This window comes from Bradyrhizobium sp. WSM4873 (assembly GCF_055811355.1).
Genome location: NZ_JBVVPS010000007.1, coordinates 150161 through 249342, shown reverse-complemented (window position 1 = coordinate 249342; position 99182 = coordinate 150161). Strand labels below are relative to the sequence as shown.

The window sequence follows — 99182 nt, the reverse complement described above, 5'->3', positions numbered from 1 at the left end:
CAAGTAGCCCGGATGGAGCGAAGCGCAATCCGGGGCAGTCTGTCAGCTCGGATGGATTTCCCGGATTGCGCTGCGCTCCATCCGGGCTACTTGCTTCTTGTGCGCCTCAACCGTTCTTCACACGAAACGTCTCGTGGCAGCCGCCGCATTCCTTGCCGACCGCGGGGAAATTCGCCTTCAGCGAGTCGATATCCTTGATCTTGCCCTTGGCCTCGGCGACGACCTTGGCGAAGCTCGCGACCTTGGCGTCGAAGCCGGCCTTGTCCTCCCAGACCTTCGGCGAGGCGCTGTAGTCGCCCTCGGGCTTCATCCCCTTTGCGCTCGCCGGAAACAGGTTCGGCAGCTTCTTGGCGGTGTCCTCGAACTGCGCCAGCGCGCTGTCCACCGTGGCCTGATCGTAGGGCTTCTCGCCCTTGACGATCGCCGCCACCGCGCCGGCGTTCTTGCCGTTGGCCTTCATCAGCATCTGGACCTCCTTGACGGAGTCCTGCTGCGCCCAAACCGCGCCCATACCGAGCAAAAGCGCGCCCCCAACAACCAACACTCGCTTCATTCGCAAAATCCCTTTCCTTGATGCAGGATCGTGCTGACCCTCAATGGGCCAACCCCGCTCGGCAGATTTCATTCCGTGAAAGGCGCGACGATAAATCGTCGCGCCCTTATTAGTTGCGCATGATCTTGTCGGAAAACCGCTCCACACTTTTCCGGATCATGCGAGATCACAGGCTGTGACGGCGATGGTGCTCGTTGACGGCGATCCACACCCGCTCCGGCGTTGCCGGCATGTCGATGTGGTCGATCTTGTACTCGCGCCAGAGCCCGTCGACGATGGCATTGACGACCGCCGGGCAGGACCCGATCGCGCCCGCCTCGCCCGCCCCCTTCACCCCCAGCGGATTGGTCTTGCAGGGAACGTTGGCCGTCTCGAACACGAAGGCCGGCCCGTCCGCCGCGCGCGGCAGCGCATAGTCCATGAAGGTCGCGGTGACGAGCTGGCCGTCGCCCGCGCCATAGACCGCCTGCTCCATCAACGCCTGCCCGATGCCCTGCATGGCGCCGCCATGGACCTGGCCGGCCAGCAGCAGCGGATTGAGCGTCATGCCGAAATCGTCGACGATCACGTAGTTGACGATTTTGATGATGCCGGTGGCCGGATCGATCTCGACCTCCGCGACATGGGTGCCGTTCGGATAGGTGCCGTCGGCACTGGCGAAGGTCGCGCTCGCATTGAGCTTCGACGGATCGACGCCGGGACGCTTGGCGAGATCGGCGAACGAAATCGAACGGTCGGTGCCGGCGATGCGCACGATGCCATCGGTGATCTCGAGGTCGCCGGCACTGGCTTCCAGCGCCTGCGCGGCGATCTCCTTGAGCCGCGCGCCGAGTTCGCGGGTCGCACGCTCGACGCTGACACCGCCTGACGGGATCGAAGCCGAGCCGCCGGTCCCGAGGCCGGTGGCGATCATGTCGGTGTCGCCCTGGTGGACGTGCACGCGCTCGGGCGCCACGCCGAACTGCTCGGCAACGATCTGCGCATAGGCGGTCTGATGGCCCTGCCCGCTCGACTGGGTGCCGATCAGGACAGTGATATCGCCATTGGGATCCATCCGCACATTGGCGGTCTCCTCGCCCATGGTGCCGCACACCTCGACATAGCTCGCAAGTCCGATGCCGCGGATCAGGCCGTTCTTCTTGGCCGCCTTGGCGCGCTTGCCAAACTCCTTCCACTCGGCGATCTCCATCGCGCGCTTCAGATGCGCGGCGAAGTCGCCGGAATCATAGACCTTGCCGGTCGCGGTCTTGTACGGCAGCGCCTTCGGCTGAATGAAATTCTTGCGGCGGATGGCATCCGGCGTCATGTCGAGTTTTCGCGCGCAGGCGTCCACCAGACGTTCGATGACGTAAGCAGCCTCGGGCCGTCCGGCACCACGATAGGCATCGACCGGCACGCTGTTGGTGAAGATGGTACGCACCCGGCAGTGGAACGCCTGGATGTCGTAGAGGCCCGGCAGCATGCCGGCGCCGCCATGCGGGATATAGGGCCCGAAGGTCGACAGATACGCGCCCATGTCGCCCATCAGGTCGCAATCCATCCCGAGGAACTTGCCGTCCTCGGCCAGCGCCATCTTCGCGGTGGTGACGTTGTCACGGCCCTGCGCGTCGCCCATGAAATGCTCGGTGCGATCGGCCGCCCATTTCACCGCCTTCTTCAGCTTTCGCGCGGCGACTGCCAGGAGGGCGTATTCCCGATAGGGAAACAGCTTCGTGCCGAAGCCGCCGCCGACATCGGGGCAGATCACGCGCATCTTGTCGGTCGGAATGTTGAGCACGTTCTGGCAGAGGATGTCGCGCAGGCGATGGCTGCCCTGGCTGCCGACCGTCAGCGTCAGATGGTCGCGCTTGGCGTCGTATTCGCACACCGCCGCGCGCGTTTCCATGAAGTTCGCGACCACGCGCGGATTGACGATCGAGATCTCGGCCACCGCATGCGCTTTGGCAAACGCCGCTTCGGTCGCTTTCTTGTCACCGATCGAGACATCGAACAGCACGTTGCCGGGCTTGTCCGGCCAGACCTGCGCGGCGCCCTTCTTGACGGCGTTGACGACGCCGGTCACTGCCGGCAGTGGGCTCCATTTGACCTCGATTGCCTCGATCGCGTCACGGGCCTGGTCGATAGTCTCGGCGACGACGAAGGCGATGGAATCGCCGACATGGCGAACCTCGTCCTTGGCGAGGATCGGGTAAGTCGGGCCCTTGAACGGGTCGGTCTCGAGATTGAACAGGCACGGCAGGTCGCCGAGATCGGCGACGTCGGCCGCGGTCAGGATCAGCGCGATGCCGGGAAGGCTGCGGGCGCGGCTCGCATCGATGGTGTATTTGGCATGCGCATGCGGCGAGCGCAGCATCAGGCAGCGCAAAGCGGCCTGCGGCGCATAGTCGTCGGTATAGCGGCCCTTGCCGCGGATGAGCGCGTCATCCTCCTTGCGCAACACGCTTTGGCCGACGCCGAACTTGATAGGGGCTGCCATTTTCTCATCCCGTTTCGCATGGTTGTTTTGCCGGCATATTGCCGTGGAAAAACTGGCAAGGCAAACGGGTTTAGGCGGGCCGCGCCTGTCAAGGCCGATGATTCGAAGCCGCCCTCGGGGCTTCGGGCGACCCGCCCTCAATTGCTGAATTTCCTGACCATGAGGTATTTGTCATACGTCATATGACCTATGCGGACTGCAGCGGGATCCGTGCCGTAGACCTCGAATCCGTTGCGCTTGTAGGTCCTGATTGCAGCGGTTGCTTCGACCAGGACCTCAAGATGTACCTGCTCGACGCGTGCCTCGGCATGGGCAAGAAGCTCCTTGACGAGTCGATCTGCGATTCCTTTACCTCGGCCGTCTTCCCTCACGTAAACCGTGAAGATGTGCCCCCTGTGCTGCGACCAAAGAGCTGGCGACACGTAGAAGCCCGCGACTCCGATCAGATTTCCCCGCCAGAAGGCCCCAAGGATCGCTCCGCTGAGCCAATGCCGATAGGCAGTCAGCATCGCCTCTCCGCCTTCGTCCTCTTCAGCAGAACCAAACGTTTGAGGGTGCGTCCGAAGCGCCTCCGCGCGAATGTCGCGAAAGATCTCCAGGTCGTCGACAGTCAATCGTCGGATGTCCGCGTCCACGTGGGCAGCGGCCGAATGTGGCGTCATGATCGCCGTCCTTCTAGTGCCTCAGCTAGGATTTATCGTCATTTACATCACACCACGGCCCCACGGCTGCGACGCGCGATCTCTCAGCGCATCGATAGCCCGCTCCGGCGTGAAGTAGTCGATCTCGCCGCGCGTTAGGCCGATATCCATCAGCTCCCGGTCACTCAGGTCCCGCAAGGAGATTTGTGGGCCCTGCCGCCAGCGCCAGTCCTGGAGCGCACGCCAGTATCGCGCGAGCAAGCCTAGAATGCTGCGCGTCGATGCAAGTTCGAGGGGGAGCCCCTCGGCCTCGGATGTGATGTTCGTCTGTTGGGGTGGCATCGCATGCTCCTGCTGTTGTGCCGGCAGGGAGCGTGGCCAAACAAAAGGCCCCGTCCGATGCCGGCGGGGCCTGGTGGAAAAGATGTCGTCGTCGAATTCTAGCGCGCGACTCCTTCCACGGCCCAGCCGAAGCGGGTCATGTGAATGCAGTTGAGTTTGCGCACTGATTTGATCATCCGCTGCGATTACCACAGCAATCGCGCAAAATCAAGAGATGTGTGGAGGTTCGCTGCATCCTGGAGGCGAGTCCCCACCTGAGGGTGCCGGGCGCCGAAGCCGACGACGCCCGTCAACGCCCTTCACGACTTCGTCTGCTTCGCTTCCACGTAGCGTGCGAAGTTGTCGAGGATGGCCTGCCAACCGCCTTGCTGCTGCTCGACCGAGTGCGTCGATTCGCCATCGAAGACAACCCGGACCAGAACGCCCTTCGGGCCAGGCACAAACTCGACTTCGGCTTTTCGCTCGCCGAACGCGTATTCGATCCGCTTGTGCTCGATGATTGTCGTGTAGGTACCGGCGAAGTCAAAACCCATGCTGCCGTCCTTGGCCTCCATGCGAGATGAGAAGACACCGCCTTCTCGCAGGTCGACGGTCGCCTTGGTCGTATGCCAGTCGTCGGACGCGGCGTTCCACTTCATGATGTCGGCCGGCGTCGTATAAGCGCGCCAGACCTGATCGATGGGGGCTGCTACGTTGGTTTCGACGGTGATCCTCATAAACAGTGCTCCTGGTTCGATTTTTGCCGGCTCAAGGTGACGGCATCACGTCAATTGTGCGGGGTCCATCCGCCGCACTTCCGAGATGTGTCCATCCAAGGACGATCGAGACTGGCCCATGCCGACAGGGTCGAGCCGTCAATGCGTTGAAAATATGAAAAAGTTAACCCCGCACCAGTGAGACCAGCCAGCGGCGGCCGAACAGCGCGAGGATGGCGAGCGCATAGACGATCGTGCCCCCGACGGCCAGCAGAAGCAGCGTCAATTCGTCCCGGAAGTGCATCGACCCCAACCAAGGACCGCTAAAGCGCGCGATGAGCCAGAAGGCGGCGGCCAGGATGATCCCGGTCAGCAGAAATTTGGCGAGCGACAACAGCCAGGCGCGGTCCAGCACGAGAAAGCCCCGCCGCACCGCGAAGAACAGCACCAGCAGCAGATTGGTCCAGACGCCGACGGCAGTGGCCAGCGCAAGCCCGATCTGGGCAAGCGATCCCATCAAGGCGACCTTGAGGGCGACGTTGACCGCGATGCCGGTCAGCGACGCCCGCACCGGCGTCGCCGTGTCCTTGCGCGCGTAGAAGGTCGCGACCGCGCTGCGGATCAGCACGAAGGGGATCAGACCGATGGCATAGGCCGCGAGCGTGGCGCCGGCAGCGGCGGCATCGGCTTTCGAGAACGCGCCACGGGCGAACAGCGCGCGCATGATCGCATCGGGCACGGTGAGGAAGGCGGCGACAAACGGCACCGAGAACAGCAGCGTGAAATCGAACGCACGGCGCTGCGCCTTCATCGCGCCGTCATGGTCGTTGGCCGTGATCCGCCGCGACATCTCCGGCAGCAGCACCGTGCCGATGGCAATGCCGATCACGCCGATCGGGAGCTGGTTGAGACGGTCGGCATAATAGAGTGCCGACAGAGCGCCCGCCGGCAGGAAAGTCGCGATGATGGTGTCGGCAAACAGCGCGAGCTGCGTGCCCATCGAGCCCAGCGTCGCCGGCCCGAGTGCCCTAAAGAATGCGCGGACGTCTTCGTCGAGCTTGAGCGGCGCAAAGCGCGGCAGACCGCCATGGCGGGCGAGATCGCCGGCGAGCAAGAAATACTGCAAAAAGCCCGAGATCAGGACACCCCAGGCGGCGGCGTGGCCCGCGCTGGGAAACCAGGCGGCGAGCGCCAGCGTCATCATCATCGAGATGTTGAGGAAGATCGAGGCGGCCGCGGCGCTGGCGAAGCGCTGCATCACGTTGAGCATGCCGCCATAGAGCGTCACCAGCGTGATCAGCAGCAGATAGGGAAAGGTGATCCGGGTCAGCTCGATCGCGAGCTTGCGCTGCTCGGCGTCCTCGGAAAAGCCGGGCGCCAAAATGCTCATGGCCTGCGGCATGAACAGCCAGGCGACGATCAAGAGCACCACCTGCGAGGCCAGCAGCAGCGTAAAGATGCGGTCGGCGAACAATCTTGCCGCCCCCTCCCCGCGCTCGCCATGGACGTGCGCATAGGCCGGCACCCAGGCGGCGTTGAAGGCTCCCTCGGCGAAGATCGCGCGGAAATGATTGGGCAGCCGCAGCGCCACGAAGAAGGCGTCGGCCACGGGGCCGGCGCCGAGAATCGCCGCGAGCATGATGTCGCGGGCAAATCCCGTCAGCCGCGAAAGCAGCGTGTAACCACCAACCGTGAAGATACGTCCGAGCATGCGCCTGTTTTAGAGACTTATCGAACAGAGGTCGATTGCATCTTGCGATGCGCATTGCTGTGCCCTCTCCCTTGCGGGAGAGGGCAGCGCCGCGAGTAGATACAAGCTCATTGGGGTGAGGGGTCTCTCTCCCAGCTTTCGATGCGGAGAGAGACCCCTCACCCGTCTCGCGCTATCGCGATAGCCGATGCGATGCATCGGCGTCCTTAAGAACGGCGGCCGAAAGCCGCCTCTGCCACCCTCTCCCGCAAGGGGAGAGGGTAAGCACGGCGAAATCAGGTTGAAAGCGCGCCGCGTACGGCGGCGATGATTCGCTCCTGATCGGCTTCGGTCAGGTAGGCGTGCATCGGCAGGCTGATGACGTCCTGCGACAGGCTCTCGCAGCCCGACAGGCCGCCCTCGGCGACCGGGTACTGCTTGTAGGCCGTCTGCTGATGCATCGACTTGCCGTAGTAGATCGCCGTCGGCACGCCCTGGGCTTTCAGCGCGGCGGCAAAGCCGTCGCGGTCGGTGCCCTCAGGGAGGCGGATCGTGTACTGCGCCCAGACCGACGTATTGCCGGGAGCCACGCGCGGCACGGTGACCACATTGCTGAGACCGCGCGCGTAGCGCTCGGCGACCTTGTTACGGGCGGCGATCTCGTCGTCGAAGATCTTCAGCTTCTCGATCAGGATCGCGGCCTGCATGGTGTCGAGCCGGCCGGTCAGGCCGAGGCGGACGTTGTCGTATTTGTCGACGCCCTGCCCGTGCACGCGGATGCTGCGCAGCGTCGCCGCGAGCTCGTCGTCATCGGTGAAGATCGCGCCGCCGTCACCGAAGCAACCGAGCGGTTTTGCGGGAAAGAAGCTGGTCGCGGTGGCGAGCGCCAGGGTGCCGAGCTTGCGGCCCTTGTAGCTCGCGCCGAAGCCCTGGGCTGCGTCATCGAGCACGAACAGGCCTTCGGCCTTGGCGATTTCGGCGATGACGTCGTGATCGGCCGGCTGGCCGAACAAATCGACGGGAATGATCGCGACCGGCTTGAGGCCGGCCTTGCGGGCGGTCGCGATGCCGCGCTTGAGCGATTCCGGGCTCATGTTGAAGGTGGCTTCGTCGACGTCGACATAAACCGGCGTCGCGCCGGTCCGCGCCACCGGCGAAGCCGTCGCGATGAAGGTGAAGGACGGACACAGCACGGCGTCGCCGGGCCCAACATTCTTCGCCATCATCACCATCAGGATCGCATCGGTGCCGCTGGCGCAGCCGATCACGTGCTTGGCGCCGCAATAGGCCGCAAGCTGCTTCTCGAGCTCGGCGACTTCAGGGCCGTTGACGAACTGACAATGGTCGAGAACGCGCTTCACGGCTGCATCGAGCGAGTCGCCGAGCCGGCGGCGCTGCGAGGCAACGTCGATGAAGGGAATGGGTTCGGAACGCAGATGCTGGTTCATGGAGCCTTCTTGGCTGGTCGACATGGAAGAGTTCAGCCGGCAACGCGGCGCGGACCCTTGCGGGCAGACGACGAGGCCGCCGGCCGCGACGGCGTCTCCAGGCACTGCGTGGCGATCTCGAGGCTGGCGACGCCTTCATCGCCCGTGACCGCCGGCGTCTCGCCGTTGCGCACGGCCTTGAGGAACGCGATCAGCTCGGCGCGGAGCGGCTCGTCATGGCCGACCGGCAGATGCCGCATCGAATAGCTGCCGTCAGGCTTGAAGCCGAAGCATTCGGTGACCTGGCGCGTCAGGAGATCGCCCATCACGTATTTGCCGCGGGTCGCGACCGTGACGCTGCGCGCCTTGAACGGCGTCAGCCAGTTGGTGTTGATGTGCGCGAGCACGCCGCTGGCGGTGCGGAACTGCAAGAGCGCGATGTCCTCGCGTTCGGCGACCGCGCTCGACAATTGCGGCTGCACCTCGACGATGTCGGACTCGGTAAACCAGCGGATCAGATCGATGTCGTGCACGGCGAGATCGATGACGACGCCGACATTGGACATGCGCGGGGGGAACGGGCCGACGCGCGTGATCGCGATCGACAGAATATCCTCGCCCGCGATCGCCTGCTTGACGGCGGCGACCGCCGGATTGAAGCGCTCGACATGGCCGACCATCAGCGTCACGCCGGCTTTTTGCGCAGCCGTGACGATCTCGCGGCCTTCCGCGACCGTGGACGCAATCGGCTTCTCGACCAGCACGTGGATGTTCTTAGCGATGCAGGCGAGTGAGACCTCGTGATGCAGATGGGTCGGCGCCGCGATGGTGACGGCATCGACGCCTTCGGCCAGCAGCTGGTCGAGCGTCTCAAAGCTCGCGCAATTGGCAAGCTCCATCGCCCGAGTGCGATGTGCCGGCGAAGGATCGACGACGCCGACGAGGTTGACGCCGGGAAGACCCGCGAGCACGCGCGCGTGGTTGCTGCCCATCACACCGGCGCCAATGACGCCAACGCGCAAGCCGGCCTTTGCCGGTGCCGATCCTGTGGAACTCATTTGAGCAAACCCCGATTCAACGCAAATTCCCGAGGCGCTTCTAGCACGGCCGCCACATTTGTGGCGAATGCGGAGCTAGCGGTCCGGACACGATTTGATTCAAAAAGTTACACGTTTCCCGGGCCTTAAGCCTCTGAAAGAGACCACTCTTTTGGCCCGGGTCGCATGATTCGGAGTGTGCTGGTTACGACCTTTGGTAGTCGTCTTCAATGCGGATGATGTCGTCTTCCCCGAGATAGCTTCCCGTCTGGACCTCGATCAGCTCCAGCATGATTTTACCGGGGTTCTCCATCCGGTGCACCGCGCCCATCGGGATGTAGATCGACTCGTTCTCGTGCACGCTTTTGACGGTCTCGTTGACGGTGACGCGGGCGGTGCCGCGGACCACGATCCAGTGCTCGGCGCGATGATGGTGCTTCTGCAGCGACAGACGCCCGCCCGGCTTGACCACGATGCGCTTGACCTGGTGGCGCTCGCCATTGTCGACCGACTGGTAGCTGCCCCAGGGCCGATGCACCTTGAGATGTTCCTCGGTGACCTTCGGCGCGACCGTCTTGAGTTTTGTGACCAGCCGCTTGAGCCCGTTGGCATCCTTCTGGCGCGAGACCAGAACCGCATCGGCAGTCGCAACCACGATAAGATCGTCGACGCCTTCGAGTGCGACCAGCGCAGAGTCTGTGGTGACGTTGCAGTTGCGGGAATCCTCGAACACGGCGGTGCCATGCGAAGCATTGCCTTGCGCGTCCTTGTCCGACAATTCCCACACCGCGTGCCAGGAGCCGACGTCGGACCAGCCGCACGACACCGGCACGACAGCGGCGCGCGCGGTCTTCTCCATCACCGCATAGTCGATCGAGATCGCCTTGGCCGCGCCGAACGCCTCGGGCTCCAGCGTCACGAAGCCGAGATCGCGGCCGGCATTGCTCACGGCATTGGAAATCGCCTCCACGCTCGCCGCATCGACCTTGCGGTATTCGTCCAGCAATACACTGGCCGGGAACATGAAGTTGCCGCTGTTCCAGAGATAGCCGGAATTGACGTAGTCGGCGGCCTTCGCCGCATCCGGCTTCTCGACGAAGCGCGCGACCGCGTGCACCTCGCCGGAGATCACCTCGCCCGGGCTGATATAGCCGTATTCGGTCGCCGGCCGCTCCGGCTTGACGCCGAAGGTGACGATGCGCCCGGCACTCGCGGCGGTGAGACCTTCACGACACGCCGCGACGAAGGCGGCATTGTCCTGCACCACGTGGTCGGCGGCGAGCGCGAGCACGATCGCCTCACTCGCGCGGTTCTGCGCGAACACCGCGCCGGCTGCAATCGCAGGGCCGGAATCGCGCCGCATCGGCTCGAGGATCACGTCGGCCTCGATGCCGATCTCGGCGAGCTGCTCCAGCACCATGAAGCGGTAGGACGCATTGGTGATGACGATCGGGCGATCGAACAGCGAGGCCTCCGAGACGCGCAACAGCGTGTCCTGGAAGGTCGAACGGGTGCCGAACAGCGGCAGGAACTGCTTGGGGCGCACCTCGCGCGAAGCCGGCCACAGCCGCGTTCCGGCACCGCCGCACATGATCAGGGGGATAATGCGTTTGTCCATCGTCATCTCAAACCTTGAAGCCGTTCCGATACCAGGTGACAAAATTACGAACTCCGTGCGCGATCGGCGTTGACGGTGCAAAGCCGGTGTCGCGCATCAGATCCTCGACATCCGCGAACGTTTCCAAAAGGTCTCTCGGCAGCAATTCTTTGATCGCCGTCCGACCCCCGCCCCTGCTCCAGAATCCGACGACATGCATCAGCTCTTCCGGATGGTGGTTGCCGACATTGTAGACCTTAGACGGCGCATTTGCGGCAGCCGGGTCATCGGCGGGCATCAAGCCGATGAAATTGGCGGCGCCCGTGACCAAAATCGCCTGATCCCTCATCCTGTTCCCAAGGTCTGCTTCGCCCGATCCGTGCTCGATCTTTCGCCTGCGGCGCCTCTTTAGCCTCCGCATCGACGGGGTCGCAATAGCACCGCTGCCCCCATGAGGGCGCTCGATCACCGCTATTGCAAGATCGACGCCAAAACCATACCAAAGCGGCCGAATTCGGCGCCTCGCGTCGGGTTGCTTCAAAACCCTTGTTCATGCGGGCGAAATGCGCCGAATCCTGCTGTCGACGGCCAAGATCCTGATTTCCGGAGCGCTGCTCTACTTGGCGCTGCGCAAGGTCGATCTGTCCGAACTGTTTTCGCGCTTCACCGTGACCAGCCTGTTCTGGATCGGCTTGGCGATCGCCGTCACGTTCTTGCAAATCTTCGTCGGCGTGTTGCGCTGGCGCGAGGTCAGCGCCGCATGCGGCGCCCCGCTCGAGCTCGGCCGGGCCATGCGCTACAACGTGATCGGATCGTTCTTCAACCAGACCCTGCCCTCGGCGATCGGCGGCGATGCGGTCCGGCTGTGGCTCGTCGCGCGCACCGGCGCCGGCTGGCGCGCTGCGACCTACTCGATCTTCGTCGATCGCGCGATCGGTTTGATCGCGCTCGCGATCATCATCGTCGCGAGCCTGCCCTGGAGCTACAGCCTCATCGCCGATCCACACGGGCGCTCGGCGCTGCTGCTCGTCGACCTCGCGGCGCTCGCGGGTGGTCTCGGCTTCCTGGTCTTCGGCGCGCTGAAATGGCACTGGCTGAGAACCTGGTGGGCCACGCATCACATCCACGCCTGTGCCGTGATCGCCAACCGCGTGATCTTCAGCCGCTCGCGCGGACCGGCCGTCGTGATCCTGTCGCTCGCCGTGCATGTGCTGGCCGTCGTGGTCGCCTGGTGCGTCGTGCAGTCGATCGCGGCGCCGGTCGGCTTCAGCGACGTCTTTATGCTGGTGCCGCCGGTGATGCTGATCACGATGATGCCGATCTCGATCGCCGGTTGGGGCGTGCGTGAAGCGACCATGGGCCTCGCGTTCGGCTTCGCGGGGCTGGCCGCCAACGAGGGGGTCAACGTCTCGCTGCTGTTCGGCGCCGTGTACTTCATCGTCGGCGCGATCGGCGGCCTGGTCTGGATCCTCAGCGCGGAGAAAGCCGCGCAGGGATCGGCGCCGCTCGGGGTGCCGGAGTGAACGGGGCCGTTGACGCGCTCGGCGCCGTACCCTCGCTGCTTGCCGTTGCGATTGCCGCGCTGGTGTCGGGCGTCATCACCTGGACCAGCCGTCCCCTGCTCCAGCGTTACGCATTGGCGCGGCCCAACGCGCGGTCCTCTCATCGCATCCCGATCCCGCAGGGTGCGGGCATCGCCGTGATATCAGCGACGCTGCTGGTCGCATCAGCTTGGGCAGCCTGGGCGAACATCGCGATTCCGCCGGCGCTGATCGCTGCAACGGTCTTGATCGCCGTGGTCGGATTCGCCGACGATATCAAGTCGCTGCCGGTGCTCGTGCGTCTCGTGCTGCAGGCCGCAGCTGTCGGCGCCGTCGTGTTCACCACGCCCGAGAACGCGCGCATCGTGCCGGCGCTGCCGCTCGCGCTGGAGCGCGGACTCATCCTGCTGGCGGGCGTGTGGTTCGTGAACCTCGTCAATTTCATGGACGGGCTCGACCTGATGACGGTGGCGGAAGTGGTGCCCGTCACCGCCGCGCTGCTGCTGCTGGGACTGCTCGGCGATTTGTCGTGGCCGGCCGCGCTGATCGCCGCGGCGCTGTGCGGCGCCATGCTCGGCTTTGCGCCGTTCAACAAGCCGGTCGCAAAAGTCTTCCTGGGCGATGTCGGCAGCCTGCCGATCGGCCTTTTGCTCGGCTGGTGCCTGCTCGAGCTCGCCTGGCGCGGGCAGCCCGCCGCGGCGCTGTTGCTGCCGGCCTATTACCTCGTGGATTCCACCATCACGCTGTTCCGGCGCATCGCAAGGCGCGAGCAATTCTGGTCGGCGCATCGCTCGCATTTCTACCAGCGCGCCACCGACAATGGTTTCACGGTCCCGCGGGTGATTGGCGAGGTCTTCGCTCTCAATCTCGTGCTTGCCCTGCTTGCCGTTGTCACGATTCGTGCTAGTGCGACGGCGATCACGATCGCAGCGGCGTTGGCCGGTGCAATCGCAGTCGGATTCGTGCTGCGACGATTCGCGCGGCCTCAGGCGTCCTGAACCGTCAGTGCGAGGCGCGGGCGTTCGTCGAGCGTAACCTGCGGTAGTGCGAATGCCTTGGCGCTGCGCCACGGAGCAGCGCCAGGGCCGATCACCGAGATCTTCATGTCGCTTTCGTTCGCGGGCTGCGCAATGCGCCCGAACGACCGTCTTCGCGCGCTCATCGTTGCTCCGCCATTTCGGGGTTGCGCAACAATTCCTCGATCAGGGCGGCATAGGCGTTCATCGCTGTGGTCCGATCGAATCTCGCTGCGGCCTTGAGCGCGCGCTCCGCCATGCCACGGTCGCCGGCACTGAAGGCCATACGGATCACTGCGGTCAGGTGGTCGGAACGGCCCGGCGGCACGACCAGCCGAGCCCGCTTTCCACGACAGTCAGCGCGGCCTCCCCCTCGGGTTCGGAGACCAGTACGACGGGACGACCAACCGCCAGCAAATTGTAGAAGCGGCTCGGCACCGACCCCCGGCGACGTCCTTTCGATACGGAATGATCCAGAAGTCGGCGGCCGGCAGAAACGTCTCGAGCTCAACATCCTCGACGCGCGCTACAAAGGAGGCATTGGGCAGGTTCGAGGCCCCCGCAACCGTTTCAAGCGCTCGAAGCCGATGCCCCAGCCGGAGAGCAGGAAGTGAATGTCCGGTACGTCCCTCAGGAAGCGGGCCGCCTCGAACACGATCTCCGGATCGCGCGTGAAGCCGAGATTTCCGGACAGGTCGACGACGAAGCGGGCCACAAGCTTCTTGCGAAATGGATTGTCCTCTGTCGCCGGCCGAAGGGCGGCAACGAGTGTCGCCCAGTTCGGGATGAAACGGATCTTGTTTCGCCTAATGCCGCGATAGCTCTGCAGCGGCCGCTCCGCATCGCGGCCGATGGTGATAACGGCATTGCGCGCGGAACTTCAGGGCGTTGGCAGCGCGCATCGCTCGGGTCACGATCGAACCGAGCTGCAGAATCCCCGCCGTGACGAGCACGTCGGGGAACAGGTCGTGCAGGATCAGCGCCGAGCGCGCGCTTCAGCCTTGTCGCCGCCGCGACCGCGTAGAGCAGCATGAACGGTGCGGTGACGGTAAGCACGACGTCACCGGGCCGCAGCTCGCGCATCAACGCAAAGAAAGATGCGCGTGACGAACAGCAGTTCGGCCGCGCCGCGACGCAGCAGCGCCGCCTTCCGGTCATGCGGTTCTTGATGGCGACGATGCGCGGCTTGCCCGGTCCAGACTGCGAGGACGGCAACACGCCGGGCGAGCCGACAGCACGACGACCTTGTGCTCGCCGGCGAGACGGTAGGCGATCTCGGCCATGATCGCCGCTGTCGTGCTGGGATCCGGTGGATAGTGCTGGCTCGCGACGACGATCTTGCCTTCGGATTGCATGGTCAGGCCGCGGTCGACCCGAATTCCGGAATCGCATCCTTCAGGATGGTCCTGATGGTGGCCCGATCGTCGCGCGCGATCGCCTGCTCCAGCGCCGCAATCCAATTGCGCAGCGTCTGCATCGGCGGCTCGTTCGGCTGCGCGGCCATGATGCCGGCGACGCCGATCTCGCGGGTCGGCTCCTCGGAGGCGAACAGGATTTCGTGCAGGCGTTCGCCGGGCCGCATGCCCGTGAACACGATTTCGATGTCGTAGCCGGGTTGCAGGCCCGAGAGACGGATCATGCGCTCGGCAAGATCGACGATCTTCACCGGCTGGCCCATGTTGAGCACGTAGACCGACACGTCCGAACGCTGCGTTCCGAGCGCATGCGTTGCCGCCGTGATGACGAGATCGCAGGCTTCGCGGATGGTCATGAAGTAGCGGACCATGTCGGGATGCGTGACCGTCACGGGACCGCCGGCATCGATCTGGGCCTTGAACTTCGGCACCACCGAGCCGTTCGACGCCAGCACGTTGCCGAACCGAACCGAGATCAGCCGCATCGACCGCCTGGCGCCGCCGTGACCCGCCGCAAGATCATGGTCGAGCGCCTGGCAATACATCTCGGCGAAGCGCTTGGTCAGGCCGAGCATCGACACCGGCTCGATCGCCTTGTCGGTCGAGATCATCACCATGGCTTCGGCGCCGGCACTGTGCGCGGCGTCGGCAACGTTGATCGAGCCGAAGATGTTGGTCTTGACGCCCTCGCTCCAGTCGCGCTCGAGGATCGGCACATGCTTGAGCGCGGCGGCATGGAACACGATGTCCGGCTTGAACTCGGCCATCAGGCGCATGATGCGCTCACGGTCGCGGATGTCGGCGATCCGCCCTTCGATCGAAGCAGCGGTGCCGAGCGCCGCGAGCGTTTCCGTGATCGCGTAGAGCGCCGGTTCGGAATTTTCCACGATCAAAAGGCGCGCGGCGCCGAACGCAACGACACGCTCGCAGATCTCGGAACCGATCGAGCCGCCCCCGCCGGTGACGATCACCGCCTTGCCCTCGATCAGGGCCTCGAGCCGCGCATAGTCGATCTTTTCGCTCGGCCGCAGCAGCAGGTCCTCGACGGCGACGGCCGTGAGTCGTGGCGTATCGCCACTCTCGAGCGAGGGCATGCGGCTCACGATCACGCCGAGCTTGCGCGCCCGCATCAGGATCGATTCGGGATGGGCCTCCGGCTCGAATGCCGTCGGCGTCATCACGACGCGAGCGATCCCCTTGCCGCGCTTGGTGAAGTCGGCGACGACATCCTCGATGTCGTCGACGCCGCCCAGGACAGGGACGTTGCGGATGGACTGGCCGCGATCGGAACTCGACGGCGAGAGCACACCGACCGGCCAGATGTGCTTGATCGCCCCGCTCTCGATTCCGCGCAACAGCACCTCGGCATCCGCGGCGCGGCCGATCAGCAGCGTCGGCGCGGCATCTCCGGTGCGGGCGTGACGCCGCACCCGCGTATAGCGGAAATAGCGGTACGCCATGCGCAACGCGCTGAGGAAGGTGATCTCGAGGAACCAGTAGAGGACGATGGTCACCTTGCCGAGGAGGAAGGCGCCGCGGACGTTGGGAGCGACGAAGATGTAGTCGAGCACCAGGAGTGCAACCGTGAGCACGGTCGCGACGCGCATGATGTTCAGCGCGTCGGGGAGCGAGATGAAGCGCCATTTCGTCGTGGTCAGGTTGAAGACGAAGAACACGACCACGCTGAAGGCGAGGAAATAGGGTAGGATCTGGATCAGCAGCGGCATGCGATCGAAGAAGCCGTCGCCGCCCTCGAAGCGCACATAAAAGGCGGCAAACAGCGCCGCCGTGGTCGCCAGCAGGTCGTGGAGCGCGATCAGGAGATTGCGCAAAGTAAGATGCGAGAGCCGCCTCACGACCGATGAAAATCCAGTTAGGTTCAACCTGACCGCGCTGATAGCCCATCTCGGCAAGAGTTGCCAGTCAGGCCTTGCCGGCCGCGCGGTGGCTCAGGAACCGTTTTCCCCCACCTTCGCCTCGCCGCGCCGGCCTGGATCACTATGCCGCCGGCAACGCCAACACCGATAACGTACATCCAGCCCTCGTGGAAGTCGAACAGATGGGAGTTGAATAGGGAGGTGAAGACGTTCTGGATCACGACCAGCAGGCCGATCCAGTTGGCAAGGCCATGGCCGCGAAACAACAGCAGGTGCGCGATCCAGATCGTGTAGAGAACCGCGATGCCGATGGCGCCCCATTGCACGGCGGCATGCAGCGTCTGGTTATGCGGATTCGGAAAGACCCTGACCCCCTGGACCCATTTCTCGCCCTTGGAAACGTTCTCGAACAGCTCATAACCGGACCCCGTGCCGTGCCCTGCGACTGGAGCTTGCGCAAAAAAATGAATTGAATTTTGCCAGTACACAAGTCGCTCGCCCATGGAGGTCGGGACCTTCTGCTGTGTGAAAAGCCGATAGTCCCTGGAAAACGTGTCCGCGGTCTTGCGCAATTGCGGCGAGGCCTGCCAGGCGAGTGCGGCACCAGCGAGCAGGACGGCGGAGATGATTGCGATGCTGCGCCGGGTCAGGTGCAGCAACGCGAACACAGCGACCATGATCGGTACGGTGAGGAGCGCGGTACGGGACACCACCACGAAGGCCATATTGACGAAGAAGCTGAGCGCCAGGGCCGTCAACACCCCCGCAAACCAGTAGCGTTTGTCGCGCAGCAGCGTCACGACTGGATAGGCCAGCGCGATCGCGCAGAGGGTAAATTCCTGGCTCTGGTCGATGTAGTTCTTGACGAAGATGCCACGCTCGAGCGGATCACCGGGTTTCAGCGACAGGCCGGGGTAGAAGGCCACCAGCCACGACATCACGGACAGCAACGCACAGGATACCAGGAAGGCGATGAAGACCCAGTTCCCGCGCGCCGAACGCTCGAAATGATACAGCAGGATGGGAATCACGAGCAGCTTGACGGTCGGGCCGACGGCATAGAAGCGCGTGCCCCACGCGACATCCGACCACAGCGTTCCCACCAGCGCGAGCAGGAACAGCGCGATCGGCGCTGCGGAGATCGGGCGCTTCAGCGACTGCAGGAATGCCCTGACATCGAGGAAGGGCACCATGCAGATCAGCATCAGAACATTGAAGATCGCCGCAAGCGACGTCGACCATGGCAGCGAGGCCGCGGTCAGGATCGCGAACAGATCGACCGTCTCAGACCACGCCGCCCGACTGCGCAGACGCCGCCACAGCACCTGGCCGGTCGTCTCCCCGGTGAGCGTCGTCACTTGCCCTCTCCCCGCGCGCGATGAACCAGCGCGGTCGTGCTGAAGCCCTGGAGAATGTCGACCAGCACCACCGTCCCGCCGGCGGCCTCAACGACCTCGTGACCGACCACCTGCTCGCGGGTGTAATCGCCCCCCTTGACCAGCGCGCTCGGCTTGATGCGGGTGATCAGGTCGATCGGCGTATCCTCATCGAAAATAACCACGAGATCGACGGCTTCGAGTGCCGCCAGCACCTCCGCACGCGCTCGCTCGTCCTGAACGGGGCGGTCGGCGCCCTTCAGCCGCCGCACCGAGGCGTCGCTGTTGAGGCCCACGATCAGGCGGTCGCAGGCGGAGCGCGCCGCTGTCAGCACCTTGACGTGGCCGGGATGCAGGATGTCGAAGCAGCCATTGGTGAAGCCGACGCGCTGGCCTTGCTTCTTCCATTCCGCGAGCTGCGCGTCGAGCGCGCCGGGCTCGAGCACGATCTTCTCTTCGGCCGCGAGATAGGCATGCGGCAATATCTTTCGCTTCAGCTCGGCCGCACTCACGCTTGCGGTGCCCTGCTTGCCGACGGCGACGGCGGCCGCGGCACTGGCCATGCGCAGCGCCGTGTCCCAGTCCGCGCCGGTGGCGAGCGACACCGCGAGCGCCGCCGCAACGGTGTCGCCGGCGCCGGAGACGTCGCGCACCTTGACGGGAAACGCCGGGACGTGAACGGCCTCGCCGTTGCGCGGCACGAGCGTCATCCCGTGCTCGCCTTGGGTGACCAGGATCGCCTCGCAATCGGCGAGCCGCATCACGTCCTCGCTGGCATCGACGATGCTCTGCGGCGTGTCGGCGCGGCTTCGGGTCGCTTCCGAAAACTCCTTGCGATTGGGCGTGAGCAGCGTCGCGCCGCGATAGATCGCCCAGTTCAGGCTTTTGGGGTCGACGATCACGGGCTTGCCGAGTTTTCGCGCGGCGTCGATGGTGTGGCGGATGACGCGGGCGGTCAGCACGCCCTTGGCGTAGTCGGACAGCAGCACGATGTCGGCGCGCGCGATCTGCGGCAGGATCGCTTCGATCAGCTTGGTTTCGATCGTATCGGAAGCAGGCTGTGCCTGCTCCCAATCCGCACGCAGCATGTGCGTGGAGAAATGCTCGGAGACGAAACGGACTTTTCGCGTGGTCGGACGCGAGGGATCGCACACCAGCAGGCTTTCGATTGCGCCCTGCTCCGCAAGCGTCGAGGCGAGCTGCTTGCCCGCATCGTCCTCGCCGACGAGGCCGACGAAGATGCAGCGCGCGCCGAGCGCGGCGACGTTGCGCGCGACATTGCCGGCACCGCCGACATGGATCTCGCTGCGCTGTGCCGCGATGACCGGCGCCGGCGCTTCCGGCGATATCCGCGACACCTCGCCATAGACGAACTCGTCCAGCATGATGTCGCCGATGCACAGGACCGTGCGGCCTGAGATGGCTTGCGCGAGGGCATCGAAATCGAGAATGGGCGTCGGCATGGTGATGGGCCTCAGCGGAAGCGGTCGGGCCGGTCGAGATAATCCCCGACATAGGCCTTCACTGCGTCCTCGAGCGTCGTGAAGCCGCCATTATAGCCGGCGCGGTGGAGGCGATCGACCTCGCTCTGGGTGAAGTACTGGTAGCTGCCGCGGATCTGCTCGGGCATGTCGATGTATTCGATGTTGGGCTTGGCGCCGAGCGCGGCATAAGCCGCCAGCATCAGATCCCTGAAGCTGCGCGCCTTGCCGGTGCCGACGTTGAAGATGCCGGACACCGAGGGGGTTGCCAGCAACCACATGATCACGCGCACGACGTCGTCGACATAGATGAAATCGCGGCGCTGGTCGCCGTCCGCGATGCCCTCGCGATGCGACTTGAACAATTGCACGACGCGGCCCGCTTTGACGTCGTCGAAGCGGCGCGCCAGCACGCTCATCATCGAGCCCTTGTGGTATTCGTTGGGGCCGAACACGTTGAAGAATTTCAGCCCGGCCCATTGCGGCGGCAGCTTCTCGCCCTTCGCTGCGCGCTCGGCGACGGCGAGATCGAACAGGTGCTTGCTCCAGCCGTAGAGATTCATCGGCCGCAGTTTCTTCAGCGCGGCGACCGAGGCGTCGTCGTCAAATCCTGCCTCGCCGTCGCCATAGGTCGCCGCCGAGGAGGCGTAGATCAACGGCACCGCATTTGCCGTGCACCAGTCCAGGAGGCGCATCGACAGGCGGAAATTGGTCTCGAACACCAGGTCGCCGTCGGTCGCAGTGGTCGCGGAAATCGCCCCGAGATGGATCACAGCATCGAGCTTGCGATCCTTCAACCAGTCCGGCAGTTCAGCCGGCGGCACGATATCCACAAGCTGCCGCTTGGCGAGGTTGCGCCATTTGCCCTCGGTGCCAAGGAAATCGCAGACGACGACATCGCTGCGGCCGGCCTCGTTCAGCGCGGCGACGACATTCGATCCGATAAAACCGGCCCCGCCGGTCACCAGCAACATTTCACCTAGCCTGCCCGATGTTTTGCGACCCGATCTTGCCCTAGCGCATGATCCTCCAAAGTGTAAGCGGTTTTGGGATAGCCGCTCAGCCGGCTTTACCTGCCGGCCCGGAGCGGCTAACCGAACCGCCACATCAGCGCACCCCGGCTCTATTAACGAATGAACCTAGATTCGCAACTTAGTGGCGAGACAGATCGGGGCGACACGCGGCCGATCCTGATCGTCCCCTACATGTGGATCGGCGATTTCGTCCGGAATCACACCGTCGTCCGGGTCCTCAATGAGCGCTGGCCGAACCGGCCGGTCGATCTGCTCACGACCTCCCTGTGTGCGCCTCTGGTCGACTACATGCCCGGCGTGCGCGATGCGATCGTCTGGGACCTGCCGCGCGGCCGGCTCGCCGTGGGCCGCCAGCTCGGCCTGGCGAAGCTCCTGCGCGAGCGGAACTACGGCACCGCCCTGGTGCTGCCCCGGACCTGGAAGGCCGCCATCGCGCCCGCTTTGGCCGGGATTCCGGAAAGGGTCGGCTTCGTCGGCGAATTCCGGTTCGGCCTGCTCAACCGCTGGCGCTGGGGCGAAAAGAAGCTGCCCCGCTTCATCGACAAGAACGCCGCCCTCGCCCAGCCCGATGGCGCCCCGCTGCCGCCGGAATGGCCGGTGCCGCAATTGCGGGTCCCGGCCGAGGACATCGTCCGCTGGCGGCAGGCCAATGGCCTGAGCACCGGCGCCGCTGTGGCCCTGGCTCCAGGCTCGGTCGGCGCTTCAAAGCGCTGGACCTATTATCCGGAGGCCGCCCGCCTGCTCGCCGAGCGCGGCCTCGAGGTCTGGGTTGTCGGCGGCCCTGGGGAAAAGGGCCTGGCCCAGGAGATCGTCGGGGCCGGCGGCGCCGGGGTCCGGGACCTCACCGGCAACGATCTGCGCAACGGCGTGCTGGCCATGGCTGCGGCCGGCGTTGCGATCTCCAACGATTCCGGCCTGATGCACATCGCAGCCGCCCTGGGCACGCCGACCATGGGCATCTTCGGCCCGACCAGCCCCTATCTCTGGGCCCCCCTCAACGGCCTCGCCGCGACCGTGGTGCAGGACAAAAGCGTGCTGTCCTGCCAGCCCTGCCAGAGCACGATCTGCAAGATGAACGACCACCGCTGCATGCGAGATATCGCGGCGCAAGACGTGGTCGAGATCGCAAGAGACGTGCTGGCGAGGACGCAGGGACTTGGAAATGTCTGACGGCCGCGCGGCGAAGCCCGCCGCATTCCTCGATCGCGACGGCGTCATCAACCGTGAAGATGGCTATATCGGCACGCAAGACCGCATCCGCTGGATGCCCAACGTTGCCAGGGCCATTCGCCGCCTCAACGAGGCCGGCTATTGGGTATTCGTCTTCACCAACCAGTCCGGCGTCGCGCGCGGCCTCTTCACCGACGCCGACGTGAACCGGCTGCACGGCTGGATGTGCGCCGAGCTCGCCCGTGACAGCGCGCGGATCGATGACATCCGCTTCTGTCCATACCATCCGCAAGGAACGGTCGCCGGCTACATCGGAGAGCATGATTGGCGCAAGCCCGCACCCGGTATGTTGCACGATCTCATCCAGCACTGGCCGGTGCAACTCGACGGAAGCTTCGTAATCGGAGATCAGGCTCGGGACATCGAGGCCGGCAAGGCGCTTGGACTGCCGGGCTTTCTCTTTCCAGGCGGCGACCTCGACGCATTCGTGACCGAGGTGCTCGCCCGGACCAAGCGACCGTAGACCGCGGCGATCCGGCGGGACATCGAGCCGAGAAAGAACGTCAACGGGTGCCGTGCCGGAGTGTATCCTAGGGGGTCGCGCACAATCTACAATGCCATCTACTTGCAGTGTCTCGTCCGACGGCTCAAACAAGTTCGAAAATCCGCATTTGCATTGCGCAGGCCGCCAAGCCATGGATTCCGCTGCCCGACTAGTGCATGGGCATATATTTTCTCCGCTCGCTCAGAGCAGTGGCCGATAGACCTCACCGATCCGGGCTGCCTCGGCATCGAGGCTGAATCGTTCGAGCACCCGTGCCCGCCCGCGCTCACCCATAGCGTTCGCGGCGGCCACGTCACGCATCAACGGCTCCAGCGCTGCAGCCAGTGCATCCGCATCACCGGTCGGGATCAGCACGCCGGTCACGCCATCCTCCACCACGAGTTCGGCCGCGCCGGCGCGCGCGGCGACCAGCGCGCTGCCGGCCGCCATCGCCTCGATCAAGGTCAGGCCAAAACCTTCGTTGCGTGAGGTGAAGGCGTAGATGGTCAGCCGCTGATACCAGCGCTGCACGTCTTCGATCGGCAGTTCGCCAGTGATGACGATGCGCGATTGCAGGCCGGCGGCCTCGATCCGCTTCTTCAGGTCGTTTGCGAAAACGGTTTGCTCGGGCGTGACCTGACCGACGATGATTGCGGTGAAATCCGGATAGCGGGGCAGCAAGCGGCACATCGCATCGACGAACACATCGGTGCCCTTCTGCGCACGTACACGGCCGAAGCAGCCGATCGCGTAGCGGCCCGGCAGCGCGGCTTCCGCGAAGGCCGCAGCGCGATCCGCCGGCGGCGCATAGACGGCGGTGTCGACGCCATGCGGGATCACCGTCGCCTTCACTTTCAGGAACGAGGCCGAAAGATCCGATGTCGCGATGATCGCGTCCATGCGCCGGATCAGCCAGCGCGTGATCCAGCTATGGTGCCGCTGTGCCGCCGAGGTGAAGACCAGTTTCAGCGGCCAGCCGAGCGCGCGCAACAGCACGCCCGCGATCATCTCGTTGTTGCGGCGCGCGTGCCAGATCACCGGCGCCTTGCGGCGCCACAATCTCAGCAGATCGGCACTGCCCAGGCGCGCGATCCCCTCCGGCGCGTCGGAGCCGAACCACGCGGCGCGATAGAGCTTTGCCAGCCGCGGCGCCACCATCCGGTTGGTCGCTGTGACCCCGGAATAGCGCCTGTGCAGATTTGGCACGATCACTTCGAGATCGCTCGGGAAATTCGCCACGCCACGCTCCGTTTCGAAAGTCCCTATACGCAACATTAAGCATAGTGACCAGTTCAGCCGCGCCGATACCCACTCTTCACCACGTAAACGTTAGCTTGGAGCGTTGATCGAAGACGGGTGAGGTCATGACTGTGCTTGTCACCGGCGGTGCCGGCTATATCGGAAGCCACACGGTTCTGGCGCTGGCGGAAGCCGGCGAGGACGTCGTCGTGATCGACGATCTCTCCACCGGTTTCTCCGCCTATCTGCCCGAAGGCGTGCCGCTGTTCATTGGCGATGCCGGCGACGAGAACCTGCTCGAAGGCGTGATCGCCCAGCACAACATCGAGAGCATCATCCATTTCGCGGGGTCGGTGGTCGTGCCGGATTCGATGCGCGATCCGCTCGGCTATTACCGCAACAATTTCACGACCGCGCGCAACCTGCTCAACGTCGCGGTCAAGCGCGGCATCGACCGCTTCATCTTCTCCTCGACCGCGGCGGTCTACGGCGATCCGGACCAGGTGCCGGTGCCCGAGCATGCACCGACACGGCCGCTGTCGCCCTACGGTTCGTCGAAGCTGATGACCGAGATCATGCTGCACGACGTCGCCGCCGCCTACGGCATGCAATACGTGACCCTGCGCTATTTCAATGTTGCGGGTGCCGATCCGCAGGCCCGCATCGGCCTTGCCACCGTCGGCGCCACGCACCTGCTCAAGATCGCGGTGGAAGCCGCGACCGGCCAGCGCGCCAAGATCGACGTGTTCGGCACCGACTATCCGACCCAGGACGGCAGCTGCATCCGCGACTTCATCCATGTCACGGACCTGTCGCAGGCGCATCGCTCGGCACTCGCCTATTTGCGCAACGGCGGCGCCTCGACGACGCTCAATTGCGGCTATGGCCGCGGCTACTCGGTGCTGGAGACCATCGACGCGGTACGCCGTGTCTCGGGCCGCAGCTTCGCCGTGCAATACGCCCCGCGCCGGCCCGGCGACATCATGACCATGGTCGCCGACACCAGCCGCATCCGCGGCCTGCTCGACTGGAAGCCGCAATACGACGACCTCGAGACCATCGCGGCGCACGCGCTGGCCTGGGAGGACAAGCTGTTCCGCGAGCGTCACGGCGAGCTCCGCCACGCCGCCTCGGCCTAGATTCCATTCCAGCGCAAGCCCTTAATTGGGCTTGAAAAGCGCCGGCTTAGCGGGCACAGAGGCCGTTCGATCCCTGACGCGCGGGCAGGCTTTCCTTGCGCCGTCAATGGACTACGGATGGCCCAGTTTCCAAAGAAAATCACTGACGATCCCTATGCGGCAGCGGTCCTGATTCGCCGCCTGGTCACGGAACAGGGGATCATCTACTGGCGGCGCTATCTCGTCGCCTTCGCGCTGATGGCGCTTGCCGCGGGATCGACCGCGGGCGCGACCTACGTGCTTGGCCAGGTCATCAACCAAGCCTATGTCGACAAGAACATCCCGGGCATCGCGATGTTCTCGGGCATCACGGTGATCCTGCTCTTCATCAAGGGCGTGGCGACTTACGGCCACATGGTGATCCTGACCAAGATCTCCAACGCGATCCTCGCCACCAACCAGCGCCAGCTGTTCGCCAAGCTGATGCGCGAGAGCGTCGGATTCTTCTCCGAGCGGCATTCGTCGGAATTTCTGGCGCGGCTGACGGCCGGCGCAAAGTCCATCACCGACGTCCTCAACATGCTGGTCAATGCGGTCGGGCGCGACCTCATGATGCTGCTCGCCATGATCGGCGTGATGGTGTGGCAGGATCCGGTGATGTCGTTCATCGGCCTCGTCGCGGTGCCGCCGGCGATGCTGGTGCTGCGCAAGCTGGTCAAGCGCATCAAGGGCCTCGCCTACAACCAGTTCACCGGCACCGCCGACATCCTGGAGACGATGCAGGAGTCGCTGCAGGGCATCCGCACGGTGAAAGCTTTCACGCTCGAAGACACCATGCAGAACCGCATCGACGAGAATATCGCGATCGTCGAGCGCAACGCCAACAAGATGGCCCGCGTCGCCAACCGCTCCAATCCGCTGATGGAGATGCTCGGCGGCTTCGCGGTCGCTGGCTGTTTGCTTTACGGCGGCTATAGCGTGGTCGCGCTCAACGCCACGCCCGGCGCGTTCTTTTCCTTCATGACCGCCTTCCTGATGGCGACCGAGCCGGCCAAGCGGCTGGCGCGGCTCAACATCGACCTCAACAGCCAGCTCGTCGGCGCCCGCATGCTGCTAGAAGTCGTCGACAGCCCCGCGAGCGAACACTCCGACGACGACAAGCCGGCGCTGAAACTCTCGAACGCACGCATCGAGCTGCGCGATGTCAGCTTCTCCTATCGCAACGGTGAGACCGTCCTCAACCGCATGAGCTTTGTTGCCGAGCCCGGCAACGTCACCGCGCTGGTCGGCCCCTCCGGCGGCGGCAAATCGACCGTGCTGGGGTTGCTGCTGCGCTTCTACGAGGTGACGCAAGGCGACATCGTGATCGACGGCCAGTCGATCGGCGCCGTCTCGCGAAAATCGCTGCGGGCTCAGACCGCCTATGTCGGCCAGGACGTCTACCTGTTCCGCGACACCATCCGCAACAACATCGCCTTCGGCCGCGCGGGCGCGACCGAAGAACAAATCATCGATGCTGCGAAAGCAGCCTGCGCGCATGATTTCATCATGGGCTTCCCGCTCGGCTACGACACGCCCGTCGGCGAGCACGGCACGCAGCTGTCCGGGGGCCAGCGCCAGCGCATCGCGGTCGCGCGCGCGCTGATCAAGAACGCGCCGATCATCCTGCTCGACGAAGCCACCGCCGCGCTCGATTCCGAGTCCGAGCGGCAGGTGCAGGAGGCGATCGAGCATCTCTGCCAGAACCGCACCACCATCGTGATCGCGCATCGCCTGCACACCATCATGCACGCCGATGCGATCCTCGTGGTCGAGGGCGGCGAGATCGTCGAGCAAGGCCGGCATGACGAGCTGCTCCGCCGCGGCGGGCGCTACGCCTCGTTCTTCCGCCTGCAGCATCACGACGCCGGCGCTCTGGCGCCGATCAGCGCAACCGCATAGAGTTCCCTTCACCTCAAGAGCAGCGAGATCGCACCATGAACGCCGCCTCCTACGTCATCCCGCTTCCGACCCAGGCTTCACTTCCCGTCGTCGGGGAAAGCGGCCGATATCCCGTGCGCCGCATCTGGTGCGTCGGTCGCAACTATCTCGAGCACATCCGCGAGATGGGCAATGACGAGCGCGCCCCGCCGTTCTTCTTCGCCAAGCACGCCGACATGCTGGTGCCCGACGGCGCCACCATTCCCTATCCGCCCCTAACCAAGGATTTGCATCACGAGGTCGAGCTGATCGTCGCGATGAAAAGCGGCGGCCTCAACATTCCCGCCGACAAGGCGCTCGACCATGTCTACGGCTATGCCGTCGGCATCGACTTGACCCGCCGCGACCTCCAGATCGCCTCGCGCAAGAAGGAGCGTCCGTGGGAGGTCGGCAAGTCGTTCGACTATTCGGCGCCTTGCTCCGCGGTGCAACCAGCATCGAAGATCGGCCATCCCGCCAAGGGCAAGATCTGGCTCACGGTCAACGGCAAGGAAGCGCAGAAGGGCGACCTCACCGAGCTGATCTGGAACGTGCCCGAGATCATCTGGCAGCTCTCGCAGCAGGTGAAGCTCGCCGCCGGCGACATCATCATGACGGGCACGCCGGCCGGCGTGTCGCAGCTCCAGCCCGGCGACAAGCTCGAATGCGGCGTCGACGGCGTCGGCACGCTGAAGGTCTCGATCGGCCAACCCGAGTAAGGCTCACGGCGGCTCTAACGAAGAAGGCCCCGGGCATGTCCGGGGCCTTTTGCATTTCGCTGGCGGACGATGCCGATCTACCAGGCCTTCACCGGCCGATCGGCGTGGCTTGCCTGCGGAACACCGCGATTGAGCGACATGTGGGAATGCACGCACAGCCAACCATCGCCATGTCTTGAAAACACCATCGTGGCCCGGCCGGGGCGCGGAAACGCGCTGCCGTCGGGATGATAGCCCGTGCTCGTCCACGGCACGATCACGGTCGCCATCGTGCCATCGGACGATGCCAGGATCGAGGCCTGGTCGATGACGAAACGGAAGTCGGCCGTCTTGGGCCAGACGTTGTCCCATTGCGTGGCGACCCATTGGTCGAGGCCGGGAATGACGTCGTTGTGTGTTCCGAAGGCCAGCACATCCGGATGGAAGAGCGGCCGCGCCGAAGCATAGTCGACCTCGCGGACATAGCCCGCGAAGGTCTCCAGCCAGTGACGAAAGAACTGCGTGATCTCGGCATTCGCGGTCGGCAAGGAGGCCATCGCCTGCTCCATGTTCGGCAACTCAATCGTGGCAATCTTTGTTGCCATGAGGCGAACCGTCCAGCAAGATATGTGGAGAGCACCGGTGGAGATCGATCGACGAACCGGGCCGATTTCATGGAGCCAAACTCATGAGACGCCTTCTCCTGCTCGCAGCCACGCTTATCGTCTCGTGCAACGTTGCCAGCGCGCAGTCCGGTCAGCCCTATGCCGGCCTAGAGCAGCGCCCCATCAAGGCGCTATCGCACCAGCAGATCGACGATCTTCGAGCCGGACGTGGCATGGGCCTGGCGCTTGCCGCCGAGCTCAACGGATATCCCGGTCCGAGCCATGTTCTTGAGTTCGGTGACTGGCTTGACTTGACCGCGGATCAGCGCATCCAGGTTCAGCGCCTGTTCGAGGCCATGAAGCAAGAGGCGGTCCCGCTGGGCAACAAGCTGGTCGAGCAGGAAACGGAGCTGGACCGGCTTTTCTCTGCCCGCGTCGTGACATCGGAGTCACTCAAGGCGACCCTCGTTGCCATTTCGGAAACCCAGGCACTGCTCCGCGAAAGCCACCTCAAATATCATCTGTCGACAACCGCCTTGCTCGATCAGAGCCAGATGCAGCGATACGCGGAGCTGCGAGGTTACCAACGCCCCGATAGCTCGGAAGGACACAAGCACCATCACTAGACGCGGTCATCGCAGCGCCGACAGCACGATGAGGCCGAGGATCAGCGCCGTCAGCCAATATTTCAGCGTGTAGCAGACGTTGCGTTCCATTCCTTGACCTAGCGGCTCGCAAGATGGATCTCGTGGAGCTTGCCGAATACCTTGTTGAGCAGGCCGACGCTCTCGCCGTCGACGTTCTGCGTTGCAACCACATCAATCTCGGCGACAGCACCGAGAAACTGATGGCGCAGTTCGGCGGCCCCTTCCATGTCGGGCCGAGCGGGCTGGAGAAGACCGAGCTCTGGACCTATCACCCATGGCCCTTCTCATTCGAAGTGCAGGCGGACCGTGTGTCGTCAATCCGGATCAGCGATCCCGACCGTCCAGTAAATAGATTGTGCGGAGCCCTGGTCACGCGTGTGACAGGGCCTGGAGACCCTTGAAGGTCAGGCGCTTGGGGTCGGTGACGCCGGCGAGATACAGGCGGCGGATAAACGCGATGACGGCGTCGCGGTCGCAATCGGTCAACGCGACGACGGCGTCGACCGCGATTCTCTGGGCTTCCATTGGGCTCACCTCGGCCTTGCAAGTAACCCCGGCCGAGACAGGCTAGGACTCCGCGGTTAATCCGGCGTTAACCGTTCGGGCAACATGGCTGATTCAGCCTAGCGGCCGTATACGCAAAACAACGCATTGCCCGTGCGCGCAGCGGCTCACCGCGCAGTGATGCCCTTCTTGAGCCGAGCAAACTGCTTCTTCAGCCGCGGCACCGCAAAGTCCGTGAAGGTCCGCACCTTCGGCACCGAGAGCCGGCCCTGCGGACAGATCAAATGCGCGGGCATCTCGGGATCCTCGTCGCCGGGCAGCACGATCTCGAGCTCGCCGCGCGCGACCTGCTCACCCACCTGGTACGAATACATTCGCGCCACCCCGCGGCCGGCGACGGCCGAGGCCACCGCCGCATAGGTGCTGTTGACGACAAGGCGCGGCGTGAACTGTACCGTGCGGGCTGCCGACGACCCGGCCTGCGGTGCAAAGGTCCAGGAATTGGGAAGATGGGCCATCGCGACGATCTGATGCTTGGCGAGATCGCCGGGCTCGGTGATGCGCGGGTGCTGCTTCAGATAGCGCGGTGATGCCACCACGACGCGGCTGATCTCGCCGACCCGCATCGCGACCATCGCTGAATCTGCGAGATGGCCGATGCGGAGCGCGACGTCGACCCCCTCCTCAATCAGATTGACCGCGCGATCGAACAGCAGGAGTTTTGCCGACACGGTCGGATAGGCATCGAGAAACGCATCGAGGATCGGCCGCAGCACCATCTCACCCGACACCACCGGGGCAGTGATCGTGAGCAAGCCGCGGGGCGCCGTGCGCGGTCCGGCCGCGATGTCGTCGGCCTCCTCCAACTCGGTGAGCACGCGCCTGCAGACCGCGACATAGCGCTCGCCCTCCTCGCTCAGCTTGATGGAACGTGTGGTCCGGTGCAGCAGCTCGGCACCGACCCGCTGCTCCAGGAAAGCAATGGCGCGGCTGACCGCCGCCGGCGAACGGCCAAGCTTGCGGCCCGCAGCCGCAAGGCTGCCCTCGTCCACCGCAAGGACAAACACCTTCATCGCATCCAGACGATCCATGCGTTTCCCGCCAGCCCATCGAGCTCCGAATGCAAGCTAGGCGTTCGCTCCCGCTGCGACAACCACTGCCGAGCGCCGGTCCGGCATTCGTTCGCGCCGCGAAAGAGTGTCTGCCGGACAGCGCATATTCGCAGCCGGCCCGCTGCGGCGTACCTCATCCGCCAAGCCAGCCGTCGCTGGCACAGGTTCTGAAAGCGTACAACAGGAGCCCATCATGGGTATCGAACAGAAGGTTGCCATCATCACCGGTGCTTCGCAGGGTATCGGTGCCGCCCTGGTCCAGGGTTTTCGCGATCGAAACTATCGCGTCGTCGCGACAGCGCGCTCCATCAAGCCGTCGGGCGATGACGATGTCATCGCCATTGCCGGCGACATCGCCGACCGGAACACCGCCGAGCGCGTGGTCTCGCAAGCCGTCGCCCGCTTCGGCCGCGTCGACACGCTGGTCAATAACGCCGGCATTTTTGTCGCAAAGCCGTTCACGCAGTACACGGCAGAGGACTATGCGGCGGTGATGGGTACCAACGTCGCGGGCTTCTTCCACGTCACGCAGCTCGCCATCGCCGAGATGGAGAAGCAGGGGTCCGGCCACGTTGTCCAGATCACAACCACGCTGGTCGACCAGGCCAATTCGAACGTGCCCTCGGTGCTGGCCTCGCTGAGCAAGGGCGGGTTGAGCGCCGCGACCAAGTCGCTCGCGATCGAATATGCCAAGCGCGGTATCCGCGTGAACGCGGTGTCGCCCGGCATCATCAAGTCGCCGATGCATCCCGTCGCGACGCACGCCCAGCTCGATGCGCTGCATCCTGTCGGCCATATGGGCGAGATGTCCGACGTCGTCGACGCAGTGCTCTATCTCGAGGGCGCCTCCTTCGTCACCGGCGAAATCCTGCATGTCGACGGCGGCCAGAGCGCGGGCCACTGAACGCTAGCGCCTTCGCGCGCACGAGGACGACATGACCGACGCAGATGCCAAGCAGCAAGTTCATCCCCGACCGCATCAGCGGTCGGGTTCGACATCAGAGATTTCTTCACAGCAAAACTGGCGATATGCGGTAGCCGGATTGTCAGCATCGCTGGTCGGACTTGGCCTCGCGCGCTTTTCCTACACGCCGCTGATCCCGGCCCTGATCGCCGCAAAATGGTTCGACCCGTCCGACGTCGTCTATCTCGGTGCAGCGAACCTGGCCGGCTATCTCGCCGGCGCGCTCGCGGCGCGGACAGTGGCCGCGCGCATCGGCGCCGTTTGCGCTTTGCGGGCGATGATGTTGCTCGCGACCCTCTCTTTCTTTGCCAGCTCAACCCCGGTGTCCTTCACCTGGTTTTTCGCCTGGCGCTTCCTGTCGGGGCTCACCGGCGGAATCATCATGGTGCTGGCGGCCTCCGTCATTCTGCCCCATACCTCGGCCGCGAAGCGCGGCGTGGTCGGCGGCGTGATCTTTGCCGGTGTCGGGCTCGGTGTCGCCGCATCGGGCACGCTGGTGCCGCTATTGCTGCAGCAAGGCTTGCAACAGAGTTGGTATGGTCTTGGCGTGGTCTCGGGCACGCTCACGCTGGTGAGCTGGTGGAACTGGCCTGCCGAGGCCAAGACCGATACCGTGTCATCGCGGCGGGCGAAGCACGCTTCGCCCGCCATTCGCGGCTTGCTCGTCCAATACGGCCTCAACGCGGTGGCGCTGGTGCCGCACATGGTCTTCATCGTCGATTTCGTCGCGCGCGGCCTCGGCCAAGGTATTGCCGCGGGATCGCACTACTGGGTGCTCTACGGCCTTGGCGCAATCGTCGGCCCCCTGGTCACCGGTCATCTCGGCGATCGCGCTGGGTTTGGACCCGCGCTACGCGCCGCCTTCCTGATCGAAGCGGCCGCCGTGTTCCTCCCGACCGTCAGTACCGCGCCTCTCTCGCTGATCGTGTCGAGCGTGGTGGTCGGCGGCTTCACACCCGGCATCGTACCGCTCGTGCTCGGACGTATCCATGAGCTGGTCCCCCATTCTGCCGAGCAGCAGCGCAGGACGTGGAGCCATGCCACGACCAGCTTTGCGCTGTTCCAGGCGGCCGCGGCCTACGGCTTCTCCTGGATCTATGCGCAGACCGGCGGCGATTATCTCGTCCTGTTCGCGCTGGGCGGTGGCGCCGTGGTGCTCGCACTGGCGATTGATCTTGCCCTGCCGCTTACCACGCGCAAGGCTTAGAACGCCGAGGTCGTCGCGATCAGGAATATTGCATCACGCCGTCGTCGATCCGGCCGAACCGCAAGGAGACGATGTCGAGCGCGTAGTTCTGGTAGAGCCGCCACGGCTGCTTCGAGCCTTGCTTCGGCATCTTTGCGACCGAGCGCTGCACATAACCCGAGGTGAAGTCGAGCGACGGCTGCGCGGTAATCGAGGGATCGTCATTGTGCGGCATGCACTGCCGGAAATTATGCCGGTCCATGTAGTTGATGAGGCGGCAGACATATTCGCAGGTGAGGTCGCATTTCAGTGTCCATGACGCGTTGGTGTAGCCGAAGGCGGAGGCCATGTTGGGCACGTCGGCATACATCATGCCTTTGTAGGTCAGCGTATTGGCGAAATCGACGGTGCGGCCGTCGACACTGATGTCAAGACCGCCGACGACCTGGAGCACCAGTCCCGTCGCGGTCACGATGATGTCCGCCGCAAGCTCGCTGCCGTCCTTCAGGCGGATACCGCCGTGGGTGAACGTGTCGATCTCTTTGGTCACCACGGAGGCGCGCTGCTCGCGGATCGCCTTGAACAGGTCGCCATCCGGCACGAGGCAGAGCCGCTGGTCCCACGGATTGTAGCGCGGCGTGAAATGGGTCGCGACGTCGTAGTCGGGGCCGAGCGCCATCTGCACGCCCTTGAGAACCAGCTCCTTCACCTTCGCAGGGCGGCGCCGACTGAGCTGGAAGAAGAACATCCCCCACATCACGTTGCGCCAGCGGATCAAATGATAGGCAAGCCGCGTCGGCAGATTGCGCCGCAATCTGTTGGCGACGGGATCCTGCGCCGGCCGTGACACCACATAGGTCGGCGAGCGCTGCAGCATGGTGACCTGCGCGGCCGTCTTGGCGAGCTCCGGCACCAGCGTCACGGCCGTCGCGCCCGAGCCGATCACAACGACGCGCTTGCCGGCGCAGTCGATGTCGTCGGACCATTTCTGCGGATGCACGATGCGGCCGGCGAAATCGGCGACGCCCGGAAACTCCGGCGTGTATCCGGCCTCGTATTTGTAATAGCCCGAGCACATGAACAGGAAATTGCAGGTGAAGCGCACGATTTCGGTAGCGCCCTCGCCGGTGATGCGCTCGGCCTCGACGGTCCAGCGCGCCTCACTCGTCGACCACGCCGCACGTTTGACGTGATGGCGGAAGCGGATGTGCTTCTCGATGCCGTTCTCGGCCGCGGTTTCGCGAACGTAGTTGAGGATTTGCGCGCCGTCGGCGATCGCCTTCGGATCGGTCCACGGCTTGAAGGAATAGCCGAGCGTGAACATGTCGCTGTCGGAGCGGACGCCGGGATAGCGAAACAGGTCCCAGGTGCCGCCGATGCAGTCGCGCCCCTCGAGGATGACATAGCTCTTGCCCGGGCATTTGGTCTGAAGATGATAGCCCGCGCCGATGCCGGACAGGCCGGCGCCGACGATCAGCACGTCGAAATGGTCTTGAGCCATTGTTTCCTCCGCAGCCAGCAATTGTCTGACCGGGATCATCCCTAGTCAACCGGCAATCGGCCCTGTCACAACCGGGAGGAGACACGTCGGCGCGCTCAAAACAACAAAGCCCCGGATCGCTCCGGGGCTTTGCGTCGATAATAGATGCGATCAGCGGATCAGTACCGGTAGTGGTCGCTCTTGTACGGACCTTCCTGCTTGACGCCGATGTAGTCGGCCTGGTCCTTGCGCAGCTCGGTGAGCTTGACGCCGATCTTGGCGAGGTGCAGGCGCGCGACTTTTTCGTCGAGCGACTTCGGCAGCACGTAGACTTCCTTCTTGTACTTGCCGTCCTTGTTGTTGGCGAAGAGCTCGATCTGCGCCAGCGTCTGGTTGGTGAAGGACGCCGACATCACGAAGGACGGATGGCCCATCGCATTGCCGAGGTTCACGAGGCGGCCTTCCGACAGCATAATGATGCGGTGCTTGTCGGGAAATTCGATCTCGTCGACCTGCGGCTTGATGTTGGTCCATTTCAGGTTGCGCAGACCCGCGATCTGGATCTCGTTGTCGAAGTGACCGATGTTGCAGACGATGGCGCGATCCTTCATCGCGCGCATGTGCTCGATCGTGATGATGTCCTTGTTGCCGGTCGCGGTGACGAAGATGTCGGCGCGGGGCGCGGCGTCTTCCATGGTCACGACTTCATAGCCTTCCATCGCCGCCTGCAGCGCGCAGATCGGATCGACTTCGGAGACCAAGACGCGGCAGCCGGCCTGGCGCAGCGAGGCGGCCGAACCCTTGCCGACGTCGCCGAAGCCCGCAACCATCGCGATCTTGCCGGACATCATCACGTCGGTGCCGCGGCGGATGCCGTCGACCAGCGATTCACGGCAGCCGTAGAGGTTGTCGAACTTCGACTTGGTGACGCTGTCGTTGACGTTGATGGCCGGCCATAGCAACGTGCCGGCCTTCTGCATGTCATAGAGACGATGCACGCCCGTGGTGGTCTCTTCGGAAACGCCCTTGATGCTCTTGGCGATCTCGGCGAAGTAGCCCTTCGGCTTCTCCTTGAGCTGCTTCTTCAGAAGCGCGAAGAAGACTTCCTCTTCTTCCGAGCCCGGCTTGTCCAGGAACTTGGTGTCGCCGTTCTCGGCGCGCAGACCGAGATGGACGTACATGGTGGCGTCGCCGCCGTCGTCGAGGATCATGTTCGGGTGACCGCCGCCGTGCCAGTCGAACAGCTTGGCGGTGTAGTCCCAGTATTCGATAAGGCTCTCGCCCTTGACGGCGAACACCGGAATGCCGGCGGCGGCGATCGCCGCCGCCGCGTGGTCCTGCGTCGAATAGATGTTGCAGGAGACCCAGCGGATGTCGGCGCCGAGCGCGGCCAGCGTCTCGATCAGCACGCCGGTCTGGATTGTCATGTGCAGGGAGCCTGCGATACGCGCGCCCTTCAGCGGCTGCTTCGGGCCGTACTCCTCGCGGGTGGCCATCAGGCCGGGCATCTCGGTCTCGGCGAGGGAGAGCTCCTTGCGGCCGAAATCGGCGAGCGAAATGTCCTTGACGATGTAATCGGTGAAGCCGGGCTTCGCGTTCATGTCTGTTTCCTAGTGGTGGGTCTGGCGTGTCAGTAACGAAGCAAACGAAGCGCCTTGCGGCACAGTCTTCTCCCTCTCCCCGTTCTTACGGGGAGAGGGCTGGGGTGAGGGGCTCCATCCGCGCACTGAGCCAGTGGAGAGTCCCCTCACCCGCCGCTTCGCGGCGACCTCTCCCCGCAAGCGGGGCGAGGTAAGAGCGTTTAGACCGCGCGCTTGAGCGCTTCGACGAGATCGGTCTTCTCCCAGGAGAAGCCGCCCTCGTTGTCGGGGGTACGGCCGAAATGGCCATAGGCGGAGGTGCGCGCGTAGATCGGGCGGTTGAGATCGAGATGGCTGCGGATGCCACGCGGGGTGAGATCCATCGCCTTGGCAGCGGCCTTCTCGAGCTGTTCCTCCGACACCTTACCGGTGCCGTGGGTGTCGATGTAGATCGACAGCGGACGCGCCACACCGATGGCGTAGGCGAGCTGTAATGTGCAGCGATCCGCAAGACCGGCCGCGACGATGTTCTTGGCGACGTAGCGTGCCGCATAGGCGGCCGAGCGGTCGACCTTGGTTGGATCCTTGCCGGAGAACGCGCCGCCACCGTGCGGAGCCGCGCCACCATAGGTGTCGACGATGATCTTGCGGCCAGTCAGGCCGGAATCGCCGTCGGGACCGCCGATGTAGAACTTGCCGGTCGGGTTGATGTGCCAGATGGTCTTCGCAGTGATCCATTCCTTCGGCAGCGCCTCGCGCACGTAGGGCTCGACGATGTCGCGAATTTGCTTGGACGAGATGTCCTCGACGAGATGCTGATGCGACACCACGATCTCGCGCACGCCGACCGGCTTGCCATTCTCGTACTGCACGGTGACCTGGCTCTTGGAGTCCGGGCCCAACACCTTCTCGCGGCCGGAGTGGCGCGCTTCCGAGATGAGGCGCAGGATCTTATGGGCGTAGAAGATCGGCGCCGGCATCAGATCCGGCGTCTCGTTGGTGGCGTAGCCGAACATGATGCCCTGGTCGCCCGCGCCCTCTTCCTTGACCTCGCCCGGCTGCAGCGCATCCACGCCCTGCGCGATGTCGGCGGACTGCGGATGCAGCAGGATCTCGATGTCGGCCTTCTGCCAGTGGAAACCTTCCTGCTCGTAGCCGATGTCCTTGATCGCGGCGCGCACGACGCCTTCGATCTGCTCGTTGGTGACGGATGCGGGACCGCGGGTCTCACCGGCGATCACGACCTTGTTGGTGGTCGCGAGCGTTTCGCAGGCGGCGCGAATTTGCCAGGGATCGATGCCGGCTTTCGGTCCTTCGCGGTAGAACAGATCGACGATCTCGTCGGAGATCCGGTCGCACACCTTGTCCGGATGGCCTTCGGACACGGACTCGCTGGTGAAGAGATAGGACGCGCGCATCAGTAACCCCTTGTTCCGCCGCTAGCTGGCGGGCGTTTGCGATGTTTAGCTTTGAATGATGTCAATCACGCCGGCGCGAGATGACGTAGGATTCGTCGAGAAACCAGAGCCCATTGTACTTTCGCAGCACGTCCCTGGCGGCATCCAGAGTGCGGCCGTTTTGAGTCATTTCCGTCAACCGGTCGTCCTCAATCTGAGCGACATACACCGCCGCATTCCAGGCTGCAAAGGCCGTCGAGGTTCCGATAGTGCCTGTCACCTCGTTGGGCAGCGCTTCCATATCATACCTGAAGATCGAGCGGTTATCAGCGTAAGCATTAAAATTTAAGTCGCGGCCCACCGAGCCGAGCTCGTACTTCACCGCGCGCAATAGCTCATGACGGCTCACCGAGAAAGGATTTTCTCCGGGCCAGATCGCCTGGATCATCTCCATGCCCGGATCCTGCCCGTGGGAGTGAATTCCGATCAGGCGGCCGCCTGCCCGCAAGGCCCGCGCCAGGGGCGCAATGATCCGTTTTGCCCGGAAATTGACCGAGGACAGCGCCCGGTATGGCTGGGATGCAATAACGAGATCGAAATTGGCCTCGGCCTGGCCCGGCCGTGGAATGGTCGAATCGAGCAAAAACCGCTGATCTTCACGGTAGAGCACCAGCACGACAGGCCGCTCATAGAGCGGCATCCCCGTGCGCGGGCTGACCGCCGCGCGCCAGTTCTGCTCCAAAAACGGCTTCAACTCCGCGATTTGCGTCTCGAACTCGCCCGAGGAAGCCCCCCGCAGGGGAACCTCGTGCCAGACTGTCGCGGCGGCCGCCGCAGGCGATGCCGGCGTGAGCCAGGGCGCCTCCGCGTAAAGCATGTTGGTAAAAACGAACACCGAGGCCGGATGCTCGAAAATGCGGTCCGGCACCTTGTCCAGCGTCAGGCGGAGGTCCTCGAGACTGAGCTCCTTGCCGGCGACATAGAAGGGCATGTGCGGAAAGCGCTGATGCATCGCGCGCAGCACGCGGGCCAGCACCGTGCCGTCGCCAACGCCGGCATCGAACACGCGCAGCGCCGGCGGCCGGGGATGGATGCTGGCAAGCTCCAGCGCCACGCGCTCGGCGACCACCCGCTTCTCACTGCAAGTGTGGACAAACAGCAGGTATTTCTGCCGGTTCTCAAAAAAGCGGAAATTGCCGCGCGGATCGCGCTTTTCGGGGGGCACCTGAAGCCCCCGCGGCGGCGGCACGCCGCCGGCCATCGACGCGGCCATGTAGGCTTGGATTCGGTCCAGCGTGTCGATCGTGATGCGCTTGCCCTCGCGCAGGCGGTGCACGAGCTTCCCATCGTTCACCGCGCGCCGGCCAAACGTCGACTCCGCCATGTCCGCCTTACGGCAGAACTCGGTGATTTGGCTCAGGATTTCGTCATTCTTCATGAAGTGGGACGCGGTGGGCAGGAAGGTTGGGTAGCACCTCCTAGCAAAATCTGCCCACTAAGGGAATAGGGATAGAGCCGCCCCCGTTGCCGTGTGCACAACAGCCAGGCCGTGAACCACCATGCCCTGCCGGGCAACAAACAGACGCCTCTCCTCAACGGGACCACCACCGATGCGTCGCCTGCTCGTCGCGCTTTGCCTGCTCGCCGCAACGCTGTGGTCGGCGCCCGCTTTTGCGCAGGCGCGCAACCAGCTTGGGCCGCTCTGCACCACCGACACCACGCCGGCGGACCAGATGATCGACGCCTGCAGCAAGATCATCGCGCTGAAGGTGTTCAAAGGCGAGCAGCTCGCAACGGTCTACTTCTGGCGCGCGGTGGGCTGGAATAAGAAGGGCGATTACGCCAAGGTCATCACTGACGCCACGGAAGCGGTCCGGCTCCATCCGAGCCAGGCCGTCTACAACCTGCGCGGCTCGGCGTATTACGACAAAGGCGACTACGAGATCGCGGTCGCCGATTTCGACGATGCGCTGAAGCTTGGCCCGCCTGATGGCACCATCTTCCACAATCGCGGCAATGCCTGGCGCGGCAAGGGCGACTACGCCAAGGCCATTGCCGATTACGATATGTCGATCAAGGCCGATCCCAGATCGGCATTCTCGTTCCAGAACCGCGGCATCGCGAAGGAGGCACTCGGCGATCTCGACGGCGCGCTGGCCGACATCAACCAAGCGATCCGACTCGACCCGACGCTGCCGCAGCCGCTGATCAACCGGACTGCGATCTGGCGTGTCAGAGGCGATTACGATCGCGCGATTGCCGACGGCAGCGAAGCGATCCGGCTCGCAAGGGAGAAGCCGCCGGTCAACATCATGACGCCGCCGAACAGCGTTCTGGTCTCGGGCTACACCCATCGCGCGCTGGCCTATGAGGCGAAAGGCGATTACGCGCACGCGAGGGACGACTACAAGGCGACGCTGGCAATCACGGCTTCAGATGCCGGCAGCAAGGCCAATCAAGCCACCGCAAAGGTGCGGCTGTCGCTGATCACCGACGCAAGCGCACCGATCCCGCGCGATGCGCCGTCACCGACGACCGAGCCGGCACAGGCACCGGCTCCCCAGCAGACGGGTGCCGCGCCGCCCCCCTCGCCTGCTCCGGCCGCGCGCGGCACGCGCATGGCGCTGATCATCGGCAACGGCGCCTATGCGCATGTCAAGGCGCTGCCCAATCCGCCCAATGACGCGCGCGCCGTCGCGAAGAGCCTGCGCAACATCGGCTTCACTGTGTCAGAAGGCGTCGATCTCGACCGCGCAGCGATGCAGAAGATGACGCGTGACTTCTTGCGGGAGGCGGCGCGGGCGCAGGTCGTGGTGGTCTACTATGCCGGTCACGGCGTGCAGGTCGAGGGCCGCAACTATCTCATTCCCGTCGACGTCGAACTCAAGCCGGGCGCGAGGATGACGGACGCGATGATCGACATGGACACGATCATGGCCGGCCTCGACGACCAGGTCCGCACCAACATTTTGATCTTCGATGCCTGCCGCAACAATCCGATGGCACAGCAGGTCGCATCGGCCGGCACCAGCCGCGCCATCGAAGCTGCCTCGGGCCTCGCAGCGCCAACGAGCCTGGGCGCCGGCGCGACGCTCGGCGCCGGCACGCTGATCGCTTTCGCCACTGCGCCGGGCCAGGTCGCGCTTGACGGTGAAGGCGCCAACTCGCCGTTCTCCGCTGCGCTCTCCCGCCATCTCGGCACGCCCGGCCTGGAAGTGCAGCAGATGCTGACGCGGGTGCGGGCGGAGGTGGTGTCGACCACGAAGAGCAAGCAGGTGCCGTGGTCGAACTCGTCGCTGCTGGGAGAGGTTTATCTGGCGGAGAAGTGAGGGGCGTTTGTATCCCGCTTACAGGAGCGCGATGCCACCCGCCACTCGTTCGGTGTCATCGCCCGGCCTGACCGGGCGATCCAGTAGTCCGAGATAGCGAGAGATGCGGAAAAGCTGCTGCGTACTGGATTCCCCGCTTTCGCGGGGGATGACAATGAGCGAGTGGAGCCTTATTGGCCCCACACTTCCTTCGCGATCTCCACGGCGAGGCTGAGCTTGGCCCACTGCTCCTCTTCGGAGAGGACGTTGCCCTCCTCCGTCGAGGCGAAACCGCACTGCGGGGAGAGTGCGAGCTGCTCCAGCGGGGCGAACTTGGCGGCTTCCTCGAGACGGCGCTTGATCGCGTCCTTGTTCTCGAGTTCACCGAACTTCGAGGTGATGACGCCGACCACGACGACCTTGTTGCCCTTGGGCAGGAAGCGCAGCGGCTCGAAGCCACCGGCGCGGTCGCTGTCGTATTCGAGGAAATAACCGTCGTAATTGGTGCCGGCGAGCATGGTCTCGGCAACCGGTTCGTAGCCGCCTGAGGAAATCCAGGTCGAACGGAAATTGCCGCGGCAGACATGCGTCGTCACCACCATGTCGGCGGGCTTCTCCGCCAGCGCGTAATTGATGACGCGCGCATAGATCTGCTGGAGACCCTCGGGATTGTCGCCGCGCTCGCGCGCCTTCTGCAATTCGTCCGGCGAGCAGAGATAGGCCCACACGGTGTCGTCGAACTGGAGATAGCGGCAGCCGGCGTCGTAGAACGCCTTCACGGCCTTGCGGTAGGTCTTGCCTAGGTCTTGGTAGAAGGCGTCGAGATCCGGATAGACGTCCTTGGAGATCGCCTTGCGGCCGCCACGGAAGTGCAGCACCGCCGGCGACGGGATCGTCATCTTGGCGGTGACGTGGGCCTGGTCGGCGACCTTCTTCAGGAAGCGGAAGTGATCCAGCATCGGGTGGTTATCGGGGAAATCGAGTTTGCCGATCACGCGCACCGCGTCGTGCCGGGTCTCGACGCCCGCGAACTGGATGCCGGTGTCGGGATGAAACATTTCGCAGCCGGTGAGCTTGGCCAGGAAGTCGAAATGCCACCAGGAGCGGCGGAATTCGCCATCGGTTGCGAGCTTCAGGCCGAGCGAGGCCTGCTTATGCACGACCTTCTCGATCTCCATGTCCTCGATCTTGCGCAGATCGTCGGCTGAGATCTCGCCCTTCTCCAGCCTGGCGCGGGCTTCCTTGATCTTGGCGGGACGCAGGAGGCTGCCGACCTCGTCGGCGCGGAAGGGGGCTTTGGTTCGCTGCATTCTTAAACTCCCGTGAATTTTTTAGTGGGCCGCCGCCCCTGCAACGCCGAGGTGGCGCTCGAGGACCGACGGGTCGGCCTTCAGCGCGGCGCTCGGGGCGTCGTGGACGATCGTTCCGCGCTCCAATATCACAACACGGTCTGCCAGCCCCAGAATCTTTTGGGCATTCTGCTCGACGATGATCGAGCAGATGCCGCCGGCCCGCGTGATGGTCCCGATCGCCTTCAAGAGCTCCTCGACGATAATGGGGGCAAGGCCCTCGGTCGGCTCGTCCAGGAGGAGCACTTTCGGATTGAGGGTCAGCGCGCGGCCGATTGCCAGCATCTGCTGCTCACCGCCGGAGAGCTGGTTGCCAAAATTGCTCCGCCGCTCCTTCAGCCGCGGGAACATCTCGTAGACCCTCTCGACGGTCCAGGGACCGGGCTGGGCCACTGCGGACATGTTCTCCTCCACCGTGAGCGAGCGGAAGATGTTGCGCTCCTGCGGCACCCAGCCGATCCCGGCGCGGGCCCGCTGGTCGGGCCGCAAGGTGGTGACGTCGGTACCGGCCAGCCCGACAGTGCCGGAGAAGCGCCGGGTGACGCCGACGATCGAGTTGATCAGCGTGGTCTTGCCGGTGCCGTTGCGCCCCAACAGCGCCAGCACCTGGCCTTCGGCAAGACGCAGCGACATGTTCGGCAGCACCACGGCTTCGCCGTAGCCGGCGCGAAGCGAGTCGATCGCGAGCAGGTCAGACATTGACCGCCTCCTCGCCGAGATAGACCGCCTTGACCTGCGGGTCGCGCGCGACCTGCTCGGGCGGGCCTTCGGTGAGCAGGGCGCCGGAGACCAGGACGGAGATGCGGTCGGCGAAGGAGAACACGAGGTCCATGTCGTGCTCGATCAGCAGCACGGTCACGTCGCGCGGCAGGCTGCCTACGACGGCGAGGATGTCGTGGCGCTCGCTCTCGGGCACGCCGGCGGCGGGCTCGTCCAGCAGCAGCACGCGCGGCTTGGCGGCGATCGCCACCGCGATCTCGAGCAGGCGCTGCTTGCCATAAGGCAGCGTCACCGTCTGTTCGTTCATCGCATCGAGCAGGTGGAAGCGCGTCAGGAGGTCGGCGATCTCGCCGTTGACGTCGCTGCGCGTGCCCATCCGCCGCCACCAGTCGCCGCCATGGCCGAGGCGCTCGGAGACAGCGAGACCGATGGTTTCGAGCGGGGTCAGGTCGGGATAGAGCTGGTTGATCTGGAAGGTGCGCGACAGGCCGCGCAACACGCGCGTGTGCACGGGCAGATCGGTGATGTCCTGGCCTTCGAGCAGGATACGGCCCGAGTTCGGCTTGAGCACGCCGGTGAGCTGGTTGATGACCGTGGTCTTGCCGGCGCCGTTCGGGCCGATCAACGCGTGGCGGGCACCTTGTTCGATTTTTAGCGACAAGTCGCGGGTGACACGCAGACCGCCGAATTGCTTTTCGAGATTTTGGGTTTCGAGCGCGATGGTCATGCGTCGCTCTCCGGCACGGCGACGACGGCCTTGCGCCCGGCTATCTGCTTGATGACCAGATTGGGCAAATACAGCATCCAGCGATGCAGGCGCTGGCGGCCGACCAGGACGATCACGACCAGCACGAGGCCTATCCAGAACTGCCAATATTGCGGGGTGATGGTCGAGAACAATTCCTGGAGCATACGAAATAGCACCGCGCCAATCAGCCCGCCATAGAGATAGCCGGTGCCGCCGATCACGAGCACCAGCATCAGGTCCGCCGAGCGCTCGAAGGAGAACACGTCGAGCGAGGCGATCGCGGTGGTCTGGGTGAACAGCGCGCCTGCGATGCCGGCATAGAATGCCGCGAGCGTGTAGATCGCAATCAGGCGGCGGTTGACGGGGATGCCGATGGCGGCCGCGCGGAGCGGGTTGTTCTTGATCGCCCGCAATGACAGACCGAACGGCGAGTGCACGACGCGGCGAGCGAACAGGAACAACAGAAACAGAACGGCGAGCGAATAGAAGAACCCGGTCTTGCCGAACATGTCGAATGGGATCTCGCCGAAGATCGGCTGCATCTCGATACCCTGCAGACCGTCGGTGCCACCGGTGATGTTGGAGAAACGTTCGGCCAATGCCTCAAGCAGCAACGCGATGCCGAGCGTCACCATCAGCCGCGTCAGATCGACGCCGCGGATCACGAGGAAGCTGGTGGCGAAGCCGAGCACCATCGCGACAAGGCCGGCGACGACAAGCGCAAGCACGGGCTCATTGATGATCCCGTGCAGCGCAAGAAGCCCGGCGGCGTAAGCGCCGACGCCGAAGAAGGCGGCATGGCCGAGCGAGACGATGCCGGCGTAGCCGAGGATCAGATCGAGCGACATCGCAAACAGCGCGAGCCGCAGGATATCCGTCATGATCAGGTAGCGCGTAGGAAATACGAAGCCGCAGGCCAGCACGATCAGCCAGAAAGCGGCCTCGCCATAGTGCCAGCGTGCCTGGCGCTGGGCGTGATAGCCGACGTCGGAGGAGGCGCTCATCGGGGAACTCAACGCGCGGCCGTGCGGCCGAACAGACCGTTCGGGCGCCAGATCAGGATCACGATCATCATGGTGTAGATCACGAAAGGTCCCATCTTCGGGACGTAATATTTGCCGGCGACGTCGCCGATGCCGAGCAGCAGCGAGGCCAAAAACGGGCCGGTGATAGAAGACGAGCCGCCGACGGTGACCACGATCAGGAAGTAGATCATGAACTTCAGCGGAAAGTACGGGTCGAGGCCGAGAATCTCGGCGCTCAGCGCGCCGCCGAGACCGGCCAGGCCGCAGCCAAAGGCAAATGTGAAGGCGAACACCTGCGGGACGTTGATGCCAAGGCCGCTCGCGGCGCGGGGATCGTCGACCGCGGCGCGCAGGCGGCTGCCGAACCGCGTCTTCGCCAGCACCATCTGGAGCGCAATGGTGAGCAGCCCGCAGATCACGATGATCATCAGCCGGTAGCGGCCGATGCCGACGCCGAACACGTCGAACTGGCCCTGGAGCGCGGTCGGCAAGTTGATGAAGACCCGCGACGAGCCCTGGATGTAATCGACCGCCGCGACCGACATGAAAGTCAGGCCGATCGTGAACAGCACCTGATCGAGATGGCCGCGCGCATAGAGGTGTCGGTACAACGTGCGCTCGAGGACGATGCCGATCGCAGCAGAGGAGACGAAGGCAAGCGGCAATGCAGCGAAGAATGGCCAGCCCATCCGGTTGACCAGCACCATGCAGACATAGCCGCCGGCCATGGCGAAGGCGCCATGGGCGAGGTTGACGAAGTTCATCAAGCCGAGCGTGACCGCGAGCCCGCAAGCCAGCACGAACAGCAGCATGCCGTAGGCAACGCCATCGAACAGGTTGGTGAGGATTGAGGTCATCGTCTCAGCTTGGAGTTATCGTCATGGCCGGGCTTGTCCCGGCCATCCACGTTCTTGGTTCGGTTCTCGCGTGGATGCCCGGGTCAAGCCCGAGCATGACGAGAGTGGCGGGCGAGATCCCCGATGCGCGCTACGCGCGCTGGGGATGACGCGCTTTCGCGCGTCACTTCTTGGTCTTGCCGAGATCCTTGACGGCCTCGAAGGTCGCGAACTCGACGTTGTAGAGCTCGCCGTCAACCTTCTCGACCTTCCGGATGTAGATGTTCTGCACGATGTCGCGCGTCTCGGGGTCGATCGAGATCGGCCCGCGCGGGCTCTCCCACTTCTGGCCCTTCATGGCTTCGACCAGCTTGGTGCCGTCGGTGTCGCCATTGGTCTTCTTCAACGCTTCGTAGATCAGGTGAATGCCGTCATAGCCGCTCACCGCCATGAAGCCCGGCCGGTTTCCGTACGCCTTCTTGTAGGCCGCGACGAAATCCTTGTTCATCTGCGAGGGATGCGCCGCCGAATAGAGGTGCGCGGTGACCGTGCCCAGCACGGCGTCGCCCATGTTGTTGAGGAGGTCGTCGTCAGTCACGTCGCCCGGTCCGATCACCTTGATGCCGGCCTTGTCGAGTCCGCGTTCGGCATACTGCTTCATGAAGTTACCGCCCTGGCCGGCCGGCACGAACACGAAGATCGCGTCAGGCTTGGCATCCTTCATACGCTGGAGGAACGGTGCGAAATCGGGATTGGCAAGCGGCGTCTTCACCTCTTCGACCACCTCGCCGCCACCGGCGGTGAAGTTCTGCTTGAAGAAGTTGAGCGCGTCATTGCCCGGCGCGTAGTCCGAAGTCAGGGTCGCCACCTTCTTGATGCCGTTTTTCACAGCCCAGTCGGCGATGATGGTGGAGGACTGCGCCAGCGTGAAGCTGGTGCGCACGATATAGGGCGAGCGCTCGGTGATGATGGAGGTGCCGGCTGCCATCACGACCTCCGGGATCTTGGCTTGCGTGGCCAGCGGCGCCGCCGCGAGCGCGGCCGGGGTCACGCCGAAGCCGGCGATGAAATGGACCTTGTCGTTGACAATCAGCTCCTGCGCGGCGGTCTTGGTCTTGTCCGGAATCGCAGCATCGTCCTTGAGGATGATCTCGATTTTCTTGCCGGCGACGGTGTCGCCCTTCTGCTGCATGTAGAGCTTGATCGCGTTCTCGATCTGCTTGCCGGTCGAAGCCTGACCACCGGTCATCGGCAGGATCAGGCCGACCTTGACGCTGTCCTCGGCCTTGGCCGGAGCGATGGCCACCAGGCCTGCGATGGCGGTAGCTGCTGCGGCCCAAATAGTCTTACGAGACAGTTGTTTGCGTTCGAACATCAGATGTCCCTCCCCTTCATTCCTGATCTCTTGTGCGTCGGACCGAGTGCCCGGTCCTTCCCTTTAAGTTTAGCTCACGCACGCGTGATGCCGCGCGCCACATGGCGTCTTTCGCGCCCTTATTGTCAATCGGACGTTTGGCGACCATTCGGCGCAAGCCGAGCCTTCCGATTGCCGACGGCAGAAGCGATATCGAGTCACGTCGGGGTAACCCCGGTATCGTGATTGTCGTCGCCATCATTTGTACGATTGTACAAACAAAATGGACCTGTCAACGAAAAAGCCCTATCTCCCGATCAAGGCACTTTGTGGCGATCCCTTGCCGCAGTCTAGAAGCGCTGCCGGCCGGGTGGATGGAGGATTTCGTCTTTTGTTTGCAGAATTTGAACATCGGCAAGGCCTGGGTCGGCACACTACGGTATCAAATTACCCACCTCGAATAAGTCTATTTTACCTTGTTGAAGGCTACTCTCCCGACGACAGCCTAACCTGGCGTCCAACACGACTGACCTCGCCTCCGTACAATGCCCAGATCCGCCCGTTCCCTCCTGATCCTCCTCGCGCTCTCCGCGGGTCTGTCCGGCTGCGGCACCGTCAACGAAAAGCTCTCGTCCGGCATGGGCGACTACGTCCCGCAATGGGCCGGCGGCTTGCCGGCGGACGCCCCGCCGCGGGCGGGCACGCCGCAATACGATGCCTTCATGAAGGAGCGCGAGCGCAAGCGGCTGATGCCTGCAGCGGATCGCGAAAAGGAAGAGCAGGCGCAAAAGGGCGCAACGGGCTCAGCGTCCGGCGCTGCGGTGCGTTAAGTCGCGCCCCCTCGCCGCTTGCGGCGAGAGGTGGGGACAAATCAATCCACGAACACCACGGTCTTGCGGCCGTTGAGGATGACGCGGTCGTTGAGATGGTAGCGGATCGCGCGCGCCAGCACGCGGCGCTCGATGTCGCGGCCCTTGCGGACGAGATCCTCAGGCGTGTCGCGATGGCTGATGCGCTCGACGTCCTGGTCGATGATCGGGCCCTCGTCGAGGTCGCGCGTGACGTAATGCGCGGTGGCGCCGATCAGCTTGACGCCACGCTCATGAGCCTGGTGATAGGGTTTTGCGCCCTTGAAACCCGGCAGGAACGAGTGGTGGATGTTGATGCAGCGTCCCGACAGATTTGCCGAGAGATCGTCGGACAATATCTGCATATAGCGGGCGAGCACGACGAGATCGGTCCCGGTCTTGGCGACGAGATCGAGGATCTGCGCCTCCTGCTCGCGCTTGGTCTCTCTCGTAACAGGCAGATAGTGGAACGGAACCCCGCCGAAATCGAGCCCGTCATAGACCTCGCGCGGATGGTTGGAGACGATGGCGGCCAAAGTCATCGGCAACTCGCCGGTGCGCCAGCGATAGAGGATGTCGACCAGGCAGTGATCGGACTTCGACACCAGCAGCATCACCTTGCGGTGCGCGGCCCGATCGCGCATCTGCCATTCCATGCCGAAGCGTTCGGCGATCGCGGCAAAGCCGGTCTGGAGCGCCGACAGCTCCACGGCGAGATCGGCGGCGGTGAACACTACCCGCATGAAGAACTTGTTGGTCTCGGTGTCGTCGAACTGTTGGGCGTCGAGGATGTTCTGTCCGGAATTCGCCAGGAAGGTCGACACCGCCGAGACGATGCCGGGACGATCCGGACAGGACAGGGTCAGGACATATTGATGATCGGGCATGGTCTTTGAAACAATGGGCCTTGATGAAGGTTTGGGCAGCGGCTGCGGAACGATCCGCGATTTGCGCCCTGCTCTATCACCGACCCCACCTTGCGCCAATCCCGACCGTGGAGTCAGGATAAACGTATGATTGCTTTGACTGACCGGAGTTCACCCATGGCCGACCGCTTGAACGGCACCCGCATCCTGATCCTGGAAACGCGCGAGGAGGCGCAGTTTTCGAAGCTGCTGGCCGAGCAAGGCGCCGAGGTCGTGCAATGCCCGATGTTCACAATCCAGGATGCGCCGGACCCCGCCCCGGTCGAGGCCTGGATCCGCCGCGCCATCGACAAGCCTTTCGACGATCTCGTGCTGATGACCGGCGAAGGGCTGCGGCGGATCATGAAGCTCGCCGTCGCGCGAGGACTCGACCAGGCTCTCGTGGCGGCGCTTGCCAGATCGCGAAAATTCACCCGTGGCCCGAAACCCGGCAAGGCACTGCGCGAAGTCGGGCTCGAGGCGCAGCAGACCACGGAGAAGCCGACCACCGAGGGCGTGATCGAGATGCTGGGCACTCTCGATTTGAAGGGGCACCGCCTCGGCCTGCAGCTCTATCCCGAGAAGGATCACAGCGCGCTGACCGGTGCGCTGTCGGCGCAAGGTGCCGAAGTCGATACCGTGCTGCCCTATGCCTACGATTCCAAGGCGGCGGATGCCAGCATCGTCGCCGCCATCGACGACATGGCCGAAGGGCGGATCGATTCCATCGCGCTAACCAATCTCGGCCAGGTCCGACGGCTGATCGAAGCTGCGAGAGCGCACGGCAGCGAGGCGAAGCTGCGCGCGGGTTTCGAGCGCACCTTGATCGCCTCGGTGGGGCCGGCTGTCTCGGGCGAGCTCGCCGCGCATGGCCTGCGCACCGACGTCTCGCCGCCTGAGGAAGCCTATTTCATGCGGCCCTTGATCTCGGCCATGGCGGCGGCCCTGGCGGAGCGGAAGCGAGCTCCTGCGCATTGATCGCGCTTCGTCGGCGAGCATGGCACTATGCGGCAGCGCCGATTGACACCGGGATCGTCGGGGTTACCCTGCGAGCAGAAAAACGAATAACAAAGGGCAGGGAATCGCCGTGATACCCGTCGTCGAGAGTTGAGCACGACCATACGTCTTTCCGCGCTCGCGCCATTCCGCATCCGCAACTATCGCTTCCAGTGGCCGTCCGATCTGCTCACCTCCTGGGCATTCGAGATCGAGACGCTGGTGCTCGGCTGGTACATCATGGTCGAGACCGGCTCGGTGCTGCTGCTCACCGTGCTTGCGTCGCTCCAGTTCGTCGGGACGTTGGTGGCGCCGGTGTTCGGGATGATCGGCGACCGCGTGGGTCATCGCGATCTTCTGGTCGCGATGCGTCTTGCCTATATGGTGCTCGCTTCGACCATCATGACTCTGGCACTGACCGGTCACCTGACACCGCCAAGCGTCATGATCATCGTCGCGATCATGGGCCTGATTCGCCCCTCTGACCTCGGCGTTCGCGGCGCGCTGCTTGCCGAGATCATGCCGACCGAGCAACTGGTGGGCGCCATCAGCGTTGCGCGCACGACCCAGGATAGCGCGCGCATCGCCGGCGCGTTGACCGGTGCCGGGCTGTTCGCCGTCCTCGGCATTGGCCTCGTTTACGTGGTGATCGTCTGCCTCTATCTCGCGGCCGCGCTGCTCATGCTCTGCCTGACCCGGCCGGAAAGGACCATTGCCACGACTCATCTTCCGGCAGACAGCCGCGCCGTTTCAAGATTGCTGGGCGATTTGAAGGAGGGGATCGTCTACGCCTGGAATGGCCCAGGAATGCGCGCGGCGCTATGCGTCGCCTTCCTGGCCAACCTGACCGCCTTTCCTTTCACCGGCGGATTGCTGCCCTACATCGCGCGGGACATCTTTCACACCGACCAGACCGGCCTCGGTTATCTCTCGGCGAGCTTCGCCGTCGGCTCGCTGATCGGCTCCATCACGCTCAGCCTCGTCAGCGGATTGCGCATTGCCCGGCTCCTGATCGGCGCGACGCTGGCCTGGTACGCCATGCTGCTGGTGTTCGTCGAGATCAGGACCATGCCGGTGGCGATGGCCTGCCTTGTGCTCGCCGGCATCGCCCAGAGCATGTCGATGATATCAGCTGCCGTGATCCTGATGCGGACGGCCAGCGCACACCTTCGCGGCCGCGTCATGGGCGTGCGCATGATGGTGATCTACGGCCTGCCGCTCGGATTGCTCGCGGCCGGCAGCCTGATCGACGTCATCGGCTATTCCGCGACGGGGTCGCTCTATGCCGTCTCGGGGCTCATCGCAATGATGGCGATCGCGGTGCGCTGGCGCGCCGACCTCTGGCCGCTGCACGCCCCCGCCAATACGCGATGACGAACGAGGAACTCTAGTCTCCGTAACCGCGCAACCGCTCGATATCGAGGATCGTGACGCCGCCATATTCCAGCCGCAGCAGCCCCTCTTTCTCCAGCCGGTTCAGCGCGCGGTTGGCGTTCTGGCGGGACATGCCGGAAAGAGCGCCGATCTCCTCCTGGGTGATCTCCAGATGCGCGGTCGATTCCGGATAGAGGATCGGATTGAACAGCGAGGCGATGCTGCGGGCAAGCCGCGCGGTGGCATCCAGCGTGCGGTTGACCTCGAGCATGCCGATGAACTGGCCGAGCCGTTCGTTGAGCTGGCGCACCAGGAAGCGGTTGAAGCCGACGCTGTTCTCGAACAGCCACATGAAGGCGCTGCGTTCCATCAGCGCGACGCGGCTGTTGCGCAGCGCGACGACGTCATAGCGGCGCGGCTCGTTCTTGAGCACGCTGCCTTCGCCGAACCAGGCCCCTGCCGTCAACCCCGCCAGGCTCGTCTCCTTGCCGTCGCGCGAGACCCCGCCCATCCGGGCAAGCCCAAAGACCATGCCGGCCCAATAGTCGAACGTGTCGCCGCGCATGAAGACGGTCTCGCCGGTGCCGTAGGACCGCTCCGTGATCCCGGCACGAGCGACCTCGATCTCCGCTTGCGTGAGCTCGCGCGACCAGGCAGCGACGCGCTTCAATTGATCCTCTGAAATCATGAACCCGAAGCCCGCCGCACCGTTCGTCACTCCTGTTCTGCTGCAATGCAGCATGATCGTCTCGGCTACCATCAGACGAAAGATGGAGGCTGCGAGCGCCCAAAAAACTTTGTCGCAGAATTGTCAGGCGGGAGACATTTCAAAATAGCGCTTTCCCCTATTGAGGACCACCTCGGGCGATGCGGCTTTTGATCCCAAACGGGAACGAGAGTGGCGCGGCTCCGGTCGAGACCATCTGCTGCATGGCCTCACCGGCACGGCCGTACTAGGATCGCCCGACAGAACGGACGAAGAGCGCCACTGAATGCGCCATCACCGGGAGGGATCTGTTTGGTGGCTACCAGTCTTGAAGTGCGCGGCGTGTCCTTGCGATTCGGCGGCGTCCGTGCGCTGGCCGATGTCGGCTTCGCCATCAGGGAAGGCGAGTTGTTCTCGATCATCGGCCCAAACGGCGCCGGCAAGACCTCGATCGTGAACTGTATTTCCGGCCGCTACAAGCCGACCGAAGGCCAGCTGTTCTACCAGGGCCGCGACATCACCGGCCTGACGCCCAACGCGCGCGCGTCGCTCGGCATCGGCCGCACCTTCCAGAACCTGGCGCTGTTCCACCACATGAGCGTGCTCGACAACGTCATGGTCGGCCGCCATCACCTCCTGAAGAACAATTTTCTCACGGGCTCGCTGTACTGGCTCACCGGCGCGCGCAAGGAAGAGCTCGAGCACCGCCGCAAGGTGGAAGAAATCATCGATTTCCTCGATCTCCAGTCGGTGCGAAAGGCGCCGGCCGGCACTCTCTCCTACGGCTTGCGGAAGCGCGTCGAGCTCGCCCGCGCCATGGCGCTGGAGCCGCGCCTCATTCTCCTCGACGAGCCGATGGCCGGCATGAACTTCGAGGAGAAGGAGGACATGGCCCGCTACATCGTCGATCTCAACGAGGAGTTCGGCATGACCGTGGTGATGATCGAGCACGATATGGGCGTGGTAATGGACATCTCCCACCGCGTCATGGTGTTGGATTTCGGCCGCAAGATCGCCGAGGGCGATCCGGCCGCCGTGCTCGCTGATCCCCACGTCAGGCGCGCCTATCTCGGCGAAGAGGACGAGGTGCTGGTCGATCCTGACGATGCTCCGCCGGCGCAGGAGAGCGCGGCATGATGGATTACGCAGGCCGCGTCGCGCAGGCCGACACCTATCCGAAGATGCTCCGGCTCAATGCGAAGGAGTACGGCAACGAGATCGCGCTGCGCGAAAAGGATCTCGGGCTGTGGCGCCCGTTCACCTGGAACGCCTACCAGACGCGGGTGCGCGATTTCGCGCTCGGCCTCATCGAACTGGGCCTTGGGCGCGAAGATGTCGTCGGCATCATCGGCGACAACCGGCCGGACTGGGTCGCGGCGGAAATCGCGACCCACGCGATCGGAGGCTTGAGCCTCGGGCTCTATCGCGACGTGCTCGATGAGGAAGCCTCTTATCTCCTCAATTATGGCGAAGCGCAGCTCGTTTTCGCCGAGGACGAGGAGCAGGTCGACAAGCTGCTCACCCTGGCCGACCGCGTCCCAAAGCTGAAGCACATCATCTATTCCGATCCGCGCGGCATGCGGAAATACGACGATCCGCGCTTGATGTCGGCGGAGACGTTTGCCGAACTCGGCCGGGCGCGGGCTACGCGCGAGCCGGAACTTTACGACCGGCTGGTGGACGCGACCAAGGGCGAGGACGTCGCGATCCTCTGCACGACGTCTGGCACCACCTCGCATCCAAAGCTCGCGATGCTCGCCGCCGGCCGCGTGCTCGGCCACTGCGCGACATATCTCGCTTTCGATCCGAAAGGGCCGGACGACGAATACGTGTCGGTGCTGCCGCTGCCTTGGATCATGGAACAGGTCTATGTACTCGGCAAAGGCCTCTTGTGCCGGATGAAGATCAACTTCGTCGAAGAGCCCGAGACCATGATGAACGATCTGCGCGAGATCGCACCGACGTTTGTCCTGTTTGCGCCGCGCGTTTGGGAATCGATCGCCGCCGACGTTCGCGCCAGGGTGATGGACGCAACGCCGTTCAAGCAGCGCCTGTTCGACATCGGCATGAAGAGCGGGCTTGCCGCGCTCGAACAGGGCGAGCGTTCCGGCTTTGCCGACGCGATCCTGTTCCGTGCATTGCGCGACCGCCTCGGCTTCACCCGCCTGCGTTCAGCTGCAACCGGCGGCGCGGCACTCGGGCCCGAGACCTTCAAGTTCTTCCAGGCCATGGGCGTCCCGCTGCGCACCCTCTACGGCCAGACCGAGCTGCTGGGGGCCTACACGCTGCATCCCGAGGGCAAGGTCGACCCCGACACGACAGGCGTGCCGATGGCCGACAGCGTCGAGATCCGCATCGACAATGCCGACGTCCACGGCGTCGGCGAGATCGTGGTGCGGCATCCCAACATGTTCCTCGGCTACTACAAGAACCCGGAGGCGAGCGTCGCCGACATCAGGGACGGCTGGATGCTGTCTGGCGATGCCGGCTATTTCAACGACGACAAGCAGCTCGTGGTGATCGACCGCATCAAGGACCTCGCCGAGACCTCGCGCGGCGAGCGCTTCTCGCCACAATTCATCGAGAACAAGTTGAAGTTCTCACCCTATATCGCCGAAGCTGTGGTGCTGGGCTCGGGGCGCGACGCGCTCGCCGCAATGATCTGCATCCGCTACTCCATCATCTCCAAATGGGCGGAGAAGAACCGGCTCTCGTTCACGACTTACAGCGACCTGGCCTCGCGGCCCGAGGTTTATGCGCTGCTCAAGAAGGAAGTCGAGACCGTCAACGCGACGCTGCCGCCGGCACAGCGCATCTCCCGCTTCCTGTTGCTCTACAAGGAGCTCGACGCCGACGACGGCGAGCTCACCCGCACGCGAAAAGTGCGCCGCAGCGTCATCAACGAGAAGTACGAGGGCATCATCGACGCGATCTACCGCGGCGAAGCCGACATCCCTGTCGACACCGTGATCCGCTTCCAGGACGGCACCACGCAAAGGGTGCGGACAACGCTGCGAGTGGTGGATCTCGGCGGACCGGGGCATTTGGCGGAGGCCGCCGAGTGAGCCAGTCTACCGTCGCAAACGGTGCTGCCCTTCGCCTCTCCCCGCTTGCGGGGAGAGGCCGGAGCGCGTCAGCGATCCGGGTGAGGGGGAGCCTCCGCGAGGGCGGTGACGATCGTTTCGAAAACGCCGACCAAATTGCTCGAAACGTCGTTATTCCAGAACCGCAGGATCCGATAGTTGCGGTCGATCAGCCATTTATCCCGCACTGCGTCGTGCGCACTGTCGGCGTGTTGACCACCGTCCACTTCAATGACCAGGCGAGCTTCGCGGCAAATGAAGTCGACGATGTACGGCCCGATCGGCTCCTGCCGGACGAATTTGTAACCGTTCAGCCTGCGGGCGCGCAGTCGATACCAGAGTTTTCCTTCCGCGTCCGTCAACGCGGCTCGCAGGCTTCTTGCGCGCCCGGTCTTGGACTCATTGGCACCGCGCATGCGGAGGCTCCCCCTCACCCGCCGCGCGTAACGCGCGTCGGCCTCTCCCCGCAAGCGGGGAGAGGCGAAGGACAGCATATCACATGAACACCGCCTTTCTCATTCAGCTCCTGGTCAACGGCCTCGTGGTCGGCACGCTCTATGGCGTGGTCGCGATGTCGTTTGTGCTGATCTACAAAGCCACGCAGGTCGTCAATTTCGCGCAGGGCGAACTCTTGCTGGTCGGCGCCTGGGTGTGCTGGACCTTGCTCGCGAAATACCAGGTGCCGTTCTGGATCGGCATGCCGATGACGCTGGTGTTCATGTTCGTGTTCGGCATCGCGGTGCAGGTCCTGATCCTGCGACCGATGATCGGCGAACCCATCATCTCGGTCATCATGGTGACGATCGGCCTGTCCACCGTGCTGCAGGCGACGCTGAAATGGATGTTCGGCGTCAATCCGCAGCCGTTCCCACGTGTGTTCGAGAGCCAGTCCGTCAGCTTGTTCGGGCTGCAGATCCAAACCGTCTATGTTATGAGCCTCGTCGTCTCGATCGCGATGATGATCGGCATGGCCTGGTTCTTCCGCGCCTCAAAGTACGGACTTGCGATGCGAGCCACCGCGTTCAACCAGCAGGTCGCGCAATCGCTCGGCATTTCCGTGAAGAGCGTGTTCGCGATGGCTTGGGCCATCTCCGCAACGGTGTCGGCGGTGGCAGGCGTCGTTGTTGCCGTCGTGAACGGCGTATCGTCGGGTCTTGCCGCCTACGGCATAAAGGTGTTTCCGGCTGCGATCCTCGGCGGGCTCGATTCCGTCGGCGGCGCCGTGCTCGGCGGCATCATCATCGGATTACTCGAGAACATCGCGCAATATGTCGACAGCGAATACCTTCACTGGGGCAATCTGTACGAGATCGCACCGTTCTACGTCCTCATCATCGTGCTGATGATCAAGCCCTACGGGCTGTTCGGCACCCACGACATCGAACGGATCTGATCTATGGCCGGCCCCGCCCTCATCCCTGCTGGTGATTTCCGCACCTCTTATGCGGCCGACACCACGATCTTCCCGACCGCCACCAGCCGCAACTTTGCGATCGCCGGCGTGCTGGCGCTGTGCCTCGTGCCGCAATTCCTTGGCGGCTATTGGCTCAGCATCCTGATCCAGATCGGCATCTTCTCGATCGCCGCGCTTGGCCTCAACATCCTGGTCGGCTTCACCGGCCAGATCTCGATCGGCCATGCCGCTTTCTTCCTGCTCGGCGCCTTCACCTCGGCCTACATCTCCAACAGCACATCGATCCCGGTGTTCTTCGCGATCCCCCTCGCGGGCGTCGTCACTGCGCTGGTCGGACTGATCTTCGGCATCCCAGCGGCGCGACTGAAGGGGCTTTACCTCGTGATCGCGACACTCGCGGCACAATACATCCTGCTCGACTTCTTCTCCCGCGCGGAGTGGTTCACCGGCGGCTCGGTGCCGGCCAGCGCCAATCCGTTCTCGATCTTCGGTTACACGCTGCGCGGCGACAGGCAGTATTTCTATGTCGTGCTCGCCTACGTGGTTGCAGGCTACGTCCTCGTCACCAATCTGATGCGCACCCGCGACGGCCGCGCGCTGGTGGCGATCCGCGACCATTATCTTTCCGCGGAGATCATGGGCATCAACCTCACCAAGTACCGCACGCTGTCATTTGGCCTCGCCGCCTTCTTCGCCGGCATCGCCGGCGCGCTCTATGCGCACTACCAGCTCGTGGTGTCGCAAGAGGGTTTTGGCATCGAACGCTCGATCCTGTTTCTCGCCATGATCATCATCGGCGGCACCGGTTCGATCATGGGCACGCTGATGGGTACCGCGTTCGTGGTGCTGCTGCCCGAGACGATGGAGTTCCTCAGCGTGGCGCTGAAGGGCGGTGCGATCGACAAGGCGCTGTCGCTCAACAACAACATCACCTTCCTGCGCGAGATCGCGATCGGGGTGATTATCATCGCGTTCCTGATGTTCGAGCCCGACGGGCTCGCCCATCGCTGGCGGCAGATCAAGGCGTACTGGAAACTCTACCCGTTCTCTCATTGAGCGCGGGCGACTCGCAAACCAACAAATAAACAGGAGGAGGCAACCAATGAAGACAAAATCCTTTTTGAGCACCGCGTCACTTGCGCTGGCGATCGCCGCATTCTCGTCAGGCGCCCAGGCGCAGATCGTGATCGGGCATCTCGCCGATTATTCCGGCGGCACGTCCGACGTCGGCACGCCCTACGGCCAAGCCGTCGCCGACACCTTTGCCTGGGTCAACAAGAACGGCGGCGTCGGCGGCAAGCAGATCAACGTCGACACCAACGACTATGGCTACCAGGTGCCGCGCGCGATCGCGCTCTACAAGAAGTGGTCGGCGCCGGACTCCAAGGTCGCGGCGATCATGGGCTGGGGCACGGCAGACACCGAGGCGCTGACCGGCTTCCTCGCACAAGATAAAATCCCCGATCTCTCCGGCTCCTACGCCGCCGCCCTCACCGATCCCGAAGGTGTCAGCGGCAAGGCCAAGCCCGCGCCCTATAATTTCTTCTATGGTCCGAGCTATTCGGACTCGCTGCGCGCGATGCTGATGTGGGCAGCCGAAGACTGGAAGGCGAAGGGCAAGTCCGGCAAGCCGAAATTCGTCCACATGGGCGCCAACCACCCCTATCCGAACGCACCGAAGGCCGCCGGCGAAGCCATGGCGCAGGAGCTCGGCTTCGAGGTGCTGCCGCCGCTGGTGTTCGCGCTCGCGCCGGGTGACTACAGCGCGCAGTGCCTGAGCCTGAAATCCTCGGGCGCCAACTACGCCTATCTCGGCAACACCGCCGCGTCTAACATTTCGGTGATGAAGGCCTGCAAGACCGCCGGCGTCGACATCCAGTTCATGGGCAATGTCTGGGGCATGGACGAGAACGCCGCCAAGACCGCGGGCGATGCCGCCGACGGCGTGATCTTCCCGCTGCGCACCGCTGTGAGCTGGGGCGGCGATGCGCCCGTCATGAAAACGGTGATGGAGATCTCGAAGATGTCCGACCCCACCGGCAAGGTCTATCGCCCCGTGCACTACATCGCGGCGGTCTGCTCGGCGCTCTACATGAAGGAGGCGATCGATTGGGCCGCCAAGAACGGCGGCGCTACCGGCGAGAACGTCGCCAAGGGCTTCTACCAGAAGAAGGACTGGGTGCCGGCCGGTATGGAAGGCGTCTGCAATCCCTCGACCTGGACCGACAAGGACCACCGCGGCACGCTGAAAGTCGACCTCTACCGCACCAAGATTGCGGGCGCGACCGACGGCGACCTCAACGACCTCATGGCCAAGGGCGCGATCAAGCTCGAGAAGGTCAAGACAGTCGAGCTGCCGCGCAAGCCGGAATTGCTGGGCTGGTGAGCTTAGCGCTCACCTCACACACAAATGTCATCCCCCGCCTTGTGCGCAGCGCGCACTGGAGCGGGGGATCAAGTACGCCGGGGCCTCTCCGTGAGTCTCAGGCGTCTCTGGAATACTGGGTCGCCCGGTCAAGCCGCGCGACGACAGCGGAGTATGAGGCATGACCGAAATTCACGAAGCAGCTGCTCGTCCCTCCCCCGGCATCGTACCCGCGCCGCCCCTCCTCGCCGTGCGCAACATCGAGGTCGTCTATGACGACGTCATCCTGGTGCTGCGCGGTCTCAGCCTCGACGTGCCCAAGGGCGCGATCGTGGCGCTGCTCGGCGCCAACGGCGCCGGCAAGTCGACGACGCTGAAGGCGATCTCAGGACTACTCAAAACCGAGGACGGCGAAGTCACGCGTGGCGAAATCTTGTTCGAAGACGAGCGGATCAATGGCATCGACCCCGACAAGATCGTCCGCCGCGGCATCTTCCAGGTGATGGAGGGCCGGCGCATCGTGGCCGACATGACCTCGCTGGAAAACCTCAAGCTCGGCGCCTTCACCCGCAGGGACCGCGAGGTCGGCGCCGATCTCGATATGGTCTTCAATTATTTCCCGCGTCTGAAAGAGCGCACCGGGCTTGCCGGTTATCTCTCCGGCGGCGAACAGCAGATGCTCGCGATCGGCCGCGCGCTGATGGCGCGACCGAAGATGATCCTGATGGACGAGCCCTCGATGGGCTTGTCGCCGCTGCTGGTGAAAGAGGTGTTCTCGATAATCCACAAGATCAACCGTGATCTCGGCGTCACCATTCTCCTGGTCGAGCAGAACGCCCGCGCCGCGCTGTCGGTGGCAAGCCACGGCTACATCATGGAGCAGGGCAAGGTCGTGCTCGACGGCACCGCGGACGAATTGCGCGACAACGAGGACGTCAAGGAATTCTACCTCGGCGGCGCCGGCGACCAGCGCAAGAGCTTCAAGAACCTCAAGAGCTTCAAGCGGCGCAAGCGCTGGCTTTAACCTTCCAATACCTGTTCCGCTTCCGTGACTGCGCAGAGAACATGATAGAACGACGACGCAGGAATGGTGTCGATCAGCGATTTGCCGTCGCGCTCGAACTGGTCGTACCAGCCGCCCCGCACGGGATGGCTGAGATGATGGCGTTCGAGCCGCGCCAGCGCCATGCGCGCCTCGTCCGCCGCGCCCTCCTCGCCGGATTCGGCCTGCGCGATCCACGCCTTCGCAATCTCGGTCTGTGGCCACAGCCGGCGCGTAGTGCGGCGAATGTTGCCGGCGTCGTCACCCTCGTCGATCAGGCAGCCGGTGGCCTCGTCGCGATAGCGCAGCGCGGTTTCCAGCAACTCGGCGCGCCGCTGTCCGGTCGGGCAGCCCGTGATGCGTTCGAACCCCTTCAGCAACCAGACCCATTCCGCCTGGTGGCCGGGCTCGACGCTGACCGGCGCGATCTTCGACCAGTCCTCTTCGAAATATTCGCCGAGCGCACGCGTCCGCTTGTCGTAGAGATTGGCGAGGAACAGCGCGAAGAACTCGCCGGCACGGTTTTGGAACGACAAATCGTGGGTCGCGTCGAAGCACGCGATCATCGCCTCGAACAGATGCATGTGCGGATTCTGCCGGCGCGGCAGCGAGACCGGAAGGCCTTCGTGGACGCCGCCGTGCGGCGAGCGCAGATGGCCGTCGAGGAAGGCGAGCAGCGCGTCGATCTCGGTGCGAATTTGTGCGTCCTGGTCGAGCGCATAGACGGCCGCGAGCGCAAACAGGATGAAGGCGTGGTCGTAGGCGTCGCGCCGGCCGTCCAGCACCGCGCCCTCCGGCGTCAGCCGGTGCACGTAGCCGGGCCGGCCGTCGGGCGCCTTTGCCTTGGCGAGCAGATGCTCGAGGCCCTTCAGTGCGATGGCGCGCCCCTCAGGGTACCAGCCCATCTGCGCAGCCTTGGCGTAGCACCAGATCTGACGTGCTTGCACGAACACCCGACGCGGCGCGGCGCTGTCCGCCGTGCCGTCACGATGCAGTCGATCGATGAAACCACCCGCGCCATGGTCCCAGCCGACCGTCGACCACAACGGCAGCGCCTCGTCGATCATGCGGCGCTTCAGGCGCGGCACGACGTCCGACGCCTCGTCCGCCGCACTGATTCCCTCGTCCGCCATCGCGTCCTCTTCAAACCTCGTCCATGGCCGTCTGATACCCATGCCGGCGGCGGCACGCAACGGATGCCAACACGGAAAGATCAGCCATGACCGCCCATTACGACGCCCTCGAGACGCGCGAGCAAGCCGCGCGCGAGGCCGATCTGTTCGCCCGCCTGCCCGGCGTGCTGCGCTCTGCGATGACCGCGCCCGCCTATGCTGATCGGCTGAAAGGCCTGGATCCGGCTACCGTGACCTCCAGGGCGGCACTGGCGGGCCTCCCAGTGCTGCGCAAGTCGGAACTGCCGGCCCTGCACAAGGCCTCCACGCCCTTCGGAGGGTTCGTCGCGGCGGCGCCCGGCTCGTTCGCCCGCCTCTTCACCTCCCCCGGGCCGATTTTCGAGCCGGAGGGGCGGCAGGCCGATCCGTGGCGCGGCGCACGGGCGCTGTTCGCGGCCGGGTTTCGGCCCGACGACATCGTGCTCAACACCTTCAGCTATCATCTCACCCCCGGCGGCTTCATCTTCGATGCGTCGGCCCGCGCGCTCGGTTGCGCCGTGATCCCGGCTGGTCCAGGGAATACCGAGCAGCAATTCGAGCTGATCGAGGCCTACCGTCCGGTCGGCTACAGCGGCACGCCGGACTTCCTGAAGATCTTGCTCGATGCTGCCGCAAGCTCAGGACGCGACGTCTCCTCGATCAAGCGCGCGCTGGTCTCGGGCGCGGCCTTCCCGCCCTCGCTCCAGGCGGAGATCAAGGCGCGCGGCATCGACGCCTACCAGGCCTTCGGCACCGCCGATCTCGGCCTCATCGCCTTCGAGACCGTTGCGCGCGACGGCATGGTCGTGAACGAGAACCTGATCATGGAGATCGTCAAGCCCGGGACCGGCGATCCCGTGGCGCCCGGCGACGTCGGCGAGATCGTCGTGACGTCGCTCGACCCGCACCATCCCTGGATCCGGCTCGCTCTCGGCGACCTCACCGCGGCACTGCCGGGGACCAGCCCCTGCGGGCGCACCAACATGCGCATCAAGGGTTGGATGGGCCGCGCCGACCAGACCACCAAGGTCAAGGGCATGTTTGTGCGGCCGGAACAGATCGCCGAGATCGGCAAGCGCCATCCCGAACTGGGGCGGCTGCGCCTGGTCGTCACAAGGTCGGGCGAGGCCGATCTGATGACCCTGAAAGCGGAAGCCGCCTCTGCGAGCGAAACGCTTCAAAGCGAGCTATCGACGACATTGCGCACGGTGATCAAGCTCGGCGGCAATGTCGAACTGGTCGCGGCCGCCTCGTTGCCGAACGACGGCAAAGTGATTTCAGACGAGCGGTAGACACCGTGCTTCCCGGTGTAATGTCGCGAGGCCCCTGAGGAAAACCATAGGCTCACACCTATAGAAGCAACATCTGTGGAAATCTCCTCGAAACGTTTCCCTGAACCTATAAAAAACTGATTGACACTTGCTTCCACGCGCGCCGCGAATATGCACGCTTGAAGCGGCTTCCTCTTTACTGGTTAGCAGTCCTTTCGAGATGCGAGAATAGATGCTAACAATGAAGCCTTAGCCGAAAATGTCCGGAACAACTGATGTGCGGAATCGCGGGCGTTCTCAACTCATCGACAGCGGCGTGCCGAAGCCTCGATCGCGACGCGACGACGATGGCAGACTCCCTTGCCCATCGCGGGCCTGACGATCACGGCCTGTGGACCGATCTCGACGCCGGCGTCGCGCTGACGCACCGGCGGCTGTCGATCGTCGATCTGTCGCCGGCCGGCCATCAGCCGATGGTCTCGGCCGACGGACACCTTGTCATCACCTTCAATGGCGAAGTTTATAACTTCCAAGATCTGCGCCCCGAGCTGGAAGCGCGCGGTGTCAAGTTCCGAGGCCATTCCGACACCGAGGTAATGCTGGAAGCCTTCGCCGCCTACGGTATCGCACCGACCGTGAAGCGGTTGATCGGCATGTTCACCATCGCGGTGTGGGACAGGCGCGATCGCACGCTGACGCTGATCCGCGACAGGATCGGCATCAAGCCGCTATACTGGATGAAGCAAGGCGGGCTGTTCCTGTTCGGCTCCGAACTGAAATCGCTGCGCGCTTATCCCGGCTGGACGTCGCACATGGACCGCGGCGCGCTCGCCGCCTACATGCGACACAATTACATCCCTGCGCCGCATTCGATCTACCAGGAGGTGAAGAAGCTCGAGCCAGGCGCCATCCTGACGCTGCCTTGGGGCGGCGAGCCGCGCATCGAGCGTTTCTGGGACGCGCGCGCGGTGGCGAAGGCCGGCCTTGCTAATCCGCTGCGCGGCAGCGACGTGGAGATGACCGATCAACTGGAGGCGCTGCTGCGCGATGCGGTGAAGCGGCGCATGGTAGCGGACGTGCCCGTCGGCGCGTTCCTCTCGGGCGGCATCGACTCGTCTACCGTAGTGGCACTGATGAAGGCCGCCAATGCCGGTCCGGTGCGCACCTACACGATCGGCTTCGCTAATTCCGGCTACGATGAGGCCACCCATGCGGCAGCGGTAGCGAAGCACCTCGGTACCGAGCACACCGAAATGATCGTAAGCTCACAGGACGCGCTTGATGTCATTCCGCGACTGCAGGAGTATTACGACGAGCCTTTCGCGGATTCTTCGCAAATCCCGACTTATCTCGTTTCCGCACTGACACGGCAGCATGTGACGGTAGCGCTGTCCGGCGACGGCGGCGATGAGCTGTTCGGCGGCTACACGCGCTATCAATACACCGAGCAGTTGCGCTCCCTGCACCGCTTGCCTCGGCCGCTGCGTCTGGCGCTGGCGCGTATGATCGCGATCCTGCCGGCGGACCGGTGGACGCAGCTGTTGTCGGTCATTCCAGCGAGCGTCAGGCCGCGTCAAATCGGCGACAAGATGCACAAGATCGCCGGCATTCTGCCGCTCGAAGGCGAGACTGAACTCTATCGAAAACTGGTAACGCATTGGGAGCCGGACGCGGTCGTCAGACAGGCGCAGGAAGTCAACGGCACCTTGTGGGATGCTTCCGTCGATACCGATTTTCCGGCGTTGCTCGAACGCATGCAGTTCTTCGACCTGGTAACCTATCTGCCGGACGACATCCTGACCAAGGTCGACCGCGCCAGCATGGCCGTGGCGCTGGAGGCACGCGTGCCTCTGATCGACCACAGGGTGGTCGAGTTCGCCTGGCGGTTGCCGCGCGAAGCGAAGATCCGCGGCGACATCACCAAATGGCTGCTGCGGCAAGTGCTGTATCGGCACGTCCCGAAGGAACTGGTGGAGCGGCCGAAGATGGGCTTCGCGGTGCCGCTTGCCGACTGGCTGCGTGGGCCGCTGCGCGACTGGGCGGAGAACCTCCTGGCGGAATCCCGGCTGCAACAGGGCGGCTTCTTCGACGCCAAGGTGGTACGTCGCGTGTGGGACGAGCATGTCAGCGGGCGGGCCAATCGCGAATACATGCTGTGGAATGTGCTGATGTTCGAGGCCTGGCGCGACCGCTGGGGTTGATGGGAGGCCTGCGTAATGCAGAAGGAGACCATTGTCCGTCTTGCCGACCAATGGCGTGCGTCGGGGATCGAGGACGGCGATATGGTGCTGCTTCACAGTGACATTCGCCGTACCATCCGCAGCGCACGGCGCCGGGGTGAGAATTTGTTTCCGGAGACGTTGCTCCGCAGCTTTCTGGAAGCGGTGGGAAAATCCGGGACACTGCTATTGCCCCTATTCAACTTCGAATTTACGCGAGGCGTCTCATTTGATATCCGCTCAACCCCAAGCCAAATGGGAATTCTGACGGAAGTGGCACGACGGAACGCCTTCTCTGTCCGGACCAGTCATCCCATCTATTCGTTTGCGGCTGTCGGCGCCCAACAAGAAGAGTTTCGTGGCCTGGAAAATTTCAGCGGATATGGCGCGGATTCTCCGTTCGCCCTGCTCCATCGCAATGGCGGCAAGATCGCAGTGCTCGATCTTCCCGACCAGCACAGTATGACCTTCTATCATTATGTCGAAGAGGCGCTTGATGTGCCGTATCGATATCACAAGACGTTCACTGGGACCTGCATTGATGCTCAGGGCCACCCATCCGAGCGGAGTTGCGGCCTGTTCGTTCGCGACATCGAGAAGGGCGTTCTGACCCACGTCGATCCGATGGGCGAACTGCTGTGGCAGCAGGGCCTGTATGCGGGTTCGCGGCCAAACCAGAACAGTGGCCTGCGCGTCATCGCTGCGGAGGCCATGTTTGACGCCACCGCCAGAGTAATCCGCGAAGGCCGCGCGCTGGGCAATCTCTATATTGTCGAAGGCTGAACGCGTTAAACGGCTGCCGTTGCGGCGGCTTCTTTGATGAGTCCGTGCGCCACGAGTTCCGCGAAATATGGAGCCAGATCCCACGCCGGCAGTCCAAGCTTTTCAGCGATTGCAAGAACGCTATGCTGCCCGTCGCAATAGGCCAGGATGTTCATCCGGTTCTTTGCCGCCTCGCTGATCTGTGCCGTACCAAGCGTACTGTAGAGACCGCGCCGGCCCATTTGTGGTTCACAAAGCTGGCAGGCGACATAGGTCCGGTCTAACTCCAGCACCTCGATGCAGCGCTGGATCGCTTTGAACCCCCCGGCGAGCCCCTGCGGCGTGACGAGTGACAGATTATCAAGCGAGGTATGGTATTCGGGATAAGTCCCGTACTTCGAGCGCATCACCGATACGACCGGTAGATCGACACCCGGAGCGCAGTATTGGCGCTCGTCGCCGCCTCGATCGAGGTAGGTGTATTCGTCAAAAGATCCAGCTACATGTCGAAGGGCGTGCAGTGCTACCTTATCGACTAGGGTGTTGCCGTTTCGGGAAGGAACGAATGAATATGTCCGATCGTCTCCCACGCAAGTAACGTTGAAGCCAGCCACAACCTGCGCTTTCAATGCGGCGAGATGCCGGCTGATGTAGGCAATTGATCCGATCGTTTCAGGTATGAAGACGAAACGATAGGTGAAGTGCCTGCTTGGCAGCGTCGCCAGCCAGCGAGCCAGAAAGGTGGTGACGACCGGTCCCGACAATTCGTTGTTGCCAAGCGACGGATGACAGACATAGGTCGAAAGAAGCACCTCCTTGTCCGACTTGCCGGGCAGCACCAGGTCGGCATAGGTGAGCGCGCCCGGCGCCAGCGTAGCGTCGATGACAGCCCGATAGGTTCCGTCCTTCAACGCCTCGCGGTCACGATGACTGAGGCAAAAGCCCCAACGGCGCTCGTAGTAGGAGGTGACGTACGGGATTGCGTTCGGTTGTTCGGGCAATGAATACAGGTGCGGCTGCAGTTCCGCGAGAGACAGCTCCCGGTCGACCGGCTCGGAATATCCGACGACGTGCAGATTGTTGATCTGGAAGTCGACGACCTTGCTGCCGTCCGGGCCGACCAGATACGCGCCGCGGATGTTCCACTCCGGCGGGACGACCCAGTCGAACACCGGCGTTCCACTCGGCACCTCGTAGAGGCTCAGGTCAGGAAGGCGCTGACGGATGATCCTCAGAGTTTCCCGGACCCCGTCGCCGGTCAGGCTTCGACAAATTGGGAAAAGCGTGCGCGCAAGGTCGTGCATCTCCTGACCGAGGCGCATTTCTTCTTGTTTCATGAACAATTTCCAACTGAAACGGTCTCGATCCCGCCCGACGAAAACGGGCCGGCATTAAGGGCGCGAGGACGCAGCCTGTGGGCAGTCCCGAACCCTAGGCACGACATCAGAGGCCATATCGGTGCCTATCTCGGCGGCACTGCAAATTCATCGAACAGGTTGTCGTACCGGAAGGATACATCCTCGATCGCGAAATTCTCGAGAATGTGCGCACGAGCACGCAATTTCAATTCTCTGAATAATTCCGGGGGTGTTTCGACCATCCGGACCAGCGCCGCCGCCAGCGCATCAGCGTCACCCGCCGGCACGATGCTGCCGCCAGGACCGACGAGGGTCGCGTTGTCACCGACATCTGTGGCGACGCAGGGTACCCCGCAGGACATGGCCTCCCCGATGACGTTGGAAAAGCCTTCGCTGGTCGACGTACAGGCGATGACATCGAAAGCATTCATGACGTCGGCAATGTCCGTGCGCTGACCGAGAAGGGTGATGCGTCCCTCCAATTCGGCCATAGCGATCAGCTTCCCCAATTCTGCATTGGCTGCATCGACATCCGTACCGACTAAAACAAAATGGACTGGGCGGGAAGTCTTGGGGAGTCTGCCCGCGGCTTGAATGAACAGATCAAAGCCTTTCATTGGGTGATAACGACCGACCAATCCGACAACGAATCCATCCAGCGGAATTCCCGACGCCATTCGTACCCTGGTGCCGGCATCGCGGTCGAGGGTGAAACGCTTTGTATCGAAGCCGTTCGGCAAGACGCGCCATCCCTTGGATCGATAACCGACGGCTATATGTTCCTGCTTTCCCGCGATTGAATTCGCCACGATAACTTTCGGAATCCACGATAGCCAGGCGAGCAGTCTCACAATGAGCAGGTTGCGCCAGGGAAGTTCAGCCGAGGACAACTTCGAGCAGCGAATGTTCCAGAGGAGTGGAAGAGAGGGCGTCCCCACCCTGAGCATGACTCCGAACAGGTCCGAATGGTGCAACCAGGTCATCAACACGTTCGGTGCGAAGGTCTTGATTCGCTTCCTCGCTCGGAACAATGCGGTCAAACCGCCGAGACCACCGGCGTGAAGATCCGTCACCGTGATGCCCAGCGCTTCGAACTGCGGTACCAACGCATTGGCCGAAGTCAGAGTCAGCACGGCATGTTCTACCCTGGAACGATCCGAAGCCTTTATCAATTGCAACAACATAGACTCAGCGCCGCCAATTCCGAGGCCGGTGATTATGTGCAATACGCGCATTCATTTCCCCATTCGGCGCATGCGGTCACCACCCTCAGTTGCGTTTTGTGGAAAGCAGACATCAAGGTACTCGTCCACGGAGCGCGTGTCGGAAAAGAACGACGCCCGTTGCCTGACATCCGGACGGGAATCCTCGTCGATCGTAAGCATGATCGCACCGGCGAGGGCCTGCGTGTCCCCGACCGGTACCAAGCGGCCCCATTTGCCATCTTCGAGAATCTCGGCGGGTCCGCTCGGACAATCGGTGCTGACCACGGGGGTGCCACAGGCCATCGCCTGAATTAGCGCGCCGCCCAACCCCTCGAAGATCGAAGAAAAGACAAAGACGGCCGAGCGGCTCATCCACGCAAACGGATTGTTTTGAAAGCCGGGCATCAGCACGTCCTCATTGAGGCCCAGATCGTTCACCATGGCCTCCAACTCGGATCGCAATTCGCCCTCGCCCAGGATCACCAAACGACACAGACGGGTCTTGCGCACCGCTGCGAAAGCGCGGATTAACGATGCGAAGTCCTTCTGCGGGGTCAGCCGGCCAACGCCGAGAATGACCGGGGGTTCACCTTGCGCCAGCCACGGATGAGGACTCGGCGCGGACGCCAGATCAGAAAGTCCGGCCGCGATAACCGGGTTGTAAATCGTCCTGACCTTTCCGGGCGGCAGATTTATCCACCTGTAGAGATCGTCCTGAACCCCGCGAGAGATCGCTACAACTTGATCAGCAAGGGGATAAAACAACTTCATCAGCACGCGGATCACGCGTTCTTTCCACGAAGGTGCAGGCATTCCCGGAGCAAACAACACGCTGCGTTCGCTAATGATGAGCCGGCACGGAACGCGCGACAACATGCGCGCCCCTATGGCGACCAGATTTGCATGGCTCAGTGCCGATATGATCACCGCCGGCCGGGTGTTTGATAGATGCCGGGCGAAGGCGGGCAGGCTGGACATAACACCGTCCGCCCGAAGGTCAACGACGTCAACGCCAGCCGCGACCTCGGCTAAATAGGGACCCCGCGCCTCGACCAGAACCAAGTCGACGGTATAACCACGGCCTCGCAAATCGTTGGCCAGGTTCACCATCATACGTTCGGCCCCGCCGCCATGTAGCGTCGGAATATAGATACATATGCGTTGAATGATTATGCCGCCCGGTCGCGCGTTACGCCCATGATATCTGCATAGGCCTCCGATAATGCCGAGAAGCGGACGCCTTCCAGATTGGCTTGGACCGCGTCGAATTCCCGGTGCCCTCCAGCGCCGGAATACGTATTGCCGGCAATGTCATTGAAATAATCCATCAGACTGAAAGGCGGCGGTTGCTTCGCATTAGAGCTTTCGAGAAAGGCGCGCAAGGCCTGCTGTTCCACATATTTGTGCAATCCCGGCGTCTGCGCCAAACTGATCGAACCCCGCCCAAATATCACCACGGGCTTGCCGCGGATCAGCGCCTCACCCGCGACGGTACCGGCGATGGTCGAAACGCAAACGCTCCTGTCAATCAGCTCGTAAGGATCTGCCCCGATCGATACCAGTTGAACCTTCTTGAGCTTGTCGATCAGTCCGTACCAGAACGGCAGCCGCTCCTTCCACATGCAGTCATGAGTGAACGTCGTCGGGTGCTCCTTAACGTAGAGCTTCGTGCCCTCGGGCAACGAAGCGTCAAGAGCAATAATAGCGGCCAGTTGCTGGGCGAATCCATAGCCCTCCGGCAAGGTGGTTCGTTCCGGCTGGAAATGCATGAAGAAGATCGCGTATTTGTCGCCGTCCACCGGATCGCGCGCCAACGCCTGATATGCCTGGTAACACAGCCGCTTGTTGAGCATCAGATCGGGACGCTTCCAGGAGCGAACAAAGTCCCTGCGGAGATTGTAGTAGCGTCCACGATTGCGGTTGAGCCGATCTCGTTCGTATTTCGGGAAAGCTTCATCGAAACTTCCCTGCTTTTGCCTCGCATAGTCCGCCGCTAGCGCCCTCTCGTTGGCGCTGGTCGCAGCCGCCCGCGGCAAAACCGGCGCTGCGTCGCGGCAGATTCCCTCCATCAATGCAAAACGCCAGGGCAACAAGGTTTCCTGGAAATACTGGACACGCACGCCCAGCTCCTCGGCTACACGTGCGAACACCCATCGAATGATGTCATGCGGTGTGGCCATGTAGACTAGCACGTCCGGCGTCTCGGCCTCAAGGTACAGCTGGCATTCAATGACGTAGTCGATGATCAGCGCGATCTTCATCGAATTGCTCAAGGGCACCCGCGCCGTCCGATCGAAGATCATCAGGGTCTGGTGGTCGTCGATCAGTTTTTGCCAAATCCGCACCGAATCGCCACGCAAGCTCGGGCTCGCTTTGTCGCGCGGGCGCAAGTCGCGCATACGTGGGTAAAACGGCATTGTGACCGCGGGGTCGCGGCCCAGGTACTCATCGCGTAGCCCGGCATTCTCGGTAATGAACGAAATGTCGTGCGCCGCGCGGCGTCGAAAGTCGGTCATCTGTTCGACGGGCATGATACCCGGATCAATCAGAATCTTCATCGTGGAGATTCCATGTCGAGCGAGCTCAAATTCACAGGAGTATTGATCGCCACGGCGCGGTTAACCTTCCTGCCGATAATGGCCTCGAGAAATTTCGGCGGCGCGCCATAACCGGGCCTCACACTGCGCACGGCATCCGCCGTGACCACATCGCCCGCCTTCAAATCCTTGACGAAGTATAGCGAGCGCCGGAACTTCACATTGGCGCGCTCGCTCGACTTGCGTCCGTAATCGACCCGGCCGACCGCGCGCCATGCCGTGTGCGCATCCCTGCACAGTGCAGCGAGCTCGGGCGGCTCGATCGAAAAGCTGTCGTCCGGTCCTCCGCCATCGCGATCGAGGGTGAAGTGCTTTTCGATGATCGAAGCTCCCAACGCGACGCTCGAGGCCGCTGTCACATTATCCGTCGTATGATCGGACAGGCCCGTCACCAAACCGAACCGACCGATCATGTCGGGAATGATCGCCAGATTGTAGTCTTCCGCCGGCGCCGGGTAGCCACTGACGCAATGCAAGATCGCCAATTCCCGGCAGCCGCCCGCCTTCGCAGCATCGATAGCCTCGGCGATCTCCTCGGCGTCGGCAATGCCGGTCGAAATGATCATCGGCTTGCCGGTGTGCGCCACGTATTTGATCAGGGCTAGGTCTACCGCCTCGAATGAAGCGATCTTGTAGGCAGGCGCGCCGAGCGATTCCAGCAGATCGACGGCGGTGGCATCAAAAGGCGAACTGAAGATCGTAATGCCTGCCTTGCGGGCATGCTTGAACAGAGGCGCGTGCCACTCCCAGGGCATATGGCCTTCGGTATAGAGTTCATAGAGGCTGCGTCCATCCCACAGACCGCCCTTGATCTGGAACTCCTCCGTGTTGCAATCAAGCGTAATGGTGTCAGGCCGATAAGTCTGGATCTTGACTGCATCGGCGCCGGCTGCACGTGCCTCGTCGATGATCCTGATGGCATTGTCGACACTGCCATTGTGATTGGCCGACATCTCAGCGATCACATAGGGCGGATGATCCGGACCGATGGCGCGGCCGGCGATATGTATCTCATTGCGCTTGGGCATTGGCATCGATGACTCGGCGTTTAAGGCAGACGGCCTGCGGCCTGACGGAAGACATATTCGTTGCAACCCATGCGTCCCCCGCAGGTCCGCAGCTCCTGGAGGATAAAGCCCTGATCGCGGAAGCGGCGGAAGATCGCCTCTGGACGTGCGACCTCGAACGGATATCCGCCCAGCCAGTCGATCATATCATGCCACAGCGACATGCCGCGCTGAAGAGCGGCGCTTCTGTTCAACGCGCGGACCAGCCACCGCAGGCCGTACAGGTAAGGCATGTGAACGGCGATCACAAGCAAACGCAGGACAGCATTCTTGTTGTAGCCGATCTTGACCAGCGCCCAGTAACGGCTGACGAAGCCTTGGTCGTTATAAAGGGCGATGAACAGCAGGCCACCTGACGCCACGACCGGAACCACGTTGGCGAGCGCCTTGTTCATATCGCCGGTGTGGTGTAGCACGCCCCAGGAATAGACGACATCGAACCTGCCGAGCCTCGAAAGGTACGCCGCGTCAAGGGCGGAGCCTTCCTCGACAATCCATTCGGCGTCTTCGGGGTAAAACCGCCGCTTCAGTTCACGCGTGCACGCCACCGATTGCGGATCGTAATCGAACGAATGGACCCTCGCGCCTAGCCTGCGTGCCGCCAGACTGAAGAGACCGCTACCCGATCCGATATCGAGAAAGCACTTGTTCTCCAGCGTGCTCACGCCAAGCATGTCTCGCAGCGACTGCTCGGCTGAGCGCAGCCGCGCGTCATTGAACTCCGCAAGGAACCGAGTCCAGTTTGCGCCGAATGGAAAGCGGTCACCGACCGCAACTTCCCGACCGTGCTGCGTACTCATGCCGTCTGTCTTCGGTCCAGCGCCTGCGCCTCAAGGTCAGTAAAAATCGCTGTCCGCATCACGCCCGCGGATGCCGGCCTCACCGATAGGTCGGTATCGAAAGCCATGCGATCGACCTGGAACAGGAACGCCTCCACTTCGGCATCGGACATCACGTCGACGCCGCCATCGATCCGCGCCATCACCGAACGCGCCTCGTCGGACGATCGCACATGGAACACACCCTTCAGACCACGGTATTGAGCGGCACCGAATACAATTACCGGCTTGCCACGGACGATCGCCTCGACGCCTACCGTCCCGGTGACCGTCGCTATCGCGGCGGCCTTGTCGATGAGATCGAACGGCGAGAAATTCAGCGGTACCAGGCGCGTATTTGGCAAACAACTGATCTGTTCGTGCAGTTCAAGGCTTCTGAACCCCGGATCGAAATTATAGCGAAAAATGCTCGGATGCTCCTTGACAACAAGCTCATAGCCTTCGGGCAGCGCGTTGGCCAGGACTCTCAGCGCGAGCCACTGCTGGCCATAGCCCTGGCCCTCGGGCACTGACGTTCGTTCCGGCTGATAATGCATGAAGAACACGACAAACCTGTTCGGCAACATGAACTCGGAAGACAGACGTTCGTAGTTGATCACAGCTGCGCGCTTGCGCAGCGAGTGCAGCGCGCGCATGAAGCCAGTGAATGCCGACCGGGTCGTCAGCACAGTGTAGGCGAGCGAACGCAATTCCTTTATCGGACTATAGAAGCCGCCCTTGAAGTAATCGAATCTCTTCTTCTCGTAGGACGGCATCGCAGACGCATAATTACCCTTGAGCGTGGCAATGAAATCCACGATTCGATTGCCGGCCGTCGGCGGCGCGGTTTGCAGCGGAATCACCGGTCGCTGTTCGTCGAGGCCCTTCACCGCCCAATCTTTCCATGGCAGCGGCGATGTCGCTGCCACGTAAGTCTCAATCTCGATCAGTTCGGCAACACGGGCGACGAACCATAACTTCCCATGCGGGACGTTGTAGTGGACAAATCGATCGGGCTTGGTAGCGTCGAGCATGGTGAGCGTGTTCCAAAGCAGTATTTCGATGTCTACTGTCCGATTGAACACACTGTTGAAGAATATGTTGGTGTCGACCGCCCGGAACTGGCGTTCCATGATGTAGTAGGTTCGCGGATCTGATATCATTGCCCGCAACACACGCTCGTAGTGGACTCGATGAAGCGCTGTTTCAACAGATCGCGGGTCCGGCGTGGTCAGCCGGTCCCAATGCCATATCGCTTCCGGGGCAATGTAACTGGCCCATTTCGCCGCCAGCGCGGCGTCGTCAAACAGGGCGCAACTGATGGAGACACGGCTCTGTCCATCGAGAAGGCTTTCGTAAAACGCCCGGCTCAATTCTCCGGGAAAGATAAACAGTTTCATCTTACAGCAAGCTCATTGGTGGGCCAGCGGCGTCAGAACGTACCAGTGCGGCATGGCGCGGCGGCCTTCCGAACAGATCAGCCACCGGTCGGTGTCGCTGAATTGCTTCAGTTCGGGAAACACCGATAGGTCCCGGCTCGTGGTGGTCAGTTCGTCGATGCGGAAACCCTTCGCGCAGATATTCCTGAGCCGTTCAAGGCGCTGCGGCGCGTCTGCGAAAAAGTGGTCATGCAGTTCGACGATGATCACGGAATTGGCGAATCGTTCGAATGTCTCCGCGGTCAGGATATCGAATTCAGCACCCTCGATGTCGATCAGCAGCACCGAATTAACGGTCGCAGATTCCGGCAACACCGAGTGAAAATCACTTTCCGCAGTACCGTGAATCTGGACACGCGAACTGACCCCGTTCAGCGCTGCATTTGCAGCGATCGCCTTCTGCCCCCGGTCGCTGATTTCGAAGCAATAAGAGCGGTCGAACAAGTCGTTCACCAGCACCCCAATGGCATAGTAACCGTCTGCCGCGCCGAGCTCGATGAAAGCGCGCTTGTACCGGGCGGGCACGCTCGCCAACACGGACAGAACTTCCTGTTCGTACAAGCCCAACAACATTCCGGCCCGATCGGTCGTGCCCCACCAGATCGCCTTCGATAGTTTCAGCCTCCGAAACGGCCCATATCTGACCTGCGAGCCGAAACGCTCATCCAGTTGCCTTGATATGAGCAAGCGGCGCTGCTGGATCTGGTCTTCCCAGCCGATCGATGCCTTCAACTTGAAGATCAGCCAGTTCACCGCCTTGGCGCAAGCCGAAGCAATACCTTTTTCCTTCAGCTTCAGGACGAATTTCCCGACCAGGGCGCTGTTCATCATTCGGCCCGGACCGACTGACGGACGATTTCCTTGATTGCTCCGGCTGCGCGTTGGCTCGCAGCGCCGTCGCTGTTGCCCAGCCAGTGATCAAGGAGTGAACGAGTGGCTTCGGGGAAAGGTCGGTCCGGCGCGTCGGCTTGCGCCAATTCCTGCAGTATCCGCGCGAGAAAATCCTGCTTCGATTTCGCGTAGATCACGGACTCGCCGAAATCGATGAAGTGATGTTGATTGCCCGCGTCAGCGGATTCATCGAAGACGGGAATGATCACCCGCTTGTTTGCAGCCAGAGCCTCCAGCAAGCCCGTGGAGTGCAAGCCGCAGATCACCGTCGCATTGAGGACGTGATCTCGGAACTCGCCCCCATGAACGATCTTCAGGTTCGCTATGTTGTCATCGAAACCATGGCGTTCCATCAACTCTGCAAACCATTGGTAGTCCCGGCTGTTGCCCTTCGTCTTGATAACGACATCCACCTCCGGGTGACCTTGCGCCAATTCGAACATGGCGGCATGGACGCCGTCCCAGACATTTTCCAAGTTTGGTGGGCTAGCCTTGACCGCCGCCTCGTCGCCATCGTCCGCGTCAATATCGGCCGGTGGCAAGCTGTTCAGGTCCTTGTGAAAGCTGACCAGAACCACCGTCCTGCGTCCCGCCCCCGGCTTTCCCGACAACCGGCTCTGATGCATCCAGTCCAGCCGCGGCATGCCGACTACCTTGACCTTTTCAGCCTGGGTCACTCCGGTCCGAACGATCAGATCCTTCTCCATGTCATTGTAGACCAGGATTCGGCTGCCCCAGAACGGTCCCTTATTGCTCCGGTAGAGATGTTCGTACTCGTCGATGCGCCCCGGGGTCTTCAGGCATTCCTTATGGACGACGACGAACGGGATTCCGTCATCCTCCAGGACATAAGCCAGTTCGCGCTCCTCAAAATAGCTGAAGTTGCCGGATAGCGCGCATTTGACCCGAAGTTTCGCGTTTAGCACCCGCCACACCGACTTGAGGAAATCGCGATATTCCGCGATCTGCGCCGACGTCGTCAAATCGTGGTAGTTGTTATCGTTCACTTCCTTCTTGAAGAACCCCTTGGCGATGAAGTGAAGATGGGTTCTGCCAAGCAGTAGCAGTTCTGCATGTTCGATCTGGCCGGCGATCGCCACCACATCTTCGATGAAAACCGATTTGTTTAGCACCAGCATGCGAAATGCGGCGCGCCCCGCCGGCCTTCCGATCGGACGGCGCTGAATGCAGGTCATCAGGATCAAGCCGCACAGTTTCGGCAGATTCAGCTTCGCCGTGACATACAGCAGTCCGTACGAGGGATGGCCGGCCAGGCTGGAGGCAATAGCCGTTAACCTGACAACAATTCCCTTGAGTCGGCCGATGAGGTTACCCAGCGAACTCATGAATTGGGAGAACCCTTGTCAGCGCTCTTCCTGGAAGCAAGTATGAATTCCACCAGCGCCATGTCCCAGGGGGTGTCGACGCTGACATGGGCCTCCGGCACGAGCAGACCCGCCGTCTTGCGGCCAAGGATCGTTTTTTGATTCAGCAGGCAATCGCGGCTGATTGCGTACGCGATACCGTTACGATGATAGAGCGGCTTCAACTGCTGTCGCGCGACGATCTTTGCCGCGCCGGAGTCGTAATAGCCGAGTTCGTCATTGGGACCCAGGGTCAACTGCTTCAACGGATGGTTCTTGGTATCGGTTTCCGAGACCGTCCACACCGCATCGAGTCCTTCCTTGACCAGCTTCTCAAGGCAGCCGCGGACATGCTCCGCCTTGCGCAACGGCGAGGTCGGTTGCAGCATGAGAATGATGTCATAGATTGAGTTGTCCAACGCTTCGGTTACATGCAGTGCGTGATTTAATACATCCCAGTCACCGATGGTATCGCCGGAAATATCTTCCGGGCGACGAAACGGCGCGTCTATGCCGGCAGCCCGCGCCACATCGGCAATGCGGTCGCTGTCGGTCGACACTACGGCGCGGTCGACTTCGGGAAGGTCTTTGATAACGGCGCCGACCAGCGCCACCAGCGGCACGCCGCCGACCGGCTGGATGTTCTTGAGCGGAATTCCCTTGCTACCGCCGCGGGCGGGTACCACAGCGAGTATCCTCTTGCCATTGAGCATGTGCGTCTCGATAAAATTCAGGTCGCGGTCGCCGGGCGCAGCTTCAGACAGAGCGTATCTCCGTTTCCGGTCTGCTCCAGATAGCCCTTCCAGAACCCATCGGCCGCCGGCCCGATCCCGTCGAGCGACGCAAAGCCCTTCGGCTTGCCGTCGCGTAGCCATTGCATGGTGTTGGCCATGCCGTATTTCTGCAAGAAGCGGCTGCCATGAACCTTATAACCGGCGCGAAGGGCACACGAGATCAGGCTTTCCATGTCGAAATACCAGCGGTGCGCCGAGCGATAAAAGAACTGGGGGAACTTTTGCGGGAGAAGCTTCATCAGAATGTCATTCCGGTTTGGCGTGGTGATCAGCAGTTCGCCCGATGTCTCGTTGAGCAACGGACGAATGCTGCGCAGGAATTCAACCGGGCTGGCGACGTGCTCGATAACCTGAATCGAAATCGCCAGGTCGGCCTTGCCGCGGAACTCCGTGCTCGCGGCTTCGGCAGAGCAGAATTGACGATAGCCGCGTGCCTTCAGCGACGCCCAATACGGTTCGCAAAGATCGATGGCGATCAGCAACTCCGCCTGCCCCCGGCATGAATCGAGAAAACTGCCAATGCCGCAGCCCACGTCCGCGATGATCTTTCCTCGCACCGTTTGCGGGAGCAAGGCATCGTGGGTGTACCGGTTCGTCCAGTCCTGCTCGAAAAGCGCCTTTTCCGACTCGACGCTCTGACGCAAAGTTTTTCGGTACTCATCGCTTTCGTAGTAGGATTCTGGGATGCAAGCAGTTTCGTCAAGCCGCTGAACGCCACAGCCCCCGCATTGGGCAACTAGGGCGCCGTCCTTGATTTGGCCGACGGCACCGTCCCGGATTATACCCTGATATGCGATGGTCCACTCGTGCGTCCCGCAAATTTCACAGCTCGCAAACTGGGCTGGCGTAGCGACCATGGTCAGACCCCGTCCCCGCCACGATCGGCGGCGTTGAACATCTCGATGACGTCAGGCAATTGCGCCAGCGAGGTGATGCAGATGTCCGGGCGGATCGAGAAACGCGTTTCCTCGAGCACGACTCCTGCAAACCGGCAGTTGGCTTCGAAAGCCGCGCGATTATCGGCGTCAGAATCGCCCACGTAGAGAATTTCGGTTGAACTCAACCCTGCTACCTTCTGAATTCGCCTGATATGGTCGCTTTTGCTTTCCGGCGCGCCAAAGACATCTTCCATCAACGGCCTCAATCCCCTCGCCTCGACCAGATCATTCAACGGACCTGCCGGCGTCGCCGAGCTTATGAACAGCCGCAGCTCATCCGCAGCCAGGCGATCGAGCACGGCGCGGGCACCGGCAATCTCCTCCGCTCGTGCGATCTCGTTAAAGCACCTGTCGGTATAGCACCCCACGAGTTCCGCGGTCGCCGCGCCTGGTCCATCCGGAGCGATGCCGAGTTCGGCGACGAACTTCCGGAACACGGCTTCGCGGGTTCCGGCGCCGGGGACCTCGATGATCCCGGCCATGATCTCGCGACCCCCTGCGTAACGTTCCGCGATGCCGAGGAAGGCGTCGTGCTTGATATGATTCGAGTCAACCAGCGTGCCGTCGAAATCGAAGACGACGCAACGGATCATTGCCGGGCTTCGGCCTCGAGCTTTTTCGGCAGTTCCCACCGACCCCAGTGGTTGACCCGGGTCTTGCGCTGGTGCCGCTCAAGTTGATTGATCGCGCTGTCCTTGTAAACCGAATCGTTGTTGTGGTGGGTGGTGGATACTTCCTCGAACACGCAGCCTGTCGGCGTCCAGAAGCTGTGCCAAACCCCGGGCAGCACCATGCAGGTGTCGCCCGGCTGCAGGATCTTCTCCCGGCCATCCACCCAGAGGCGCAATTCGCCATACAGCACCTGGAAGGTCTCTTCCTTCAGTTTGTGGAAGTGCGCCGGATGCTTTTGACCCGGCAATTGCACAAGGATCTTCTTACAGTATTCGCGATTGATCACGTTGATGATCACCGCCCCCACTTCCCGGAACCGGCGGATCCCGTAGTGGTGGGAATATTCGACCTCAAATTCGCTGTTGAGGGCGATGCGTCCCTCGGCTAGCAGCGCCTTCACTTCATGCACCGCTTCCTTGATGATCAGATAGTCGGGGTCCGCGGGAACCACGACGGCGTCGGTGAGCAGCGGCTGGTCCACGTCGAAATTGCCCTGAGCGACGATTCCATCGCGCCAATGGCCGGAGTCCATCTGCCCATCCTGGTAGGGCATCGCGAAGTACACCATGTCGCGGGTGACAGTCGTGCCCTTCTTGATCGTCTTCTTGGCAAACACGCCGCGGCGCAGCGAATCGAGCGAGGCGATTTCCGCTTCGTCGATCATCCGCGTCCGCGATCCGCAAACCTCGATCGCCGACTTGGCCGCGGCGATCCATGTCGAAACCTGCGCCGGCGTGGACGAGTAGGTGTTGAGCGTGATCGTATCGGTGGCGACGCCGACGTGGCGCTCGAAGATTCGCGCGCCCTTTGCCACCGCAATGGCAACCGGCAACAGCGCGTCCGGATCCTCGTGCGTCGACCAGCCGATGACCCGGTGGGGATAACGCTGCTTCAGGACATCGATCTGGTTCAAGTGGAACTTGTCGGACGGGATCGGATAGAGCGACACGCAATGCATTATCGCGAAGTCGCAGCCGCGATGCTCGAAGAAGCTCACGAGATCGTCGATGTTGGAAAGCCCGAGGCCGCCAGTCGAGAAAATAACCGGCAGGTTCGAATTGGCTATTTTTTCCAGGAGCGGCCAATCCTTGGCCGAGCAACTTGCGACCTTGATCAGGTCGAAGCCCATGCTGACGATCAAATCAACAGATTCTTCGTCGAAGGGCGTGCACATCGTATACATGCCCTGCGCCCTGGAAGCGTCAAGCAGGACCTTGTAGCCGCCCTGATCCATCCGGGTGGAACTGAATCGCCCCAGATGCTTGTTGCTGCTCGATGCCATGTGGGCGGGATGGATGAAAGAGTCCAACTGGCGGAACTGGAACTTGAGTACGCCACGTACACCATGCTGTCTGGCGGCCACGCCGACGCCATCGATGATCTTCAGGCCGTGCTCGACGCTGCCCTGATGGTTATTTGCGATATCAAATACGAACAAGTCGTTGAAGTCAAAAGCGTCGTTCATTATCGCTTTCCTTGGTACCGTCACTCAATTTACTTAATGGCGTCTTCTGTGTAGCCCCGGCTATAGTCAATTCGGATCGTACGTTTTTCCGCCGACGATTTGTGACAGGCGGCAACGACCAACATCGAATCCAGCCCACGCTCGATCGCAATGGGCGACGCTCCAGCTTCGCCCACCGCGATAACCGACTCGATATGGCTCAACTCCTCGATAAAGTCATCGGGGCGCGTTTTGTGAATGTCGGTGGTGGATATCTCGCCGGCATCTTTGGTAAGGATGACCGTGTCGGTGTTGGGCTTGGCGCCGCACAGCCACTCGATAGCCCCCTGTGCCCCCTGCGCACGGGCCCATTTGCGCGTCGGCCGCGTGACCACGTCCTGCACCACGCGCCCGAGCAAACCGCTTTCGGACCTCACTTCTAGAAGGCAGAGCTTGTCGTAATCGATCTTCCCGTCCGCGACGTATTGCAGATTGGCGGATACTTCCACGATCCGGCCGGCCCCGGCTGCATGCGCGAAGCTCTGCCACAGATTAATCGCATGGGAGTGTTCGCCGCAGGCGCCGCCTCCCCGCCGCCAATAACCGAGATAGCTGTCGACAGGCCCCGAAAGCCAGGGATGCGCCGCAAAAATCCCACCCCAGAACTCGCGGAATTCGACGTCCAGCGTATCCAGCGTGCCAACGGCTTGCTGGAGCAGCAGACCGCTCACGAGCCGCGCCGATTTTCCGACTGCGTGGTCGTAGCCGACGAAGAGTTTGATCCCGGCAGCGGCGGCTTCTTCGTAAAGCGCCTGCGCGCCGTCTAGATCTGGCGTGCAGACCGGCTTTTCGATCAGGATTGCCACCGGCTTTTCCTTGACGGCTTCGCGAGCTAGCTTCATGTGGCTATCCGGCGGCGTTCCGACTACGATCAGGTCGTAGCCGCCGATCGGCGCCGAATCCTTTGCGTGCAGGCCGATCGCGTCGTCCCACACGCCGTAACGTCCGGGATAGATCATTTCCCGCGTCCGTTTCAAAGCTGCGGGGTCGACATCGCAAATATCGACCGCCCAGCCCTTGCGGCGCGAGGCGTTGGCAAGATGGTTGCCGATCGATCCGGCACCGAAAACCTTAACTCGTTTCACAGCTTTTCCTTTGATGTATCGGAGAGCGAGAACTCGTTGGGCGATGGGTCGAGCCGAAGTGTTGATGGCGGGGTCTGGCCGCGTACTTCCGCACAGCGTCGCATGCCAAGCAGCCTTGCGTCCTCGATACCAGCCCGTTCCACCCTACTGTCCACCAGGTTAGTCAGCTCGTCTGGATCCTTGACGAGGTCGAAAACTTCGCGAACCCGACATTCTCCCTCCTCATCATCCATGATGTATTTTCGGTCCCATGTTCTGATCGACAACCGAATTGACTTGCGCTCGAGGTCATAAGGCCCGCGACCGAGGTTCTCCATCAATATGTAGGGTCGGCCTTGCGCTTGCCCGGCAAGAGCATCGACGCCGCGGAACGACGCCGGGGAACGCAGGCCAAGCAAGCCAAGCAGCATCACCGAAAGATCCACGCTACCGACCATACCCTCGACCACGCGAGCCGATAAGTCCTTGTGATGGAACACCAGGGGCACATGACAATGTTCGTCGTAGAAGTTGGCGACATGGCTGACCGACGGGCGCGGCCAGTTCGCGGCCAGCCCGTGATCCGCCGTCACCACCAGCAGTGTGTTCTTGTCCTGCCCGAGTTCCTTCAGGCGTTCAAGCAGCCTGCCAATATAGCCGTCCACATTCGTCACCGCATAGTCGTAGCGGCGTAATCCGCGGTAGCGCGAGCCCATCCGGAGAATATTGCGGAAGACCGGACTACCCAGTGGCGGCAACTCGATCTTCGAGTCGCTGTAGTCCAGGTCATGGACATCCAGCACGTGAGCCCAGATGAAGAACTTGCGGCGGTCGGCGCGCATGAGATAGCGGTCGATACTTTCGAATACGGTTTTGACGCCCATGCTCTTGCGGCGGCCATAACGTAGCGTCACATCGAGCAACGAAAGCAGCTTGTTCGCATAGTTATAGATTTTTCCGGCAAGCTTGTTGCGCGAGACAAGGGGACGGGGCAAGAACGGATAAATATCGTGCACATCGTCCGCATCGATCAACGCATGCAAATATATCCGCGGCGCGGCGTCCAGTCGGGCCAGTTCCCCGGTTATCTGCGCCGCGATCTGTTGATGATCGGCTCCATGAAAATCGGCGGTGCCCGGGATAGACCCGGACGCGATTTCCTCACGCCGCTCAACACACATCTGCAAGGTGCTTTGCAGCGCTTCTTTCACGCCCGATGCTATTTTTTCGATCAGGTCGTCAACCGTGATTCGTCCAGCCTTGAACAGCTTTCGGTAGTATACGATTTCATTCTTCCAGGCGCTTTCCAGCGGCACTGACACGTCGTTCAAGTGATGGAACTGCGCAAAGCCACGGTTGTAGCCCGCGGCAGCGGTCAACGCGCCGCCCGAACTTAGTCCCACCGTCCAGTAGCCCGCCGCCTGAAGCACCTCAACGAAACTGGCGGCGCGATGCTTGATCCCCGTTCCGTAGCCGCCCTCGTCGAGCGGATAGGTCGAAGCGAATATCGGCGGAAACGAGAACTGTGTCGGGCTGCCGTGGCAGAAATAATGCGAGAATGAAATTCCGTCCCGGCACAGACTGTCGATAACAGGCGAATGTGCTGCCTCGTAACCGTTGCAGCCCAACCGGTCGTAACGCAGACCGTCGATGGTCAGAAAAATGATGTTCGGTGCGTTCAGTTGCATCTGTCTGCTGCCGGACATTCCCTATTGGGCCATCTTCCAGAGACGATTGCGCGTGACCTGGGAAGCAAGATCGTCAACCGTGTCAACTTCGATCCAGCCACCGTGAACTGGCACGCTCTGTAGAGAATATCCGGCGTCGATCACCGCCTGCAATAGATCGGTCATATAGGCCTTTTCGATCGGCTTGCCGCCGAGCTTACCAGCCGCCTTCGCCTGGTGAAAAACCTTCTTGAGTATCGAAACGCCCTGAGCGCTGAGCTTGATCAACCCCATGTATTGGCCCTCGATTTCCGCCAGCGAGCGCGGCTTCTGGCCCAGCTCATACACCCGGCCATCAGGATGCAGTTTAAGGGTCTCCGCATCGGCGAGCGGGTCCTCGTTGCGCGCGCGCCAGTATGATTCCCAATCCTTGTCCACTGTGATGGCGATATCGGCCTCGCAGTCGAGTAGCGCTCCCAGCACCGCAGCGCTGTAAACAATATCGCCGTAACAGATCAGAATATCACCCGCCAATTCCTCTTCGGCGGAAAACAAGGTCCACACCATGTTGGTTTCGAAGTAGCGCGGGTTCAGCTTGAGCGCGACGCCGGGGCGATCGAGCATCTCGGCCTTGTAGCCGCCGATCATCACCAAGCTGCCGATACGCAGGTCGCCACGCAACACGGCGAGCTGACGATCGAGTAGACTGATGCCGTCTACCTCGACCAGGCACTTGGGCCGGTCGAGCGTGTAGGGGCGCAACCTCGTTCCTTCACCGGCGACGAGCAGTATGACTTTCAACGTGTCGTTCGTCATGGCCGAAGACTCAGAAAACGTTCAATGTCTTGCGCCCGCGGCGGGTCACGCTCGGGATGCCACATCCAACCCTCCCAGGGCAGATCGACATGCCGGATAGCCTCGATCGTGCTGTCAGCGGCGCGCGCCAGCGCCGTGTAAGCGGTTGGAACCTCTGCGACGGCGAAGTCGTGATAGGAGTTGATCCGGCCGGGCCAGCCTGTGGGTGATCCGCCGTCGCCGAGGTCGTGATAGACCCGGACGTGACCGGTCGCCGGAACCAGCGCGCCACCGCCGTGCACGATCATCAACTGCATGCCCCGACAAATGCCCAATACCGGCTTGCGACTACGCGCTGCCCAGTCGAGCAGATACTTTTCGGTCGCATCGCGCTGCGGAAATGCACCGATGTCATTGCCCCCCGACAGCACGATCATCGATGGCGCGACCGCGTCCAGCCAGTCGGCTAGCGTGACGTTACCACTGTCCGTCGACAATGCGTTGGGCACCGGAACGGTGATGCAGCCGGCGGCCGCGAGCCATTGCACCAGTGCCTGATCCATCGCATCGCGCGTTTCGTTTCGGCCCGGCACGCGGTCCACCCGTTGCGATACGCCGACCAAACTCTTTTGCGAGTAAGGCGTCATGGCTTGCGCGCGATCATTACGTAGATATTGCAGAATTGATCAGGGGCTACGCGCATCATCAATCCCTGCAGCAGGCCGCCCAGCCGGGAAAGCCGGTAGCCCTCCCCGCGCGCGCGGTTCTCGTCGAAGGTCTTGTGCGCATCGGCGCGGAAAAACCTGAACTTGTAGAGGATCGGCATGTTCTCGACCGGCGCAACAAACTCGATTCGAAAGCCGGCTCGGGTAAACAGACCTTCGAACTCCGACCGAGTGAGATTGACCTTGTGAAAGGCACGCGCCGCGTCGTCGGTACCGACGCGCCGGCGATCCGCGAGCCAGTCGGTCAATCGCGTCTGCAAATTGTCGGCGCGGAACGAAGCGCATACCGCCCCGCCCGGCTTGATCACACGATACGTCTCACTCACTGCCCGGCCGAGGTCGTTCTCGATATTGTGGTAGAGACCGAAGGCAAGTACTTCATCGAATTCACCGTCGGCGTAGGACAAATTCGTGATATCGCCGACCTCGACCTTGAGGCTGGGATCGGCGGCGGAAAGCTTGTCGACCGCGACGGCGATGTAGTCGATACCGATGATGTCATAACCGCGGGCATGAAAATAACGCAGTATCCGCCCCGCCCCACACCCAGCCTCGAGAATACGTCCCCCCGGCCTCACCGTCATCATGGCGTATTTCAGCGGATAGACGTCCGCGTTCGTCATTGGCGCGTCCACCGGAATGTCCTCCCAGCGAGAGGTCCAGTACTCCTTCACGCCCCGCGATCGGTATGTCTTGCGCATGACGTCAGTCTTTCGCCAGGATGGCGAGGTGCTTGAGAACCGGATGAATGACGTAATAGGTGTCGCCACCTCGATTCTCCAACACGGCCCCCCACTCGCCTGTCATCGCGTATGACCAAAGCACCTCCACCAGAACCTTCGCGCGTGCGGCTGAGTCAAAGACGTGATCTACGCCGGCGCGCTCGGCCGGCGCCGGAAATGTTCTGCGCAACAGGATCGGGCCGCTGTCGATCTGCTCGGTGAGAAAGATCGCCGAAGCTCCCATCGCATTCTCTGAGAGCAGGCTGTAGAAATTGGTCGTACTTCCTTTGTAATTCGGCAAATAGCCGCCATGGACGTGCAGGAACCGCTTGCCGGTGGCCAGCACGTTTGTCTTGAGCAACACGCCGCCATATCCCGAATAGATCATCACGGATTCTGGACGGCATGAGATCAGCGCGACCACGAGGGGATCGTTGATGTCGCGGGACGGCGCCGTTTCGTACTCGATTGCCGCCGAATCGAGCAACTGTCGGAGCGAAACGCCCGCGTCGAAATCCGCCTCACTCCAGCAGTCAACAGCGTCGTCCCGGACCGGCGTAACAAGGCTCGGCGGGCCAGCCAATTGGCCCGGCAACAGCGCCAGCTCCTTGTTTTCCAGCAACAGCACATAGGACGGCAGCAGCCGCTGGCGGATCAGCGCGTGCAGGTAAGCCCGCGTGCGGGTGGTATCGGCGGCTACCATGCCGATATCAAGCCGCAAGGGGGACGCTCTTGAGGCCAGCGAGCGCCCGCACTGCGGCGACTTCGGCGCCGATCAGCATGCCGAGTCGGGCCGCAAGATTCTCCGCCTCGTAGCGATCGGACGGCAACGAACACAACAGATCCGTCAGCTTCAACATAGTGCTCAGATATTTGAGTTGGCCATCCGCGTGATAGCGAAGGCAAAGTACAAGCGCCAGCGTTAGGTAAAGTGAAACATGCCCGGTGTCCCCCTCGCCCTTTCGAAGTCCCGGCCTGTAGCCGGCATACAGCTTCTTGGTCACCTCGAAGCGTTGAACCAGGCGGTCGAGCCATGGCGTTACCGCCGCCGCGTTCGCATCGGCCAGTAGCGCCGCGAGCAAACAGTCCAACAGCTGCGCGGTGTCGATGTCTTCTTCGATCTGGAGCGATCGCAACATTGCCGCCCGATCTCGCACTTTGTTCGATTGTCCGGAATCCGGCGACGTGAGGCCGCGCCGCAGCAAGAGCGCCATCTCGGTTGCCGGCAAATCGTGCAAGGTCTGGCCGATCCGCGTCACCGCCTGCTGACGGTCGCGGATGTAGGCAGCCAGGAATTCAACGCCACCAAACTCCGCGTAGGAATATGCGATCGGCGCTTCAAGCCGGTTCTCGGACGTATACGGGTATTTCAAGTGCTTCCCCTCAAAACGCGCGCGGCGATGCCGGGCGCCTGACCAAGCAACTCGTCCCTCGAACCATGGTTGCGGATCACCAGATGCGCGTCCGGCTCCGGAAAAACCAGATCCAGTCCGGCCACGTCGCTGATCTCACCCTTGGCGAAGCGGGCATATAGTCCCTTAGAATCCCGCTGCTTCAGATCGTCCAGCGGCGCGTCGACGAACACCTCGTAATAATCTCGCAGATTGTTGCGATTCCATTCGCGTGATTCGGGAAACAGCGAAAGAATAGCGCAGACCACGTGGATGCCCTGATCGTCGAGAAACTTGCCAAGGCGGCAAATCCGCTCGGCATTGCGGCGGCGATCACCCAGCGTATGCCCGAGATCGTTGCCGAACATCTCCCTGATCTCGTCGCCATCAATCAGGACGACGTTGGACACGGACTTTCTCAGTTCCGCCACGACCTTCAGCGCCAGCGTGGTCTTGCCTGCGCCGGAAAGCCCGATGATCCAAATAACCACGAATGCCACCCGTCAATGCTGGTTGATCGTTCCCGCCGAGCAGTCGAGCGATATCTGCCCGGGCTTCAGCAAGGCTTCGAAGCGCTGTTCCCCGCAGCCGATCGCCGCCGGAATACCGAATTCCGCGCAGCGGATCGCCATGTGCGAGTTGGCGCCGCCGTACTTGGTGATGAGGCCGGCGATGGCTTCCGAGAAAATCCAGTCGAAACCGGGATCGGCATTCTCGATCAAGACGATCTTCCCGCTCAAGTCCGGCGCCCTGCCTTGCGCGGTGACTACCGCAGACGCCGCGGTGATCTTCTTGTGGGTGATGAAATTCGGCACGCTGACCTGGAACGGGATGACATGCACACCCGCCTCGTCGAACAGGAGCTGCGGCAGGCGGATCGCGACGCTCAAGGCGTGCCGTTCGGCTTCCTGGCCCGAGATGGCGCGCAGCCGCTGCTCGATGCCGTCATTACCGCTCGACGACGCAGCGTCGAGCAGTTGCTGAAGCGGTACGTGAGACATTTCCTCGCGGCTGAGACCGTGCCGTTCGCCAAAACCGGCGATCAGTTCCAGGATGTCGCTGACGGTACGGGTGAACACCAGCTTGCCGTATTCTCGCCCGACAGTTCCGTCGCGGACATAGGCCAGCAGCGCGTCACTATTCAGCTCGCTAAATCCTTCTTCGACCAGGAGCGCGTCGATCCGCTTGCGCTTGGCATCGGGCAGCGTGAAGGGGAGGTGCGCCGCCTCAGCCAGGATCGGCGCATGGCCGGCGCCGAAATCCGGCATTTGATCGTAACGGCGGGACAGGATGTCGTAAGTGCCGGGCCGCAGATGACCGAACCGAGCCATGAAACGGGCCCTCGGCAACTCGCCGCGCTGCAGCTGGTGCATCCAGTCCACCAGATCGCCCGCGACGGTGGCGAAGCTGCCCTGGATGGCGAGCACATCGTCGTCATCGAGGATACCGCGTGCGCAGAGCGAATTGAGAATGGTTTTCGCAATGAAGCCATGTCGCGCCAGAATGGCGAAGGGAATGGTGCCTTCGTTCTGGCATTCGTCGAGAAGGCCGTACAGCGCCGCCAGCGTAGGCAATCCGGTGCCGCCAATCGCGGCGGTGTGGCGAGCCTCCAGTGCCTGCACCTTGGCCATTGCGTTTGCAACACTGCCCGCGGAACCGGCAGCCAGAAGCGTGTGCAATTGATCGCGCAGCAGATGCTTGAAGGTTGTCCGTTCGGCGGTAGACAGCGCGTCGCCCACCAGCGAATCGAGCCTTTGGTCGATATCGAAGCTGTAGGTGGTGATCGCGACTTCAAACTCCACCTTGTCATGTCGCTCGGGATGCTGTCGCAGCCGCCACAGCCAGGTGTCCACGAGCTTTTCGGCAATCGAGGCCGGCAGCGCCGCCGGCAGGTAAGAGTGAAAGCTCAGGCGGGCATCGATGAAAGGTTGACCGGCCAGCGAAACCATCAGGGGCTGTCCGGCGGGAACGGCATAGCCCATCGTTGCCCGACCGATTCGCCAGGCGTGATCCGTGATCAAGGCCCGGTAGAGTGAATATGCCAGCGCCTTGGGCGCCCGGCCGATCATCTCGGCCGGATTCCAGTCAGGCATCTGGCCGAGCACCGTGGTCTGGCCGTACACGCCCGGCATGCGGCCTAGGCGCTCACGGACATAGGCCTGAATGCCGGACAGCGTTGCATTGATCCGGGAAGCAATGCCGCGGTTCCAGTTCGGTTGCGTGGTGATCGCGCGGACCTGCAGCAGATACGGCGTCAGGTCCTCGCCGACCGCAAACTCGATATCGAGGAACTGGCTGCCGACGATATCTTCGAGTTCACGCACGGCCAACATCAGGCGCGAGAACCGCTCGGACCTTACCGCCTCGAGCGCCTCGCGGTGAATATACAGCGTCCGATTGGAATACTTGCCGCCAGAAGTCACCGTATCGGTGACGCCGGAGACGTCATCATAGTTGACGACATAGTATGGCGCACCGGTATTGAGGTCGTGGGTGAAAATCACGCCGCTCATGCGGACATTGTTCACCATCCGCTGGACAAGGACCTCTTCGCTCCTGCCGCGCGGGCCTTTGCGTTCGTAGCTAGAAAGCACCTTGTCGATGGCGGCGCCCACCGCCTCCTGATCGTCGGACTTGACATCAAGTATGGAGTCGTATTCGCCGGCCATCGCGCTCGTCAGTCCGTCCTCATCGGAAGCGGACGACCGCACCACCACCGTCTCTCCGGCAAAATGCGCGGCGACCTTTCGCAGCACGCCGACGCGGTCAACGGCATATTCATCCGATTCGAAAACCAGGAAGTCGGGAACCACAAATCGATCGACCCTGTCCTTAACTATGCCCAGGGCCTGCGCTTTCGAACCAATTCCAATCGCGCTCTCGCCGAACGGGAATGCGGATGAATGCTGCGATGAAGCGGCCTTGCGTTCGAGTTGCTTCATCGGCCTGCCAAGGTCATGCTACGGAACACGTCGTTCGAATCGACCAGTTCGTCATAACTCCCGGCGGCGGTCACGCGCCCTTTGTCGAGCAGGAATATCCAGTCGCACTCGCGGACAGTGGTCAGCCGGTGCGCGATCAGAACGATGGTGATCTCGTGCCCGAGATTATGCACGGCTTCCATGACCACCTGCTCAGTTAGATTATCGAGCGCCGAAGTCGCCTCATCGAGGATCAGCAGCCGGGGCCGGTGGTAGAGCGCGCGTGCGATGCCGATGCGCTGGCGCTGCCCGCCTGAAAGTCGAACGCCGCGTTCGCCGACGCTGGTCCGATAGCCATCGGGTAGTCCGTTAGCCACGAAATCATGCAGATTGGCAATACGAGCGGCGCGCTCCACCGCTGCGCGGTCGATGTCCTCGTGGGCGACGCCAAAAGCGATATTTGCCGCCACCGAGTCGTCGGCGAGAAAGATGTTCTGCGGCACATATCCGATTGACGATTGCCAGTCGCGGCGATTTTCGCCGGTAATTTCCATGCCGTCGACAAGCAGGCGTCCGGATTGCTGTGGCAGCAGGCCAAGAATAATGTCTACCGCGGTGGTCTTGCCCGAACCCGTCGCCCCGACGAGACCAACCGTCGAGTGCGCGGGGATGCGAATGCTCACATCATTCAGGGTCGGGAGCGCCGCGCGAGGATATTGGTAGTTAATGTTCTCGAGCACGACGTCCTTGATCAGTCGCATCGGCACCGGCGCATCATGGCGCGCGGGCGGCGGCCGCAGCATGACCAATTCTCCATGCAGATGATCCAGGGTCGGCCCGATAAAGCGCAAGGCGGTAAAATTTACGTAAAGCGATTGCAGCGCCGGCATAAGGCGGTATCCAGCCAGCGCGTAGAGCGCCACGACCGGCAGGGCGCCCTGCAGGCCGCCCGAGCTGCGCATCAGGTAAAGAACAACGGCGAGAATCCCACCGAAGGAAAGAACTTCCATTCCGAAGCGCGGCATTTGCGACGCGGCTTGCGCCGAGCCTTGCGCCAGGGCGAACTGGTAAGCGGGCCCTTCAAAGCGTTCGACAAAACGCGACTCCAGACCTCCGACCTTGACCTCCTTGATGCCACCGAATGCCTCGGCCAGCGTCTCGAAACGCAACCTGTTGGACTCGCGGCGCAGTTCTCCGAACCTAGACACCCGCCGGCGCAAGAACGCATAGATCGCGCTATAGGCCACCCCCATCCCCAGGCCGCCAACGCAGGCCAGCACCGGATCGGCGACAACCAAGAGGCACAGCAAGGCAATCACGACGCAGCCCTGGGCGATCAGTTCCATGATCGGCAGCATTGCGCCGCCGACCACTTGGCCGATCTCGGCAAGCACGGTCTTGCCAAGATCGGAACTGTGCCTGTTCAGGAACCATTCGTAGGGCTGATGTAGATAAAGCTCAACGAAGCGCTTGGTCAGGGAATATTCCCGCAGGCGTGAGAAGCGCAGCATCGCCCACGCTGTAAAGGCCTTGAAGCTGATCGAAAGCACCAGCGTGATAAAGACCACTACCCCGAGGAAGAACATGAAGCTGTCGCGGTCGTTGAAACCGAGGAAATCATAGGCCGCGGCCAGGTAGCGATTTGACTGGATTAGATCCGGGGTGGCCAGCACCGCCATGAACGGCATGATCGAAGCGACGCCAATCATGTCGAGGAAAGCCATGACGATGATCAGGCCGAGCAGCAGCAACGCTTGACGCCGCTCGCGCGGACTCAGCAGATCCAGAACTTTCCTGATCAGCGTCACGCCTGTACCTGTCCGCGTTGGCTTCGGTCCACCCGCAAGCCGGAGCCGGCGAGGTGCAATTCGTAACATGTGCGAGCCGATGCAAAGCCAACCGAGCCAAACAAGGCGTGAGACGCCTGGTTGGCCGCCAGAACCTCGGCCTCGATCAGCTCAATCTCCGGGCGAGCCTCACGCAGCCAATTAATGGCCGCCATCAGCGCGGGCCCGCCCGCGCCGCGTCCATGCAGATCGGGATCAACGTAGATCGACACTGTCGCCCGTTCCCCCGCGCAGTCGAAACGCACGCAGGCGACGTCACGGCCGGCGTGGGACACCAGCAGGAGGCTCCTGTCTTCATCGCGCATGACTTTGATGACCCAGTCAACGTGAGCGATCGGATCGAGCGGCCGAGAGTCGAAAGACTGCCGTCGCGTCCGCTCGTCGTTACGCCAACAAAATAGCAGTTCGGCATCTTCCGCACGAACCCGACGCACGGTCAGCGTACTCGCCAGCATCTGCCGGATCACGCGTTTGACACCTTGCCCGTCACATATCCCGGCTGCCACCCCGCTCATCGCCCTGCGAACGAACACGTTGCGCTGCAAAACCCGCAGCGCTTGCTGCAATTCTTCATCGGTCACAGAATCGGCGCTGCCGAGGTACCAATGGGCGCCGGCTTCGGCGAGCGTCTCGCCCAGCTCCTCCTGGTTTTTCGCCTGCGAAATCGTCAGGGACGGCAATGCGCAGGCGCATCGTTCCAAACTGGCCACGCCGGGCGAACCAACGGCGAGATCAGCGCGGCGCATCAATGCTGCGACATCGCGCGCGGGCGCGTGCAATGTCGCATCCGGCAATGTCTTGACCGCGGCTTGAAGCGACTCTATTGCCGAATAGAGCGGTCCCGCGATGACGTCGACCGAACCAGTCCAACCCATGTCAGCCAACGCCGTGATGGTGCGCAGTGTCAGGTTGCCAGCATCGGCACCGCCGAACATGACCAGCAACCGCGGGTCCCGATGGTTCACCCCGCGCGCCGGGCCTCCGCTGCCGGAGAATTGGCTTCGCAGTAGCGCATAGCGCGGACCGAGCAAGGTTTTGCACTCCGAGGGAACCAGGCCATCGTAGCGGCTATCGATCGCCGGCGTCAGGTTCTGGTCCAGCAACAGGTCGCAATCGTGAACACGGTTAGCCAGATCGTCGATCGCCATAATGCCATGGGCCGCGGCGCGCATCCCTTGCTCCCAGCGACGGTCGAGCGCGTAGTGGTCGACCACCAGCCAATCAGCGGCGGGTTCCAGCGCCAGCGCGGCGAGGCAAACATCCAGATCCTGTTGCCAGCCGCCTGGCAGCCAGTGATCGTGCGCAAGCCGCTGGTCATCCGAATCTCGCTGGAGTTCGCCCATGCCGACGATCGGGATCAAGCGGTGACCGTCATCCGCAATTACCTGTGCCAATGCCCCAAGACCATCCCGGCACAGAAATATGCACTCGGCGCCTTCCGCACTTAGCGCGGCCGCTAACGCCAAGCATCGCATCAGGTGGCCAGTGCCAATCTGGGAGCCTGCATCAGTTCGGAAAACAACGCGCACGGGTTCCTCAGCGAACCTTGAACAGGGGTTGCAGCGGTTTGCAGAGCAGCAGGTCGTTCATCCGCCCTTCGAGCACGCCGGCGCGGAGCAGCGGGAACACCTCGTCATAAACGGCGAGCAGGCGCGCGATATCCGCCGCGCTGTGGGCGTAGCTCAGATTATGTGTGCCGAGGCTCAGGATGCCGCGCGCGAACAGCTCTTGCAGCAACAGAGTCTTGATCTCAAACTGACCGACGCCCGGCATATCCTTCAGCAGCAGGAACGACCAGGACGGATGTCCTGAAACCGAAATGAAGTCGGCGACCCGGTGGCGCGCAATAAGCTCGGTGATTCCATCGATCAGGGCCTGGCCGCGCGTCGCAAGCTGCGTACAGACATTCTCCCGCAACAGCTTGTCGAGCGTCGCCGCCGACGCCGCCAGCGAGAGCGTTTCACCGCCGAAGGTAAAGGAAAAGAAGATCTCCTCCATCAGCTTCATCAGGCCGCGACGCCCGGCAACGGCCGATACCGGATAACCATTGGCGAGACCCTTGCCGAAGGTCGCGAGATCGGGCGTGACGCCGAAATACTCCTGCGCGCCGCCATTGGAATAACGGAAGCCGGTAATGGTTTCATCGAACACCAGCAACGCGCCGTGCTGGCGCGTGAGGCGCGCGACATCCGCGAGAAATCCATTCTGAGGATACGCAACATTCATCGGCTCGAGGATCACGGCCGCGAATTCGCCGGGATACTTCTTTAGCAGTTCTTCCAGAGACGCGCCGTCGTTATAGACAAAGCCGTGAGTCAGGCGGGACGTTGCCTCCGGCACACCGCGGTTGCGCGCCGTCGAACCGATGTACCAGTCCTGCCAGCCGTGATAGCCGCAGATCGCCACGCGATCACGCCCGGTATGTGCCCGCGCCAGCCGGATCGCGCCGGATGTCGCGTCCGATCCGTTCTTGCCGAAGCGAACCATGTCGGCGCAAGGCACCATGGCGACAATTCGCTCCGCGACTTCCATCTCGATCGGATGCGGCAGCGAAAAGATCACGCCCTTTGCCAACTGCTCGTACACCGCACGCGTGACATCGGGATCGTTGTAGCCGAGCGTGACCGAGGCCAGCGAATTGACGAAATCGACATATTCGTTACCGTCCGCGTCCCAGACACGGCTGCCCTCGCCGCGCACGATGAAATATGGCGATACGCCATACGGATACTGGGTCAAGCTCTTGGAGAAAGTCTGCGAAGCGAGCGGGATGACTTTCAAAGCCCGTTCCAGCAGACGCTCGGACTCGATATATCTGTGGTTCGCAATCATTCCATGTCCCTGTATGCGTTCGTCAGTGATTTCGCGAGCACCCACGTCGCCACCCGTTCATTGGGATCGGAGTGGAAGCCAGGGCCGGCATGCGAGTAACTGCGCTTCGCCACCAGGGTATAGGCCGGATTGGCGAGGAAGAATCTGCTGTAATCGGCCTTGTAGGAGTGCACGCCTTCGAGATGATGATACCTGCGGCGGCACGGATACGGCGGATCGAAGTCGGTGATAACCAGAGAGCCATTGTCCCGCAGCACGCGGTCCGCCTCCGCGACCGCGGCGCCCAAGAGCGGGCGATCGATCAGGTACAGGCAGAATCCGAACCAGACTACGTCGAAGTCTTCGTTCGGATAGTTCAGCGCGTTCGCCGCGCCTACCGACAACTGAATCTCCGGTGCCAGTGCCGCGCCGGCTGCGACAGCCTTCGCCGAGGGATCGACGCCAACGCCCCGGATCGACTTGCGACGGCTCAGCTCGGCGAGATTGCTGCCGCTAGAGCAACCGATCTCAAGCACCGAACCGCCGGGCGGCACGACTTCCGCGATCATCGACAACGGAATATCCTGCGTCTCGCTTAAGGGGCCCTGCAATACGCCGCGGTTTCGTTCGAACCAGTTGTCGCCCTCCCCGGCAAGAAACGCCTTGGCCTGATCGCTGCTCATCACGCCTCCGGCACAGAGTCCCTGGCCACTGAGAACGCGTACCCTTCGTTGCGTTGAAAGTTCGCGTTGATTCCCGACAGCTCCGGCCGCCGGGCCAGCAATCCCAGAACGTCGTCCAGGTTGAAGCCAGGATTGGCCGGATACAACGCCGCATAGATTTCGCGCACCATGTCCAGGTCCGCGGCCTCGTCGACCGTCCAGCGAAGCGCCGAAAGATCGCGAGAGGCCTTGACGTGCTCGATCCGGAACAATTCCGGGTGATTGTAGAGATACGGCGTGACGTGTTCGCGCTCGGAAGCTAGCCGCGCCTCGGCGAAAGCGCGCGACAACGCTCCGGCGCGCATCACTTCGATATCCTGCCCGTCGGGCCAGGTCGTTTGGATCGCATTGGTCGTGTAATCGGCGCCGTTCATCAAATGAGCGCCGACGACAAGATCGACGATGGCGGGGTCGATCAGCGGGCAGTCGCCGGTCAGGCGGACAACATTCCCAGCGGGACCGCAGGCGTAATAAGCTCCGAGAAACCGCGCCAGCACATCGCTGAGGCTGCCGCGATAGCAGCCAACCCCAAGCTCGGTGCAAAGGGCGGCCAGCGCATCGTCGGAGCCGTCGTCGCTGGTGGCAACCACCAGCCGATCGATGGACTTCGCCCGGCGCAGCCGTTCGATCTGATGGGCAAGCATCGGCCGCCCGAGAATCGGCGCCAGCACCTTGCCTGGCAATCGGGACGACGACGCCCGCGCCTGCACTATTGCCAGAACTTTTATGATGCACTCCATTGCGAGGGATCGACCAACCGCGGATCAGCACAGGCGCAGGCCGCGGCATCGGCGGGCGACAAGGCCGGAGAATTGGATTGCGATGCCGCCAGCAATTCCTCGAACTGCCGCGGCGAATCCACACCGCAAACCACGGCGAAGATCTCCGGCAGATTGGCCACATACCGCAGTGCCGCTTCGATGCGGGTGAGTCCCAACCTATCGGCACGGATGCTCAACTGATGTACGAATGGACGCAGTCCGGAAAGATTGTCGGGCAAATCGTCTTCCGCCATCAGCAAGGCGCCTTGCAAAAATGCCGAGCGAGCATGAACCTCCACGCCGCGTTGCGCCAAGCGCTCCAGTTGACCACCCTTGACCGGGCGTTGATCCAGCAACGACAACGGCAGTTGAACGAGGTCCGGCTCGTAACGTTCCAGTAAGGCGTCAATCTGCCGGCCGATGTAAACCGACGCGCCGATACGATCGACCCGACCGCTGCTGCGCAGGCTCGACATCGCCTGCCAGAGCGCTCGGCCGTTCGGGCCGAGTAGATCATCCGCATCGTGCACCAAAAGGCCATAGAGTTTCTGGCGGCGCAATCGCACACAGGACCTTTCAAACGTGTCATTCAGCGAAGCGATGGCTGAAGCCGCCGTCAGGCCGGCGAACTTCGGCGTTTTGGTGACGATCCGAAAGGCGTGATCTCGCGGCATGCAGCGTCCGAGAACGGATTCCGAGTCGCCATATAGATTTGCCGTGTCGAGCACCTCGACGTCCGCCAGTGAAGCCCGGCGCAGGATCTCGCTGACCACGGCGTCATCGGGCTGACCGGAGCGGTTCGCCACCCCGTAGGGCATTCCGAACTGGACGGTGCCGAGCGCAAGCTTCATGTGATCAGCCGTCGCAACGTCGCAACGATGTGATCCTGGTCCGCCTCGGACAGACCCGTATACAACGGAAGACTGATCGCTTCGCTGGCATAGCGTTCGGCTTCGGGGCAATGGCCATCCCGGAAACCGAGAGCCCGGTAATAAGGCTGCAGATGAACCGGGATGTAATGAAGGCTAACTCCGATACCGGCCTCACGCAGGCCTTCGAAAACCTCTCGGTGGGTGACCTGCATGGCATCGAGCCGAAGCCGGACCACGTAAAGGTGCCAGCTTGAGCCAGCCCGCGCATCTTGCTCCGGCAAATGCAGCGGTAGCTGAAGGCTGCCGAGCATCTCGCTATAGCGGCCCGCAAGATAGCCGCGTCGGTTGATGAATTCGGCAAGACGCGTCATCTGGCTGGCCCCTAGGGCGGCCTGAATGTCGGTCATCCGGTAATTAAAGCCCAGTTCCAGTTGCTCATAGTACCAAGGCGCCGGATCGGATTGCTCCATGAGTCCGGCGTCGCGGGTGATGCCATGGGTGCGCAGGCGGCGCAGGCGGTCCGCTAGATCGTCGTGGTTGGTGACGACCATGCCACCTTCGCCGGTGGTGACGATCTTGACCGGATGGAAACTGAAAACGGCGCAGTCTGAATACCGACAACTGCCGACTGCCTGGCCCGCGAAATCCGCACCGATCGCGTGCGAGGCATCTTCAATCACGGCGATGCCATACTGCTGTGCGAGGGCGCCGATCGCTTCCATATCTGCACTCTGGCCGGAGAAATGCACCGGGATAAGCGCCTTGGGCAATCGCCCATGCTCGCTTGCCTGTTGAAGCATTTCAGACAAGCGCACCGGCGACATGTTCCAGCTTACGGGGTCGATGTCGACAAAATCGACATCCGCTCCGCAATAACGGGCGCAATTGGCCGAAGCCACGAATGTGTTCGGGCTGGTCCAGACCACGTCTCCCGCACCGATATCCATAGCAAGACATGCGATATGCAGTCCCGCAGTGGCATTCGAGATCGCGATCGCGTGTTTGGCGCCGCATTGCTCGGCGACTTTGCGTTCAAAGCGCTCGATCGCCGGCCCTTGGGTGAGGAAATCGGATACGAGCACCGCACGCACCGCGGCGATGTCATCCTCATTGATGTGTTGCCGGCCGTAGGGGATCATCAGCTGACTTTGAGCAATTCTCGAATTTCGGCCACAGTTAGAAAGTGCGGATTGCTACCTGAATTGTATTCAAACCCGTCGACAACAGGCACCCCATCTTCGCCGGAAGCGTTGCGGCCGAAGTGTGGATTCTCGACAAATGAAATTGTTGGTGTGATGACAAAATGCTCAGCGAATTCCAAGGTGAGATGCGAGTCGTCGCGCGGGCACATCACCTCGTGAAGCTTTTCGCCCGGTCGAATACCCACTAGACGCGTCGGCAGTTCGGGGGCGATTGCGGATGCGAGGTCAAGGATCTTCGCGGAGGGAATCTTGGGAACGAATATCTCGCCGCCATGCATGCGTTTGAAAGCCCTGAGTACGAATTCAACGCCTTGGTCGAGGGTAATCCAGAACCGGGTCATGCGTTCGTCCGTGATCGGCAACTCGGCCTTGCCTGCCACAACGAGGCCACGAAAGAACGGCACGACAGAACCGCGCGAGCCCACCACGTTGCCGTAGCGGACCACGGAAAAACGCGTGCGATCCTTGCCGGTGATATTGTTGGCGGCAATGAACAGCTTGTCAGAGGCGAGTTTGGTGGCGCCGTACAGGTTGATCGGGTTGGCAGCCTTGTCGGTAGACAGCGCAATTACCTTCTCAACCCCGGTGGCAATCGCCGCATTGATGACATTTTCAGCCCCGTGAATGTTGGTCTTGATGCATTCCATCGGGTTGTATTCTGCTGCGGGCACTTGCTTGAGCGCGGCGGCGTGGACGACAAAATCCACCCCACGGAATGCCATCTTCAGGCGATCGGCATCCCTCACGTCGCCCAGGAAAAAACGCATCCGATCATCGCCTTCGAACTCAGGCATCATCTCATACTGCTTGAGCTCATCCCGGGAATAAACGATCACCCGGCGAGGATTGTCGACGGCGAGAATACGTTTGATGAAGGCTTTGCCGAATGATCCGGTACCGCCGGTTACAAGAATAGATTTTCCAGAGAACATCGAAGAGCCTTAGTTGGAGTTGCAAAGCGATTGCAAAGTCGGCCACTTAACAATTTGGCGGCGGTGACACGCTTGGTCAGCCATCAATAATTCTTAGATCCTGTGGCCGATCAGCGCTTGTGGGCGATCAGCGCTTGGAACCTGCCCATCGCGAAAAAAGGACTGCTGATTTCGGCAAGCTACCGCACTCCGGGTGAATCACGGTCACCGGAGTTAGCGCTTATAGGAGTTCCGTCCGCAAAGACCTGCGAACAGCAAGGCCTAACCAGCCGCCGCAATCATGTCCGCGTCGACGGAAACGCGCACCTTGCGGCCAAGCAAGTCAAGAAGGACCTCGACACGATCGCGGTCTCCCAATCCGTCAAACAATGCAAGATTGTCTGAAAACGGACCCGACAGCACACGGACCTTCTCGCCCCGGAGAAATTGCGGCCGATGGTCCAGCTTGATGAAGCCGTTCGCATCTTCCCGCGCTTTCAGCAAACCAACAACAGCGTCCGAAACAGGTGCGGGATGCGGGCCATTGAACACGAGATGCGAGACGCCGAATGTGGACTGAATCGATCGCCACCGTTGGGTGGCGATATCGACGCATACAAACAGATAACGTGGGAATAATGGCGCGGCTACTTTTTCAATCTTGCGAGCGTGACTTCGACGCTTCAAGAATCGCGGCATATAAACTCGGAATCCCTGACGCACGAGATTGCGCGCTGCCTTCACCTCGGCGTTCACCTGCGTTTGAACGACGTACCATGCACCCGCATCAACAGCTGTCATTTCGGGCCGTCCTCATGCTGGAAAGTGCTTAAGCCCAGTAAGGCCGGCGCAAACACACGCTGAACGCCGTAAAGTTGTATGGCTATCTCGAACAATCCCGAGGCATTCTGCAAGCCGGTAACAACGACCGCATCAAAACTACTCGAAAGATCGCTGAAGCGACCAACGACGGGTTTTCCGGCGAACGACCTCAGCGCCGAATGCTCATCGACAATCCCCAAGATCGAAACACCACTCTCCACAGCGGAAAGAATGGCGATCTCGGCCAAATCCGACTCCCCAAAAAGGACCAGATTTCGAAATTTGCGTGCTTTCGCCGTTTCAAAGACCAATGCGCAATCGGCTTTGGCCTGCCGGAAGAACGAGAATGACGATGAGAGATATTCAACGGTCAGACGCGCTTTTTCGGAGAATCCATGCGGGGTCAGATAGTAAGCATAGCGCCGCGCAGGCGCATCGCTGACCTTTACCAATCCCTTGGTGACACAGCGCTTCAGATAAGCATTCACAAGCCCGAGCGCAACGCCGAGCTCGGCCGCAATCCGACGTTGCGAAGTCGAGCCCTGCCCCACGGAGTTCAGCAACCCAAGGACAATTCTATCACTTTCGAAACCCTTGTCCGGCAATGCCGTGCTCCAGGAAGCGGGAGAACAAGGACAACCGTTAGACCGTTCACTGAATGAACGTCAAGCCATATTGTTATCCAAAATGTTGACAGGCCAAGGAGAACCAATGCCGCGTGGTTTGGCGCATTTAGCCGAGTTCCCGGTCTGTTCCAACGCGCCTGGCATTCAGCTCAGGGGCTTGCTGGGCAGCGCGCCAAGGCGGCCTCGGCGTCAGGCGCGGCCTTGCGGACGAGGCGCTCCCCTACCCCGGATGTCCAAATGATGGGAGATCCAGTTCAGCTTCGACGTCGATGCCACGGTCTCGGCCGTTCTCGGCCTGTGCGCCAAGCGCGCCTGCTCGGAGCAGGTTTTAATCACATGATCAAATCATGCAAATGATGTGATTGAATATCTTTCGTCGCCATGTCTGCCACGGAGTAAAATGCGTCATCCGGCGCGAAGGGATAAGCACCTGCAGTGCTTTCATGCGTAATGCTTGCATGATCGAATTGAAGCTGGCTCGGGGCTAACGGAGGGTTTCCTCCGGGCTCTTTACCCAGGTCGGCAGCGAATACAAAGACATCATGGCTGGAGCTTCGGGCGAGTGATTCAACAGCGGTATTATCGGGCACTGCTGGAGGACTCATTGCTGCCGGCAGCACGGTGATTTGGGTCACGTTATAGGTGTTGTTGGCCTCGTTGCTCTCGGCGATGGCGTTGGTGTAGTCGGCGATGCCCCCGATGTAATAGGTGCCAGGCGCCAGATTGCCAGGCAGCGTCAGCGAGACGGTCTGATGGTCGTAATAGCCCGTCGTGTGATAGGGCGTCAGCGCCGATGCAC

At 62.4% G+C, this 99182-nt stretch carries 92 protein-coding genes and 1 pseudogene; 23 read left to right on the top strand and 70 right to left on the bottom strand.

Going from position 1 to position 99182, the window contains the following annotated elements:
• Nucleotides 1-106 precede the first annotated feature (106 nt).
• From AC0L21_RS13515 to AC0L21_RS13470, 10 genes and pseudogenes are all read right to left on the bottom strand, one after another.
• The gene (locus tag AC0L21_RS13515; protein ID WP_473262118.1) at nucleotides 107-553 is read right to left on the bottom strand and encodes a c-type cytochrome; all 447 of its coding nucleotides are present in this window, start codon (nucleotides 551-553) and stop codon (nucleotides 107-109) included.
• Nucleotides 554-719: 166 nt separating this feature from the next.
• Entirely contained in the window at nucleotides 720-3029 is a 2310-nt protein-coding gene (locus AC0L21_RS13510; RefSeq protein ID WP_473262116.1) for a xanthine dehydrogenase family protein molybdopterin-binding subunit, read from the bottom strand.
• A 137-nt stretch (nucleotides 3030-3166) separates the two neighbouring features.
• Nucleotides 3167-3691, bottom strand: a complete 525-nt coding sequence (locus tag AC0L21_RS13505; RefSeq protein ID WP_473262113.1) for a GNAT family N-acetyltransferase — start codon at nucleotides 3689-3691, stop codon at nucleotides 3167-3169.
• Between the two features lie 42 nt (nucleotides 3692-3733).
• Nucleotides 3734-4012 (bottom strand): DUF1127 domain-containing protein, encoded by a 279-nt coding sequence (locus AC0L21_RS13500; protein ID WP_473262110.1) that lies wholly within the window; start codon nucleotides 4010-4012, stop codon nucleotides 3734-3736.
• A 299-nt stretch (nucleotides 4013-4311) separates the two neighbouring features.
• On the bottom strand, nucleotides 4312-4728 hold the full coding sequence (locus AC0L21_RS13495; protein WP_473262105.1) for an SRPBCC family protein: 417 nt from the start codon (nucleotides 4726-4728) through the stop codon (nucleotides 4312-4314).
• Nucleotides 4729-4891: 163 nt separating this feature from the next.
• Nucleotides 4892-6418, bottom strand: coding sequence for a murein biosynthesis integral membrane protein MurJ (gene murJ, locus AC0L21_RS13490; protein ID WP_473262103.1), 1527 nt, complete (start codon nucleotides 6416-6418; stop codon nucleotides 4892-4894).
• A 275-nt stretch (nucleotides 6419-6693) separates the two neighbouring features.
• Nucleotides 6694-7845: a DegT/DnrJ/EryC1/StrS family aminotransferase gene (locus AC0L21_RS13485; RefSeq protein ID WP_473262100.1), complete on the bottom strand. Its 1152-nt coding sequence runs from the start codon at nucleotides 7843-7845 to the stop codon at nucleotides 6694-6696.
• Nucleotides 7846-7877: 32 nt separating this feature from the next.
• A complete protein-coding gene (locus tag AC0L21_RS13480) occupies nucleotides 7878-8882 on the bottom strand; it encodes a Gfo/Idh/MocA family oxidoreductase (RefSeq protein ID WP_473262098.1) in 1005 nt (334 codons plus the stop codon).
• A 184-nt stretch (nucleotides 8883-9066) separates the two neighbouring features.
• Nucleotides 9067-10479, bottom strand: a complete 1413-nt coding sequence (locus AC0L21_RS13475; protein WP_473262096.1) for a mannose-1-phosphate guanylyltransferase/mannose-6-phosphate isomerase — start codon at nucleotides 10477-10479, stop codon at nucleotides 9067-9069.
• Nucleotides 10480-10486: 7 nt separating this feature from the next.
• Nucleotides 10487-10759: pseudogene (locus tag AC0L21_RS13470) on the bottom strand (UDP-glucuronate 5-epimerase); the annotation flags it as partial.
• A 262-nt stretch (nucleotides 10760-11021) separates the two neighbouring features.
• Between AC0L21_RS13470 and AC0L21_RS13465 the strand changes: the two are divergent.
• Together AC0L21_RS13465 and AC0L21_RS13460 are read left to right on the top strand one after the other, a co-directional pair.
• Complete coding sequence (locus tag AC0L21_RS13465) at nucleotides 11022-11981, top strand: lysylphosphatidylglycerol synthase transmembrane domain-containing protein (protein ID WP_473262094.1); 960 nt, start codon at nucleotides 11022-11024, stop codon at nucleotides 11979-11981.
• Nucleotides 11978-12997: an MraY family glycosyltransferase gene (locus tag AC0L21_RS13460; protein WP_473262090.1), complete on the top strand. Its 1020-nt coding sequence runs from the start codon at nucleotides 11978-11980 to the stop codon at nucleotides 12995-12997. Before AC0L21_RS13465 ends, AC0L21_RS13460 begins: the two co-directional genes overlap by 4 nt.
• Here AC0L21_RS13460 and AC0L21_RS13455 read toward each other — a convergent pair.
• From AC0L21_RS13455 to rfaD, 8 genes are all read right to left on the bottom strand, one after another.
• Nucleotides 12985-13161: a hypothetical protein gene (locus AC0L21_RS13455; RefSeq protein WP_473262086.1), complete on the bottom strand. Its 177-nt coding sequence runs from the start codon at nucleotides 13159-13161 to the stop codon at nucleotides 12985-12987. The two genes, AC0L21_RS13460 and AC0L21_RS13455, sit on opposite strands and share 13 nt — an antisense overlap.
• A complete protein-coding gene (locus tag AC0L21_RS13450; RefSeq protein ID WP_473262082.1) occupies nucleotides 13158-13301 on the bottom strand; it encodes a hypothetical protein in 144 nt (47 codons plus the stop codon). Before AC0L21_RS13450 ends, AC0L21_RS13455 begins: the two co-directional genes overlap by 4 nt.
• Nucleotides 13302-13541: 240 nt before the next feature.
• Nucleotides 13542-13730, bottom strand: coding sequence for a hypothetical protein (locus tag AC0L21_RS13445; protein WP_473262080.1), 189 nt, complete (start codon nucleotides 13728-13730; stop codon nucleotides 13542-13544).
• Nucleotides 13731-14169: 439 nt separating this feature from the next.
• The gene (locus AC0L21_RS13440; RefSeq protein WP_473262078.1) at nucleotides 14170-14370 is read right to left on the bottom strand and encodes a hypothetical protein; all 201 of its coding nucleotides are present in this window, start codon (nucleotides 14368-14370) and stop codon (nucleotides 14170-14172) included.
• A 2-nt stretch (nucleotides 14371-14372) separates the two neighbouring features.
• A complete protein-coding gene (locus tag AC0L21_RS13435; protein ID WP_473262076.1) occupies nucleotides 14373-16286 on the bottom strand; it encodes an SDR family NAD(P)-dependent oxidoreductase in 1914 nt (637 codons plus the stop codon).
• A gap of 23 nt (nucleotides 16287-16309) precedes the next feature.
• Entirely contained in the window at nucleotides 16310-17665 is a 1356-nt protein-coding gene (locus AC0L21_RS13430) for an O-antigen ligase family protein (protein WP_473262073.1), read from the bottom strand.
• The gene (rfaE1, locus tag AC0L21_RS13425) at nucleotides 17662-19146 is read right to left on the bottom strand and encodes a D-glycero-beta-D-manno-heptose-7-phosphate kinase (protein ID WP_473262071.1); all 1485 of its coding nucleotides are present in this window, start codon (nucleotides 19144-19146) and stop codon (nucleotides 17662-17664) included. Before rfaE1 ends, AC0L21_RS13430 begins: the two co-directional genes overlap by 4 nt.
• Before the next feature lie 11 nt (nucleotides 19147-19157).
• Nucleotides 19158-20138, bottom strand: coding sequence for an ADP-glyceromanno-heptose 6-epimerase (rfaD, locus tag AC0L21_RS13420; RefSeq protein ID WP_473262067.1), 981 nt, complete (start codon nucleotides 20136-20138; stop codon nucleotides 19158-19160).
• 159 nt (nucleotides 20139-20297) lie between these two features.
• On the opposite strand from rfaD, the gene waaF reads away from it, so the two are divergent.
• On the top strand, nucleotides 20298-21368 hold the full coding sequence (gene waaF, locus AC0L21_RS13415) for a lipopolysaccharide heptosyltransferase II (RefSeq protein WP_473262065.1): 1071 nt from the start codon (nucleotides 20298-20300) through the stop codon (nucleotides 21366-21368).
• Nucleotides 21361-21891, top strand: a complete 531-nt coding sequence (locus tag AC0L21_RS13410; protein WP_473262063.1) for a D-glycero-alpha-D-manno-heptose-1,7-bisphosphate 7-phosphatase — start codon at nucleotides 21361-21363, stop codon at nucleotides 21889-21891. The genes waaF and AC0L21_RS13410 overlap by 8 nt, the downstream gene beginning before the upstream one ends.
• 222 nt (nucleotides 21892-22113) lie before the next feature.
• Here AC0L21_RS13410 and AC0L21_RS13405 read toward each other — a convergent pair whose 3' ends face one another.
• Nucleotides 22114-23151, bottom strand: coding sequence for a glycosyltransferase family 4 protein (locus AC0L21_RS13405; RefSeq protein WP_473262060.1), 1038 nt, complete (start codon nucleotides 23149-23151; stop codon nucleotides 22114-22116).
• Nucleotides 23152-23276: 125 nt separating this feature from the next.
• On the opposite strand from AC0L21_RS13405, the gene galE reads away from it, so the two are divergent.
• From galE to AC0L21_RS13390, 3 genes are all read left to right on the top strand, one after another.
• Nucleotides 23277-24290 carry a UDP-glucose 4-epimerase GalE gene (gene galE / locus AC0L21_RS13400; RefSeq protein WP_007612473.1) on the top strand — a complete coding sequence of 338 codons (1014 nt, stop codon included), beginning with the start codon at nucleotides 23277-23279 and terminating at the stop codon, nucleotides 24288-24290.
• A gap of 117 nt (nucleotides 24291-24407) precedes the next feature.
• Nucleotides 24408-26210: an ABC transporter ATP-binding protein gene (locus tag AC0L21_RS13395; RefSeq protein ID WP_473262058.1), complete on the top strand. Its 1803-nt coding sequence runs from the start codon at nucleotides 24408-24410 to the stop codon at nucleotides 26208-26210.
• Between the two features lie 35 nt (nucleotides 26211-26245).
• A complete protein-coding gene (locus AC0L21_RS13390; RefSeq protein ID WP_085383345.1) occupies nucleotides 26246-26947 on the top strand; it encodes a fumarylacetoacetate hydrolase family protein in 702 nt (233 codons plus the stop codon).
• 77 nt (nucleotides 26948-27024) lie between these two features.
• On the opposite strand, the gene AC0L21_RS13385 is transcribed toward AC0L21_RS13390, so the two are convergent.
• On the bottom strand, nucleotides 27025-27483 hold the full coding sequence (locus AC0L21_RS13385) for a YybH family protein (RefSeq protein ID WP_473262147.1): 459 nt from the start codon (nucleotides 27481-27483) through the stop codon (nucleotides 27025-27027).
• A gap of 131 nt (nucleotides 27484-27614) precedes the next feature.
• Here AC0L21_RS13385 and AC0L21_RS13380 point away from each other — a divergent pair, with 131 nt between their 5' ends.
• Nucleotides 27615-28157 (top strand): hypothetical protein, encoded by a 543-nt coding sequence (locus AC0L21_RS13380; RefSeq protein WP_473262055.1) that lies wholly within the window; start codon nucleotides 27615-27617, stop codon nucleotides 28155-28157.
• Between the two features lie 98 nt (nucleotides 28158-28255).
• On the opposite strand, the gene AC0L21_RS13375 is transcribed toward AC0L21_RS13380, so the two are convergent.
• The 3 genes from AC0L21_RS13375 to AC0L21_RS13365 form a co-directional block, all read right to left on the bottom strand.
• Nucleotides 28256-28450: a hypothetical protein gene (locus AC0L21_RS13375; RefSeq protein ID WP_473262053.1), complete on the bottom strand. Its 195-nt coding sequence runs from the start codon at nucleotides 28448-28450 to the stop codon at nucleotides 28256-28258.
• A 97-nt stretch (nucleotides 28451-28547) separates the two neighbouring features.
• Nucleotides 28548-28703: a hypothetical protein gene (locus tag AC0L21_RS13370; RefSeq protein WP_473262050.1), complete on the bottom strand. Its 156-nt coding sequence runs from the start codon at nucleotides 28701-28703 to the stop codon at nucleotides 28548-28550.
• Nucleotides 28704-28849: 146 nt separating this feature from the next.
• Nucleotides 28850-29773, bottom strand: coding sequence for a LysR family transcriptional regulator (locus AC0L21_RS13365; RefSeq protein ID WP_473262048.1), 924 nt, complete (start codon nucleotides 29771-29773; stop codon nucleotides 28850-28852).
• A 214-nt stretch (nucleotides 29774-29987) separates the two neighbouring features.
• Here AC0L21_RS13365 and AC0L21_RS13360 point away from each other — a divergent pair, with 214 nt between their 5' ends.
• On the top strand, nucleotides 29988-30698 hold the full coding sequence (locus tag AC0L21_RS13360; RefSeq protein ID WP_473262046.1) for an SDR family NAD(P)-dependent oxidoreductase: 711 nt from the start codon (nucleotides 29988-29990) through the stop codon (nucleotides 30696-30698).
• A 31-nt stretch (nucleotides 30699-30729) separates the two neighbouring features.
• Nucleotides 30730-31965 carry a YbfB/YjiJ family MFS transporter gene (locus tag AC0L21_RS13355; protein ID WP_473262044.1) on the top strand — a complete coding sequence of 412 codons (1236 nt, stop codon included), beginning with the start codon at nucleotides 30730-30732 and terminating at the stop codon, nucleotides 31963-31965.
• Between the two features lie 19 nt (nucleotides 31966-31984).
• Here AC0L21_RS13355 and AC0L21_RS13350 read toward each other — a convergent pair whose 3' ends face one another.
• The 4 genes from AC0L21_RS13350 to AC0L21_RS13335 form a co-directional block, all read right to left on the bottom strand.
• Entirely contained in the window at nucleotides 31985-33445 is a 1461-nt protein-coding gene (locus AC0L21_RS13350) for a flavin-containing monooxygenase (RefSeq protein ID WP_473262042.1), read from the bottom strand.
• 158 nt (nucleotides 33446-33603) lie between these two features.
• Nucleotides 33604-35025: an adenosylhomocysteinase gene (ahcY, locus tag AC0L21_RS13345; protein ID WP_473262040.1), complete on the bottom strand. Its 1422-nt coding sequence runs from the start codon at nucleotides 35023-35025 to the stop codon at nucleotides 33604-33606.
• Between the two features lie 200 nt (nucleotides 35026-35225).
• Entirely contained in the window at nucleotides 35226-36422 is a 1197-nt protein-coding gene (gene metK / locus AC0L21_RS13340) for a methionine adenosyltransferase (protein ID WP_007601978.1), read from the bottom strand.
• Nucleotides 36423-36483: 61 nt separating this feature from the next.
• Nucleotides 36484-37839: a hypothetical protein gene (locus AC0L21_RS13335; RefSeq protein ID WP_027519010.1), complete on the bottom strand. Its 1356-nt coding sequence runs from the start codon at nucleotides 37837-37839 to the stop codon at nucleotides 36484-36486.
• A 172-nt stretch (nucleotides 37840-38011) separates the two neighbouring features.
• On the opposite strand from AC0L21_RS13335, the gene AC0L21_RS13330 reads away from it, so the two are divergent.
• Nucleotides 38012-39730, top strand: coding sequence for a caspase family protein (locus AC0L21_RS13330; RefSeq protein WP_473262038.1), 1719 nt, complete (start codon nucleotides 38012-38014; stop codon nucleotides 39728-39730).
• A 170-nt stretch (nucleotides 39731-39900) separates the two neighbouring features.
• Here the strand turns inward: AC0L21_RS13330 and AC0L21_RS13325 are convergent, their stop codons facing one another.
• From AC0L21_RS13325 to AC0L21_RS13300, 6 genes are all read right to left on the bottom strand, one after another.
• Nucleotides 39901-41019 carry a cobalamin-independent methionine synthase II family protein gene (locus AC0L21_RS13325; RefSeq protein ID WP_473262036.1) on the bottom strand — a complete coding sequence of 373 codons (1119 nt, stop codon included), beginning with the start codon at nucleotides 41017-41019 and terminating at the stop codon, nucleotides 39901-39903.
• 21 nt (nucleotides 41020-41040) lie between these two features.
• Entirely contained in the window at nucleotides 41041-41757 is a 717-nt protein-coding gene (locus AC0L21_RS13320; RefSeq protein WP_027519013.1) for an ABC transporter ATP-binding protein, read from the bottom strand.
• Nucleotides 41750-42505, bottom strand: coding sequence for an ABC transporter ATP-binding protein (locus AC0L21_RS13315; protein WP_473262034.1), 756 nt, complete (start codon nucleotides 42503-42505; stop codon nucleotides 41750-41752). Before AC0L21_RS13315 ends, AC0L21_RS13320 begins: the two co-directional genes overlap by 8 nt.
• Nucleotides 42502-43530, bottom strand: coding sequence for a branched-chain amino acid ABC transporter permease (locus tag AC0L21_RS13310; protein ID WP_473262032.1), 1029 nt, complete (start codon nucleotides 43528-43530; stop codon nucleotides 42502-42504). Before AC0L21_RS13310 ends, AC0L21_RS13315 begins: the two co-directional genes overlap by 4 nt.
• Nucleotides 43531-43538: 8 nt before the next feature.
• On the bottom strand, nucleotides 43539-44408 hold the full coding sequence (locus AC0L21_RS13305) for a branched-chain amino acid ABC transporter permease (RefSeq protein WP_473262030.1): 870 nt from the start codon (nucleotides 44406-44408) through the stop codon (nucleotides 43539-43541).
• Nucleotides 44409-44571: 163 nt separating this feature from the next.
• Nucleotides 44572-45762 (bottom strand): ABC transporter substrate-binding protein, encoded by a 1191-nt coding sequence (locus AC0L21_RS13300; RefSeq protein ID WP_473262028.1) that lies wholly within the window; start codon nucleotides 45760-45762, stop codon nucleotides 44572-44574.
• A 524-nt stretch (nucleotides 45763-46286) separates the two neighbouring features.
• On the opposite strand from AC0L21_RS13300, the gene AC0L21_RS13295 reads away from it, so the two are divergent.
• Nucleotides 46287-46571 (top strand): hypothetical protein, encoded by a 285-nt coding sequence (locus tag AC0L21_RS13295; protein ID WP_247290188.1) that lies wholly within the window; start codon nucleotides 46287-46289, stop codon nucleotides 46569-46571.
• 41 nt (nucleotides 46572-46612) lie between these two features.
• Here the strand turns inward: AC0L21_RS13295 and purU are convergent, their stop codons facing one another.
• Complete coding sequence (gene purU / locus AC0L21_RS13290) at nucleotides 46613-47476, bottom strand: formyltetrahydrofolate deformylase (RefSeq protein ID WP_027519019.1); 864 nt, start codon at nucleotides 47474-47476, stop codon at nucleotides 46613-46615.
• A gap of 156 nt (nucleotides 47477-47632) precedes the next feature.
• Here purU and AC0L21_RS13285 point away from each other — a divergent pair, with 156 nt between their 5' ends.
• Nucleotides 47633-48472 carry a uroporphyrinogen-III synthase gene (locus AC0L21_RS13285; RefSeq protein ID WP_473262026.1) on the top strand — a complete coding sequence of 280 codons (840 nt, stop codon included), beginning with the start codon at nucleotides 47633-47635 and terminating at the stop codon, nucleotides 48470-48472.
• Between the two features lie 129 nt (nucleotides 48473-48601).
• A complete protein-coding gene (locus tag AC0L21_RS13280) occupies nucleotides 48602-49864 on the top strand; it encodes an MFS transporter (protein WP_473262024.1) in 1263 nt (420 codons plus the stop codon).
• Between the two features lie 13 nt (nucleotides 49865-49877).
• Here AC0L21_RS13280 and AC0L21_RS13275 read toward each other — a convergent pair whose 3' ends face one another.
• Nucleotides 49878-50552: a Crp/Fnr family transcriptional regulator gene (locus AC0L21_RS13275; RefSeq protein WP_106946375.1), complete on the bottom strand. Its 675-nt coding sequence runs from the start codon at nucleotides 50550-50552 to the stop codon at nucleotides 49878-49880.
• Between the two features lie 333 nt (nucleotides 50553-50885).
• Here AC0L21_RS13275 and AC0L21_RS13270 point away from each other — a divergent pair, with 333 nt between their 5' ends.
• Entirely contained in the window at nucleotides 50886-51707 is an 822-nt protein-coding gene (locus tag AC0L21_RS13270; protein WP_473262022.1) for an ABC transporter ATP-binding protein, read from the top strand.
• Entirely contained in the window at nucleotides 51704-53635 is a 1932-nt protein-coding gene (locus tag AC0L21_RS13265) for an AMP-binding protein (protein ID WP_473262020.1), read from the top strand. Before AC0L21_RS13270 ends, AC0L21_RS13265 begins: the two co-directional genes overlap by 4 nt.
• 68 nt (nucleotides 53636-53703) lie before the next feature.
• Here AC0L21_RS13265 and AC0L21_RS13260 read toward each other — a convergent pair whose 3' ends face one another.
• Entirely contained in the window at nucleotides 53704-54069 is a 366-nt protein-coding gene (locus tag AC0L21_RS13260) for an endonuclease domain-containing protein (protein WP_473262018.1), read from the bottom strand.
• An 83-nt stretch (nucleotides 54070-54152) separates the two neighbouring features.
• Here AC0L21_RS13260 and AC0L21_RS13255 point away from each other — a divergent pair, with 83 nt between their 5' ends.
• From AC0L21_RS13255 to AC0L21_RS13240, 4 genes are all read left to right on the top strand, one after another.
• A complete protein-coding gene (locus AC0L21_RS13255; protein WP_007612526.1) occupies nucleotides 54153-55046 on the top strand; it encodes a branched-chain amino acid ABC transporter permease in 894 nt (297 codons plus the stop codon).
• Nucleotides 55047-55049: 3 nt separating this feature from the next.
• Nucleotides 55050-56123, top strand: a complete 1074-nt coding sequence (locus tag AC0L21_RS13250) for a branched-chain amino acid ABC transporter permease (protein WP_473262016.1) — start codon at nucleotides 55050-55052, stop codon at nucleotides 56121-56123.
• A gap of 46 nt (nucleotides 56124-56169) precedes the next feature.
• Nucleotides 56170-57453 (top strand): ABC transporter substrate-binding protein, encoded by a 1284-nt coding sequence (locus AC0L21_RS13245; RefSeq protein WP_473262014.1) that lies wholly within the window; start codon nucleotides 56170-56172, stop codon nucleotides 57451-57453.
• 160 nt (nucleotides 57454-57613) lie between these two features.
• The gene (locus tag AC0L21_RS13240; protein WP_473262012.1) at nucleotides 57614-58456 is read left to right on the top strand and encodes an ABC transporter ATP-binding protein; all 843 of its coding nucleotides are present in this window, start codon (nucleotides 57614-57616) and stop codon (nucleotides 58454-58456) included.
• Here the strand turns inward: AC0L21_RS13240 and AC0L21_RS13235 are convergent.
• Nucleotides 58453-59607 carry an AGE family epimerase/isomerase gene (locus tag AC0L21_RS13235; RefSeq protein ID WP_473262010.1) on the bottom strand — a complete coding sequence of 385 codons (1155 nt, stop codon included), beginning with the start codon at nucleotides 59605-59607 and terminating at the stop codon, nucleotides 58453-58455. The genes AC0L21_RS13240 and AC0L21_RS13235 overlap by 4 nt on opposite strands.
• Before the next feature lie 86 nt (nucleotides 59608-59693).
• Between AC0L21_RS13235 and AC0L21_RS13230 the strand changes: the two genes are divergently transcribed.
• From AC0L21_RS13230 to AC0L21_RS13220, 3 genes are all read left to right on the top strand, one after another.
• Nucleotides 59694-60917 (top strand): phenylacetate--CoA ligase family protein, encoded by a 1224-nt coding sequence (locus AC0L21_RS13230; protein ID WP_473262008.1) that lies wholly within the window; start codon nucleotides 59694-59696, stop codon nucleotides 60915-60917.
• 254 nt (nucleotides 60918-61171) lie between these two features.
• Nucleotides 61172-63097, top strand: a complete 1926-nt coding sequence (gene asnB, locus AC0L21_RS13225; RefSeq protein WP_473262006.1) for an asparagine synthase (glutamine-hydrolyzing) — start codon at nucleotides 61172-61174, stop codon at nucleotides 63095-63097.
• A 15-nt stretch (nucleotides 63098-63112) separates the two neighbouring features.
• Nucleotides 63113-63898 carry an AAC(3) family N-acetyltransferase gene (locus AC0L21_RS13220; RefSeq protein ID WP_473262004.1) on the top strand — a complete coding sequence of 262 codons (786 nt, stop codon included), beginning with the start codon at nucleotides 63113-63115 and terminating at the stop codon, nucleotides 63896-63898.
• 5 nt (nucleotides 63899-63903) lie between these two features.
• Here AC0L21_RS13220 and AC0L21_RS13215 read toward each other — a convergent pair whose 3' ends face one another.
• From AC0L21_RS13215 to AC0L21_RS13055, 33 genes are all read right to left on the bottom strand, one after another.
• Nucleotides 63904-65214: a DUF4910 domain-containing protein gene (locus AC0L21_RS13215; protein WP_473262002.1), complete on the bottom strand. Its 1311-nt coding sequence runs from the start codon at nucleotides 65212-65214 to the stop codon at nucleotides 63904-63906.
• Between the two features lie 125 nt (nucleotides 65215-65339).
• Nucleotides 65340-66470 (bottom strand): glycosyltransferase, encoded by a 1131-nt coding sequence (locus AC0L21_RS13210; RefSeq protein WP_473262000.1) that lies wholly within the window; start codon nucleotides 66468-66470, stop codon nucleotides 65340-65342.
• Nucleotides 66471-67586 carry a glycosyltransferase gene (locus tag AC0L21_RS13205; protein ID WP_473262143.1) on the bottom strand — a complete coding sequence of 372 codons (1116 nt, stop codon included), beginning with the start codon at nucleotides 67584-67586 and terminating at the stop codon, nucleotides 66471-66473.
• Nucleotides 67587-67609: 23 nt separating this feature from the next.
• Nucleotides 67610-68998 carry a capsular polysaccharide export protein, LipB/KpsS family gene (locus AC0L21_RS13200; RefSeq protein WP_473261998.1) on the bottom strand — a complete coding sequence of 463 codons (1389 nt, stop codon included), beginning with the start codon at nucleotides 68996-68998 and terminating at the stop codon, nucleotides 67610-67612.
• Nucleotides 68995-70071: a pseudaminic acid synthase gene (pseI, locus tag AC0L21_RS13195; protein WP_473261995.1), complete on the bottom strand. Its 1077-nt coding sequence runs from the start codon at nucleotides 70069-70071 to the stop codon at nucleotides 68995-68997. Before pseI ends, AC0L21_RS13200 begins: the two co-directional genes overlap by 4 nt.
• Before the next feature lie 14 nt (nucleotides 70072-70085).
• On the bottom strand, nucleotides 70086-70904 hold the full coding sequence (locus AC0L21_RS13190) for a class I SAM-dependent methyltransferase (protein WP_473261992.1): 819 nt from the start codon (nucleotides 70902-70904) through the stop codon (nucleotides 70086-70088).
• Nucleotides 70901-72322, bottom strand: a complete 1422-nt coding sequence (locus AC0L21_RS13185; RefSeq protein WP_473261990.1) for a capsular polysaccharide export protein, LipB/KpsS family — start codon at nucleotides 72320-72322, stop codon at nucleotides 70901-70903. Before AC0L21_RS13185 ends, AC0L21_RS13190 begins: the two co-directional genes overlap by 4 nt.
• 12 nt (nucleotides 72323-72334) lie before the next feature.
• Nucleotides 72335-73192: an FkbM family methyltransferase gene (locus AC0L21_RS13180; protein WP_473261987.1), complete on the bottom strand. Its 858-nt coding sequence runs from the start codon at nucleotides 73190-73192 to the stop codon at nucleotides 72335-72337.
• Entirely contained in the window at nucleotides 73189-74598 is a 1410-nt protein-coding gene (locus AC0L21_RS13175) for a hypothetical protein (protein ID WP_473261985.1), read from the bottom strand. Before AC0L21_RS13175 ends, AC0L21_RS13180 begins: the two co-directional genes overlap by 4 nt.
• On the bottom strand, nucleotides 74595-75329 hold the full coding sequence (locus AC0L21_RS13170; protein ID WP_473261982.1) for an acylneuraminate cytidylyltransferase family protein: 735 nt from the start codon (nucleotides 75327-75329) through the stop codon (nucleotides 74595-74597). The genes AC0L21_RS13175 and AC0L21_RS13170 overlap by 4 nt, the downstream gene beginning before the upstream one ends.
• Nucleotides 75330-75346: 17 nt before the next feature.
• Nucleotides 75347-76267, bottom strand: coding sequence for a class I SAM-dependent methyltransferase (locus AC0L21_RS13165; RefSeq protein WP_473261980.1), 921 nt, complete (start codon nucleotides 76265-76267; stop codon nucleotides 75347-75349).
• Between the two features lie 2 nt (nucleotides 76268-76269).
• A complete protein-coding gene (locus AC0L21_RS13160) occupies nucleotides 76270-76941 on the bottom strand; it encodes an HAD family hydrolase (protein ID WP_473261978.1) in 672 nt (223 codons plus the stop codon).
• On the bottom strand, nucleotides 76938-78485 hold the full coding sequence (locus AC0L21_RS13155; protein WP_473261976.1) for an N-acetylneuraminate synthase family protein: 1548 nt from the start codon (nucleotides 78483-78485) through the stop codon (nucleotides 76938-76940). Before AC0L21_RS13155 ends, AC0L21_RS13160 begins: the two co-directional genes overlap by 4 nt.
• A 29-nt stretch (nucleotides 78486-78514) precedes the next feature.
• Complete coding sequence (locus AC0L21_RS13150) at nucleotides 78515-79609, bottom strand: Gfo/Idh/MocA family protein (protein ID WP_473261974.1); 1095 nt, start codon at nucleotides 79607-79609, stop codon at nucleotides 78515-78517.
• Nucleotides 79606-81276 carry a sulfatase-like hydrolase/transferase gene (locus AC0L21_RS13145; RefSeq protein WP_473261972.1) on the bottom strand — a complete coding sequence of 557 codons (1671 nt, stop codon included), beginning with the start codon at nucleotides 81274-81276 and terminating at the stop codon, nucleotides 79606-79608. Before AC0L21_RS13145 ends, AC0L21_RS13150 begins: the two co-directional genes overlap by 4 nt.
• Before the next feature lie 21 nt (nucleotides 81277-81297).
• Complete coding sequence (locus AC0L21_RS13140; protein WP_473261970.1) at nucleotides 81298-82071, bottom strand: phosphocholine cytidylyltransferase family protein; 774 nt, start codon at nucleotides 82069-82071, stop codon at nucleotides 81298-81300.
• A complete protein-coding gene (locus AC0L21_RS13135) occupies nucleotides 82068-82697 on the bottom strand; it encodes a gamma-glutamyl-gamma-aminobutyrate hydrolase family protein (protein WP_473261968.1) in 630 nt (209 codons plus the stop codon). Before AC0L21_RS13135 ends, AC0L21_RS13140 begins: the two co-directional genes overlap by 4 nt.
• On the bottom strand, nucleotides 82694-83476 hold the full coding sequence (locus tag AC0L21_RS13130) for a class I SAM-dependent methyltransferase (protein WP_473261966.1): 783 nt from the start codon (nucleotides 83474-83476) through the stop codon (nucleotides 82694-82696). The genes AC0L21_RS13135 and AC0L21_RS13130 overlap by 4 nt, the downstream gene beginning before the upstream one ends.
• Before the next feature lie 4 nt (nucleotides 83477-83480).
• Nucleotides 83481-84218, bottom strand: a complete 738-nt coding sequence (locus AC0L21_RS13125) for a formyltransferase family protein (protein ID WP_473261964.1) — start codon at nucleotides 84216-84218, stop codon at nucleotides 83481-83483.
• Nucleotides 84208-84756 carry a hypothetical protein gene (locus AC0L21_RS13120; RefSeq protein WP_473261962.1) on the bottom strand — a complete coding sequence of 183 codons (549 nt, stop codon included), beginning with the start codon at nucleotides 84754-84756 and terminating at the stop codon, nucleotides 84208-84210. Before AC0L21_RS13120 ends, AC0L21_RS13125 begins: the two co-directional genes overlap by 11 nt.
• A gap of 110 nt (nucleotides 84757-84866) precedes the next feature.
• Entirely contained in the window at nucleotides 84867-85388 is a 522-nt protein-coding gene (locus tag AC0L21_RS13115) for an adenylyl-sulfate kinase (protein ID WP_473261960.1), read from the bottom strand.
• Between the two features lie 3 nt (nucleotides 85389-85391).
• Nucleotides 85392-87830 carry a PEP/pyruvate-binding domain-containing protein gene (locus tag AC0L21_RS13110; RefSeq protein WP_473261958.1) on the bottom strand — a complete coding sequence of 813 codons (2439 nt, stop codon included), beginning with the start codon at nucleotides 87828-87830 and terminating at the stop codon, nucleotides 85392-85394.
• Nucleotides 87827-89617, bottom strand: coding sequence for an ABC transporter ATP-binding protein (locus tag AC0L21_RS13105; protein WP_473261956.1), 1791 nt, complete (start codon nucleotides 89615-89617; stop codon nucleotides 87827-87829). The genes AC0L21_RS13110 and AC0L21_RS13105 overlap by 4 nt, the downstream gene beginning before the upstream one ends.
• Nucleotides 89614-91185, bottom strand: a complete 1572-nt coding sequence (gene pseG / locus AC0L21_RS13100; protein ID WP_473261953.1) for a UDP-2,4-diacetamido-2,4,6-trideoxy-beta-L-altropyranose hydrolase — start codon at nucleotides 91183-91185, stop codon at nucleotides 89614-89616. The genes AC0L21_RS13105 and pseG overlap by 4 nt, the downstream gene beginning before the upstream one ends.
• Nucleotides 91186-91192: 7 nt before the next feature.
• The gene (locus tag AC0L21_RS13095; RefSeq protein ID WP_473261951.1) at nucleotides 91193-92488 is read right to left on the bottom strand and encodes an aminotransferase class III-fold pyridoxal phosphate-dependent enzyme; all 1296 of its coding nucleotides are present in this window, start codon (nucleotides 92486-92488) and stop codon (nucleotides 91193-91195) included.
• Nucleotides 92485-93150 carry a class I SAM-dependent methyltransferase gene (locus AC0L21_RS13090; protein WP_473261948.1) on the bottom strand — a complete coding sequence of 222 codons (666 nt, stop codon included), beginning with the start codon at nucleotides 93148-93150 and terminating at the stop codon, nucleotides 92485-92487. Before AC0L21_RS13090 ends, AC0L21_RS13095 begins: the two co-directional genes overlap by 4 nt.
• Nucleotides 93150-93929, bottom strand: a complete 780-nt coding sequence (locus AC0L21_RS13085) for a cytidylyltransferase domain-containing protein (protein ID WP_473261946.1) — start codon at nucleotides 93927-93929, stop codon at nucleotides 93150-93152. The genes AC0L21_RS13090 and AC0L21_RS13085 overlap by 1 nt, the downstream gene beginning before the upstream one ends.
• Nucleotides 93914-94801, bottom strand: coding sequence for an aldo/keto reductase (locus AC0L21_RS13080; RefSeq protein ID WP_473261944.1), 888 nt, complete (start codon nucleotides 94799-94801; stop codon nucleotides 93914-93916). The genes AC0L21_RS13085 and AC0L21_RS13080 overlap by 16 nt, the downstream gene beginning before the upstream one ends.
• Entirely contained in the window at nucleotides 94798-95961 is a 1164-nt protein-coding gene (gene pseC, locus AC0L21_RS13075; protein WP_473261942.1) for a UDP-4-amino-4,6-dideoxy-N-acetyl-beta-L-altrosamine transaminase, read from the bottom strand. Before pseC ends, AC0L21_RS13080 begins: the two co-directional genes overlap by 4 nt.
• Nucleotides 95961-96956: a UDP-N-acetylglucosamine 4,6-dehydratase (inverting) gene (gene pseB, locus AC0L21_RS13070; protein ID WP_473261940.1), complete on the bottom strand. Its 996-nt coding sequence runs from the start codon at nucleotides 96954-96956 to the stop codon at nucleotides 95961-95963. The genes pseC and pseB overlap by 1 nt, the downstream gene beginning before the upstream one ends.
• A gap of 261 nt (nucleotides 96957-97217) precedes the next feature.
• The gene (gene nusG / locus AC0L21_RS13065) at nucleotides 97218-97736 is read right to left on the bottom strand and encodes a transcription termination/antitermination protein NusG (RefSeq protein WP_473261938.1); all 519 of its coding nucleotides are present in this window, start codon (nucleotides 97734-97736) and stop codon (nucleotides 97218-97220) included.
• The gene (locus AC0L21_RS13060; RefSeq protein WP_473261936.1) at nucleotides 97733-98362 is read right to left on the bottom strand and encodes a winged helix-turn-helix transcriptional regulator; all 630 of its coding nucleotides are present in this window, start codon (nucleotides 98360-98362) and stop codon (nucleotides 97733-97735) included. The genes nusG and AC0L21_RS13060 overlap by 4 nt, the downstream gene beginning before the upstream one ends.
• Nucleotides 98363-98715: 353 nt before the next feature.
• On the bottom strand, nucleotides 98716-99182 hold a 467-nt coding region (locus AC0L21_RS13055), incomplete at its 5' end, for a hypothetical protein (protein ID WP_473261934.1).

Bases quoted from the DNA above. Each gene is read 5' to 3' on its own strand.
- AC0L21_RS13515 (WP_473262118.1), bottom strand. From the start codon at position 553: ATGAAGCGAGTGTTGGTTGTTGGGGGCGCGCTTTTGCTCGGTATGGGC.
- AC0L21_RS13510 (WP_473262116.1), bottom strand. From the start codon at position 3,029: ATGGCAGCCCCTATCAAGTTCGGCGTCGGCCAAAGCGTGTTGCGCAAG.
- AC0L21_RS13505 (WP_473262113.1), bottom strand. From the start codon at position 3,691: ATGACGCCACATTCGGCCGCTGCCCACGTGGACGCGGACATCCGACGA.
- AC0L21_RS13500 (WP_473262110.1), bottom strand. From the start codon at position 4,012: ATGCCACCCCAACAGACGAACATCACATCCGAGGCCGAGGGGCTCCCC.
- AC0L21_RS13495 (WP_473262105.1), bottom strand. From the start codon at position 4,728: ATGAGGATCACCGTCGAAACCAACGTAGCAGCCCCCATCGATCAGGTC.
- murJ (WP_473262103.1), bottom strand. From the start codon at position 6,418: ATGCTCGGACGTATCTTCACGGTTGGTGGTTACACGCTGCTTTCGCGG.
- AC0L21_RS13485 (WP_473262100.1), bottom strand. From the start codon at position 7,845: ATGAACCAGCATCTGCGTTCCGAACCCATTCCCTTCATCGACGTTGCC.
- AC0L21_RS13480 (WP_473262098.1), bottom strand. From the start codon at position 8,882: ATGAGTTCCACAGGATCGGCACCGGCAAAGGCCGGCTTGCGCGTTGGC.
- AC0L21_RS13475 (WP_473262096.1), bottom strand. From the start codon at position 10,479: ATGGACAAACGCATTATCCCCCTGATCATGTGCGGCGGTGCCGGAACG.
- AC0L21_RS13465 (WP_473262094.1), top strand. From the start codon at position 11,022: ATGCGCCGAATCCTGCTGTCGACGGCCAAGATCCTGATTTCCGGAGCG.
- AC0L21_RS13455 (WP_473262086.1), bottom strand. From the start codon at position 13,161: ATGAGCGCGCGAAGACGGTCGTTCGGGCGCATTGCGCAGCCCGCGAAC.
- AC0L21_RS13450 (WP_473262082.1), bottom strand. From the start codon at position 13,301: ATGGCCTTCAGTGCCGGCGACCGTGGCATGGCGGAGCGCGCGCTCAAG.
- AC0L21_RS13440 (WP_473262078.1), bottom strand. From the start codon at position 14,370: ATGCAATCCGAAGGCAAGATCGTCGTCGCGAGCCAGCACTATCCACCG.
- rfaE1 (WP_473262071.1), bottom strand. From the start codon at position 19,146: ATGCCGACGCCCATTCTCGATTTCGATGCCCTCGCGCAAGCCATCTCA.
- rfaD (WP_473262067.1), bottom strand. From the start codon at position 20,138: ATGTTGCTGGTGACCGGCGGGGCCGGTTTTATCGGATCGAATGTCGTC.
- waaF (WP_473262065.1), top strand. From the start codon at position 20,298: ATGAACCTAGATTCGCAACTTAGTGGCGAGACAGATCGGGGCGACACG.
- AC0L21_RS13410 (WP_473262063.1), top strand. From the start codon at position 21,361: ATGTCTGACGGCCGCGCGGCGAAGCCCGCCGCATTCCTCGATCGCGAC.
- galE (WP_007612473.1), top strand. From the start codon at position 23,277: ATGACTGTGCTTGTCACCGGCGGTGCCGGCTATATCGGAAGCCACACG.
- AC0L21_RS13395 (WP_473262058.1), top strand. From the start codon at position 24,408: ATGGCCCAGTTTCCAAAGAAAATCACTGACGATCCCTATGCGGCAGCG.
- AC0L21_RS13390 (WP_085383345.1), top strand. From the start codon at position 26,246: ATGAACGCCGCCTCCTACGTCATCCCGCTTCCGACCCAGGCTTCACTT.
- AC0L21_RS13385 (WP_473262147.1), bottom strand. From the start codon at position 27,483: ATGGCCTCCTTGCCGACCGCGAATGCCGAGATCACGCAGTTCTTTCGT.
- AC0L21_RS13380 (WP_473262055.1), top strand. From the start codon at position 27,615: ATGAGACGCCTTCTCCTGCTCGCAGCCACGCTTATCGTCTCGTGCAAC.
- AC0L21_RS13370 (WP_473262050.1), bottom strand. From the start codon at position 28,703: ATGGAAGCCCAGAGAATCGCGGTCGACGCCGTCGTCGCGTTGACCGAT.
- AC0L21_RS13365 (WP_473262048.1), bottom strand. From the start codon at position 29,773: ATGGATCGTCTGGATGCGATGAAGGTGTTTGTCCTTGCGGTGGACGAG.
- AC0L21_RS13360 (WP_473262046.1), top strand. From the start codon at position 29,988: ATGGGTATCGAACAGAAGGTTGCCATCATCACCGGTGCTTCGCAGGGT.
- AC0L21_RS13355 (WP_473262044.1), top strand. From the start codon at position 30,730: ATGACCGACGCAGATGCCAAGCAGCAAGTTCATCCCCGACCGCATCAG.
- AC0L21_RS13350 (WP_473262042.1), bottom strand. From the start codon at position 33,445: ATGGCTCAAGACCATTTCGACGTGCTGATCGTCGGCGCCGGCCTGTCC.
- ahcY (WP_473262040.1), bottom strand. From the start codon at position 35,025: ATGAACGCGAAGCCCGGCTTCACCGATTACATCGTCAAGGACATTTCG.
- metK (WP_007601978.1), bottom strand. From the start codon at position 36,422: ATGCGCGCGTCCTATCTCTTCACCAGCGAGTCCGTGTCCGAAGGCCAT.
- AC0L21_RS13335 (WP_027519010.1), bottom strand. From the start codon at position 37,839: ATGAAGAATGACGAAATCCTGAGCCAAATCACCGAGTTCTGCCGTAAG.
- AC0L21_RS13330 (WP_473262038.1), top strand. From the start codon at position 38,012: ATGCGTCGCCTGCTCGTCGCGCTTTGCCTGCTCGCCGCAACGCTGTGG.
- AC0L21_RS13325 (WP_473262036.1), bottom strand. From the start codon at position 41,019: ATGCAGCGAACCAAAGCCCCCTTCCGCGCCGACGAGGTCGGCAGCCTC.
- AC0L21_RS13320 (WP_027519013.1), bottom strand. From the start codon at position 41,757: ATGTCTGACCTGCTCGCGATCGACTCGCTTCGCGCCGGCTACGGCGAA.
- AC0L21_RS13315 (WP_473262034.1), bottom strand. From the start codon at position 42,505: ATGACCATCGCGCTCGAAACCCAAAATCTCGAAAAGCAATTCGGCGGT.
- AC0L21_RS13310 (WP_473262032.1), bottom strand. From the start codon at position 43,530: ATGAGCGCCTCCTCCGACGTCGGCTATCACGCCCAGCGCCAGGCACGC.
- AC0L21_RS13305 (WP_473262030.1), bottom strand. From the start codon at position 44,408: ATGACCTCAATCCTCACCAACCTGTTCGATGGCGTTGCCTACGGCATG.
- AC0L21_RS13300 (WP_473262028.1), bottom strand. From the start codon at position 45,762: ATGTTCGAACGCAAACAACTGTCTCGTAAGACTATTTGGGCCGCAGCA.
- AC0L21_RS13295 (WP_247290188.1), top strand. From the start codon at position 46,287: ATGCCCAGATCCGCCCGTTCCCTCCTGATCCTCCTCGCGCTCTCCGCG.
- purU (WP_027519019.1), bottom strand. From the start codon at position 47,476: ATGCCCGATCATCAATATGTCCTGACCCTGTCCTGTCCGGATCGTCCC.
- AC0L21_RS13285 (WP_473262026.1), top strand. From the start codon at position 47,633: ATGGCCGACCGCTTGAACGGCACCCGCATCCTGATCCTGGAAACGCGC.
- AC0L21_RS13275 (WP_106946375.1), bottom strand. From the start codon at position 50,552: ATGATTTCAGAGGATCAATTGAAGCGCGTCGCTGCCTGGTCGCGCGAG.
- AC0L21_RS13265 (WP_473262020.1), top strand. From the start codon at position 51,704: ATGATGGATTACGCAGGCCGCGTCGCGCAGGCCGACACCTATCCGAAG.
- AC0L21_RS13260 (WP_473262018.1), bottom strand. From the start codon at position 54,069: ATGCGCGGTGCCAATGAGTCCAAGACCGGGCGCGCAAGAAGCCTGCGA.
- AC0L21_RS13255 (WP_007612526.1), top strand. From the start codon at position 54,153: ATGAACACCGCCTTTCTCATTCAGCTCCTGGTCAACGGCCTCGTGGTC.
- AC0L21_RS13250 (WP_473262016.1), top strand. From the start codon at position 55,050: ATGGCCGGCCCCGCCCTCATCCCTGCTGGTGATTTCCGCACCTCTTAT.
- AC0L21_RS13245 (WP_473262014.1), top strand. From the start codon at position 56,170: ATGAAGACAAAATCCTTTTTGAGCACCGCGTCACTTGCGCTGGCGATC.
- AC0L21_RS13240 (WP_473262012.1), top strand. From the start codon at position 57,614: ATGACCGAAATTCACGAAGCAGCTGCTCGTCCCTCCCCCGGCATCGTA.
- AC0L21_RS13235 (WP_473262010.1), bottom strand. From the start codon at position 59,607: ATGGCGGACGAGGGAATCAGTGCGGCGGACGAGGCGTCGGACGTCGTG.
- AC0L21_RS13230 (WP_473262008.1), top strand. From the start codon at position 59,694: ATGACCGCCCATTACGACGCCCTCGAGACGCGCGAGCAAGCCGCGCGC.
- asnB (WP_473262006.1), top strand. From the start codon at position 61,172: ATGTGCGGAATCGCGGGCGTTCTCAACTCATCGACAGCGGCGTGCCGA.
- AC0L21_RS13220 (WP_473262004.1), top strand. From the start codon at position 63,113: ATGCAGAAGGAGACCATTGTCCGTCTTGCCGACCAATGGCGTGCGTCG.
- AC0L21_RS13215 (WP_473262002.1), bottom strand. From the start codon at position 65,214: ATGAAACAAGAAGAAATGCGCCTCGGTCAGGAGATGCACGACCTTGCG.
- AC0L21_RS13210 (WP_473262000.1), bottom strand. From the start codon at position 66,470: ATGCGCGTATTGCACATAATCACCGGCCTCGGAATTGGCGGCGCTGAG.
- AC0L21_RS13200 (WP_473261998.1), bottom strand. From the start codon at position 68,998: ATGAAGATTCTGATTGATCCGGGTATCATGCCCGTCGAACAGATGACC.
- pseI (WP_473261995.1), bottom strand. From the start codon at position 70,071: ATGCCAATGCCCAAGCGCAATGAGATACATATCGCCGGCCGCGCCATC.
- AC0L21_RS13190 (WP_473261992.1), bottom strand. From the start codon at position 70,904: ATGAGTACGCAGCACGGTCGGGAAGTTGCGGTCGGTGACCGCTTTCCA.
- AC0L21_RS13185 (WP_473261990.1), bottom strand. From the start codon at position 72,322: ATGAAACTGTTTATCTTTCCCGGAGAATTGAGCCGGGCGTTTTACGAA.
- AC0L21_RS13180 (WP_473261987.1), bottom strand. From the start codon at position 73,192: ATGATGAACAGCGCCCTGGTCGGGAAATTCGTCCTGAAGCTGAAGGAA.
- AC0L21_RS13175 (WP_473261985.1), bottom strand. From the start codon at position 74,598: ATGAGTTCGCTGGGTAACCTCATCGGCCGACTCAAGGGAATTGTTGTC.
- AC0L21_RS13170 (WP_473261982.1), bottom strand. From the start codon at position 75,329: ATGCTCAATGGCAAGAGGATACTCGCTGTGGTACCCGCCCGCGGCGGT.
- AC0L21_RS13165 (WP_473261980.1), bottom strand. From the start codon at position 76,267: ATGGTCGCTACGCCAGCCCAGTTTGCGAGCTGTGAAATTTGCGGGACG.
- AC0L21_RS13160 (WP_473261978.1), bottom strand. From the start codon at position 76,941: ATGATCCGTTGCGTCGTCTTCGATTTCGACGGCACGCTGGTTGACTCG.
- AC0L21_RS13155 (WP_473261976.1), bottom strand. From the start codon at position 78,485: ATGAACGACGCTTTTGACTTCAACGACTTGTTCGTATTTGATATCGCA.
- AC0L21_RS13145 (WP_473261972.1), bottom strand. From the start codon at position 81,276: ATGCAACTGAACGCACCGAACATCATTTTTCTGACCATCGACGGTCTG.
- AC0L21_RS13140 (WP_473261970.1), bottom strand. From the start codon at position 82,071: ATGACGAACGACACGTTGAAAGTCATACTGCTCGTCGCCGGTGAAGGA.
- AC0L21_RS13135 (WP_473261968.1), bottom strand. From the start codon at position 82,697: ATGACGCCTTACTCGCAAAAGAGTTTGGTCGGCGTATCGCAACGGGTG.
- AC0L21_RS13130 (WP_473261966.1), bottom strand. From the start codon at position 83,476: ATGCGCAAGACATACCGATCGCGGGGCGTGAAGGAGTACTGGACCTCT.
- AC0L21_RS13110 (WP_473261958.1), bottom strand. From the start codon at position 87,830: ATGAAGCAACTCGAACGCAAGGCCGCTTCATCGCAGCATTCATCCGCA.
- AC0L21_RS13095 (WP_473261951.1), bottom strand. From the start codon at position 92,488: ATGATTGCGAACCACAGATATATCGAGTCCGAGCGTCTGCTGGAACGG.
- AC0L21_RS13090 (WP_473261948.1), bottom strand. From the start codon at position 93,150: ATGAGCAGCGATCAGGCCAAGGCGTTTCTTGCCGGGGAGGGCGACAAC.
- AC0L21_RS13085 (WP_473261946.1), bottom strand. From the start codon at position 93,929: ATGGAGTGCATCATAAAAGTTCTGGCAATAGTGCAGGCGCGGGCGTCG.
- AC0L21_RS13080 (WP_473261944.1), bottom strand. From the start codon at position 94,801: ATGAAGCTTGCGCTCGGCACCGTCCAGTTCGGAATGCCCTACGGGGTG.
- pseC (WP_473261942.1), bottom strand. From the start codon at position 95,961: ATGATCCCCTACGGCCGGCAACACATCAATGAGGATGACATCGCCGCG.
- pseB (WP_473261940.1), bottom strand. From the start codon at position 96,956: ATGTTCTCTGGAAAATCTATTCTTGTAACCGGCGGTACCGGATCATTC.
- nusG (WP_473261938.1), bottom strand. From the start codon at position 97,736: ATGACAGCTGTTGATGCGGGTGCATGGTACGTCGTTCAAACGCAGGTG.